At 70.8% G+C, this 113335-nt stretch carries 103 protein-coding genes and 1 tRNA gene (2 of these 104 cut by a window edge); 51 read left to right on the forward strand and 53 right to left on the reverse strand.

The window, feature by feature from the left end; translation table 11 throughout:
* From rho to lysA, 4 genes are all read right to left on the reverse strand, one after another.
* Positions 1-563 carry the 5' portion of a transcription termination factor Rho gene (rho, locus tag ACP15J_RS03770; protein ID WP_424980839.1) on the reverse strand. 1390 nt of this gene lie to the left of the window's left edge, so 563 of the gene's 1953 nt are visible here — the first part of the coding sequence; the start codon lies at positions 561-563; its stop codon lies off the left edge, out of view.
* Positions 564-730: 167 nt separating this feature from the next.
* Complete coding sequence (gene thrB, locus ACP15J_RS03775) at positions 731-1696, reverse strand: homoserine kinase (protein ID WP_424935394.1); 966 nt, start codon at positions 1694-1696, stop codon at positions 731-733.
* 1 nt (position 1697) lies between these two features.
* The gene (locus ACP15J_RS03780; RefSeq protein WP_424935393.1) at positions 1698-3002 is read right to left on the reverse strand and encodes a homoserine dehydrogenase; all 1305 of its coding nucleotides are present in this window, start codon (positions 3000-3002) and stop codon (positions 1698-1700) included.
* Entirely contained in the window at positions 2999-4462 is a 1464-nt protein-coding gene (gene lysA, locus ACP15J_RS03785) for a diaminopimelate decarboxylase (RefSeq protein WP_424935392.1), read from the reverse strand. Before lysA ends, ACP15J_RS03780 begins: the two co-directional genes overlap by 4 nt.
* 160 nt (positions 4463-4622) lie before the next feature.
* Between lysA and ACP15J_RS03790 the strand changes: the two genes are divergently transcribed.
* The gene (locus ACP15J_RS03790) at positions 4623-5654 is read left to right on the forward strand and encodes a YihY/virulence factor BrkB family protein (protein WP_424935391.1); all 1032 of its coding nucleotides are present in this window, start codon (positions 4623-4625) and stop codon (positions 5652-5654) included.
* A 14-nt stretch (positions 5655-5668) separates the two neighbouring features.
* Here the strand turns inward: ACP15J_RS03790 and ACP15J_RS03795 are convergent, their stop codons facing one another.
* Genes ACP15J_RS03795 through ACP15J_RS03805 form a run of 3 tightly spaced genes read right to left on the reverse strand, consistent with a single transcriptional unit; the run spans position 5669 to position 9258 of the window.
* Positions 5669-6529: a DUF2993 domain-containing protein gene (locus ACP15J_RS03795; protein ID WP_424935390.1), complete on the reverse strand. Its 861-nt coding sequence runs from the start codon at positions 6527-6529 to the stop codon at positions 5669-5671.
* A gap of 5 nt (positions 6530-6534) precedes the next feature.
* Positions 6535-8202: an arginine--tRNA ligase gene (gene argS / locus ACP15J_RS03800; RefSeq protein WP_424935389.1), complete on the reverse strand. Its 1668-nt coding sequence runs from the start codon at positions 8200-8202 to the stop codon at positions 6535-6537.
* Between the two features lie 12 nt (positions 8203-8214).
* On the reverse strand, positions 8215-9258 hold the full coding sequence (locus ACP15J_RS03805) for an N-acetylglucosamine kinase (protein WP_424935388.1): 1044 nt from the start codon (positions 9256-9258) through the stop codon (positions 8215-8217).
* A 113-nt stretch (positions 9259-9371) separates the two neighbouring features.
* Between ACP15J_RS03805 and ACP15J_RS03810 the strand changes: the two genes are divergently transcribed.
* The 5 genes from ACP15J_RS03810 to ACP15J_RS03830 all read left to right on the forward strand — a co-directional run bounded on the left by ACP15J_RS03810 (position 9372) and on the right by ACP15J_RS03830 (position 14500).
* Positions 9372-10322 carry a MurR/RpiR family transcriptional regulator gene (locus ACP15J_RS03810; RefSeq protein ID WP_424935387.1) on the forward strand — a complete coding sequence of 317 codons (951 nt, stop codon included), beginning with the start codon at positions 9372-9374 and terminating at the stop codon, positions 10320-10322.
* Positions 10322-11074, forward strand: coding sequence for a sugar isomerase domain-containing protein (locus ACP15J_RS03815; RefSeq protein ID WP_424935386.1), 753 nt, complete (start codon positions 10322-10324; stop codon positions 11072-11074). Before ACP15J_RS03810 ends, ACP15J_RS03815 begins: the two co-directional genes overlap by 1 nt.
* 89 nt (positions 11075-11163) lie before the next feature.
* On the forward strand, positions 11164-12573 hold the full coding sequence (gene ngcE / locus ACP15J_RS03820) for an N-acetylglucosamine/diacetylchitobiose ABC transporter substrate-binding protein (protein WP_424935385.1): 1410 nt from the start codon (positions 11164-11166) through the stop codon (positions 12571-12573).
* The gene (locus tag ACP15J_RS03825; protein WP_197220353.1) at positions 12570-13592 is read left to right on the forward strand and encodes a carbohydrate ABC transporter permease; all 1023 of its coding nucleotides are present in this window, start codon (positions 12570-12572) and stop codon (positions 13590-13592) included. The genes ngcE and ACP15J_RS03825 overlap by 4 nt, the downstream gene beginning before the upstream one ends.
* Positions 13589-14500, forward strand: coding sequence for a carbohydrate ABC transporter permease (locus tag ACP15J_RS03830; protein ID WP_197220352.1), 912 nt, complete (start codon positions 13589-13591; stop codon positions 14498-14500). The genes ACP15J_RS03825 and ACP15J_RS03830 overlap by 4 nt, the downstream gene beginning before the upstream one ends.
* Positions 14501-14638: 138 nt before the next feature.
* Here ACP15J_RS03830 and ACP15J_RS03835 read toward each other — a convergent pair.
* The 3 genes from ACP15J_RS03835 to ACP15J_RS03845 all read right to left on the reverse strand — a co-directional run bounded on the left by ACP15J_RS03835 (position 14639) and on the right by ACP15J_RS03845 (position 16429).
* Positions 14639-14714: transfer RNA gene (locus ACP15J_RS03835), tRNA-Arg, on the reverse strand.
* A gap of 94 nt (positions 14715-14808) precedes the next feature.
* Positions 14809-15540, reverse strand: a complete 732-nt coding sequence (trmB, locus tag ACP15J_RS03840) for a tRNA (guanosine(46)-N7)-methyltransferase TrmB (RefSeq protein ID WP_424935384.1) — start codon at positions 15538-15540, stop codon at positions 14809-14811.
* Positions 15541-15589: 49 nt separating this feature from the next.
* Positions 15590-16429 carry a DUF3097 domain-containing protein gene (locus ACP15J_RS03845; RefSeq protein ID WP_424935383.1) on the reverse strand — a complete coding sequence of 280 codons (840 nt, stop codon included), beginning with the start codon at positions 16427-16429 and terminating at the stop codon, positions 15590-15592.
* Positions 16430-16590: 161 nt separating this feature from the next.
* Here ACP15J_RS03845 and ACP15J_RS03850 point away from each other — a divergent pair, with 161 nt between their 5' ends.
* From ACP15J_RS03850 to ACP15J_RS03865, 4 genes are all read left to right on the forward strand, one after another.
* Positions 16591-18585 carry a TPM domain-containing protein gene (locus ACP15J_RS03850; RefSeq protein ID WP_424935382.1) on the forward strand — a complete coding sequence of 665 codons (1995 nt, stop codon included), beginning with the start codon at positions 16591-16593 and terminating at the stop codon, positions 18583-18585.
* An 85-nt stretch (positions 18586-18670) separates the two neighbouring features.
* Entirely contained in the window at positions 18671-19414 is a 744-nt protein-coding gene (locus ACP15J_RS03855; RefSeq protein ID WP_424935381.1) for a PspA/IM30 family protein, read from the forward strand.
* A gap of 100 nt (positions 19415-19514) precedes the next feature.
* The gene (locus ACP15J_RS03860; RefSeq protein WP_424935380.1) at positions 19515-20327 is read left to right on the forward strand and encodes an arginase family protein; all 813 of its coding nucleotides are present in this window, start codon (positions 19515-19517) and stop codon (positions 20325-20327) included.
* 56 nt (positions 20328-20383) lie between these two features.
* Entirely contained in the window at positions 20384-20797 is a 414-nt protein-coding gene (locus ACP15J_RS03865) for a Fe-S oxidoreductase (protein ID WP_424980880.1), read from the forward strand.
* Positions 20798-20819: 22 nt separating this feature from the next.
* Here ACP15J_RS03865 and ACP15J_RS03870 read toward each other — a convergent pair whose 3' ends face one another.
* The 3 genes from ACP15J_RS03870 to ACP15J_RS03880 form a co-directional block, all read right to left on the reverse strand.
* Positions 20820-21290 carry an SIP domain-containing protein gene (locus tag ACP15J_RS03870; protein ID WP_424935377.1) on the reverse strand — a complete coding sequence of 157 codons (471 nt, stop codon included), beginning with the start codon at positions 21288-21290 and terminating at the stop codon, positions 20820-20822.
* 93 nt (positions 21291-21383) lie between these two features.
* Positions 21384-22088, reverse strand: a complete 705-nt coding sequence (locus tag ACP15J_RS03875; protein ID WP_424935376.1) for a tyrosine-protein phosphatase — start codon at positions 22086-22088, stop codon at positions 21384-21386.
* On the reverse strand, positions 22085-22552 hold the full coding sequence (locus ACP15J_RS03880) for a carboxymuconolactone decarboxylase family protein (protein ID WP_424935375.1): 468 nt from the start codon (positions 22550-22552) through the stop codon (positions 22085-22087). The genes ACP15J_RS03875 and ACP15J_RS03880 overlap by 4 nt, the downstream gene beginning before the upstream one ends.
* A 188-nt stretch (positions 22553-22740) precedes the next feature.
* Between ACP15J_RS03880 and ACP15J_RS03885 the strand changes: the two genes are divergently transcribed.
* From ACP15J_RS03885 to ACP15J_RS03910, 6 genes are all read left to right on the forward strand, one after another.
* Positions 22741-23652, forward strand: a complete 912-nt coding sequence (locus ACP15J_RS03885; RefSeq protein WP_424935374.1) for an alpha/beta fold hydrolase — start codon at positions 22741-22743, stop codon at positions 23650-23652.
* Between the two features lie 155 nt (positions 23653-23807).
* The gene (locus tag ACP15J_RS03890) at positions 23808-25322 is read left to right on the forward strand and encodes an ABC transporter substrate-binding protein (RefSeq protein WP_424935373.1); all 1515 of its coding nucleotides are present in this window, start codon (positions 23808-23810) and stop codon (positions 25320-25322) included.
* Positions 25323-25340: 18 nt separating this feature from the next.
* Complete coding sequence (locus tag ACP15J_RS03895; RefSeq protein ID WP_424935372.1) at positions 25341-26291, forward strand: ABC transporter permease; 951 nt, start codon at positions 25341-25343, stop codon at positions 26289-26291.
* Positions 26288-27163, forward strand: coding sequence for an ABC transporter permease (locus ACP15J_RS03900; RefSeq protein WP_424935371.1), 876 nt, complete (start codon positions 26288-26290; stop codon positions 27161-27163). The genes ACP15J_RS03895 and ACP15J_RS03900 overlap by 4 nt, the downstream gene beginning before the upstream one ends.
* Positions 27160-27960 (forward strand): ATP-binding cassette domain-containing protein, encoded by an 801-nt coding sequence (locus ACP15J_RS03905; RefSeq protein ID WP_424935370.1) that lies wholly within the window; start codon positions 27160-27162, stop codon positions 27958-27960. Before ACP15J_RS03900 ends, ACP15J_RS03905 begins: the two co-directional genes overlap by 4 nt.
* Positions 27957-28772: an ABC transporter ATP-binding protein gene (locus ACP15J_RS03910; RefSeq protein WP_424935369.1), complete on the forward strand. Its 816-nt coding sequence runs from the start codon at positions 27957-27959 to the stop codon at positions 28770-28772. The genes ACP15J_RS03905 and ACP15J_RS03910 overlap by 4 nt, the downstream gene beginning before the upstream one ends.
* A gap of 103 nt (positions 28773-28875) precedes the next feature.
* Here the strand turns inward: ACP15J_RS03910 and ACP15J_RS03915 are convergent, their stop codons facing one another.
* The 3 genes from ACP15J_RS03915 to ACP15J_RS03925 are packed head-to-tail and all read right to left on the reverse strand — an operon-like array spanning position 28876 to position 30859.
* Complete coding sequence (locus ACP15J_RS03915) at positions 28876-29385, reverse strand: N-acetyltransferase family protein (RefSeq protein WP_424935368.1); 510 nt, start codon at positions 29383-29385, stop codon at positions 28876-28878.
* Positions 29382-30071: a uracil-DNA glycosylase gene (locus tag ACP15J_RS03920; RefSeq protein WP_424935367.1), complete on the reverse strand. Its 690-nt coding sequence runs from the start codon at positions 30069-30071 to the stop codon at positions 29382-29384. The genes ACP15J_RS03915 and ACP15J_RS03920 overlap by 4 nt, the downstream gene beginning before the upstream one ends.
* Before the next feature lie 2 nt (positions 30072-30073).
* Complete coding sequence (locus tag ACP15J_RS03925) at positions 30074-30859, reverse strand: SDR family oxidoreductase (RefSeq protein ID WP_424935366.1); 786 nt, start codon at positions 30857-30859, stop codon at positions 30074-30076.
* A 189-nt stretch (positions 30860-31048) separates the two neighbouring features.
* Here ACP15J_RS03925 and ACP15J_RS03930 point away from each other — a divergent pair, with 189 nt between their 5' ends.
* Both ACP15J_RS03930 and metX read left to right on the forward strand, forming a co-directional pair.
* On the forward strand, positions 31049-32371 hold the full coding sequence (locus ACP15J_RS03930) for a bifunctional o-acetylhomoserine/o-acetylserine sulfhydrylase (protein ID WP_424935365.1): 1323 nt from the start codon (positions 31049-31051) through the stop codon (positions 32369-32371).
* Between the two features lie 208 nt (positions 32372-32579).
* Complete coding sequence (gene metX, locus ACP15J_RS03935; RefSeq protein WP_424935364.1) at positions 32580-33788, forward strand: homoserine O-acetyltransferase MetX; 1209 nt, start codon at positions 32580-32582, stop codon at positions 33786-33788.
* A 122-nt stretch (positions 33789-33910) separates the two neighbouring features.
* On the opposite strand, the gene ACP15J_RS03940 is transcribed toward metX, so the two are convergent.
* Genes ACP15J_RS03940 through ACP15J_RS03955 form a run of 4 tightly spaced genes read right to left on the reverse strand, consistent with a single transcriptional unit; the run spans position 33911 to position 37038 of the window.
* Positions 33911-34564 (reverse strand): NUDIX hydrolase, encoded by a 654-nt coding sequence (locus ACP15J_RS03940; RefSeq protein WP_424935363.1) that lies wholly within the window; start codon positions 34562-34564, stop codon positions 33911-33913.
* A 2-nt stretch (positions 34565-34566) separates the two neighbouring features.
* Positions 34567-34920 (reverse strand): thiamine-binding protein, encoded by a 354-nt coding sequence (locus ACP15J_RS03945; protein ID WP_424935362.1) that lies wholly within the window; start codon positions 34918-34920, stop codon positions 34567-34569.
* Positions 34921-34933: 13 nt separating this feature from the next.
* Complete coding sequence (locus ACP15J_RS03950) at positions 34934-36175, reverse strand: hypothetical protein (protein ID WP_424935361.1); 1242 nt, start codon at positions 36173-36175, stop codon at positions 34934-34936.
* A complete protein-coding gene (locus ACP15J_RS03955; RefSeq protein WP_424935360.1) occupies positions 36172-37038 on the reverse strand; it encodes an ADP-dependent NAD(P)H-hydrate dehydratase in 867 nt (288 codons plus the stop codon). The genes ACP15J_RS03950 and ACP15J_RS03955 overlap by 4 nt, the downstream gene beginning before the upstream one ends.
* Before the next feature lie 74 nt (positions 37039-37112).
* On the opposite strand from ACP15J_RS03955, the gene ACP15J_RS03960 reads away from it, so the two are divergent.
* The gene (locus ACP15J_RS03960) at positions 37113-38183 is read left to right on the forward strand and encodes an NADH:flavin oxidoreductase/NADH oxidase (RefSeq protein WP_424935359.1); all 1071 of its coding nucleotides are present in this window, start codon (positions 37113-37115) and stop codon (positions 38181-38183) included.
* Between the two features lie 82 nt (positions 38184-38265).
* Here ACP15J_RS03960 and ACP15J_RS03965 read toward each other — a convergent pair whose 3' ends face one another.
* From ACP15J_RS03965 to ACP15J_RS03975, 3 genes are all read right to left on the reverse strand, one after another.
* Entirely contained in the window at positions 38266-39327 is a 1062-nt protein-coding gene (locus ACP15J_RS03965; RefSeq protein WP_424935358.1) for a hemolysin family protein, read from the reverse strand.
* A complete protein-coding gene (locus ACP15J_RS03970; protein WP_424980881.1) occupies positions 39324-40646 on the reverse strand; it encodes a hemolysin family protein in 1323 nt (440 codons plus the stop codon). Before ACP15J_RS03970 ends, ACP15J_RS03965 begins: the two co-directional genes overlap by 4 nt.
* A 150-nt stretch (positions 40647-40796) precedes the next feature.
* The gene (locus tag ACP15J_RS03975) at positions 40797-42257 is read right to left on the reverse strand and encodes a GuaB1 family IMP dehydrogenase-related protein (protein ID WP_424935356.1); all 1461 of its coding nucleotides are present in this window, start codon (positions 42255-42257) and stop codon (positions 40797-40799) included.
* A 155-nt stretch (positions 42258-42412) separates the two neighbouring features.
* Here ACP15J_RS03975 and ACP15J_RS03980 point away from each other — a divergent pair, with 155 nt between their 5' ends.
* Positions 42413-46087, forward strand: coding sequence for a multifunctional oxoglutarate decarboxylase/oxoglutarate dehydrogenase thiamine pyrophosphate-binding subunit/dihydrolipoyllysine-residue succinyltransferase subunit (locus ACP15J_RS03980; RefSeq protein ID WP_424935355.1), 3675 nt, complete (start codon positions 42413-42415; stop codon positions 46085-46087).
* Here the strand turns inward: ACP15J_RS03980 and ACP15J_RS03985 are convergent.
* From ACP15J_RS03985 to ACP15J_RS04000, 4 genes are all read right to left on the reverse strand, one after another.
* Positions 46077-47399 carry an APC family permease gene (locus ACP15J_RS03985; protein WP_424935354.1) on the reverse strand — a complete coding sequence of 441 codons (1323 nt, stop codon included), beginning with the start codon at positions 47397-47399 and terminating at the stop codon, positions 46077-46079. The genes ACP15J_RS03980 and ACP15J_RS03985 overlap by 11 nt on opposite strands.
* Positions 47400-47539: 140 nt before the next feature.
* Positions 47540-48856, reverse strand: coding sequence for a GNAT family N-acetyltransferase (locus tag ACP15J_RS03990; RefSeq protein ID WP_424935353.1), 1317 nt, complete (start codon positions 48854-48856; stop codon positions 47540-47542).
* Between the two features lie 68 nt (positions 48857-48924).
* Entirely contained in the window at positions 48925-49170 is a 246-nt protein-coding gene (locus ACP15J_RS03995) for a zf-HC2 domain-containing protein (RefSeq protein ID WP_424935352.1), read from the reverse strand.
* Complete coding sequence (locus ACP15J_RS04000; RefSeq protein WP_424980882.1) at positions 49167-49778, reverse strand: sigma-70 family RNA polymerase sigma factor; 612 nt, start codon at positions 49776-49778, stop codon at positions 49167-49169. The genes ACP15J_RS03995 and ACP15J_RS04000 overlap by 4 nt, the downstream gene beginning before the upstream one ends.
* 108 nt (positions 49779-49886) lie before the next feature.
* Here ACP15J_RS04000 and aroA point away from each other — a divergent pair, with 108 nt between their 5' ends.
* The 3 genes from aroA to bcp are packed head-to-tail and all read left to right on the forward strand — an operon-like array spanning position 49887 to position 52785.
* Complete coding sequence (gene aroA / locus ACP15J_RS04005) at positions 49887-51236, forward strand: 3-phosphoshikimate 1-carboxyvinyltransferase (RefSeq protein WP_424935350.1); 1350 nt, start codon at positions 49887-49889, stop codon at positions 51234-51236.
* Complete coding sequence (gene rsgA / locus ACP15J_RS04010; protein WP_424935349.1) at positions 51233-52282, forward strand: ribosome small subunit-dependent GTPase A; 1050 nt, start codon at positions 51233-51235, stop codon at positions 52280-52282. The genes aroA and rsgA overlap by 4 nt, the downstream gene beginning before the upstream one ends.
* Before the next feature lie 26 nt (positions 52283-52308).
* Positions 52309-52785 (forward strand): thioredoxin-dependent thiol peroxidase, encoded by a 477-nt coding sequence (bcp, locus tag ACP15J_RS04015; RefSeq protein WP_424935348.1) that lies wholly within the window; start codon positions 52309-52311, stop codon positions 52783-52785.
* A gap of 31 nt (positions 52786-52816) precedes the next feature.
* Here the strand turns inward: bcp and ACP15J_RS04020 are convergent, their stop codons facing one another.
* Positions 52817-53245 carry a hypothetical protein gene (locus ACP15J_RS04020; RefSeq protein WP_424935347.1) on the reverse strand — a complete coding sequence of 143 codons (429 nt, stop codon included), beginning with the start codon at positions 53243-53245 and terminating at the stop codon, positions 52817-52819.
* A gap of 222 nt (positions 53246-53467) precedes the next feature.
* Here ACP15J_RS04020 and ACP15J_RS04025 point away from each other — a divergent pair, with 222 nt between their 5' ends.
* Positions 53468-53716: a WhiB family transcriptional regulator gene (locus tag ACP15J_RS04025; protein WP_424935346.1), complete on the forward strand. Its 249-nt coding sequence runs from the start codon at positions 53468-53470 to the stop codon at positions 53714-53716.
* An 18-nt stretch (positions 53717-53734) separates the two neighbouring features.
* Here ACP15J_RS04025 and ACP15J_RS04030 read toward each other — a convergent pair whose 3' ends face one another.
* Positions 53735-55219, reverse strand: coding sequence for a sensor histidine kinase (locus ACP15J_RS04030; protein WP_424935345.1), 1485 nt, complete (start codon positions 55217-55219; stop codon positions 53735-53737).
* 34 nt (positions 55220-55253) lie between these two features.
* Positions 55254-55640, reverse strand: coding sequence for an Rv3235 family protein (locus ACP15J_RS04035; protein ID WP_424935344.1), 387 nt, complete (start codon positions 55638-55640; stop codon positions 55254-55256).
* Between the two features lie 210 nt (positions 55641-55850).
* Here ACP15J_RS04035 and ACP15J_RS04040 point away from each other — a divergent pair, with 210 nt between their 5' ends.
* Positions 55851-56450, forward strand: coding sequence for a hypothetical protein (locus ACP15J_RS04040; protein WP_424935343.1), 600 nt, complete (start codon positions 55851-55853; stop codon positions 56448-56450).
* A 56-nt stretch (positions 56451-56506) separates the two neighbouring features.
* Here ACP15J_RS04040 and ACP15J_RS04045 read toward each other — a convergent pair whose 3' ends face one another.
* The gene (locus ACP15J_RS04045) at positions 56507-56782 is read right to left on the reverse strand and encodes a helix-turn-helix domain-containing protein (RefSeq protein WP_424935342.1); all 276 of its coding nucleotides are present in this window, start codon (positions 56780-56782) and stop codon (positions 56507-56509) included.
* 96 nt (positions 56783-56878) lie between these two features.
* Here ACP15J_RS04045 and ACP15J_RS04050 point away from each other — a divergent pair, with 96 nt between their 5' ends.
* Positions 56879-57493 carry a hypothetical protein gene (locus ACP15J_RS04050; protein WP_424935341.1) on the forward strand — a complete coding sequence of 205 codons (615 nt, stop codon included), beginning with the start codon at positions 56879-56881 and terminating at the stop codon, positions 57491-57493.
* Positions 57493-58809 carry an AAA family ATPase gene (locus tag ACP15J_RS04055; RefSeq protein ID WP_424980883.1) on the forward strand — a complete coding sequence of 439 codons (1317 nt, stop codon included), beginning with the start codon at positions 57493-57495 and terminating at the stop codon, positions 58807-58809. Before ACP15J_RS04050 ends, ACP15J_RS04055 begins: the two co-directional genes overlap by 1 nt.
* 6 nt (positions 58810-58815) lie before the next feature.
* Here the strand turns inward: ACP15J_RS04055 and ACP15J_RS04060 are convergent, their stop codons facing one another.
* Both ACP15J_RS04060 and secA read right to left on the reverse strand, forming a co-directional pair.
* Entirely contained in the window at positions 58816-60039 is a 1224-nt protein-coding gene (locus tag ACP15J_RS04060; RefSeq protein ID WP_424935339.1) for a pyridoxal phosphate-dependent aminotransferase, read from the reverse strand.
* Positions 60040-60143: 104 nt separating this feature from the next.
* Complete coding sequence (gene secA / locus ACP15J_RS04065; protein WP_424935338.1) at positions 60144-62948, reverse strand: preprotein translocase subunit SecA; 2805 nt, start codon at positions 62946-62948, stop codon at positions 60144-60146.
* 230 nt (positions 62949-63178) lie between these two features.
* Here secA and ACP15J_RS04070 point away from each other — a divergent pair, with 230 nt between their 5' ends.
* Positions 63179-63763 (forward strand): PadR family transcriptional regulator, encoded by a 585-nt coding sequence (locus ACP15J_RS04070; protein WP_424935337.1) that lies wholly within the window; start codon positions 63179-63181, stop codon positions 63761-63763.
* A gap of 92 nt (positions 63764-63855) precedes the next feature.
* Positions 63856-65169 carry a hypothetical protein gene (locus tag ACP15J_RS04075; protein ID WP_424935336.1) on the forward strand — a complete coding sequence of 438 codons (1314 nt, stop codon included), beginning with the start codon at positions 63856-63858 and terminating at the stop codon, positions 65167-65169.
* A gap of 84 nt (positions 65170-65253) precedes the next feature.
* Here ACP15J_RS04075 and hpf read toward each other — a convergent pair whose 3' ends face one another.
* The 5 genes from hpf to mtrA all read right to left on the reverse strand — a co-directional run bounded on the left by hpf (position 65254) and on the right by mtrA (position 70928).
* Positions 65254-65910: a ribosome hibernation-promoting factor, HPF/YfiA family gene (gene hpf, locus ACP15J_RS04080; protein WP_424935335.1), complete on the reverse strand. Its 657-nt coding sequence runs from the start codon at positions 65908-65910 to the stop codon at positions 65254-65256.
* 91 nt (positions 65911-66001) lie between these two features.
* Positions 66002-66739, reverse strand: coding sequence for a ComF family protein (locus ACP15J_RS04085; RefSeq protein ID WP_424935334.1), 738 nt, complete (start codon positions 66737-66739; stop codon positions 66002-66004).
* Between the two features lie 96 nt (positions 66740-66835).
* The gene (locus ACP15J_RS04090) at positions 66836-68548 is read right to left on the reverse strand and encodes a GerMN domain-containing protein (RefSeq protein ID WP_424935333.1); all 1713 of its coding nucleotides are present in this window, start codon (positions 68546-68548) and stop codon (positions 66836-66838) included.
* Positions 68545-70242: an MtrAB system histidine kinase MtrB gene (mtrB, locus tag ACP15J_RS04095; protein WP_424935332.1), complete on the reverse strand. Its 1698-nt coding sequence runs from the start codon at positions 70240-70242 to the stop codon at positions 68545-68547. The genes ACP15J_RS04090 and mtrB overlap by 4 nt, the downstream gene beginning before the upstream one ends.
* Before the next feature lie 5 nt (positions 70243-70247).
* The gene (mtrA, locus tag ACP15J_RS04100; RefSeq protein ID WP_424935331.1) at positions 70248-70928 is read right to left on the reverse strand and encodes an MtrAB system response regulator MtrA; all 681 of its coding nucleotides are present in this window, start codon (positions 70926-70928) and stop codon (positions 70248-70250) included.
* A 208-nt stretch (positions 70929-71136) separates the two neighbouring features.
* Here mtrA and ACP15J_RS04105 point away from each other — a divergent pair, with 208 nt between their 5' ends.
* The 8 genes from ACP15J_RS04105 to aqpZ all read left to right on the forward strand — a co-directional run bounded on the left by ACP15J_RS04105 (position 71137) and on the right by aqpZ (position 79685).
* Entirely contained in the window at positions 71137-72465 is a 1329-nt protein-coding gene (locus ACP15J_RS04105; protein ID WP_424935330.1) for a hypothetical protein, read from the forward strand.
* The gene (locus tag ACP15J_RS04110) at positions 72462-73106 is read left to right on the forward strand and encodes a DUF4129 domain-containing protein (protein WP_424935329.1); all 645 of its coding nucleotides are present in this window, start codon (positions 72462-72464) and stop codon (positions 73104-73106) included. Before ACP15J_RS04105 ends, ACP15J_RS04110 begins: the two co-directional genes overlap by 4 nt.
* Complete coding sequence (locus tag ACP15J_RS04115; RefSeq protein WP_424935328.1) at positions 73103-74353, forward strand: DUF4350 domain-containing protein; 1251 nt, start codon at positions 73103-73105, stop codon at positions 74351-74353. Before ACP15J_RS04110 ends, ACP15J_RS04115 begins: the two co-directional genes overlap by 4 nt.
* A 116-nt stretch (positions 74354-74469) precedes the next feature.
* Positions 74470-75393 carry an AAA family ATPase gene (locus ACP15J_RS04120; protein ID WP_424980884.1) on the forward strand — a complete coding sequence of 308 codons (924 nt, stop codon included), beginning with the start codon at positions 74470-74472 and terminating at the stop codon, positions 75391-75393.
* The gene (locus ACP15J_RS04125; RefSeq protein WP_424935326.1) at positions 75394-76701 is read left to right on the forward strand and encodes a DUF58 domain-containing protein; all 1308 of its coding nucleotides are present in this window, start codon (positions 75394-75396) and stop codon (positions 76699-76701) included. It begins immediately after the preceding gene.
* Between the two features lie 137 nt (positions 76702-76838).
* Positions 76839-77285, forward strand: a complete 447-nt coding sequence (locus ACP15J_RS04130; RefSeq protein WP_424935325.1) for a Fur family transcriptional regulator — start codon at positions 76839-76841, stop codon at positions 77283-77285.
* A complete protein-coding gene (locus ACP15J_RS04135; protein ID WP_424935324.1) occupies positions 77278-78738 on the forward strand; it encodes a catalase in 1461 nt (486 codons plus the stop codon). Before ACP15J_RS04130 ends, ACP15J_RS04135 begins: the two co-directional genes overlap by 8 nt.
* Positions 78739-78902: 164 nt before the next feature.
* Complete coding sequence (aqpZ, locus tag ACP15J_RS04140) at positions 78903-79685, forward strand: aquaporin Z (RefSeq protein WP_424935323.1); 783 nt, start codon at positions 78903-78905, stop codon at positions 79683-79685.
* Here aqpZ and ACP15J_RS04145 read toward each other — a convergent pair whose 3' ends face one another.
* A complete protein-coding gene (locus tag ACP15J_RS04145; RefSeq protein ID WP_424935322.1) occupies positions 79686-80678 on the reverse strand; it encodes a stage II sporulation protein M in 993 nt (330 codons plus the stop codon).
* 36 nt (positions 80679-80714) lie between these two features.
* On the opposite strand from ACP15J_RS04145, the gene ACP15J_RS04150 reads away from it, so the two are divergent.
* Positions 80715-81521: an RDD family protein gene (locus ACP15J_RS04150; RefSeq protein ID WP_424935321.1), complete on the forward strand. Its 807-nt coding sequence runs from the start codon at positions 80715-80717 to the stop codon at positions 81519-81521.
* 28 nt (positions 81522-81549) lie between these two features.
* On the opposite strand, the gene ACP15J_RS04155 is transcribed toward ACP15J_RS04150, so the two are convergent.
* Positions 81550-81756, reverse strand: a complete 207-nt coding sequence (locus tag ACP15J_RS04155; RefSeq protein ID WP_424935320.1) for a DUF3499 family protein — start codon at positions 81754-81756, stop codon at positions 81550-81552.
* 71 nt (positions 81757-81827) lie between these two features.
* Here ACP15J_RS04155 and ACP15J_RS04160 point away from each other — a divergent pair, with 71 nt between their 5' ends.
* Positions 81828-82268 carry a hypothetical protein gene (locus tag ACP15J_RS04160; RefSeq protein WP_424935319.1) on the forward strand — a complete coding sequence of 147 codons (441 nt, stop codon included), beginning with the start codon at positions 81828-81830 and terminating at the stop codon, positions 82266-82268.
* On the opposite strand, the gene ACP15J_RS04165 is transcribed toward ACP15J_RS04160, so the two are convergent.
* The 4 genes from ACP15J_RS04165 to manA form a co-directional block, all read right to left on the reverse strand.
* Complete coding sequence (locus tag ACP15J_RS04165; protein WP_424935318.1) at positions 82262-83656, reverse strand: DUF5719 family protein; 1395 nt, start codon at positions 83654-83656, stop codon at positions 82262-82264. The two genes, ACP15J_RS04160 and ACP15J_RS04165, sit on opposite strands and share 7 nt — an antisense overlap.
* Positions 83653-87003, reverse strand: coding sequence for a hypothetical protein (locus tag ACP15J_RS04170; protein WP_424935317.1), 3351 nt, complete (start codon positions 87001-87003; stop codon positions 83653-83655). Before ACP15J_RS04170 ends, ACP15J_RS04165 begins: the two co-directional genes overlap by 4 nt.
* Before the next feature lie 98 nt (positions 87004-87101).
* Positions 87102-87419 (reverse strand): WhiB family transcriptional regulator, encoded by a 318-nt coding sequence (locus tag ACP15J_RS04175; RefSeq protein ID WP_424935316.1) that lies wholly within the window; start codon positions 87417-87419, stop codon positions 87102-87104.
* A 162-nt stretch (positions 87420-87581) separates the two neighbouring features.
* Positions 87582-88694, reverse strand: a complete 1113-nt coding sequence (gene manA, locus ACP15J_RS04180; RefSeq protein ID WP_424935315.1) for a mannose-6-phosphate isomerase, class I — start codon at positions 88692-88694, stop codon at positions 87582-87584.
* Positions 88695-88747: 53 nt separating this feature from the next.
* Between manA and ACP15J_RS04185 the strand changes: the two genes are divergently transcribed.
* The 5 genes from ACP15J_RS04185 (at position 88748) to ACP15J_RS04205 (ending at position 95040) form a co-directional block, all read left to right on the forward strand.
* Positions 88748-90163 (forward strand): O-antigen ligase family protein, encoded by a 1416-nt coding sequence (locus tag ACP15J_RS04185; RefSeq protein ID WP_424935314.1) that lies wholly within the window; start codon positions 88748-88750, stop codon positions 90161-90163.
* A complete protein-coding gene (locus ACP15J_RS04190) occupies positions 90160-91458 on the forward strand; it encodes an O-antigen ligase family protein (RefSeq protein WP_424935313.1) in 1299 nt (432 codons plus the stop codon). The genes ACP15J_RS04185 and ACP15J_RS04190 overlap by 4 nt, the downstream gene beginning before the upstream one ends.
* 105 nt (positions 91459-91563) lie before the next feature.
* Positions 91564-93480, forward strand: coding sequence for a glycosyltransferase (locus ACP15J_RS04195; protein ID WP_424935312.1), 1917 nt, complete (start codon positions 91564-91566; stop codon positions 93478-93480).
* A complete protein-coding gene (locus tag ACP15J_RS04200; protein WP_424935311.1) occupies positions 93477-94439 on the forward strand; it encodes a glycosyltransferase in 963 nt (320 codons plus the stop codon). The genes ACP15J_RS04195 and ACP15J_RS04200 overlap by 4 nt, the downstream gene beginning before the upstream one ends.
* 1 nt (position 94440) lies before the next feature.
* Entirely contained in the window at positions 94441-95040 is a 600-nt protein-coding gene (locus tag ACP15J_RS04205; RefSeq protein WP_424935310.1) for a hypothetical protein, read from the forward strand.
* A gap of 49 nt (positions 95041-95089) precedes the next feature.
* On the opposite strand, the gene ACP15J_RS04210 is transcribed toward ACP15J_RS04205, so the two are convergent.
* The 8 genes from ACP15J_RS04210 to rfbA form a co-directional block, all read right to left on the reverse strand.
* A complete protein-coding gene (locus ACP15J_RS04210) occupies positions 95090-95830 on the reverse strand; it encodes an ABC transporter ATP-binding protein (protein WP_424935309.1) in 741 nt (246 codons plus the stop codon).
* Positions 95830-96621, reverse strand: a complete 792-nt coding sequence (locus ACP15J_RS04215) for an ABC transporter permease (protein ID WP_424935308.1) — start codon at positions 96619-96621, stop codon at positions 95830-95832. The genes ACP15J_RS04210 and ACP15J_RS04215 overlap by 1 nt, the downstream gene beginning before the upstream one ends.
* A gap of 52 nt (positions 96622-96673) precedes the next feature.
* Positions 96674-98578 (reverse strand): glycosyltransferase, encoded by a 1905-nt coding sequence (locus ACP15J_RS04220; RefSeq protein WP_424935307.1) that lies wholly within the window; start codon positions 98576-98578, stop codon positions 96674-96676.
* 14 nt (positions 98579-98592) lie between these two features.
* Positions 98593-99729, reverse strand: a complete 1137-nt coding sequence (gene glf / locus ACP15J_RS04225) for a UDP-galactopyranose mutase (RefSeq protein WP_197220551.1) — start codon at positions 99727-99729, stop codon at positions 98593-98595.
* Positions 99730-99843: 114 nt separating this feature from the next.
* Entirely contained in the window at positions 99844-101967 is a 2124-nt protein-coding gene (locus ACP15J_RS04230; protein WP_424935306.1) for an acyltransferase family protein, read from the reverse strand.
* 86 nt (positions 101968-102053) lie between these two features.
* A complete protein-coding gene (locus ACP15J_RS04235) occupies positions 102054-103466 on the reverse strand; it encodes a sugar nucleotide-binding protein (protein WP_424935305.1) in 1413 nt (470 codons plus the stop codon).
* Positions 103466-104464: a dTDP-glucose 4,6-dehydratase gene (gene rfbB / locus ACP15J_RS04240; protein ID WP_197220393.1), complete on the reverse strand. Its 999-nt coding sequence runs from the start codon at positions 104462-104464 to the stop codon at positions 103466-103468. The genes ACP15J_RS04235 and rfbB overlap by 1 nt, the downstream gene beginning before the upstream one ends.
* On the reverse strand, positions 104464-105333 hold the full coding sequence (rfbA, locus tag ACP15J_RS04245; RefSeq protein WP_424935304.1) for a glucose-1-phosphate thymidylyltransferase RfbA: 870 nt from the start codon (positions 105331-105333) through the stop codon (positions 104464-104466). Before rfbA ends, rfbB begins: the two co-directional genes overlap by 1 nt.
* Before the next feature lie 144 nt (positions 105334-105477).
* Between rfbA and ACP15J_RS04250 the strand changes: the two genes are divergently transcribed.
* From ACP15J_RS04250 to ACP15J_RS04265, 4 genes are all read left to right on the forward strand, one after another.
* The gene (locus tag ACP15J_RS04250) at positions 105478-107493 is read left to right on the forward strand and encodes a hypothetical protein (RefSeq protein WP_424935303.1); all 2016 of its coding nucleotides are present in this window, start codon (positions 105478-105480) and stop codon (positions 107491-107493) included.
* A 61-nt stretch (positions 107494-107554) separates the two neighbouring features.
* Complete coding sequence (locus ACP15J_RS04255; RefSeq protein ID WP_424935302.1) at positions 107555-108277, forward strand: glycosyltransferase family 2 protein; 723 nt, start codon at positions 107555-107557, stop codon at positions 108275-108277.
* Positions 108274-108654, forward strand: a complete 381-nt coding sequence (locus tag ACP15J_RS04260) for a DUF2304 domain-containing protein (protein WP_424935301.1) — start codon at positions 108274-108276, stop codon at positions 108652-108654. The genes ACP15J_RS04255 and ACP15J_RS04260 overlap by 4 nt, the downstream gene beginning before the upstream one ends.
* A complete protein-coding gene (locus ACP15J_RS04265; protein WP_424935300.1) occupies positions 108647-109555 on the forward strand; it encodes a glycosyltransferase in 909 nt (302 codons plus the stop codon). Before ACP15J_RS04260 ends, ACP15J_RS04265 begins: the two co-directional genes overlap by 8 nt.
* Here the strand turns inward: ACP15J_RS04265 and ACP15J_RS04270 are convergent.
* A complete protein-coding gene (locus ACP15J_RS04270; RefSeq protein WP_424935299.1) occupies positions 109530-110588 on the reverse strand; it encodes a glycosyltransferase in 1059 nt (352 codons plus the stop codon). The genes ACP15J_RS04265 and ACP15J_RS04270 overlap by 26 nt on opposite strands.
* Before the next feature lie 154 nt (positions 110589-110742).
* Between ACP15J_RS04270 and ACP15J_RS04275 the strand changes: the two genes are divergently transcribed.
* The 3 genes in view from ACP15J_RS04275 to ACP15J_RS04285 are tightly spaced (at most 41 nt apart) and all read left to right on the forward strand, a layout consistent with a single transcriptional unit that may run on beyond the window.
* Entirely contained in the window at positions 110743-112059 is a 1317-nt protein-coding gene (locus tag ACP15J_RS04275; protein ID WP_424935298.1) for a hypothetical protein, read from the forward strand.
* Between the two features lie 2 nt (positions 112060-112061).
* Complete coding sequence (locus ACP15J_RS04280) at positions 112062-113183, forward strand: glycosyltransferase family 4 protein (protein ID WP_424935297.1); 1122 nt, start codon at positions 112062-112064, stop codon at positions 113181-113183.
* A 41-nt stretch (positions 113184-113224) separates the two neighbouring features.
* Positions 113225-113335 carry the 5' portion of a glycosyltransferase gene (locus ACP15J_RS04285; RefSeq protein WP_424935295.1) on the forward strand. 645 nt of this gene lie beyond the right edge of the window, so the window shows 111 of its 756 coding nt (coding positions 1-111); it begins with the start codon at positions 113225-113227; the stop codon falls past the right edge of the window.

The following is a 113335-nucleotide window of genomic DNA, read 5'->3' on the forward strand; positions in this document are numbered from 1 at the left end:
TCCTCGGTCTTCTCCGGCTTCCCGGCCTTCTCCGCCGACGACGCGTCGCCCGGCGCTGACGCCTCGTCGGCACGCTCGCCGCTCTTCTCGCCGACCGCGACGGGCTTCTCCTCGGTCGCGGGCTTCTCGCCCGGCGTCTCCGCCGCGTCCGCGGACGGGCTGTCAGCGGCCGCGTCCTCGGCCTTGGCGGCCCGGCTCTTGCGGGCGCGAACGGGCTTCTTCGCCGGCTCGGCCTCCGCCGCGGCGTCTGCCGCCGGCGCCGCGTCCACGGATGACGCGGCCTCGGTCGCGCTCTCATCGGCCTTCTTGGCGCGCGAACGACGCGGAGCCTTGGCCTTGGGCGCCTCGTCGGCAGGCGCAGCCGTCTCGGCGGGCGCAGCGGCATCCGCGGTCGGAGCGGCGGCGTTCGCGGCCTCCTCGGTCTTGGCCGCCGCGGTCGAGGCGGTGGTCGCGCGGCGCGGCGCGCGCTTGCGGGCCGGGGCCTTGACGGTCTCGGCCGCCTCCGGTGCGGCCGTCTCCGACGGCGTCTGGGCATCGGTCTGGGTCTCGGAGATGGTCTCCACGAGTGCTCCTCAATAAGTCGCTGGGGGGTGAGCGTCGCGCACAGCAGAGACTGGGCGCGGCCGCACGGCATCCTGCGCAGAACCGGCTGCTCAGCGCTTGTGACCACGGCTCGACGAGCCGTTCGGATGGTGCACGGGTGACGCAGAGATTGCGTCTCGGGCCGGAGTCACGATCGTGACGAGGTGCCCTCCGCTCTGGTCCTCATCGTACCACCCCGCACGTCCACTGCCACCATACGCCGTTCCCAGGGTGTGTCCGTGACAGTGTCCGCCACGGCGGCGGCGTCCAGCCGACGACCGGGGCCGTCGCACAGCACCAGCACGCTGGGACCGGCGCCGGAGACGACGGCGGCGAAGCCCGCGGCCCGCAACGACCGGACGAGGCGGCTCGTCTCCGGCATCGCCGGGGCGCGGTAGTCCTGGTGCAACCGGTCGTCCGTGGCGTCCAGCAAGACGTCGGGGCTCTGGGTGAGGGCTGCGACGAGCAACGCCGACCGCGACACGTTGAACACGGCATCCTCGCTCGGGACGTGCTGCGGCTGCAGGCTTCGCGCAGCCTCGGTCGACATCGTGTATCCCGGGACGAGCACCAGCGGCGACACCCCGCGATGCACGAGGAGCTTCTTGTGCCGGGGCCCTTCGGTGCCCATCCAGGCGATCGTGAGGCCGCCGAAGAGAGCGGGGGCCACGTTGTCCGGGTGTCCCTCCAGCTCGGTCGCCAGACGCAGCAGCGCATCGTCGTCGAGCTCGGCGATGCCCTCGAGCAGTCCCTTCGCCGCGAGCACGCCCGCCGCCACGGCGGCACCGGACGAGCCCAGGCCACGACCGTGCGGCACGCCGTTGCGCGCGTCCAGCCGGATCCCGGGCAGAGCAGCTCCGACGTCCGCGAACACATGGGCGATCGAGCGGACGACGAGATTGCTCTCGTCGCGCGCGATCTCCGCCGCGCCCGTTCCGCTCACTTCCACCTCGACGTCAGGCCGATCAAGGACCGTGACCTCCAGCTCGTCGTACATGCTGAGGGCGAGGCCGAGCGTGTCGAAGCCGGGGCCGAGGTTCGCACTCGTCGCCGGCACACGGACGCGGACCGACCTGCCGGCGCGAGGAGCGGTCACGGAAGGGGTTCCGCTCATGTCACTCCCCCTCGACCCGCAGCACCGACACGACCCGCGTCACCACGGGACTCTCCGCCAGCCGCGCGACCGTCCCGCTGAGCGCCTGCTCGGTGGCGGAGTGGGTGCCGATGACGAGGCGCGCGGTGGCGGTCGCGTCGGTGTCCACGGTCTGCAAGGCCGTGGCGACCGAGACGTGCTCCTCGCTCAGGATGCCGGCCACGGTGGCCAGGACCCCTGGCTGGTCCTCGACCTCCAGCGTGATCTGGTAGCGGGTGGTGATCCGTCCGATCGGTGCGATCGACAGGCTCTGCCTGGCCGACTCCCCCACGCCGACGCCACCGGCGATGTGCCGCCGGGCGGCCGAGACCACGTCGCCCAGCACGGCGGAGGCGGTCTGCACACCGCCGGCGCCCGCGCCGTAGAACATCAGCGGGCCGGCAGCCTCCGCCTCGACGAAGACCGCGTTGTTGCCGCCGTGGACAGAGGCCAGGGGGTGGTCGCGGTCGATCAGCGCCGGGTACACGCGCACCGAGATCTCGTCGCCCTCCGCGCCGCCGAGCCGCTCGCACACCGCGAGGAGCTTGATCACGTAGCCGGCCCGACGGGCGTCGGCGATCATGTCGGCGGTCATCGCCTCGATTCCCTCGCGGTGGACGTCCTCGAAGGAGACCTGCGTGTGGAACGCGAGACTGGCGAGGATCGCCGCCTTCTGTGCCGCGTCGTAGCCCTCGAGGTCGAGCGTGGGATCGGCTTCGAGGTAGCCGAGCTCGGTGGCGATCCGCTGGGCCTCCTCGAACGAGAGCCCCTCACGATCCATGCTGTCGAGGATGAAGTTCGTGCTTCCGTTGACGATGCCGAAGATGCGCACGATCCGGTCGCCGGCGAGCGAGTCCCGCAGCGGACGGATGATCGGGATGGCCGCGGCGACCGCCGCCTCGTAGGACACCGACGCGCCGACCTGGTCGGCGGCCTCGAAGATCTCCGCGCCATGGGTGGCGAGGAGGGCCTTGTTCCCCGTCACGACATCAGCGCCGGAGCGGATCGCGGCGAGCACGTGCGTGCGCGCCGGCTCGATACCGCCCATGAGCTCGATCACGATGTCCGCGCCCAGGATCAGCGCCTCCGCGTCGGTGGTGAGCAGCTCCCGCGGGAGCTCGGCGTCCCGCGGCGCGTCCGGGTCGCGGACGAGGATGCCGGCGAGCTCGAGCCGTGCGCCGCTGCGCTCGGCGAGGTCGTCGGCGTGCGCGAGCAGGAGCCGGGCGACCTGGGACCCGACGGATCCGGCGCCCAGCAGGGCGACGCGGAGGGTGCGGTGCTCCGTCATGCTTCTCCTTCTCCGGCCCGACGGCCGGTCTCGTGGTCTTTCGTCGTCGCGCGCGGAGCCGGTACGGCGAGCCCGGCGTCGCGCCCGAGGAGATCGTCGATCGTCTCGCCCCGCACGATGACGCGCGCCTCTCCTCCGCGGACGGCGACGACGGCGGGGCGGGGCGTGTGGTTGTAGTTGCTCGCCAGAGCATGGCAGTAGGCGCCGGTGGCGGGCACGGCGAGGAGATCGCCCGGCGCGACGTCGCCAGGGAGATACTCGTGGTCGACCACGACGTCGCCGGACTCGCAGTGCGAGCCGACGACGCGGACGAGCACGGGCTCCCCGCCGGCCTCACGGGAGGCGATGCGTGCGGAGTACTGCGCACCGTAGAGGGCGGGCCGCGCGTTGTCGCTCATCCCGCCGTCGACGCTCACATACAGACGGCTTCCCCGCTCGCCGAGCGCGACCGGCTTGGTCGTGCCGATCTCGTAGAGGGTGACCCCCGCCTGACCGATCACCGATCGGCCGGGCTCGAACGCGAGCTCGGGGACGGCGATGCCGCGGACCTCGCACTCGCGCGCCACCGCGTCGACGATCGCGGCGGAGAGCTCCTCGATCGGGGTCGGATCGTCGGCGACCGTGTAGGCGATGCCGAAGCCCCCGCCGAGGTTCAGCAGCGGGAGGTCTCCGTCCGTGAGGAGCCGCGCATGGAGATCGACCACCCGGGAGGCCGACTCCGCGAAGCCCGCCGAACCGAAGATCTGCGACCCGATGTGGCAGTGCAGACCGAGAAGCGAGAGGCCCGGAAGCTCGCGGATCCGCGCCGCGGCCGCGGGAGCCTCCTCCAGAGGGAGGCCGAACTTCTGGTCCTCGTGCGCCGTGGCGAGGAAGTCGTGGGTCTCGGCGTGGACGCCGCTGTTCACCCGCAGCAGCACCGGCTGGGTCCGCCCGACGCGCTCAGCGATCGCCCCGAGGCGCTCGATCTCGACGAGACTGTCGACGACGATCGTGCCGACCCCCGTCGTGACCGCACGCTCGAGCTCGGAGACGCGCTTGTTGTTGCCGTGGAAGCCGATCCTCGCCGGCCCGACGCCCGCGGCCAGCGCCAGCTCGAGCTCGCCCCGGCTGCACACGTCGACGCCCAGGCCTTCCTCCGTCACCCAGCGCGCGACCTCCGCGCTGAGGAACGCCTTCCCGGCGTAATAGACCCGGGCGGTCGTGCCGTGATCGGCGGCCGCAGCGGAGAAGGCGACGAGGATGCGGCGCGCGTGCCCGCGCACCTCGTCCTCGTCGAGGATGTACAGCGGCGTCCCGAACCTCTCCCGCAACGTCGCGACCGACACGCCCGCAAGGCGCAGGGCACCGTCATCGCCGCGCTCGGCAGAGGCGGGCCAGATCGCTTCCGGCAGCGCGTTCGCATCCTCGGGGACAGGAAGCCAGTCCGGGGCGAGCGGTTCATCGGGCAGGGCGGAGACCACGGGACGCCAATCGTCGGGAACATGCACCGCCTCACCCAGCCGCCCGATCGGGGCGGGTGCTGACGCAGACGGTCCGGCACAGATGATGCCGATTTCCCAGAATTCTAGGGCACCTGCCGAGCCGCTTCGGACGCCCGCCGACGCGTCGTACGCTCGTGGCATGGACGAGAACGGAAGACCAGGCGCCGCGGACACGCCGATCGCCCGCGCCGTCTCGGCGACCATCGCCTGGATGCTGGAGAAGCGGATCGCCCGCGCCGCCCTCCTCTACCTCGAACGACGCGGCCCCACCCTCGCCGACAGCATCACCTATCGCGCGCTGTTCAGCGTCTTCGCCGCCGTGCTGCTCGGGTTCTCCGCCGCGACGCTCTGGCTGTCCGGCAACCCCGGGGCGTTCGAGGCGCTGGTCCGCACCGTGAGCACCGCCATACCCGGGCTCGTCGGCGAGGACGGGATCGTCGACCCCGCCAGGATCACCGCCCCCGTCGAGCTGTCCGTCGCCGGTGCCGCCTCGCTCATCGCCCTTGTGGGTGCGGCGATCGGCGCGATCGGCGCGCTGCGGACGGCGTTGCGCGCCCTCGCCGGGACGATCGCCGACGACGTCTTCTGGCTGTGGGTCGTCCTGCGCAACCTCGCGCTCGCTGTGGGGATCGGCCTGTCCTTCGTCGTCACCACGTTCGTGACCTTCTCCGGGACCGCCGGGATCCGTGCCCTGATGGGCCTCTTCGGAGCCGGCGACGGCGAGGCTGCGTCCTGGGCCGAGCGGATCCTCGACCTCGCTGTCGTCTTCGCCCTCGACACTCTCCTCATCGTCGCGCTGTTCGCCGTGCTCGCCGGTATCCGCGCCCCCGCGCGCGCTCTGTGGCCCGGCGCGCTCCTCGGCGGCGCCGGGCTGGTCGTGCTCCAGCAGCTCTCGAGCCTCTTCGTCGGCGGCGCCCGGGCGAATCCTCTCCTGGCCTCCTTCGCCGCCTTGATCGCGCTGCTGCTGTGGCTCAACCTCTCAGCCCAGGTGATCCTCTACGCCGGGGCCTACATCGTCACCGCGACGGAGGACGCCGCGGACGACGGCAGCCGCGCTCCGCGGACGTTCGCCGAACGACGGCTGGAACGCGCCGACCGTGCGCTCGCCGCGGCCGAGGCGGAGCGCGAGGCAGCTCGCGCGGTCGTGCAGGAGGAGCGTGCGAAGACCTGAGCGCATCGACGCGCCTAGGTCTTCGGGCAGGTGCCCTTCTCCCGCAGGGCGGGATCCATCCCGATCGCGCCGTCTGCCTCGATGCCGACCACGACGGCATCCGCGGTCACCTCGACCGCGGCCAGGCGGAGGCCGGCGGGGATACGGTCTGCGATGCAGATCCGCTGCGTCCTGACCAGTCCGTCTGCCACGGATCCGAACCGTGACCGGATGGCGTCGGCATCGAGCTGAAGGCTCCCGATCCTCGCTGACACGGGTTTGAGGGTGAGCTGGCCGCCCTCCGCACCGGGGGTGATGGTCGCCGACAGCGGGACCTTCACGCCGAGCATCGAGACCTCGCCCGTCGCAGTGAGGTCGGGCGGGGAGAGCGCGACATCATGGATCGGGAGCCCTGTGGTCTTCGCGACGTCCGCGAACTGCGCGGCGGTGAGGCGGAGGGCTCCCCGCGCCTCTTCCATCTCTCCGCCGTGGAGCGGCACGCCCTTGAGGTCCACCGCGGCCGCGCCCGCGAGCGGGCCCAGTGCGACCCGATCCGAGGAGAGGTGCAGGCTGTCCAGGCGTCCGCCGATCAGCTGTAGCAGAACGACGCCGGAGGTCTGCACGTCGAGCTGCTGATCGGCCGGAAGGTCGAGCGCGGTGATCACCCGCTCGCGGACCGAGGACGCCACGAGCCCGCGCGCGACGAACTCGCCGCCGACGGCGAGCGCCGCGACCAGGATGATCGCTCCCGCCGTGAGCCACGGCCATCTCGGACGACGCCGGATGACGATCTCCTCCGACGGCGACAACGCCGGCAGCGGGCCTGTGGGCGTCGGATAGCGTGTGCCGAGGTCCCGCGGATAGGGCTCGGTGTTCCCCTCGCCGCCATCGCTCATGGTCATCACATCCGTTCGGGGGCGGACACGCCGAGCAGACGCAGGCCGTTGCGCAGCACCTGTCCTGTCGCGTCGTTGAGCCACAGGCGGGTCCGGTGGACGGTCTCGACGGGCGCGTCGCCCTGCGGGATCACGCGGCAGTTGTCGTACCAGCGGTGGTAGAGGCCCGCGAGCTCCTCGAGGTAGCGGGCGATGCGATGCGGCTCGCGCACGGCCGCGGCGAAGCCGACGATCCGGGGGAACTCCTGCAACGCCCCGAGCAGCGCGGCCTCGGTCTCGTGCGTGAGCAGCTCCGGCACGAACTCGGACCTGTCCACGCCGGAGTCCGCGGCGTTGCGCGCGACGTTGTGGGTCCTGGCATGCGCGTACTGCACGTAGAAGACGGGATTGTCGTTCGTCCGCTTCTGCAGCAGCTCGGGGTCGAGGGAGAGCGGGGAGTCGGCCGGATAGCGCTCCAACGAATAGCGCAGCGCATCGGTGCCGAGCCATTCGCGCAGATCGTCCATCTCGATGATGTTGCCCGCACGCTTGCTGAGCCTGGCCCCGCCCACCGAGACGAGCTGACCGATGAGCACCTCGATGTCCTTCTCGGGGTCGTCGCCCGCCGCCCCGGCGAGCGCCTTGAGGCGGTGCACATAGCCGTGGTGGTCCGCGCCGAGCAGGTAGATCTTGTGCTCGAAGCCGCGGTCGCCCTTGTCGAGGTAGTACGCGGCGTCGGCAGCGAAGTAGGTGTACTCGCCGTTCGAGCGGCGGATCACCCGGTCCTTGTCGTCGCCGAAATCGGTGGTGCGCACCCAGACCGCGTCGTCCTGCTCGAAGACGTGTCCCTGCGCACGGAGCCGGTCCACGGCCCGATCGACCAGGCTCGGTCCCCCGTCCTCGCTTTCGGCGTGCAGGACCCGCTCGGAGAACCAGACGTCGAAGTCGACGTTGAACGCCGCGAGCGACTCCTGCTGCTCCGCGAGCTGAGAGGAGTAGGCGAGCTCCCTCGCCACGACGACCTGCTCCGCCTCGGGGAGATCGAGCAGGTCGGGGCGCTCAGCCAGCACCCGCCGGGCGATGTCGCCGATGTAGCTCCCCGCGTACCCCCCCTCGGGGGTCGGCTCGCCCTTCGCCGCGGCGAGCACGGACCGGGCGAAGCGCTCCATCTGCACGCCTGCGTCGTTGATGTAGAACTCCCTGGCGACCCGCGCTCCCGAGGCGTCGAGAAGACGGGCGATCGCGTCGCCGAGCGCCGCCCAGCGCGTGTGGCCGATGTGCAGCGGCCCGGTGGGGTTGGCGCTCACGAACTCGACGTTGATCGAGCGCCCGGCTTGGGAGTCGTTGCGCCCGTATGCATCGCCGGCCTCGACGATGGCGCGGGCAAGGGAGCCCGCGGCCCCCGCCTGCAGGCGGATGTTGATGAACCCCGGTCCCGCGACCTCGACCCCGGCGACGCCGTCCGCGTGGACGAGTCCGTCGGCGATCTGCTGTGCGAGCTCCCGCGGGGCGACGCCGAGGGGCTTGGCGAGCCGCATCGCGACGTTGGTCGCCCAGTCGCCGTGCTCGCGGTTGCGCGGCCGGTCCAGCACGATGTCCGCGACGGCGATCTCCAGCGGCTCGCCGGGTCGTCGCTCCGCCGCGATCGGGTCCAGGACGGCGAGGACGGCTTCGGCAAGGGATTCAGGGCTCATAGAGCACCAATTCTAGGCGTGCGGGCGGGCGTTCCCTGTGCCGTCCACGCCGCGCTCGACCTTGCGCCGCGCGATGGTATCGGCAAGCCGATCGCGCTCGGCGGCGCCGGGGCCCTCCCCCGCATGCCGCAGGGCGAGGAAGGCCGCGCCGACCGCGCCGTCGGAGACCCGGATGATCTCGCCTCCCGCACCGATGCGGGCGACGCCGTCGGCGAAGACCCGCTGCGCGGGACCGGGACGAGCGAGGATGCTCCCGCCCACGACGACCGGGCCAGGGACCGTGTGGACGGCGGCGAAGGTGCGCACGAGCTCCGCGCCCGCGCCGCGCAGGACGCCGTCGGCGACCGCGTCGCCGCCCTCGGCCGCATCGAAGACGAGAGGGGCCAGACCCGCGAGCTCGATCGGGCGCGCGGCGTAGAAGGCACGGATGACCGCCTCCAGCTCTCGCCGTCGCCCGTTCGGGCTGTCCGGCTCCCTGCCGGGGTCGACGCCGAGCCGCGTGAGCACGGCGTCGGTGATCGTCGTCGCCGCGCCCGTGCCGTCCAGGTCCTCGACGACGGCTCTGGCCGCGCGGTGACCGATCCAGAAGCCGCTCCCTCGGTCGCCGAGAAGCCAGCCCAGTCCGTCTGCGGTGGCGACGGTGCGTCCGCCCTCGATCCGGATCACGCTCGCTCCCGTCCCGCAGACGACGCCGTAGCCGGCCTCCGAGACGGTGCCGCTGAAGTACATCGCGAGGAGATCCGAGTCGAAGGCGAGGCGTCCGTGGAAACCGTCGGCAGCGAGCGGGTCGCCCAGCCATCCGCCTGGCCCGTTCGCGTCGTTGCCCGCCATGGCCGCGACAAGGAGCGACACGTCCTCGATCAGGGCGCCGGCCTGCGCGAGCGCGTCGGCCACGGCGGCCCTGACGCCACGCACGGCACCGTCACGGCCGACGGAGATCGGGTTCCCGCTGCCCGCCGCGCCGTAGCCGACCGCCGTGCCGTCGGCGTGCGAGAGCACCGCTCTCGTCGAGGTGCCGCCGGCGTCCACTCCCAGAATCAGCGTTTCTCGCCCCATCCCCTGCCCTGTCCTCGTCGACGTGTGATCGGACTATTGACGTGCGATCGAAATCGGATGAGAATGCTTTTCACTCGAGCATCGAAGCTCGCGAGACATTTTCATCGGAGGCAATGGTGCCACGGAGCAACGTCGTCGGCAACGCACCGACAATCGCGCAGCGCATCGCGCTGCATCGCTCCGCCATGCCCGCCGCGATGTCCAAGATCGCCGACGTCATCAGCGAGCATCCCACGGCGCCGGTCGAACTGACCATCACCGAGCTCGCCGACCGTGCCGGCACCTCCCCGGCCACCGTCACCCGCTTCTGCCGGGCGATCGGGTTCGATGGCTACACGCAGTTCCGGGTCGGCGTCGCATCCGAGTCCGGACGCGGTGACGCCGACACCACCTGGCAGGCCGACATCGGCCACGAGTTCGGCCCGGACGACTCCCCCGACCGGGTGCTGCGCACCCTCCTCTCGCTGCACATCCGCAGCCTCGAGACGACCACCGCATGGCTGGATCTCCGCGAGGTGGAGAGGGTCGCCAGGGCGATCGCGAACAGCCGACACGTCGACATCTACGGCGTCGGCGGCAGCAGCGTGATCGCCGACGAGTTCCAGGGCCGGCTCTACCGGATCGGCGTGAACGCCCACTCCTGGTCCGACGTGCACGAAGGACTCACGAGCGCCGTCCTCCAGGACGCCGACTCCGTCGCGATCGGCATCTCCAACACCGGACGCACCGACGAGACGATCCAGATGCTCTCCCAGGCCAGCGCCTCAGGCGCCTTCACGGTCGCCCTCTCGCACGACGCCGAGTCCTGGCTCGCCTCGGTCGCCGACGTCGCGCTGACCACCGCGGCCGCGAGTCCCTACCTGCGCCCCGACGACCTCTCGGTCAAGCACTCCCAGCTCCTGGTGATCGACCTCCTCTACCTCCTGGTCGCCCAGCACACCTTCGGCGAGGCGGCAGGTCGCCTCGCCGCGAGCGCGATGGCGGTCTCGGGACACCGCCGCTCCGGCCGCCCTCCGCTCCGCTCCTCGCGCCGTCCCACCCCCCACCCCAAGGAGGCCTCCTGATGACCGCCAGCCCATCCGACCTGCTCCGCGAGGCACAGACCCGCCTCGAACGTCTGACCGCCCGTGCGGAGGCCGGCGACTACGACGGGGCGATCGTCCTCCTGACCGAGGCGATCCGCGCGGGCGGCGTCGTCCAGGCGTTCGGGACCGGCCACTCCGAGGCGTTCGCGATGGAGATCGCGGGGCGCGCCGGCGGCCTGATCCCGACCAACCGGATCGCCCTGCGGGACATCGTGCTCCATGGAAGCCGGCCCGCGGAGGTGCTCACCGGATCCCTGGAGCGGGAGCCCTGGGTCGTCGAGGAGCTGATGGCGGCGACACCCGTGAACCCGGCCGACGCGTTCGTCATCGCCTCGAACTCGGGCGTCAACGGCTCGATCGTCGGCGTCGCCCTCTGGGCGAAGGAACACGGCCACCCGGTGATCGCGGTCACGAGCCTCGATCACACCTCCCGCGTCGAGCCCAAGCACCCGAGCGGGAAGCGGCTCAGCGAGATCGCCGACGTCGTGATCGACAACCTCGCCCCCTACGGCGACTCCACGCTGGAGATCGCGAACGGCATCGGCGTCGGGGCGATCTCCTCGATCACGGCCGCCTTCATCGCGCAGCTGCTCACCCTGGGCGTCTCCCGCTCCATCGCCGACGGCGGCGAGGTCCCTCCCCTCTACATCTCGGCCAACATCCCCGGGGGCGACGAGCACAACTCGGCTCTCGAGGACCGCTACCGAGACCGGATCCGCCGCGGCGCCTGACGCGACGGTCCTTCCTCCCCATCCCGATATCCCATCCACCCCTGAAATGCACGAGAAAGTCACCCGCAATCCACACGGAAGGTAGAAACATGGAACTCAACGACGCGTCCATCAGCCGCCGCTCACTCCTGCGCGGAGCAGCGCTCGCGGCCGTGCTCGTCCCGTTCGGCGTCAGCCTGGCGTCCTGCGCGGCCCCCGGAGGCGGCGGGACGAGCGGCCCGAAGGGGGAGGTCACCGCCGACAACCCGTTCGGCGTCGCCGCGAACTCGAAGGTCGACGCGGTCATCTTCGACGGCGGCTACGGCGTGGACTACGTGGAGAACTCCGCGAAGATCATGGAGAAGGCGCAGAAGGGCCTGAGCGTCAAGGTCTCGGCCTCGACGAAGATCGCCCAGGAGCTGCAGCCTCGCTTCGTGAGTGGCAACCCGCCGGACCTCGTGGACAACTCCGGCGCCAACTCCATCGGCTGGAACACGATCCTGGACCAGCTCGAAGACCTCACCGACGTCCTCGACGCGAAGAACCTCGAGGGCGAGAAGATCCGCGACACGCTCTACGGCGGCGTGGAGGCACCGGGAACGTTCGGCGACAAGTTCGCCGCGCTGAACTACGTGATGACGGTCTACGGCCTCTGGTACTCCGACTCCGTCTTCAAGGAGAACGGCTTCCAGGTGCCCACCTCCTGGCAGGACCTGAAGGCGCTGGGCGCCGCAGCGAAGGAGAAGGGCAAGTTCCTCTTCCTCTGGGGCAAGGAGGCGTCCACCTATTACCAGACGATGGTCGTCGACTCGGCGGTCATCCAGGGCGGCGACGAGGTGCGCCTTCCGCTGGAGAACCTGGAGGAGGGCTGCTGGTCGCACCCGATCATCCAGAACATCCTGACGATCTTCTACGACCTCATCCAGTCCGGCTACGTCAAGCCCGGCGGATCGGGCACCCAGTTCACCGCCGCCCAGGCGCAGTGGAGCCTCGACAAGGCGGCGCTGCTGTACCCGTCCGGCTCGTGGATCGAGAACGAGATGAAGGATCAGACAGCCGACGGCTTCGCTATGAAGGGCATCGGCGAGCTCCCGCTCGACGGCAGCCAGAAGACCCCGGCGGGCACGCTCCGCGCCGAGGCCGGCGAGCCGTTCATGGTCCCGTCGAAGGCGAAGAACCCGGCGGCGGGCAAAGAGCTGCTGCGGGTGATGCTCTCGAAGGAGTCGGCGACCTGGTTCGCGAAGAACAAGCTCGCGCCGACCATCGTCAAGGGCATCGTGCCAGACGACGGCTTCGGCTCGACCGCTCTCGTGTCGCAGAAGGAGCTGCTGGACAAGGCCGGGGACAACGTCTTCACGATCAAGTCGTTCAACCTCTACGGCATGAACTCCGACCAGCTCCCCATCTGGAACTCCTTCCTGGACGGGAAGATGGACGTCGCGACGCTGACCAAGCAGCTGCAGGACCTCACCGACAAGATCCGCAACGACAGCTCCATCGAGAAGATCGAGATCAAATGAGCCTCAGCGGTCAGGGCCTCGACACGGCGCTGAACACCGCGGCCGTGACCGCTGCTCCTGCGGGGCGCCGTAAGGCGCCCCGCATCGGGCGGCGGAAGCTGACGTTCGACTACGTGACGTTCCTGATCGCGTTCCTCGGGGTGCCTCTCGCGATCTACCTGGTGTTCGTCATCTCTCCGTTCGTCCAGGCGGTGTACTACTCGATGACGAACTGGACCGGCTTCTCGCCGGACATGCAGTTCATCGGATTCGGCAACTTCGTCAAGCTCTTCCAGGACACCACCTTCCTGCAGGCGATGGGCAACAACATCGTCCTGGCCATCCTCGTCCCGCTGGTCACCCTGACCATCGCTCTGATCTTCGCGAGCATGATCACGATCGGAGGGCCCAGCAGCGGACAGGTGCGGGGGCTCAAGGGCTCCAGCTTCTATCGCGTCGTGTCGTTCTTCCCGTACGTCATCCCCGCGATCGTGATCGGCATCCTGTGGTCGCAGATCTACCAACCCAGCGGTCTGCTCAACGGCCTCCTCGAGGCGGTCGGCATCGACATGCGCGACTTCGCCTGGCTCGGCGACGAGCGCACGGCGATGGGAGCCTCGATCTTCGTGATCGTCTGGGGAATGGTCGGCTTCTACATGGTGCTGTTCATCGCGGCGATCAAGGGGATCCCGGCCGAGGTCTACGAGGCGGCCCGCCTCGATGGCGCCGGCCGCTTCCGCACGACGGTCTCGATCACGCTGCCGCTCATCCGCGACAACGTGCAGACCGCCTACATCTATATCGGCATCATGGCCCTGGATGCGTTCGTCTACATGGCGGCGCTGAACTCCACCGGCGGCCCGGGCAACTCCACGCTCGTGATGTCGCAGTACCTCTTCCGCACCGCGTTCGAGAAGGGCCAGTTCGGCCTCTCCAGCGCGATGGGAGTGGTGCTCGCGGTGATCACGCTGCTGTTCGCCGCCGTGGTCTTCACGGTCAACCGCCTCACCGGCGGCAAGGACGAAGGGGGCCGCTCATGAGCGACCGGACCTCGAACCTCATCACGATCGACAAGAAGGCCGCCCGCCGGAACACGGGCACCAGGACGGTCAAGACGACCTCGGGCGACAAGGTCGTCGGCGGCATCTCGCACGTCGTCCTCGTCATCTGGTCGATCATCGTCATCGTCCCCCTGCTGTGGACGCTGATGTCTTCGTTCAAGACCTCTCGCGAGGTCCTGGCCTCACCGTTCGGCCTCCCGGCGGAGTGGAGCCTGGACAACTACATCTCGGCGTGGACCCAGTACAACTTCGGCCAGATGTTCGTCAACACCGTGATCGTGGTGGGCGTCTCGCTCGTCCTCGTCATGGTGCTGGGAGCCATGTGCGCCTACGTGCTGGCACGGTTCGCGCTGCCCGGCAGCAGGGTGATCTACTACCTCATGCTCGCCGGCCTCACCTTCCCGGTGTTCCTCGCGATCGTGCCGCTGTTCTTCGTGCTGCAGGGCATGGGGCTGCTGAACACCCTCCCGGGGCTCATCCTCACCTACGTCGCGTTCGCCCTGCCCTTCACCGTGTTCTTCCTGTTCTCGTTCTTCAAGTCCCTGCCGTACGAGATCCAGGAGGCCGCGTACGTCGACGGCGCGAGCGAGTGGCGGACGTTCTTCCAGGTGATGCTGCCAATGGCCAAGCCGGGGCTCGCCGCGGTGGCGATCCTCAACTTCCTGGGCCTGTGGAACCAGTTCCTGCTTCCGGTCGCGTTGAACACCGACCAGGGTCAGTACGTGCTCTCCCAGGGGATGGCGGCCTTCGCCTCGTCCGCGGGCTACAAGGTGGACTTCGGCGCGCTGTTCGCCGCCGTCGTGATCACCATCGTGCCCGTGCTCATCACGTACATCTTCTTCCAGCGGCAGCTGCAGGGATCCGTGACCCAGGGCGCCTCGAAATAGCTCGACCGCACGGACGGAGCCGCCGCTCGGAGGCTCCGTCCGTGCGGTCCGGGCAGGCCATGGGGCGAGGGACGCACGATCCCGTGCCCTGACCGGAACACGAGAGCGACCCGGCCTCCGAAGAGACCGGGCCTGAGATGGTGCCCCCGACAGGAATCGAACCTGCGACCTACGGTACCGGAAACCGGCGCTCTATCCGCTGAGCTACGGAGGCGTACTGATCGACCCTATCACCGCGCGCCGGCGAGGACGGAAACCACCCGGACGCCCGCGCGCGTCGAGCGTTCCCTGGCGAGAGGTGCGCCGGATCAGCCTGCGGTGCGCGTCGTCCTGCGGTAGACGAGGTCGCGGATCTCGCGGCCCTTCGCGATCCCCTTGCGCTCGAACGCGGTCATGACCCGGCCCTCGAACCTCTCCGCCCACTCCCCCTCGAACGCGCGCTCGAACTCGGGCTCCGCATCCAGCACCTCGCGCATCTGCAGCGCGTAGTCCTCCCAGTCCGTCGCCAGACGCAGCAGGCCGCCGTCGCGCAGCGCACGGCCGGCCGCCGCGCCGAACCCGGGACGCACGAGGCGTCGCTTGGTGTGGCGCTTCTTGTGCCATGGGTCGGGGAAGAACACCCAGACCTCTCGGGCTGCACCCTCCGGCAGGAACGTGGACAGGACCTCCGGGGCGTTCGCCTCGACGAGGCGCAGGTTGCGGGCTCCGGCACGGTCGGCGTCCAGCATCGTCCGCGCCAGGCCCGCACGGAACACCTCGACCGCGAGAAAGTCTCGGCTCGGATGTGCAGCCGCGGCGGCGACGATCGCGTGCCCCTGACCGGAGCCGACCTCGACCACGAGCGGCGCGACCCGTCCGAAGCGCTCGGCGGGCTCGAACCGCGCCTCGGGGTGCACCGATGTCCAGGCGACGTCACGGCGTACGTCGACGAGATAGCGGGGCGCGAGCTCCACGAACGCACGCTCCTGCGCCTCGGACATGCGGCCGCTGCGCCGGACGAACGAGACCGGCTCGTCGCGGAAGGGGCGGGTCTCTGACATCCCTCCAGGGTACGTGCCGTCCGGCTCCTGCCGGGACCAGGACGGACGGTCAGCCGGCGGGCTCGGTCACGAAGTCGATCAGCTCTTCCACACGGCCGAGGAGAGACGGTTCCAGATCGCGGTAGGTGGAGACGCGGGAGAGGATGCGCTTCCAGGCGTGCGCGATGTCGGCCTGGCTCTCGGCGGGCCAGCCGAAGGCACGGCAGATCCCGGTCTTCCAGTCGGTGCCGCGAGGGATCTGCGGCCACGAGCGGATCCCCATCGCGGCGGGCGTCACGCACTGCCAGACGTCGATGTACGGGTGCCCGACGATGCGGAGGTGCCCTCCGTGCGGCCCGCGCATGATCGCGTCCACGATCCGGGACTCCTTGGAGCCGGGGACGAGATGGTCCACGAGCACGCCGTAGCGCCGGCTCCTGCTCGGCGGCTCCTCGGCGAGCAGGTCGTCGAGGAGATCGATGCCTTGAAGGTACTCGACCACGACGCCCTCGACGCGGAGGTCGTCGCCCCACACCTTCTCCACGAGCTCGGCGTCGTGCCTCCCCTCCACGAGGATGCGGCTCGGCAGCGCGGCCCTCGCGCGCTGGTCCGCGACCGCGAAGGAGCCGGACGCGGTCCGACGCGGTCGCCGCCCCGCGGCGTGCGGGGCGGTCAGCCGCACCGGCTCGCCATCGATCATGAACCCTCCGCCGAGGGGGAACAGCCGGCGCCGCCCGGCACGGTCCTCGAGCTCGACATGCCCGCCCTCGACCCGCGTGACCGCGCCGCAGAACCCGTCCACGGCGACCTCGACCACGAGGTCGCGCTCTGCCGTCACATCGGCGACGACCTTGGCGCCGTGCTCGCGCCATCCCGCTGCGAGCACGTCCGATCCATACCTGTCGTCCATCCCGTCCAGCCTAGGTTCCGTCCCGGGGACCGACGGGATCGACGCGGCGATGCCACACCAGGCGAGGGCGTTCGCTCTCGGCGACACGGGAGCGCTACCGAGCTGCGCACGCCTGTGAATAGACTCGGCCCTGGGGATGCGACCGCCCCGGAGGAGCGAGAATGCGGGCACGTCTGGCCGTCGTGACGGGGCTTGTGCTGGCCATGATAGGAGTGCTGCCCGCGGTCCCCGCCGCGGCCGCTCCCCCAGTGACACTCGGCAGCGGGTTCGTCACAGACCAGGCCGGCGTGCTCTCCGGGGCCGAGAGGTCGGATCTCGACCAGCGTCTCGGCGCCCTCAGCCAAGAGCGCCACGTCGAGCTCTTCGTCGTCCTCGTGGACGAGTTCACCGACCCGTCCGACCGGATCGCCTGGACGAACAAGGTGGCCGACGACAACGGGCTCGGCCCGTCGCAGTACCTGCTCGCGATCGCGACAGAAGGACGGCAGTACTTCATCTCGGGCGTGTCCGGCGGACCGGTGAGCGACGAGCGCCTTACCGAGATCGAGCGCGCGATGCAGCCCGATCTGCAGCAGAGTCGCTGGGCGGACGCGGTCGGGACAGCCGCCGACGGCTTCCGCGGCGGCTCGGCGGCCGGGTCCTCCTCCGGCGGCGGCTGGGGGCTCACGCTGTTCCTGATCGTCGCGGTGATCGCGGTCGGCCTGGTCGTCTGGCTCGTCGTCCGCACCCGGCGGCGCAAGGTGATCGGCAATGGCGCCGGGCAGGTCGCCGGTCCCACGGGGCCGTTCGACGGGATCGGCGATGAAGAGCTCGGGAAGCGGGCAGGCTCCGCCCTGGTACGCACTGACGACGCCATCACCTCCAGCACCGAGGATCTGGGATTCGCCACGGCGCAGTTCGGCGACGGCGCCACGGCAAGCTTCACCCAGATCGTCGCCGATGCCAAGACACGCCTGGACGAGGCCTTCGGTCTGAAGCAGAAGCTCGACGACGAGATCCCGGACACCGCGCAGCAGCGACGCGAATGGCACATCCGGATCATCGAACTCTGCGAGGAGGCCGACGCCGCGCTCGACGCGAACGTCGCGGCCTTCGACGAGCTGCGCAAGCTGGAGCAGAACGCCGAGCAGGCTCTGCGACAGGTCACCGCGCACCGTGCGCAGGCCGAGGCCGCCGTCGCCTCGGCCCCCGCCGCACTGGAGCAGCTCGCCGCCGTCTACGACCCTGCGGCGCTGAGCACGGTCGCCGAGAACCCCGCACAGGCGCGCAGCCGGCTCCAGCTCGCCGACGCCTCGATCGCCGAGGCGGGCACGAAGCTCGCCACGGGCGAGAGAGGACCGGCCGCCTTTGCGATCCGCACCGCGGAGGAGGGAGTGGTCCAGGCCCAGCAGCTCGCCGAGGCGATCGGGCTCCTCGGCGCCCATCTGGCCGCCGCCGAGGAGCAGGCGCGGGCGCTCATGGCCGATCTCGAAGGAGACCTCGCCGGCGTGAGCGCGCTCCCCGCCTCCTCCGAGCTTCAGCAGATCGCCGCCGCCACCCGCGCCCAGCTCGACGAGGCCGGTGCCAACCTGTCCGGTGCCGCACGGCGTCCGCAGGCCGTGCTCGAGGCTCTGGCCGCAGCGAACACACGGATCGACACCGCCGTCGAACGCATCCGGGACGCGCAGCAACAGGAGGAGCGTGCACGGCAGGTCCTCGACCAGACGATCCTCCAGGCCAGGGCCGAGGTCTCCTCCGCGAACGACTTCATCGCCACCCGCCGCGGCGCCGTCGGCGCGACCGCCCGGACGCGCGCGGCCGAGGCATCCGCGGAGCTGACCAGAGCCGAGGCGTCCCGCGACGCCGACCCGCGACGGGCACAGCAGTCCGCCGAGCGCGCGGCAGCCCTCGCCCGCGAGGCGATCGCCAGCGCGCAGAGCGACGTGAACGGCTACGGTGGCCCCTACGGCGGAGGCGGCGGGGGCGGGAGCAACATCGCCGGAGACATCCTGGGCGGCATCATCGGCGGCATCCTCGCCAGCGGCAGCTCCGGACGTCGAAACGGCGGGGGCTGGGGTGGCGGCTCCTCCGGCTGGCGCTCGGGCGGCGGAGGCGGCGGGTTCAGCCCATCCAGCTTCGGCGGCTCGCGACGCGGATCCGGAGGTGGTCGTTTCTGAGCCCGACCGTGCCGACTCACAGCCCCGTCGTTCTACGATCCACACACGACTCCACCGACCTGACCTTCCATCGAAAGGAAAACCCATGACCAAGCAGTCGATCTTCGGCCGCATCTCGACCCTGGTGAAGGCGAACATCAACGCGCTCCTCGACTCCGCCGAGGACCCGCAGAAGATGCTCGACCAGCTCGTCCGCGACTACACCAACAACATCGCCGACGCGGAGTCCGCCATCGCGGAGACGATCGGCAACCTGCGCCTGCTCGAGCGCGACCACCAGGAGGACGTGCAGGCGGCCACGGAGTGGGGCAACAAGGCCCTCGCCGCCAGCCGCAAGGCCGACGAGCTGCGCTCCACGGGCAACACCGCCGACGCCGACAAGTTCGACAGCCTGGCGAAGGTCGCCTTGCAGCGTCAGATCAGCTCCGAGCGGGAGGCGCGCTCGGCGGAGCCGCAGATCGCTCAGCAGACCGAGATCGTCGACAAGCTCAAGAGCGGCCTGAACGGCATGAAGGAGAAGCTCGAGCAGCTCAAGAACAAGCGCAGCGAGCTCGTCGCCCGCGCCAAGGTCGCCGAGGCGCAGACGAAGGTCCAGGACGCGGTCGGCTCGATCAACGTGCTCGACCCGACCAGCGAGCTCGGCCGGTTCGAGGACAAGATCCGCCGTCAGGAGGCGATCGCGCAGGGCAAGGCCGAGATCGCCGCCTCCTCCCTGGACGCCCAGTTCGAGAGCCTGGAGGACCTCGGTGAGCTGACCGAGGTCGAGGCGCGCCTGGCCGAGCTGAAGGCTGGCCCGTCGGCCGCGAAGCCGGCGATCGAGGCGCAGTGAGCCGATCGCGCTGACGTCCGCGCAGACTCTCGGGGCGGGTGCCGCGGCCGCTGCCGTCGGCATCCGCCCCTCATCCGTTTCCCGTCCTCCGGAGGCTGCCATGACCCGCTTCCTCGTCGTCCCGCAGTGGCAGGGCTCGCCCGCACCGCGTGCGATGCTCCTCACCGAAGGCGCGGCGGCGATCGCCGGGGATCTGCCTCGCGCACGGACGACCACGCTCGACGTGCCACTGGAGGCGGGCGACGCGCAGGGCACCGCGGTGCATCGGCTGAGCAGCCTCCGGCGCACGAGGAGCCTTCTCGAAGAGGCGCTGGCGGGCGCGGAGGAGCCCACGGTCGTGATCGGGGGCGACTGCGGTGTGAGCGTCGGAGCGATCTCGGCGCTCCCCGGCGACCTCGACGACGTCGCGGTCGTCTGGTGCGACGCCCACCCCGACCTGCACTCACCCGACACCTCGCCGTCCGGTGCCTACTCCGGCATGGCGCTGCGCGCGGTGCTCGCCGACACGACCTTCCCGCTTCCCGGGCGAGCGGGCATCACGGCGTCACGCCTCGTGCTCGTAGGGGCGCGTGAGGTCGACGACGCCGAACGTCGGTTCGCGGAGGAGGCAGGGATCATCCGCGTGCCGACTCTGGACGATCCGGAGAGCATCGCCCGGGCGGTCGCCGCGACCGACGCCGCGCGCGTCTATGTCCACCTGGACGTGGACGTCCTGGACCCGTCCAAGCTCTCCGGCGTCTCGTCCCCCGCTCCTTTCGGGCTCGGAGTGTCCGAGCTCGTGACCGCGCTGCGCGCCCTTCGCGACGCGGTCCCGCTGGCGGGAGCCACGATCGCCGGCTTCGCCCCGCGCACCGCGGACGACGCCGTGAACGACCTCGGTGCCGTGCTGCGCCTGATCGGCGCCGTCGCGTGACCCCGGATCCGACGGTTCCCGCCGCGCGCCCCGCAGCGGAGGCGTCCACGGAGGAGATCCTCGCCCGTGGGCGCCGCTTCGACCGCCGTCTCCCCTCCGTCCTCCTCCGGTCGCCCGTGAGCAGGCTGGGGTATCTCTGGGGCACCGCGGTGGGGTGGATCTGGGGAACGCTGTGGAGCACCGGTCCGGTCGAACGGCGAGGCGGCCTGTGGGTCTTCCGAGGGATGCCCGGGTGGACCTACGGACGCGGTGGCGTGTGCGTCGGCGGCTGCTACCTGACCGGCGACGTCGACCCCGACGCGCGAGTGCTACGGCACGAGGGTGTGCACAAGAGACAATGGCTGCGCTACGGCTTCCTGATGCCGCTCCTGTACCTCGGCGCGGGACGCGACCCACTGCGCAACCGCTTCGAGATCGAGGCGGGCCTGGAGGACGGCAACTACCTGCCGCGGCGCAGGGCGGAAGCCTGACCGCGCCTGCGCCTCGTCGTTCTCAGCGCGTGGGCAGAAGGCCGTATCGTGCGGGAGCGTCGATCGTCTCGGGGCGCATCCCGCGATCGAGCAGGTGATCGACGATGTCGGCCGTGCCGAGGTAGCCGGCGAGCAGAGTGATCTGTGTCGGGAGCGCTTCTTCGCCGCAGAGCATCTCGTCGGCCCAGGCGGTGACCGCTCGAGTCAGCGCCTCGCCGGCCCCGCAGCGACGCCCCGACCCCGGAGCGCCTGTCCGCGCCGCACGCGGCAGCCACGTCACCGTCATTCGCGGGGGGACATCGATCCTGGAGACATCCGAAGGGTCTGCGACCTCGATGAACACCCGACCGACAGCGCAGATCGGAAGCGTCGCGAGTACGGCCTCCAGTTCGGCGAGACCGCTCTCGTCCGCCGCGATCAGGTGCTGGACCCGGGGACGACGAGACGCCCTGCGCTGCGCGCGGGGCGTCGGGGTGAGGGCGGTTCTTGTCATCGTGAGTCCACGATACCACCTGGAAAGGGTTGCCTAACCTTCGTCGCGAAGGTCGCGTCCCGACGCCCTTCGTCCCGGGGCGTACGCCAGCGGTCACTCGACGAGCGCAGCGCCGAGGGCCTCCAGCTCCGAGGGCGTGAGACCGGCGGAGAGCAGGTACTCGGCGGCGGAACCGTAGCGCTCGTCTATCCCGGCCAGGAGCGCCCGCATGACCGGAGCCGGCGACTCCACGGCGAGCGCGACGGCATGCCGGGCATCCGGGTGCCTGGCGTTCAGGTACTGCACGATCGCCGCCCGCCGTGCGGCCGGAAGCAGTTGCGCGGTCAGCGCGTAGTCCTCGACGACCGCCTCCCGGTCCGCGCCGACCGCCGTGAGCGCGATCGCCACGCTCACACCGGTCCGATCCTTGCCCGCGGTGCAGTGCACCAGGGTCGGCTCCCCCGCCCCCAGCACCCGCATCACCTCTGCCATTCGGGGCGCCGCGTCGTGGACGAGGTGGCCGTACATGCCCTCCAGGCTCACGTCCTCGGTGAACAGCGAGGCGACCGATCCGAGGAACAGCGGGACCCTGGTCGTCCGGACATCCCCCAGGGCAGACGGCTCTTGCGCGACCTCTGCGTCGTCCCGCAGATCCACGACGTGCCGGATCCGCGGGCGGAGGAGGGCGCGGCCCTCCTCCGTGAGGCCGGCCAGCTGCCCCGAGCGGAAGAGCACGCCCTCCCGGATCCGCGATCGCCCCACCGGTATCCCGCCGACGTCTCGGAGGTTGACGGCGCCGGGGACGTCGAGGATCGTCACTTCGCCTCGCGCGGAGGAACCGGGTAGCGGCCGGCGAGGACGACACGGTTGAACGCGTTGATGGAGATGCACGCCCAGCTGAGCGCCGCGTACTCTTTCTCGGTGAAGACGCTGCCGACCCGATCGTACACGTCGTCTGAGACCCCGCCCTCATGGATGAAGGTGAACGCCTCGGCGAGCTCCAACGCGGCGCGCTCACGGTCGGAAAAGACGCCGGACTCGCGCCAGACGGGGATCTGCGTCAGGGTGTCGACATCGACACCGGCGGCGACAGCCCGGTCGACGTGGATCCGCGCGCAGTAGGCGCATCCGTTCAGCTGCGAGCAGTGGATGAGGACGAGCTCTTTGAGCCGGTCCTCGATGCCGTTGGCCCGACAGATGTCGTTGACCGTGGCAGAGAAGGCGTCGAGCGCCTTGTAGGCGGACGGCTCCGTCCGGGACAGGTGCACACGCGTCTCGCTCATGTCGCCCAGCCTACCGATCCGGCCGACCTGCGGGGCGGTCCCGTGGGCAACCAACCCTCAGGCCGAGAAATCAAAAAGCACATCAAATACGCTTGCTGCTAGGCATAACAACAATCATAAACCGACTGTTACTTGGCGATCTGCTCTCGCATTTCTCGGATCCCCGCTCCGGGGCGCACAATGAGGGCGTGCCTACCGAGACCACCGAGTTCTCTTTCCTGGACGCCCAGGCCGCCGCCATCGGCGTCGCCGTCCCCACCGTCTCACGGATCGCTCTTGACCTGCCGGACGGGCGCTCGCTGAGCGCTCTCCGATACGGCGATGCCGCACCGGTCGCGACGTTCCTGCACGGCGCAGGCCTCAACGCCCACACCTGGGACGCGACGATCCTCGCGCTAGGCCTCCCCGCCCTCGCCATCGACCTCGCCGGCCATGGAGACTCCTCCTGGCGGGAGGACCTCGACTACACCGCCCGACCGCACGCCGCGGACGTGGCCGCCGCTCTGGACGCATGGACGGACATCCCGCAGGTCGTCGTCGGCCAGTCCCTCGGCGGACTGACCGCTGCCGCGCTGGCCGCGGCCCGCCCCGACCTCGTCCGCGCCGCGGTCATCGTGGACATCACGCCCGGGATCGACGCGAGCGGCGGCCCTGCGGCCCTCCGCGCGTTCTACGGCGTGACCGACTTCGCCTCCCGTGACGAGGCGGTGAACCATGCCCTGTCCTTCGGTCTCGGCGGCACGAGGGAGAACGCCGAGCGGGGGGTCTTCCTCAACACCCGCGTGCGGCCGGACGGCCGCGTGGAGTGGAAGCACCACCTCGCGCATCTGGCCGCGCACGCCTTCGCCGGGGAGGGCACCGACGCCCCCGGTCAGATCCTGCAGCAGGACGGCTGGGACGACCTCGCCGAGGCCTCCGCGCCGATCACCCTCGTCCGCGCGCTCCACGGCTTCGTCACGGCCGAGGACGCGGCGGACTTCGCCCGCCGTCTCCCCTCCGCACGCGTCACGACCGTGGACGCGCCGCACAACGCACAGGAGACCGCGCCGGCCGCGCTCGCCGATCTCGTGCGGCAGCACCTCGAAGGGAGTCGCGACTGACGACCGTCCGGCAGACCGTCTGTGACGTTCCGTTCCGCGCACCGCGCCATCCGCCCCACGCCGCCCCTAGGCTCGACCGCGCAGCACCCGAACCCGAACCCGAACCGCACGTACGACGCACAGCACCCCGTCGTCCTGCACCGAGAGGAAACCCCATGACCCGTCGCTTCCGGGGCATCACCCTGCTGACCGGCATCGCTGTCGCCGCGCTCGCCCTCAGCGCCTGCGCCGGCCCGTCCGGCTCCCCCGAGACCACCGCCCCCGGCGTCGCCGATCCCGACGCCACCCTCACCGTCGGCCTGGTCCTCGAGCCGACGAACCTCGACATCCGACGCACCAGCGGTGCAGCGCTCGAGCAGATCCTCGTGGGCAACATCTACGAGGGTCTGGTCACCCGCACCCAGGACAACGGCATCGCCGAGCGACTCGCCGAGAAGTATGAGGTCTCCTCGGACGGCCTCACCTACACCTTCACCCTGCAGAAGGGCGTGACCTTCCACAACGGGGCCGCCCTGACCTCAGGCGACGTCGTCTCCTCTCTCCAGGCGGTCAAGGACGACGCGACGCTCCAGGGCCACGCCGACCTCGCCGGAGTCGCCTCGATCACCGCGCCTGACCCGGAGACGGTCGTGGTGACCCTCACCGCACCCAGCCAGAACTTCCTCTTCTCGCTCACCGGCGTCGCCGGGCTGGTGTACGCGCAGGGCGACACCACCGAGCTGAAGGACGCCGAGAACGGCACAGGCCCCTTCACCTTGAAGGCCTGGAAGAAGGGCAGCTCGATCACCTTCGCCCGCAATGACTCCTATTGGGGCGAGAAGGCAGGCCTCGCCGAGGTCGTCTTCGACTACATCCCCGACTTCACCGCCGGTGTCAACGCCGCGCTCGACGGGAGCCTCGACGTGCTCACCGCTGTCGACCCCAACCTCGCCCCGCAGCTGGAGAAGAGCGGAAGGTTCACCCTCACCACCGGGCGCACCACGGACAAGGCGACGCTCGCCTTCAACAACACCAAGGCCCCGCTGAACGACAAGCGCGTGCGTGAGGCGCTGCGCCTGGCGATCGACCACAAGACACTCGTCGAGGCCGTCGGCGCGGGCGAGACGCTCTACGGACCGATCCCCGAGCTCGACCCCGGCTACCAGGACCTCTCGGACGGCGTCCCCCACGACCCGGACAAGGCCAGGCAGCTCCTCAAGGAAGCGGGCCAGGAGAAGCTGTCCCTCACGCTGACGATCCCGTCGTTCTACGGGACGACCGTGCCGCAGGTCCTGGTCTCGGACCTCCAGAAGGTCGGGGTGACCCTGAAGGTCAAGTCCGTCGAGTTCCCCGCCTGGCTCGAGGACGTCTACAAGAACCGGGACTACGACCTGAGCTTCGTCCTGCACGTCGAGCCCCGCGACTTCGGCAACTTCGCCAACCCCGCCTACTACTTCGGCTACGACAACCCGGAGGTGCAGAAGCTGTACGCGCAGGCGCTCGCCGAGCTCGACGAGAAGAAGTCCGCCGATCTGCTCGCCCAGGCCGCGCGCATCGTCTCCGAGGACCACGCGGCCGATTGGCTCTACAACGGCGCCACGATCACCGCCCTCGCGCCAGGGGTCTCCGGGTTCCCGAAGGACTCGATCAACTCGCGCATCGACCTGCGCGGCGTGACCCTCGCCAAATAGCGCGGACTGAGGACGCGAGTGATCCGGTACGTGCTCACCAGAGGAGCCCTGCTCATTGCAGGGCTCCTCGTCGCGAGCATCGTCATCTTCCTCGCCCTCCGGGTCTTTCCCGGCGACGTCGCCCAGCTCATCGGCGGCGACAAGGCCACCCCGGAGCAGATCGAGGCGATCCGCGCCTCCCTCGGGCTCGACCGGCCACTGTACGTGCAGTATGCCGAATGGATCGGCGGGCTGTTCCGCGGCGACCTGGGAACCTCCCAGCTCAGCGGCGCATCGGTCGCGGACGAGCTCGCTCTCAAAGCCCAGGTGACGGTGCCGCTCGGGCTCTTGTCGCTGCTCATCGCGCTCGTGATCGCGCTGCCGCTCGGAATCCTCTCCGCCATGCTCCGCGGACGGGCCGCCGGCACCGCCGTCAACGTCGGCGCGCAGGCCGTCGCCGCCGTCCCTGTCGTCTGGGCGGGGATGATGCTCGTCGTGGTCTTCGCCGTCTGGCTCGGCTGGCTTCCGGCGCAGGGCTTCCCCCGCGACGGCTGGGCCGATCCGGGGGCCGCTCTGCGCTCCCTCCTCCTGCCTGCGCTCACGATCGGCGCTGTCGAGGGCGCCATGCTGCTGCGCTTCGTCCGCAGCGCCACCCTCCAGGCGGCGGGCCAGGACTTCGTCCGCACGGCGGCGGCGAAAGGCCTCACCCGCAACCGGGCGTTGATCCTGCACGGCATCCCGGCCGTCGGCCTCTCGATCGTCACCGTCCTGGGACTCCAGGTCGCCGGGATCATCGTGGGCTCCGTCGTGATCGAGCAGCTGTTCACCCTGCCGGGGATCGGGCGGATGCTCGTGACGGACGTCGGGACGCGCGACCTCGTCAAGGTGCAGAGCGAACTGCTGGTCCTGACCGGCTTCGTGCTCGTCGTCGGCTTCGTCGTCGATCTCGTCCATCGGAGCGTCGACCCCCGACAGCGGGAGGCAGAATGAACGCCCTGCGCCGCCTGTGGCGGACCGGCGGAGGACGCTTCGGCCTTGTGGTCGTCGCACTCATCGCCCTCACCGCCCTCGTCTCGCTGCTCTGGACGCCCTTCGACCCCAGGGCGGCTGACGTCACGGCACGCTGGGCGGCGCCGGGATGGCCGCATCTTCTCGGCACCGACGGGACAGGGCGGGACGTGCTGAGCCTGCTCATGGCCGGCGCCAGGACGACCGTCCTCGTCGCCCTCGGCGCCGGGGTCGTCGCCACCGCCGTCGGCGTGCTGCTCGGAGCCCTCGGTGCCCTCACGGCGCGATGGATCCGTGAGGCCGTCTCCGTGCTCGTGGACATCCTCATCGCCTTCCCCGTGCTCATCATCGCCATGATGATCTCGGCGGTCTGGGGCGGCTCCCTCTGGGTCGTGGTGTGGGCGGTCGGCATCGGCTTCGGCGTGAACATCGCCCGCGTGACCCGGCCCGAGCTGCGTCGCGTCCAGCAGAGCGACTTCGTCGCCGCGGGACGGGCGTCGGGGCTCACCCCGGCCCAGAACCTCGTCCAGCACCTGCTTCCGAACATCGCCCCGGTCTTCATCGTGCAGCTGTCCTGGTCGATGGCCGTCGCCGTGCTCGCCGAGGCCGGGCTGTCCTATCTCGGCTTCGGCGCCTCCGTCGTGGATCCGTCCTGGGGCATCCTGCTCTCCGATCTGCAGCGCTACATCGCGGTGCATCCGCTCTCGGTGCTCTGGCCGGGACTCGCGATCACGGTCACCGTGCTCGCACTGAACCTCCTCGGCGACGGTCTCCGCGAGGCGACGGATCCGACACTCCGCCAGAACCCTCGCGCGGTCGCCGCCCGCTCACACGTGCCGGGGGTGGTCGCATGACGCTCGTGGTCTCCGATCTCACGATCGACATCGACGGGCGGCGGATCGTCGACGGCGTCTCCTTCGCGGTTCCCGACGGGGCCCGCCTCGGCCTCATCGGCGAGTCCGGGTCGGGGAAGTCCCTCACCGCCCTCGCGATCCTGGGGCTCCTCCCAGAGGGCGCGCGCGCCACCGGCTCGGTCCGCTGGGACGACCGCGAGATCCTGAACCTCCCCGACCGCGCGCTCGCCGCCATTCGCGGAGACGAGATCGGCGTCGTCTTCCAGGAGCCGAGGACGGCGCTGAACCCGATCCGCACGGTCGGCCGGCAGATCGCGGAGAGCGTGCGCATCCACGAGCGGATCGGGAGACGCGACGCCCGCGCTCGCGCCATCGCCGAGGCCGGTCGGGTCCGCCTGCCCGATCCCGCCACGCTCATCGACCGCTATCCGCACCAGCTCTCCGGCGGGCAGCGGCAGCGGGTCGCGATCGCGATGGCGCTCGCCGCCCGGCCACGTCTGCTCATCGCCGACGAGCCGACCACGGCGCTCGACGTCACGATCCAGGCGGAGATCCTTCGTCTGCTCCTCTCTCTCGTCGATGCGGAGGGGATGTCGCTCGTGTTCATCACCCATGATCTCGCGGTCCTCTCCCAGGTGGCGACGCACGGCGTCGTCCTCGAAGACGGTCGCGTCGTCGAGGACGCCCCCGTGGCGACGCTGCTCACGACGCCCGCCTCGCCGATCACGCAGGGCCTGCTGCGCGACGCGACCGCGACGCTCTGGCGTCAGGGCGACGAGGACGGAGAGACCTCATGACCGAGACACCCGCGATCCGCGCCCGAGGCCTGTCACGTTCCTTCGCCTCGCCGCGCCGGCTCGGCGAGCCGCGACGACGCACGACCGCGCTCGACCGGGTCGACCTCGACATCGCCCCGGGCTCCGCCCTCGGTATCATCGGCGAGTCGGGCTCGGGCAAGTCGACACTGATCCGCCTGTTGCTCGGCCTCGACCGCCCGACCGAGGGCTCGGTCGAGGTCCACGGCCGAGCGGTCGATGCCCGCGCCCGCGCCCGCGACCTGCGGTGGCTGCGGCGTCAGACGGGGCTCGTTTTCCAGGATCCCTACGCCTCGCTCGATCCCCGGCAGAGCGTCGCGCGGATCATCTCCGAGCCGCTGCGTGCGCTGCGCGTCGGCGAGGACCACGAGACCAGGGTCGCCGAGGTCCTCGAACAGGTCGGCCTGGCCTCCGAGATGGCCGCCCGCTATCCGCACGAGTTCTCTGGCGGACAGCGGCAGCGCATCGCGCTGGCCCGTGCGATCGCGCACCGCCCGCGCATCCTCGTGGGGGACGAGCCCCTGTCCGCGCTCGATGTCACCGTGCGCGCGCAGATCCTGGCCCTGCTGCGCCGACTCAGGGCCGACGGTCTCACCCTCGTGCTCGTCTCGCACGACATCGGCGTGGTGCAGAACCTCTGCGATGCGGTCGCGGTGATGAAGGACGGCAGGATCGTCGAGCACGGGCACACCGAGGACGTGCTCCGCCGCCCGCGGCACGAGTACACCCGCCGCCTCCTCGCGGCAGTCCCCGTCCTTCCCGAGGCTCCGTCGCGGGATGGGGCCTCGGCCTGAACCCGCTTCTCCCGTTCCCATCAGGTCGCGAACTCTGTCGGTTCCTGCGTTTCAGAGCGACAGAATCCGCCACTGGAGCACAGGAGAAAAGACCGAGCCGCCGTCAGAGGGACTTCTGCAGCAGCACGGTGCCGAGAGGACGACCGAACTTCACGCCGACATCGTGCAGCCTTCCCGTCTCCACGAAGCCGAGCCGTCTGTGCAGCGCGATCGAGGCCTCCGCGCCGCCCGCGGTGATCACGGCGATCACCTGGCGGAGCCCCGCCGCCGCGCACGCCTCCAAGAGCGCGCCCAGCAGCACCCGTCCGATGCCCCGCCCCGCGGCATCGGCGGAGAGGTAGATCGAATCCTCCACCGTGAATCGATAGGCGGACTTCACGCGCCACGGCTGCACGAGGGCGTACCCGAGCACCCGCCCCGACACCGCGTCCGCGGCGACGAGGAAGGGCAGACCCGCCTCGCCCAGCCCGGCATGCTTGACGGCCCAGTCCTCGGGGGTCCCCTCCTCCTCGTCGAAGGTGACGACGGACTCCCGCACGTAGTGGTTGTAGATCGCGCTGATCGCGGCGAGGTCGTCGGGGACGACGTCGCGGACCTGGACGCCGGCGCTCACACGACCCGCCAGTCCACGGGCGCAGCCCCCTGCTCGGCGAGGAGGGTGTTCGCACGGGAGAAGGGGCGCGAGCCGAAGAACCCGCGGCTCGCCGAGAGCGGCGAGGGGTGAGGCGAGGCGATCACCGGGGTCTTCCCCAGCATCGGGCGGAGCCCCTCCGCGTCCCGCCCCCACAGGATCGCGACGAGCGGTGCATCACGGGCGACGAGCGCCCGGATCGCGAGCTCGGTCACCTTCTCCCAGCCCCACCCTCGATGGGACGCCGGGGCGCCAGGGCGGACGGTGAGGACACGGTTGAGCAGGAGCACGCCCTGATCGCTCCAGCAGGAGAGGTCGCCGTGCTCCGCGGGCGGAACTCCGAGGTCGGTCTCCAGCTCGCGGTAGATGTTCGCAAGGCTGCGCGGAAGGGGGCGCACCGAGCGCTCGACGGCGAAGGAGAGCCCGATCGGATGTCCGGGGGTCGGATAGGGGTCCTGCCCGACGATCAGCGCCTTCACGGCGTCGAGCGGGCGAGAGAACGCCCGCAGCACGTTCGGGCCGGCCGGGAGATATCCCCGGCCGGCGGCGTTCTCGGCGCGGAGCCGGTCTCCGAGCTCGGCGATCAGCGGCCCCGCCGGGGCGAGCGCCGCCGCCCAGCCTTGATCGATCTGCCCGTCCTCGGCAAGCTCCGCGAGCGACCGCGCCATGCTCACTCCTCTCCGCCACGCACCCGCAGCGGGCCCCGGGCGAGCAGATGGTGAGCGGACTGGGCCACGGGGCGCATCGTCACGAGGTCGAGGTTCACGTGTCCCGGGGCGTTGAGGGCGTACGCGATGACGTCCGCGACGTCCGCCGCGACGAGCGGAGCCTCCACACCGGCGTACACGGAGGCGGCCGCCTCCGCGTCCCCGCCGAGACGGTTCAGCGTGAACTCCGGTGTGTGCACCATGCCCGGCGCGATCTCCGACACCCGGATCGGCTCGCCGTTGAGCTCCAGGCGCAGAGCGTGCACGAGCATCGACTCGGCCGCCTTCGCGGCGTTGTAGCCGCCGCCGCCGGGGTAGGCGACCTGCGCGGCGGTGGAGGTGACGAACAGGGTGTCGGCGTGGCCGTCGCGCTGCGCCGCCTCGCGAAGGAGCGGCAGGAGCTCGGCCACGAGATGCTGCGCGCTCAGCACGTTGGCCTCGTACATCCAGAGCCAGTCCTCGGCCGAGCCGTCCTCCACCCGACTGGTCCCGCGAGCGCCTCCCGCGACATGGACCAGGGCGTGCACCCCGCCGGTCCCGTCCAGATGCGCCGCGAGGGCCGCGACCTCCTCCGGCACCGTCAGATCCGCGGCGAAGGCGCTCGACCCGGTCTCCTCGGCAAGAGCCAGGAGCCTGTCCTCCCGGCGCGCGACGCCGACGACCTCCCAGCCCGACGCGCGCAGCGCCCGGACGGCGGCCTCTCCGATCCCGGTGCTCGCACCGGTCACCACAGCTCGTCTGTTCACCATTCCCCCACCGTACGACGAAACCGCTCCGTGCCCGGAACCCGCCTGTTACGTCACATTTCCCCCGCGTTGTTGACAGGGAGCGGAACTCCGTACTCTCACTATCATCGGCTCACCCGAACCGACACCGCTTCGCCCCCCCCGCTCGCCCCACCCGCATCCGTCCGGATGTCCGCCCCCAGAGGAGATACCATGTCCGCCTCCGACACCTGGCGTTTCGAGACCACGCAGATCCATGCGGGCGCCGCTCCCGACCCCGTCACCAAGGCCCGTGCGACGCCGATCTATCAGACGACCTCCTACGTCTTCGACAACGCCGACCACGCCGCGAACCTCTTCGCACTCGCCGAGTTCGGCAACATCTACACCCGCATCCAGAACCCGACGCAGGATGTGCTCGAGCAGCGCCTCGCCGCGCTCGAGGGCGGCACCGGCGCCCTCGTCCTCTCCAGCGGGCAGGCGGCGTCGACCTTCGCGATCCTGAACATCGCCCAGGCAGGCGACCACTTCGTCTCCTCCTCCTCGATCTACGGCGGCACCTACAACCTCTTCAAGTACACGCTCGCGAAGCTCGGCATCGAGGTCACCTTCGTCGAGAACCAGGACGACCCGGAGGAATGGCGCCGCGCGATCCGTCCGAACACGAAGCTGCTGTTCGCGGAGACGATCGGCAACCCCCGGATCAACGTCCTCGACATCCGCACGGTCGCCGACATCGCCCATGCGAACGGCGTGCCGCTGATCGTCGACAACACGATCGCCACCCCCTACCTCATCCGTCCGTTCGAGCACGGCGCTGACATCGTCGTGCACTCGATCACCAAGTTCCTCGGCGGCCATGGCACCACGATCGGCGGCGTCGTGATCGACGGCGGACGATTCGCCTGGTCGCAGAACGTGGAGAAGTTCCCCGGTCTCACCGAGCCGGACCCCTCGTATCACGGCGCCAGCTACACGACGGCCGTGGGCGACGGACTCGCGTACATCATCAAGGCCCGCGTGCAGCTGCTCCGCGACCTCGGGTCGGCGATCGCGCCGCAGAGCGCCTGGAACCTCATCCAGGGCGTCGAGACCCTGTCGCTGCGCATCGAGCGCCACGTGCAGAACGCGCAGGAGATCGCGGAGTGGCTGGACGGCCGCGACGACGTCGCCTCGGTGAACTACTCCGGTCTCCCCACCTCGCCGTGGTACGCCGCCGCCAACACCTATGCTCCCAAGGGCGTCGGCGCGGTGCTCTCCTTCGAGCTCAAGGGCGGCGTGGAGGCAGGACGCGCGTTCGTCGACAACCTCTCGCTGTTCAGCCACCTCGCCAACATCGGCGACGTCCGCTCGCTCGTCATCCACCCCGCCTCCACCACCCATGCGCAGCTCACGCCCGAGCAGCAGCTCTCCGCAGGCGTCACGCCGGGCCTGGTGCGCCTGTCGGTCGGGCTGGAGAACATCGAGGACCTCAAGGCCGACCTCGAGCAGGCACTCGCCGCGGCCCGCTCGGTCTCGGAGACCGCGCCCGCCTGAACGAGGTCTCGGCCCGGCCTCCCTCCGAGAGACGCGGGGGGCCCCCCGGCCCCCCGACCGGGGGGGGGCGGGGCCCGGGGCCGGCGGGAGGTGGGGGCCGCCCCCGAGAGACGCGGATGCCCCGGATCCCCCGATCCGGGGCATCCGCGTCTCCGGCCGCCGTCGTAACGTTCCTCCGCACGCCGCCACGGCGGGCGAGAATGGAGCCATGGACTGGCAGACGACCTCCGAGGACACCGTGCCCTCGGCTCCGGTGACGGAGCAGGATGCCCGCCTGCTGCGCGGACGACCTCCGGCGACAGGAGCCTGGCGGGACGGCGATCCCGCAGGAGAGCGACGGTTCGCCGCCCTCGGCGCCTTCCGCACCGAGGGCGGACATGAGCTGCCGGGCATCCGGCTGGCCTACGAGAGCTGGGGAGAGCTGAACGCCGCGCGCGACAACGCGGTCCTCGTCCTGCATGCGCTCACCGGTGACAGCCACGTGGCGGGCCCGGCCGGCGCAGGGCATCCCACCAGCGGCTGGTGGGGCGACGTCGTGGGCCCCGGCGGTGCGATCGACACGGATCGATGGTTCGTCGTCGCCCCGAACATCCTCGGCGGCTGCCAGGGGTCGACCGGTCCGTCGAGCATCGCGCCGGACGGATACGAGTGGGCGGCACGCTTCCCCTATCTCACCATCCGCGACCAGGTCGCCGCGCAGGCGCTCCTCGCCGACGCCCTCGGGGTCGAGCGCTGGGGCGCGGTGGTCGGCGGGTCGATGGGAGGGATGCACGCCCTCGAATGGGCGGTGGGGCACACCGAGCGGGTCGAACGGCTCGCGATCCTCTCCTCTCCCCCCGTGACGACCGCCGACCAGCTCGCGCTCAACTTCGTCCAGCTGGAGACGGTGCGGATGGACCCGCGGTATGCCGGCGGGGAATATTACGACGCACCAGCGGGCGAGGGTCCGCACCGCGGCCTCGCGCTCGCCCGCCGGATGGCCCTGCTGAACTACCGCAGCCCGGTCGAGCTCAACCAGCGCTTCCAGCGCTCTTGGCAGTCCGACGTCTCACCGCTCGGTCACGGAGGGCGGTTCGCCGTGGAGAGCTACCTCGACTTCCACGGCAACAAGTTCACCCGCCGCTTCGACGCGAACAGCTACCTGACCCTCGTCGAGGCGATGAACTCTCACGACATCGGGCGCGGCAGGGGCGGCGTCGAAGACGCGCTGCGCCGCGTGACCGCGACCACGCTCGTCCTCGGAATCGACACCGACCGGCTCTTCCCTGTGGACGGGCAGCACCGGATCGCCCGAGGCATCCCCCGCACGCTCGACGGCGACCACGCGGTCGTGATCGCGAGCGACTTCGGTCATGACGGCTTCCTCATCGAGACGGACGAGGTGAGCATGCACCTGCGTCGGCTCCTGGACGCCTGAGCCGGCGTACGGCCGGCCCTGGCACGGCGACGGCGACCCGGGAGGGGCGTCGGGTCCGCCGGCTCGGAACGGATCGGCCGGGCCCCGGTCGCGGAGAGGGCGGGCTCTGGGGCCGGTGAGCGTCAGCTCCGCTCGAAGCGCCAGGGCAGGCTCTCGGCGATCAGCCGGTGCCGTCCGCCGGGGACTCCGTTCTCGTGCTCCTCGTCCCCCTCCCAGAAGTGCACGAGACCCGCGTCCGTCCGGCGCAGACGCGTCTGCCGAACCTCGGGCTCCTGCACCGCCGCGACGACCGCGGCCACGTCCCTCGCCGCCGTCAGGCCGTGCAAGGTGACCCAGGTCGGCGGCACGAGGACGAGCCTCCCCTCGGCGTGCGCGGCGAGCGCGGCGGAGGGGGTCATCCACGCGGCCTCGACGACCTCGCCCTCCGACAGCATGAGCGGGCCGTCAGGATCGTGGGCGAGGAAGAACCAGGTGCGGATGCGCGGCCGCACCTCCGCGGGCGGCGACCAGCACGACAACGGCACGGGAGCGACGATCGCGAGCCCCACCTCCTCGGCTGTCTCCCGCACGGCGGCACGCGCCGCGTCCTCCCGCTCGATCGCGCCAGGGCGCCGGTCGACCTCCTCGACCCTGCCCCCGGGGAAGACCCAGGCGCTCGCGAACGACCCCCGGTCCGGACGCCGCATGAGGAGCACCTCCGGGCCCACCGCCGTGTCCCGCAGGATCACCGCAGTGCCGGCGACAGGAAGGACCTCGGACCCCGGTACGTCGGTCACCCTCAGTCCTGCGCGCCCTCGTCGCCCAGCGCAGCCTCCAGGCGTTCGACCTTGGCCTCGATCTCTCCGGAGTACCCGGGCCGGATGTCGGCCTTCAGCACGAGCGACACCCGTGATCCGAAGGGCATGACGGCCTCGGTAGCCCGTTTGACCACGCTCATGACCTCGTCCCACTCCCCCTCGATCTCGGTGAACATCGAGGTGGTTCGGTGCGGGAGGCCGGAGGCGCGCACGACCCGGACGGCGGCGGCGACGGCATCGTGCACCGAGCCGTCTGTCGCCGTGCCGCCGGCCTCGCCGCTCTGCGAGGTGCCGCGAGGAGTGCCGCTGGGAGCGACGGAGAACGCGATGAGCATGGGAGCCTCCGATTCAGGCTGAGACGGACGGGACGCGGGCCGAGGGCGGGACCGGAGCGGGGGTGCGCAGCATCGCGCGGATGCTGACGACGCCGATCGCCACGACCACGGCGTTGCGCACGGTGATGAGGAGGATCGGCAGCACCTGCGCGGCCAGCAGCCCGTCGTACGTGATCGGGTACACCAGCTGCGTGAGGGCGCACGACACCAGGACCAGGGCGGCGGGGAGCGTCGCCCTGCCCCTGTCGTAGAGGAACCAGATGATCGTCGGCGCCAGCAGCCACGTGTGGAACTGCGGCGAGCCCACCTTGTTGCAGACGATGAGCGCGACCACCAGGCTCAGCGCGGTCGGCGGCAGGAGGCGCAGGGGCTCGACCCCCGCCCGCAGGCGCCAGATCGCGAGCGCGGCGATCCCCAGCACGACGAGCGCCATGAGCGGTGTCATCAGCGCCGCGACGACGTCGGCGCCAGGGGCCTTGATCTGGAAGGTCAGGATCTCGGTGCTGTAGAAGATCCGCGCAGCCCCGAACGCGGCCATCCAGAGGAAGGGCGTGGCGACGGCCGGCTCGATCTGGAGCCCCCGGCCGGTCTGCTCGGTGAGGAAACCGAGGAGGTGCGGGGCCCCTCCCAGCGACAGGAGCAGGAGGACGACGACCGCGGTCACGGTCGCCGCGGAGACCACCATCCGCCACCGTGCGCGGAGCAGGGCGACGCCGGCGGCCACGAGGGCCGCCGGCCAGATCTTGATCCAGGCGCCGATCGTGAACAGCGCTGCGGCGATCGCCGGCCGGGTCAGGAGCCACACGCCGCCTACGACCGCGATCGGGACGGTGATCGCATCGATCCGGTACATCCCGATGGGGCCGAGGAGCACGATCGCCGCGATCCAGAACCAGGCCGCCCGCCGGCGCGTCGCGCTGCCGCCTGCGCCCAGGAGCACCGCGAACCCGAGGACGTCGACGATGGTCACGAGCAACGCCCAGGCGATGAGATAGCTGCCTGCTCCGGCGAGCGGCGCAAGCACCGTCGCGAGCCCCTGGGTGAGGAGCATCGGGATGAGCGCCAGCTGCGGATAGACCCACGTCTCCGTGAGACCGACGATCTCGCCCCCGCCCAGGGCATCGGTCGACCACGGCTCGTACACGAGGTGGACGTCGCCCATGGGCTGGCTGGGCAGCACCCAGCCCAGCCCGGCGACGAGCAGGTGGGCAGCGAGGAACGCCGTCCACAGGACGGCGGGCGACGAACGCCTCATGCGAGGATCCCTTCGATCGCGCGCGGGAGCGCGTCGGCCACGTCGAGCGCCACGATCGGGTGCCCTGGTCGGTCGTCCACGGCGTCCGCGGCGATCCGCCCCGCACGTCCGTGCACCCAGGCGCCCGATGCGGCGACCTCGGACAAGGATACGGCCGGATTCGCCGCGATCAGTGCTCCGAGCACGCCGGCCAGCACGTCGCCGGTCCCCGCGGTCGCGAGCCAGCCCGTGCTCTCGGAGGAGACGAGGACAGGCTCCTCGCCCGGGGCGGCGACGAGCGTCCGAGCCCCTTTGAGCAGCACGACGACGTCGGCGGCGGCGGCCACCTCCGCGGCGGCGGCAGCACGCGCACCGTCATCGGACCGCAGCGTGTCGGGATCGACCGGCGCGAGCCCGAGCTGGTCGATCAGCCGGGACAGCTCCCCTGCGTGCGGCGTTGCGACCGTGGGGGCGGACGCCGTCGCGATCAGGTCGAGCGCACCGGCGTCGACGACGACGGGCGCGGAGCCCCGCAGGATCGTCCGGAGCAGACCCGCCTCATCCTCCGTGCGATGCGCGGGATCCGTTCCGGAACCGACGACCCACGCGTCGACCCGAGGGAGGTCGTCGGCACGGGGCGGCGAGACCACCGTCTCCGGGCGACGCGCGACGACAGCGTCCGCAGCCGCCCCCTCGCCCAGGTAGCGGACATAACCCGCGCCGGCGCGCCAGGCTCCGCTCACCCCGAGCACGGCCGCTCCCGGGTATGCCGGCGATCCCGTGAGAAGGGCAACGACGCCGCGGCTGCGCTTGTCGTCGGAGGCTCCGGGCGCCCGCAGCACGGGGCGGACGTCGTCACGGGTCCAGTCCCGAAGCAGCGGCATCCCTCCACGGTACCGTTCACGGCCCTCCTCCGTTCACTGCCATCCGCCCGTCGACAGCGCGCTACCGTCGATCCGTGAGCATTCTCTTCTCCCCGCTCGTCCTGCGCGGCCTCGTCCTCCGCAACCGCCTGTGGGTCTCCCCCATGTGCATGTACAGCGCCGAGGACGGCCTCCCCGACGACTGGCACCGCACGCACCTCGCACAGTTCGCCTCGGGCGGCGCGGGCCTCATCCTCACCGAGGCCACGGCCGTGCTTCCCGAAGGACGCATCTCCCCGCGCGACACGGGGCTCTGGAACGACACGCAACGCGACGCGTGGGCCGCGATCGTCCGCTCTGTCCACGACCGCGGCGGGGCGATCGGCGTGCAGCTCGCCCACGCCGGGCGAAAGGCCTCCACGTGGTGGCCGTGGGCGAAGGAGCGTGACTCCGTCCCCGCCGATCGAGGCGGCTGGACCACCGTCGCGCCTTCGGCCATCGCCTACGAGGGCTACGCCGAGCCGATCGCGCTGGACGCCGAGGCGATCGACCGGATCGTCGCCGCGTTCGCGGATGCCGCCCGCCGGGCGCTCGAGGCCGGGTTCGACGTGCTGGAGATCCACGCCGCGCACGGCTACCTCCTGCATCAGTTCCTCTCGCCGCTGAGCAACCGACGCACGGACGAGCACGGCGGAGCGCTGGAGAACCGGGCACGGCTGCTGCTGCGCGTCGTCGAGGAGATCCGCGACGTCGCGGGCGAGCGCGTCCCGGTCCTCGTGCGCATCTCGGCCTCCGACCATGCGGAGGGCGGCTTCGTGCCGGAGGAGGCCGCGACGGTCGGGGAATGGGCGATCGCCAGCGGTGCGGACCTCGTCGACGTCTCCAGCGGCGGCCTCGTCGCCCATCAGCGCATCGACGTGCATCCCGGCTATCAGGTCCCGCTGTCGGCAGCGGTGCGCCGCGGCGGGCGTGTGGCGACCTCCGCGGTCGGCCTGATCATCTCCGGCCCGCAGGCCGAGGCGGTGCTCGCCGCGGGCGACGCCGATGCGGTCTTCGCCGGCCGCGAATGGCTCCGCGACCCGCACTTCGCCCTCCGCGCCGCCCACGAGCTCGGCGTCGACCTGCCGTACTGGCCTGAGCAGTACTTCCGCGCCCGCTGGCGCTGACGCACACCGGCGGTCCGGAGACGTCGCGTCCCCGGACCGCCGGTGCGGCGAGGAGGGCGGCGGGAGGACGAGGAGGCGCCGGTCAGCGACCGTGGCCGCGACGGGTCGCGTCCTGCACCTCCCCCACCAGCTCCTCGATGATGTCCTCCAGGAACAGGACCGCGGTGGTCTCGCCGTGCGCGTCGCGCACCTGTGCGAGGTGACGGCCGGCGCGACGCATGATCGTCAGCGCGTCCTCGAGGTCGGTGTCCTCCTGCACGGGGACCATGTGGTGGATGCGCTTGGCCGGCACCGCACGATGCGCTCTGTCCTCCGCGTCCGGTCCCTCGGCCGTCCGCAGGACGTCCTTGAGGTGCACGTAGCCGATCGGCGCGCCCTCCGCGTCCACGAACACGTAACGCGAGAACCCGTGCTTGGCCACGGCCCGTTCGACATCGTCCGGCGTCGAGCCCATCGGAAGCGTCACGAGGGAGGCCAGCGGGACGGCCACGTCGCGGGCCTTCTTGTCCGTGAACTCCACCGCCGCGGTGACCGTGCCCGCGGTGTCGTCGAGCACTCCCTCGAGACGGGACTGGCTGACGATCGTCGCGACCTCGTCGAGGGTGAAGGTCGAAGCGGCCTCATCCTTGGGCTCCACGCGGAAGAGACGCAGCACCCCGTTGGCCGTCGCGTTCAGGCCGCGGATGACCGGATAGAAGACCTTCGAGACCCACACCAGAGGGGTCGCGAGGATCAGCACCGCACGATCGGGGAGCGAGAAGGCCAGGTTCTTCGGCACCATCTCGCCGAAGACCACGTGGAGGAACGAGACCAGCACGAGGGTGACGGCGAACGCGATCGCGTCCACCGCCCCCTCGGCGAGACCGGTCGCTCCCAGCGGAGCCGCGAGCAGATGGTGGATCGCCGGCTCGGAGACGTTCAGGATCAGCAGCGAGCAGACGGTGATGCCCAGCTGCGAGGTCGCGAGCATGAGGGTCGCGTGCTCCATCGCGTACAGCGCCGTCCTCGCCGCCCGCGATCCTCGCTCCGCGAGAGGCTCGATCTGCGAGCGCCGCGCGGAGATGACCGCGAACTCCGCGCCGACGAAGAAGGCGTTCGCGAGCAGCAGCACGAACAGCCAGACGATTCCCGCCCAGTCGTTCATCGCTCGCCCCCCTCGTTCTCGGCGGACTCGGCGGGGGTCGGCGTGAACCGGACCCGGTCGACGCGCCGGCCGTGCATTCGCACGACCGCGAGGACGCCGCCCTCCACGGGCACCTCGTCCCCTACCGCCGGCACGCGCTCGAGCACGCTCATCACGTAGCCGCCGACGGTGTCGTAGACGTCACCCTCCGGCACCTCGATCCCCGTGCTGCCGCGCAGCTCGTCGGGGCGGAGCTCGCCGGGGAACGTCACCGAGTCACGGCCGCGGACCACACCGGCCCTGCTGCGGTCATGCTCGTCGGACACCTCGCCGACGATCTCCTCGACGAGGTCCTCCAGCGTGACGACGCCGGCCGTCCCGCCGTACTCGTCGACGACGATCGCCATCTGGTAGCCGCGGTTGCGCAGCTCGGAGATGAGGACGTCCAGATGCACGGTCTCCGGAACCCGGAGGGGCTCGGTCGCGAGCGCCGCGGCCGGGACCTCCGCCCTCCGTTCCCGGGGCACGGAGACCGCGGCCTTGAGGTGGACCACCCCGGTGATGTCGTCGAGCGAGTCGTCGTACACCGGGAAACGGCTGTGACCCGTGCGTCGCGCGAGACGGATGACCTCGTCGGCCGAGTCGCCCGCGGCGACCGCGTGCATGCTCGGCCGGGCCGTCATGACGTCGGAGGCGCTCAGCCGGGAGAAGGTGAGGCTGCGGTCCAGCAGCGACGCCGTGTCGGCCTCGAGCACGCCAGCGCTCGCGGAGCGGCGCACGAGCGACGACAGCTCCTCCGCCGAGCGCGCGCCGGAGAGCTCCTCCTTCGGCTCCACGCCCATCGCACGCAGCACGGCGTTGGCACTGCCGTTGAGCACGGCGATCGCGGGACGGAAGATCCAGGTGAACGCCGTCTGGAACGGGATGACCAGCTTGGCCGTCTGCCTCGGAAGCGCGAGGGCGAAGTTCTTCGGCACGAGTTCACCGAGGATCATCGACAGGATCGTCGCGACGGTCATCGCGACGATCACGCTGATCGGCGCGACGGCCGCGTCGGGAAGCCCCCAGCCGGTCAGGAGGGGGCGCAGCAGGCTCGACAGGGCCGGCTCCATCGTGAACCCGGTGAGCAGCGTCGTGAGGGTGATGCCCAGCTGCGCCGAGGAGAGGTGGGTCGAGGTGATCCTCAAGGCCGCGATCGTCATCGAGAGGCGGGTCTCGCCGCGCTCGCGTCGCGCTTCCAGTTCGGCCCGATCGAGGTTGACCAGTGCGAACTCGCTCGCGACGAACAGACCGGTCCCTATGGTGAGCAGAAGCCCCACGCCCAGCCAGATGTAGTCCATCATGACTCAGCCTCCGCGAAAGCAGAGGGCGGATCGTGGGGCGAGGGACTACAAGAGGGAGGGTCGTCCATGGTGAGGAGATTCTAACCACGATCCCTGGGACGAGCCTCGGAGGCCGCTCCCTGAAAGCGGGAGCCGACCGCGATCGGGCTACCAGCTGACAGGCAGCGCCTTGCCCTCCTCGTAACCGGCCGCGGACTGGAGGCCCACGAGCGCGCGCTCGTGGAACTCCGGGACCGAGGACGCGCCGGCGTAGGTGAACGAGGAGCGCACGCCCGAGGTGATCATGTCCAGCAGATCCTCGACCCCGGGGCGGAGAGGGTCGAGGTAGATCCTCGACGACGAGATCCCCTCCGCGAAGAGCTCCTTGCGGGCCCTCTCGTAGGCGTCGAGACGTCCGAAGCGGGCCTGCACCGCCTTGGTGGAGGCCATCCCCCAGGATTCCTTGTACACGCGCCCGTCGGCGTCGGTCTGCAGCTCTCCCGGAGCCTCGATGGTGCCGGCGAACCAGGAGCCGATCATCACCGACGCCGCCCCCGCTGCGAGCGCGAGCGCCACGTCGCGCGGATAGCGGACGCCGCCGTCGGCCCAGACATGGGCCCCGAGCGCTCCTGCCGCCTCCGCGGTCTCCAGGACGGCGGAGAACTGCGGGCGGCCGACAGCGGTCATCATGCGGGTGGTGCACATCGCGCCAGGACCGACGCCGACCTTGAGGATCGAGGCCCCGGCGTCGACGAGGTCGCGCACCCCGTCCGCCGTGACGATGTTCCCTGCGACGATCGGGAGGCCGAGGTCGAGCGCGGCGACCGCGCGCAGCGCCCGGAGCATGCCGTCCTGATGCCCGTGCGCGGTGTCGATGACGAGCGCGTCGACACCGGCGGCGGCCAGCGCCTTGGCCTTGGCGGCCACGTCTCCGTTGATGCCCACCGCGGCCGCGACGGCCAGGCGCCCGTCGCGGTCGAGCGCGGGGCGGTAGAGCGTCGATCGGAGCGCGCTGCGGGCGGTCAGCGTGCCGACGAGGTGGCCGTGCCGGAGCACGCACACCATCTCGGCCCCGGTCGCCGTGATCGCGTCGAAGGCGGCTCTCCCGCCCTCCACGTCCTCCGCGTCCAGGGCGGGAGAGCCCGCACGGACGAGATCGCCGAGCTTGGCGTCGCGGAGGGCCGTCGCGAGGCGGACCGCCGGGAGGACGCCGTGGATCGCGGCTGCGTCGATCCCGCCGTCGGCGGCACGCTCCGCGATCACGACCCCATGCCCTTCGGTGGCGGGAAGCAGCCGCAGGGCCTCCTCCACCGACGCCGAGGGAGCGAGCACGAGCGCCGTGTCCCAGGCGACGGGCTGACGTTTGACCCAGCGGATCGCCTCGTCGAGCTCCTGCAGCGGCATGTCCTGAGGGAGGACCCCGATCCCGCCGCGGCGAGCGAGCGTCGCGGCCAGGCGCGGACCGGTCACCGAGTTCATGTTGGACGCCACGAGCGGGAGCGTCGCCGGGGTCCCGTCCTGCGGCGTGAGGTCCACCTGGAGACGACTGGTGACGTCTGATCGCCGGGGGACGAGGAACACGTCCGAGTAGGTCAGGTCCACCATGGGTCGCTCGCCGGAGAACTGCATGCCTCCAGGCTACCGACAGGGCCGTCGGGCGCGGACGTGTGCGCTGCCATGGGATCTCCGAAACGCGTTAGGCTTGATGTCCGAAGCGTGGCACCCCCGGGAGGGTCCCGGATCGGCGACCACCGACATTCAGCGACGAAAGAGGGCGATCGAGCGTGTCGAGCCAGGTGACCGGCGTCGGGACTTCGGACGACGGAGGGTTCGGGGCCAATTCCTGGCTCGTGGACGAGCTCTACGAGCAGTTCAAGGCAGACCGCGACTCCGTGGACAAGGAGTGGTGGCCCATCCTCGAGAAGTACCGGCCCGGCCAGGCAGCGACCGCCCAGGCTCCCGCGGTCTCCGCCCCCGCCGAGGCGCATCCGGTGACCGCGCCGATCCCGGTCATCGGCCAGCAGCCGGTCGCACGCACGACCGCCAAGCCGGCTGCGCAGGCCCCGATCCCCGCACAGGCCCCGACGCAGTCTACGGACACCTCTGCCGCTGAGGAGCAGGAGGACGTCGTCACCCCTCTCCGCGGCATGCCGAAGACCCTCGCCGCGAACATGGACCAGTCCCTCACGGTCCCGACCGCCACGAGCGTGCGGACAATCCCGGCGAAGCTGATGATCGACAACCGCATCGTCATCAACAACCACATGGCCCGCACGCGCGGCGGCAAGGTCAGCTTCACCCACCTGATCGGCTGGGCGATCATCCGGGCGCTCAAGGAGTTCCCGAGCCAGAACGTCTTCTACTCCGAGGTCGACGGGAAGCCGGCCGTGGTCGCTCCCGCGCACATCAACCTCGGCATCGCGATCGACCTCCCCAAGCCCGACGGGACCCGCGCTCTGCTCGTGCCGAGCATCAAGCGCGCCGACACGATGACCTTCAACGAGTACCTCGCCGCCTACGAGGACCTGGTCACCCGTGCCCGCGGCAACAAGCTCGCGGCGGGCGACTTCGCCGGCACCACGATCTCGCTCACCAACCCGGGCGGCATCGGCACCGTCCACTCCGTGCCGCGGCTGATGAAGGGGCAGGGCTGCATCATCGGCGCCGGCGCCCTCGAGTATCCCGCCGAGTTCCAGGGGTCCAGCCAGAAGACGCTGAACGCTCTCGGCGTCGGGAAGACCATCACCCTGACGAGCACCTACGATCACCGCGTCATCCAGGGTGCGGGGTCGGGCGAGTTCCTGAAGAAGGTGCACGAGCTGCTGCTCGGCCAGCGCGACTTCTACGACGACATCTTCCGCGCGCTGCGCATCCCCTATGCGCCGATCCGCTGGGCGGACGACATCGCGGTCGACCTCGCCGAGCGCATCGACAAGACCGCTCGCGTGCAGGAGCTCATCAACGCCTACCGGGTGCGCGGGCACCTGATGGCCGACATCGACCCGCTCGAGTACGTGCAGCGCACCCACCCCGACCTCGAGATCGAGACGCACGGCCTCACGTTCTGGGACCTCGACCGAGAGTTCGTCACGAACGGCTTCGGCGGGCAGCGTCAGCTGAAGCTCCGAGACATCCTGGGCGTCCTGCGCGACTCCTACTGCCGCACGGTCGGCATCGAGTACATGCACATCCAGGACCCCGAGCAGCGGACCTGGTTCCAGGACAAGGTCGAGGTCAAGTACGTCAAGCCGGGCCACGACGAGCAGCTGCGCGTGCTCAGCAAGCTCAACGAGGCCGAGGCCTTCGAGACATTCCTACAGACGAAGTACGTGGGACAGAAGCGCTTCTCGCTCGAGGGCGGCGAGTCGCTGATCCCGCTGCTGGACGAGATCCTCCAGGGCGCCGCGGCGGCCGGCCTCGACGGCGCCGCGATCGGCATGGCCCACCGCGGCCGTCTTAACGTGCTCACCAACATCGCAGGCAAGACCTACGGTCAGGTCTTCCGCGAGTTCGAGGGCTCGATGACCCCGGGCAACCGCCGCGGCTCCGGCGACGTCAAGTACCACCTCGGCACAGAGGGCACCTTCGTCGCCGACGGCGGCGCAGAGCTCCCCGTCTACCTCGCCGCCAACCCGTCGCACCTGGAGACGGTCGACGGCGTCCTGGAGGGCATCGTCCGCGCCAAGCAGGACCGCAAGCCCATCGGCACCTTCACCTGGCTGCCGATCCTCGTGCACGGAGACGCCGCGTTCGCCGGTCAGGGCGTGGTCGTGGAGACCCTGCAGATGTCGCAGCTGCGCGGATACCGCACCGGCGGCACGGTGCACGTGGTGGTGAACAACCAGGTCGGCTTCACCACCCTCCCCACCGACTCGCGGACATCGGTGTACGCCACCGATGTCGCCAAGACCATCCAGGCGCCGATCCTGCACGTCAACGGCGACGACCCCGAGGCGGTGATCCACGTCGCGCAGCTCGCCTTCGAGTACCGCGAGCGCTTCCACCGTGACATCGTCATCGACCTCGTCTGCTACCGCCGCCGCGGCCACAACGAGGGCGACGACCCGTCGATGACCCAGCCGCTGATGACCGACCTGATCCAGGCGAAGCGCTCGGTGCGCAGCCTCTACACCGAGTCCCTCGTGGGGCGCGGCGACATCACCCAAGAGGAGTACGACCAGGCCAAGGCCGACTTCCAGAACCGCCTGGAGATCGCCTTCGCCGAGACGCACGCCGCGGAGACGGGCGCGACCCCGATCGCACCCGAGCTCGCACCGGTGGAGACGCAGAACGGCGAGCCGGAGGTGACCGGCGTCTCGCAGGACGTCATCAACCTCATCGGTGACGCCCACGCCAACAAGCCCGAGGGCTTCACGGTGCATCCGAAGCTCCAGCAGCAGCTGGACAAACGGGTCGAGATGAGCCGAAAGGGCGGCATCGACTGGGGATTCGGCGAGCTGCTCGCCTTCGGCTCCCTCCTCGTCGAGGGCACTCCCGTGCGTCTCGCGGGGCAGGACTCGCGACGTGGCACCTTCGTGCAGCGTCACGCGGTGCTCCATGACCGCGCGAACGGGCAGGAGTGGCTGCCGCTCTCGAACCTCTCCGAGAACCAGGGCCGCTTCTTCGTGTACGACTCGCTCCTGAGCGAGTACGCCGCGCTCGCGTTCGAGTACGGCTACTCGGTCGAGGCTCCCGAGGCCCTCGTGCTCTGGGAGGCGCAGTTCGGCGACTTCGCCAACGGCGCGCAGTCGGTCGTGGACGAGTACATCTCCGCCGCCGAGCAGAAGTGGGGCCAGCAGTCCGGGGTGGTGCTCCTGCTCCCCCACGGCTACGAAGGGCAGGGACCGGACCATTCCTCGGCCCGCATGGAGCGGTTCCTCCAGATGTGCGCTCAGGACAACATGGTCGTGGCCCGGCCGTCCACGCCTGCCTCCTACTTCCATCTCCTCCGCCGCCAGGCCTACGCCCGGCCGCGCAAGCCGCTCGTCGTGTTCACCCCGAAGGCGATGCTGCGCCTGCGCGGCGCGACGAGCCCGGTGGAGGACTTCACTCGAGGGCGCTTCGAGCCCGTGCTCGACGACGACCGCGGGCTCGACCGCGCTGCCGTGAAGCGCGTGCTGTTCCACTCCGGCAAGGTCCACTGGGATCTTCGCGCGGAGCTGGAGAAGAACCCGAACCCGGAGATCGCCCTGGTTCGCGTCGAACAGCTGTATCCGGCCCCGCTGGCCGAGCTCAAGGCCGTCGCCGACACCTACCCGAACGCAGAGCTCGTGTGGGTGCAGGAGGAGCCGGAGAACCAGGGCGCCTGGCCGTTCCTGGCGCTGAGCTTCCTCGCCGTCCCCGGTGCCCGCCCGGTACGGGCCGTCACCAGGGCGGCAGCCGCCGCTCCGTCCACGGGTTCCTCGAAGGTGCACGCCGCCGAGCAGGCCGACCTGCTCCAGCGCGCGCTCACGCTCTGATCGCCTCGTCGCCCTCGGCGACGAGATCCGCCGACGCGGCGTCCCCGTCCACCGGGGCGCCGCGTCGGCGTCTGCGCTGCACGTGTCCCACGGCCACCGCCGCGAGGGTGAGCGCTGCCGGCACCACGAGCCCGGAGCCGGTGAGCAGCAGCAGCCCGAGGGTCAGCACCAGTGCGACCACCGCGAACCACCAGCCAGGGCTCCGACGAGGCAGGAGACGGACGGCGGCGATCATCCCGAGCACGTAGATCGCGACCATGCTCGCCGTGTGGACGAGGATGAAGGGCTGGAGGTCGAGGCCCGTGAGCACGACCGCTCCGAGGTAGAGAAGCTCCAGGCCGAAGACGGAGACGAGCGCCCGCCGCGGCACCGCTCCGCTCTCCACACCCCGTGAGAACACACGGGGCAGGTCGCCGGACGAGGCGAGCGATGCCCCCAGCTTCGCGAAGGCGGCGAGATAGACGTTGAGGACGCCGACGGCGACGATCGCCGCCACGACACCGATCAGGACCGGCGCGGCCTCGACGCCCCCGGCGCGGGCGAGATCGAGCAGGACGACGTCGCCTCCGCCCGCGGCGTCGCCGAGCGCGCCGACGGTGACCGCCTGCAACGCGAGATAGCTCGCTCCCGCCAGAACCAGGGTGATCGCGGTCGCGATCGGGATCGTGCGCCGTGGGCGCGCGAACTCGCCGGAGATGTGAGTGCCCACCTCCCAGCCGGCGAAGGCCCAGACGAACATCACGATCGCCGTCCCGACACCACCCCACCCGTGTGGCAGGAACGGCGTGAAGCGCGCCGCTTCGACCGCCGGGGCCGCGACCGCCACGACGAGGACCACCACGCCCAGGAGCAGGGCCGTCAGCGCCAGCTGGATCCATCCCGTCACGTGGACCCCGAAGAGGTTGGCGGCGAAGGTCACAGCGAGGAACGCGAGAGCGAGGACGGGAACGGCACCGGCATCGATCCCCACGACCGTGGCGATGTAACGAGCGCCGAGCGCCGCGACGACGGGACCGCCGGCGGCGACGCCGAAGAGGAACCAGTATCCGGTGGCCCGTGCCGCAGTGGGGCCGAGCGCCTTCCGGACGGAGCTGGCCACTCCTCCGGGATCGGGATGGCGGGCGGCCAGCGCGCCGAAGGCCCCGGCCAGCGGGATGGCGAGCAGGGTCACCACCGCGACCGCGACAATGCTCGCCGGCCCCGCGACCCGCGCGGCAAGGCCGGGGAGGACGAGGAGTCCGGTGCCGAGCACCGAGGCGAGGTAAAGGGCGACGCCCTGGGCGAGTCCGAGGCGGGCGGCAGACGGGGTCATCCTAGAACGCTAGCCAGCCCCGTCGGGTCACGGAGCGCGTACCCGCCCTCCGTGTCGGCAATGGCCGGATCGATGCGAACTCTGTCCCGAACAGGACGCTCCCGCTTCGTTCGGACGGTACTGAGACCGGATGACCGCGCTCAGTACCAGATGCCGAGCTGAGCGGACCGTGCCGTACGGAAGGCCGCGTCCAGCGCGTCCACGACGCCGTCTGAGGCCTGGATCCGGCCCGCTGCACGCAGCTGTGCCACGCTGACGCCGCCGACGTACAGCGCAGACAGGGTCGAGACGCCCACGGTGAGCTGGGGCTCGTCCTCCGTCGCCTCGAGGGTCGCCGCCCCGCCGACCACGCGGAGGCGCCAGGTTCCCGCGGCGAGATCGAGCGGGTCCTCGACCTGCAGCACGAGGTCGAGATCCGCCCGGTAGGAGCGCGCGGCCAGAGCAGAGGGGACATCGAGGATACGGAGCCAGCCGTGATCGTGCACGGCGACCTCCACGACGCGTTGGTCCACGACCAGCCATGGCAGCGGGTCGTCGACCGGCCGGAGGTGGGCGGTCACGGACGTCACGAGATCGTGGTTCACCACGAAGCCCCACAACGCGCTCAGTGCCTCGTCGGTCTCCGCGCCGAGATGCTGGATCGCCATCTCGGCCTTGGCCGCCTCAGGGATCTCGGTGACCGTGTACGCGACGACCCCGCGGACCTCGCCCGTGACGTCGAGGTACTGGACCCCGCGCACGGAGGCGGCCTGCGGATCGCCCGCCGCGAGACCGGCCATGCGCTCCCACCGCGCCGGCCAGCCGGGGATCTGGCCTGGCCGGAGCCTCCGGGAGCGCTCGTGCACCGCCCCGAGCGCCGTGGCGAGATCCTCCTTCTCGAGGTACTCCAGACGACCGGGGGCCGCAGGGGCGGCCCATCCCGCCTTCCTGGTGTCGGACACCCGTACGAACGCCGTGGGAACAGCGGGGGCGAATCCGTAGCGACCGTAGATCGTCGCCTCGCTCACGGTCAGGCCCGCGATCGGGATCCCCGCAGACGCAGCCGCGCGGAGCTCGCCCTCGAGGAGGTTCCTGGCGATGCCACGGCGACGGTGGGTCGCCGCGACGGTGACGGCGCTGATCGCCCACATCGGCACCTCACCCCCGAGGCTGCCGGGCCCGCCGGGCACGGTCAGCGGCGTGACCCACGAGTTGACGGTCGCGACCGGGAGCGCCTCCTCGGCAGCCTCTTTCTCGAAGACGCCGATGTTGCGCCGGGCCGAGAACGCGGTGCGCGTCTGCGTGCGCGACTCCGCCTCTGGCTCCGGGTCGATGAATCCGCGCGCGACGGCGCGGACGAACGCCTCCCCGGCCTTCTCATCGGCGAGGTCGACGACACGATAGGAGAGCCCCGTATCGCTCAGGCGCTGCGCTGATCGAGCGTCTGCCGGGACATCACGAGCGTCAAGGAGGTTCATCCTCCCACCCTACGGCCGCAGAGACCCGAGCGGATGGGTTCGCCCGGGTCTGCCCGCGACGACCCGGGTCAGTGCGCCGCAGCCTGGACTGCGCGCAGTCGCGCGAGCACCTGATCGCGGAGCTCCTCGGGCGCCGTCTCCTTGCAGGCACGGGAGAGCACCTCGGTCAGCGTCGTCGCGACCAGGGCCTCCTCCCGGCAGGATGCACAGCTCTCCAAGTGCGCCTTGATGTCGGCATGCTCCGTCTTGCACACCTCGTTGCGGAGATACTCCTCCAGGTCACGCCGCGCCTTCTCGCAGCCGCAGTCGCTCATTTCGTGCTCCTCGTGCCGGCCGCGGCGATGCCTCGCTCCGCGGCGTAATCCGCCAGCAGCTCCCGGAGCATGCGACGCCCGCGATGCAGGCGGCTCATGACCGTGCCGATCGGTGTCTTCATGATGTCGGCGATCTCTTGATAGGCGAAGCCCTCGACGTCGGCGAGGTACACCGCCATCCTGAAGTCCTCCGGCACCGCCTGCAGCGCGTCCTTCACCACGGACGCCGGCATCCGGTCGATCGCCTCGGCCTCGGCCGAGCGGCTGTGCGAGGCGGTCGTGGACTCCGCACCGCCCAGCTGCCAGTCCTCGAGCTCGTCGATCGTGCCCTGATGAGGCTCGCGCTGCTTCTTGCGATAGATGTTGATGTAGGTGTTCGTGAGGATGCGGTACAGCCAGGCTTTGAGGTTGGTGCCCTGAGCGAAGCTCGCCCAGGACGCGTAGGCCTTCACGAACGTCTCCTGCACGAGATCCGCCGCGTCGGCCGGGTTGCGGGTCATCCGCATCGCCGCCGCATACAGCTGATCCATGAACGGGATCGCCTGCTCTTCGAACTCGCGCCGCACGGCGTCGCCGCCCACGGCCTCGTCGGTCGTCTCGTGATCCATCGCCAGCCAGTCTAGGCCGTCCGTCTCCGCGATCACGGGCTCGAGTGTCGCGATCATCGCCGCCTTCCCGCCCTCGCCATGCAAGAGCCTTCAGTAGGGTAGGAACCGATGAACGACGACCGGTATTCCCCGTCTCTCGCCCGCGGGCGCTGGGTCGCGCCCGTCGCGAACGGGCCGCTGTCCAGCTCCCTGTCGGTCCCGGGGTCCAAGTCCCTCACCAATCGCGAACTCATCCTCTCCGCGATCGCCGACGGGCCCGGCCGCCTGGTCTCCCCGCTGCACTCCGAGGACTCGGCACGCATGGTCGATGCGCTGCGCATGCTCGGCGTCGGCGTCGACGAGGTCGCGGGCGGGGAGGGCATGTTCGGCCCGGACCTGCTCGTGACGCCGGCCCCCCTCCGCGCCGGTGTCACGGTGGACTGCGGCCAGGCAGGCACCGTCATGCGCTTCGTCGCGCCGCTGGCCGGGCTCGCCGACGGCGAGATCGTGCTCACCGCCCATGAGACCGCGCTGCACCGTCCGATGGGAGCCATGATCCATGCGCTGAGGGATCTCGGCGTCGACGTCGACGACGAGGGCAGCTGGTCCCTCCCCTTCACCATCCGCGGCCACGGCAGGATCCGAGGCGGGCGGGTCGAGATCGACGCGTCCGCCTCGAGTCAGTTCGTCTCGGGTCTTCTCCTCGCGGCCCCCCGCTTCGACGTGGGGCTGCACCTCGTCCACACCGGAGAACGCCTGCCCAGCACGCCGCATATCGACATGACCGTCGAGGCGCTGCACCGCCGCGGGATCCGCGTCGAACGTCCGGCACCAGGGGAATGGCTCGTCGAGGCGGGCGTCCCCCGGGCCAAGGAGCTGCCGATCGAGCCTGATCTCTCCAACGCGGCCCCGTTCCTCGCCGCCGCGCTCATCGCGGGCGGCGAGGTCACAGTGACCGGCTGGCCCACGCACTCCACTCAGCCGGGCGCCCAGCTGCCGGAGCTCCTCACCGTGCTCGGAGCGCACGTGACGCGCCGCGGAGGCTCCCTGACCGTCCGCGGCGGCCGAGGCGTCCGCGGCGGAGACCTCGACCTGTCCGCGGTCGGCGAGCTCACCCCGACCTTCGTCGGCCTCGCCGCCTTCGCCGACACACCCACCACTCTGCACGGGATCGGCCACATCAGGCTGCACGAGACCGACCGCATCGCGGCGCTCGCAGGGAACCTCCGCGCGCTCGGCGGTGAGGTGGAGGAGTTCCCCGATGCACTCCGGATCGTCCCCGCCCCCCTTCACGCGGGCGAATGGCCGGCCCACCACGACCATCGCATGGCCACCACCGGAGCGCTGATCGGCCTGCGGGTGGCCGGGATCGAGGTCGACGAGATCGGCACCACCGCGAAGACGCTCCCCGAGTTCGCCCCTCTCTGGGACCGTATGCTCGGCATCAGCCAGGACCCGGCAGGAGGCTCCACCGCGTGAGCTGGCTGGGGGACGACGAGGACGACGCGCTCGAGGACGAGTTCGACGAGTCCCGCATCCGCGTGCGCCCCAACCCGAAGGCGAACCGTCCACGCACCAAGCGCCGTCCTGCGCACACCGACGCCGAGGTCGGACGTGTGCTGGGCGTGGACCGCGGCCGATACACGGTGCTCCTCGGCGAGGACACGAAGGACGAGCGCACGGTCACCGCGGCCCGAGCCCGCGAGCTGCGTCGGACGGCCATCGTGACGGGCGACCGGGCCCGTGTCGTCGGCGACACCTCGGCGGGCGAGGGCACCCTCGCCCGCATCGTCGGGATCGTCGATCGCTCCTCCCTGCTGCGGCGCAGCGCCGACGACACCGACCAGGTCGAGCGCGTCATCGTCGCGAACGCCGACCAGATGCTCGTCGTCGTCGCCGCGGCCGATCCCGAGCCCCGGCAACGTCTCGTCGACCGTTATCTCGTCGCGGCGCTCGACGCCGGGATCCGGCCGTTGCTCGTGGTGACCAAGACCGACCTCGCCGACCCCACCGAGTTCCTCACCCACTTCGACGGGCTCGACCTCACTGTGTTCACGAGCGCGCGCGGTGAGATGCCGGTCGAGGAGATCGGCGCCGCGCTGGTCGGCCACGCGACCGTGTTCGTCGGCCACTCCGGGGTCGGCAAGTCCACCCTCGTGAACGCGCTGGTCCCCGGGGCGGGGCGCGCCACGGGTCATGTGAACCAGGTCACGGGGCGGGGGCGGCACACATCCTCCTCCACCGTCTCGCTGCGTTTCCGGTCGCGCGCCGGCGCAGGCTGGGTCATCGACACCCCCGGCGTGCGGTCCTTCGGTCTCGGCCACGTCGATCCCGCGAACATCCTCACGGCGTTCACCGAGCTGGCCACCGTCGCCGAGGACTGCCCCCGTGGCTGCACCCACCTCCCCGACGCCGAGGACTGCGCGCTGAACGAGGCGGCAGCCGCCGGAGAGCTCGGCGAGACCGGACGCGCTCGCCTGGACTCGCTCCAGCGTCTGCTGGAGACCTTCTCAGACCGACGCTGAGCAGCGTCCGGCGCTAGGCTGGAACGGTGACCACGCAGCGACTCGAACCCGGCAGCACCGCCCCCGACTTCACGCTCCTCGACCAGGACGGCGCGCCCGTCTCACTCGCCGACCTGCGCGGCCGCAAGGTCGTCCTCTACTTCTACCCGGCGGCGATGACCCCGGGCTGCACCACCCAGGCGTGCGACTTCCGCGACAGCATCTCCTCGCTCCAGGGCGCGGGCTACGCGGTCATCGGCGTATCCCGCGACGAGCCCGCGAAGCTCAAACGCTTCCAAGAGCGTGACGGGCTCACCTTCACCCTCCTCAGCGACCCCGACCACGCGGTCCACGAGGCCTACGGCGTGTGGGGCGAGAAGAAGAACTACGGCAAGGTCGTCGAGGGCGTCATCCGGTCCACGTTCGTCCTGGACGAGGACGGCGTGATCGACCAGGCCCTCTACAACGTCAAGGCCACCGGGCACGTCGCACGGCTGCGCAAGCTCCTCGGCATCGACGCCTGAATCTTCGGCGCCCGCGAGGGGCGAGAGCGGCTCAGCGCCCGTTCGCGCCGTCGGCATCGTCCGCGAACTCGTCGCCGCGCAGACGGGACCGCGGCCCTTCGCTCCGAGACACGAGGAACAGCAGGACGGCTCCCACCGCCCCGGGGATCGCGAGGGCGAGGAAGAAGAGCACAGGGAAAGGCCGAACCCCCAGCGCGCTCATCGCCATGGCCACGGCGATGATCTGCAGCACCATCCCGCCGGAGCGTCCCCAGGAGCGTCCGCGGAACACGGCGACTCCCAACCCGATCAGACCCGCGCCGCCGATCACCGTGAGCGCGATGAGCGCGAGGGCGGACGGCAGCAGTGCCGCGTCGCCGGCGCTGAGCCCGAACACCTCGACGAGGGCGACGACGAGGAGCGCAGCCCCCTCAAGGGCAAGCAGCGTCGATGCGGCGACAGTCAGTTTCGAGGCGCGCATGGCCCTCCCGTCCGAGCGGATCCGCTGCGCGCGCCGAAGAGCGGGCGCAGAAAACCCTTGATCATCTGCGTTCCATGTACGAGAATAGAACACAGTCATGTGCTCCCACAGCGGCGTGGGGCGAGTTCACCGCTTGCACTTCTGGGCAGCACCCCCCGATCGCCGCCCGCATCCGAGGACGCGTAATCCACGCGCCCCGACGATTCCACACGAGGAGCCCCCATGGATTGGCGCGACAAGGCCGCCTGTCTCACTGTCGACCCCGAGCTGTTCTTCCCCGTGGGGAACACCGGTCCTGCCGTCGACCAGATCGAGAAGGCGAAGTCCGTGTGCGCCCGGTGCACCGTCACCGAGATCTGCCTGCAGTATGCGCTCGAGTCCAGCCAGGACTCCGGCGTCTGGGGCGGCCTGAGCGAGGACGAGCGCCGCGCGCTCAAGCGCCGCGCAGCCCGCGCCCGCCGCGCCGGCTGAACCTCCCCCGGACCCGGGTCAGGCGTTGACCCACCGCATCGGGAGATCGATCGTGACCTCGGTGCCCTCCCCCTCGACCCCACGCCAGTCGATCGTGCCGCCCAGCTCGCCCTGGATGAGCGTGCGGATGATCTGCGTGCCGAGCCCCTGGCCCACGCGGCCCTCCGGGAGACCGTGACCCGTGTCCCGAACGATCACGCGCAGATTCTGGTCGGTCCGCTGCGCCTCGATCGTGACGAAGCCCTCCTGCCCCGCCAGACCGTGCTCGACCGCGTTCGTGACGACCTCGGTGAGGGCAAGTGCCAACGGCGTCGCGTACTCGCTCGGCAGGACGCCGAACCGACCGGTCGACTGCGTCCGTGCCCGCGTGTTCGGCGCGGCGGCGACCTCCGCGACCAGCTTGAGCACCCGTGCGAAGACCTCGTCGAAGTCGACCTTCTGAGCCAGCCCGCCTGCGAGCGTGTCGTGTACGACCGCGATCGACTCCACACGGCGCATCGCCTGCGTGAGCGCATCCCTCGCCTCCTCCGAATGGGTGCGCCGCGCCTGGATCCGCAGCAGCGACGCCACCGTCTGCAGGTTGTTCTTCACACGATGGTGGATCTCGCGGATCGTGGCGTCCTTGGTGATGAGCTCCTGCTCCTGGTGACGGAGCTCCGAGACGTCGCGACACAGCACGATCGCGCCGATGCGCGTGCCGTGGTCACGGAGCGGGATCGCTCGAAGGGAGACCGTCACGCCTCGCGCCTCGATGTCGGTGCGCCAGGGCGCACGCCCGGTGACCACGACCGGAAGGGACTCGTCGACCTGACGGGTCGCGGGGAGGATCCTCGTGGTCACCTCCACCAGCGGCTCCCCCTCGAGCTCGTCGTCGAAGCCCATGCGATTGAACGCCGAGAGCGCGTTCGGGCTCGCGAACGTGACGATGCCGTCCACGTCGATCCGGATGAGGCCGTCAGACGCGCGGGGCGCTCCGCGCCGGGGCGAGGTCGGCGCCGCGAGGTCGGGGAACTCCCCCGTCGCGATCATACGGAAGAGATCGTCGGCGCACTCGTTGAACGTGATCTGCTGCCGCGATGGCGTACGCGCCTCGCCGAGGTTCGTGTGCCGGGTGAGGACGCCGATCACCCGCGGCGCCTCGCCCTCCTTCGGACGCATCCGCACGATCGGGACCGCCCTGACACGCGTTGGCGTCTCCTCGAACCAGTCCGGAGACGAGGAGTCGACGATCTGCGCGGTGTCGAAGGCCTCCTGGACCTGCGTGCGCCACTGCGGGCGGACGCGCTCCCCCACGATGTCGCGGTAGAACAGCGTCGCCGCACCGCTCGGGCGGGTATGGGCGACCGCGACGAAGGAGCCGTCGGCCGCCACCACCCAGACGACGATGTCGGCGAAGGCGAGGTCGGCGAGCAGCTGACCGTCGCCCGCGAGACGGTGGAGCCACTCGACGTCGTCGTCGTGGACGCGGCCCTGGGCATGCACGAGGTCACTGAGAGTCGACACCGTCTCAGCCTAGATGCCGCTCCCGGCCAACGGTTCACAGCACGGCGAGAGTCGTCGCTCGCCATCGGCCGTCCAGGCCTTCGAGCCGGATCGCGACGGCCCTCGTCCGCGCCGGTCCCGCGACGACGAGGGTGGCCTCGACGATCCCGTCGGCCGGCGTCGAGCAGTGCGTCGAGACGATCCGATAGACCGGGCGAACCGGAGCGATGCCGCGCGCGCTTCGCGCCCGTGCGGAAAGCCCCGCCCGGGTCACCAGGGTCCGATAGGCGTCGGCCGTGAACCAGCGCGCGAGCTGGTCGACCTCACGGACGCCGGCCAGCACCTCCAGCACACCGTGCGTCAGTCCCTCGAGGAACGGCACGGGGTCAGGCAGGTCCTCGGACGACGTCGGCTGCGGCGCGAAATCCTCGAACGGCGACATATCAGACTCCCCCCGGATCAGATGCCTGCAGTAGAGCACGCCGCCTCCGCCATGGCCGCGGCTCTGCTCGAGGAATGTGGACAACCCGTATGGGTCTGAGCCACCTGCCCCGAACCGCCAGGCATGAAAGCGCTCGTCATCACCGGGGCAGAGCCGGCCTGCTCTGTGGATAACCCGCCGACCGCCCGAGGCCTCCCCTACGCTCGTGCCGTGGACTGGGAGCAGCTGTTCGACGATCTCGAGGACCAGCTCGCCTCCGGCTGGGAGGCCGAGAGGGCGGCTCTCGACGCCGAGTCCGAGCGTCTGCGCTTCTCCCGGCTCGAGCTGCGTGCCCGGCTGGGCGCTCTCGTCCGGGCGCCGGCGCCCCTCGCCGCCACGCTCCACGACGGCACGACCATCACCGGACGTCCGTGCGCGGTGGGCGCAGACTGGGCGGCGCTGGTCCCTGAGGGCGTCCGGGTGAACGTTCTGCTCCCTCTCGACGCCGTGTCGCTGTGGACGCTGGACCATGGCGCTCTGCTCGGCAGCGGGAGCGCCGCCGAGCCGCTCTCACCGCTCCGAGAGCGCCTGACGCTCGGCTTCGTCCTCCGGGACCTCGCGCGACGCCGCACCGGCGTCACGATCAGGACGCGGGCCGGCACGATCCTGTCGGGGACCATTGATCGCGCCGGAGCGGATCATCTCGATCTCGCCCTGCACGACGCCGGAGAGCCGCGCCGAGCCCGCGCCGTCCACGGGTTCCGGATCATCCCGTTCAGCGCGCTGCTCAGCGTCACCGCCGCAGGTGCCTCCGAGCGCCCGTTCGGCTGACCTCCACATCCGTGCCTCCGGTCAACCCTCATGCCGCGTCCTGCTGCGCCGGCGAGTCACGGCCGCGTGCGACGTCCTCCCCACAGTTCCGGAAAGCTCGCAGCGTCGGCCTCGTTCCAGAGCGCGATCAGACGCGCCTCCTCGGTCTGCGCCTCCAGGTACTCCGCGATGCTCGCCTCCTCGATCCGCCACCGGGCGGGGACGCCGAGACGTGCGCCGCGCAGACGCCCCTCCATCACCAGCGCGACCACCTCGTCCACCTCGACGCAGAGCAGCTCCGCGACCTGCGCGGGGGCGAGGTAGCGGGCGATCGGGTCTGTCGCATCGGGCATGTCCCCATTGTCCTCCGATGCCCCGGTGGTCGCGACCCACCTGCTCCCCTGTGGATAACTCACGAGTCTCCGCCCTCGGTCTGTGACGATGGCGAAATGATCTCGTTCCCGCGCCCGCGCCGTCTGTGGGGAGACGTGCGCTTCCTCATCGGCATCGCCCTCATCGTCGCCGCCGTCACCGGAGTCTGGCTGGTCGTCTCCTCGGCACGCCAGACGATGCCGGTCCTGCAGGCGACGCGCACGATCGTCCCCGGCGAGACGATCGGCGGAGCCGTCCGCGTCGTGGAGGTCGCCCTCGGCACGGCAGCCGACGGCTATCTCGCCCCCGATGCTCTTCCCGACGGCATGGTCGCGACCAGGACGATCGAGGACGGCGAGCTCGTCCCCCGCACCGCCGCGGCGCCCGCGGAGTCGAGCCGGGTGACCTCGATCGTCGTCGAGAGCACCACGGCGATCCCCGGCAGCGTCGCCGCCGGCGCCGCGGTGGAGCTCTGGTCGTCCGCGCCCTCGGGAGAGGCCAAAGGCTTCGCCGCCCCGCGGATCCTCCTCGACGAGGCCACCGTCGCCTCTGTCACCCGTGCGGACGGCCTCCTCGCCGGCGGCCACTCCTCGGTCGAACTGGTGGTGGACCGCGCCGAGGTCGGGACCGTTCTCGGCGCCGTGGCCGAAGGCGCGGCGCTCTCGGTGGTACCGCTCAGGGCGCGACCATGATGCGCGTGATCCTTGCCGTCGCCGACGATCGAGCCCTCGCACTGGCGCAGGACCTGCCGCTCGCGGGCGTGGAGGTGGTGGGACGTATCGCTCCCGAATCCCTGGCCGGAGACGATGCGGAGAACGCGTTGACGGCCCTTCCCCTCCGCGGGGTCGACGCCCTCGTCCTCCCCGCCGATCGAGGGCTGTTGGGGGTCGCCCTGCGCGCGGCCTGCGACCGGGCAGGGGTCCGCCTCCTCCTGCTCGGCCGAGGCGATCCGGCCGCCCGGCTCGCCCGCAGAGCCGGTCTGGCCCCTCCTCTCGACCCCGAGTCCAGCGCCTGGGACATCGCGGACGCCCTCGCCGTCCGCCCGTCCGCCACGGAGCCGACGAGGGCTCCGGACTCCGGCTCCATCATCGCCGTCTGGGGGCCGCACGGCGCCCCGGGGCGCACGACGGTGGCGGTCCAGCTCTGCGCCGCGCTCGCCTCCCCGCAGCGGCACGTCGCCCTCGTCGACGCCGACACCCACGCGCCGTCTGCCGCGCTCCTCCTCGGCCTCGGCGAGGACGCCCCCGGCATCGCCGCTGCCTGCCGACGAGCCGACCTCGGGCTGCTCGACGGGGCCGAGCTGAGCCGCCTCGCCATGACCGTCGACAGCGGCGCCGGTCCCATCGACGTGCTCGCCGGGATCAATCGTCCCTCACGCTGGCCCGAGCTCTCCGCCACGCGTCTGGCCGCCGCACTCCTCGCCTGCCGCGACTGGGCAGCCATCACCGTTGTGGACGTCGCCGCGCCGTTGGAGACCGATGAGGAGATGGTGAGCGACATCGCAGTGCCCCGCCGCAACGCCGCGACCCTCACCGCGCTGGAGGCGGCGGACCGCGTGGTCGCCGTCGTCTCGGCCGATCCCCTCGGCGTCGCCCGATTCGTCCGCGATCACGCCGAGCTGCGCGCGCTGGTGGGGAGCACGCCGGTCACGGTCCTGGTGAACCGCCTGCGCTCCGGACCGCTCGGGGTGGACGCACGCCGGCAGATCCGCCGAGCCCTCGCACGCTTCTCCGGTATCGACGACGTCCGCTTCCTGCCGTTCGATCCCCGAGGCGTCGATGCAGCGCTCCTGCACGGACGCCCGGTCTCCGACGCCGCCCCACGATCGGCCTTCGCCGCTGCGGTCGCGCAAGTGGCACCGGCCCTGCTGCCCGCGGACGGATCCGCGAAGACGAGCGGCGCCACGGCCGCCCTCCGCCTCCGCCGCCGAAGGGGGCACAAGGCCGAGAAAGCCGAGCCGATCCGACGACGGAGGGGGATCGCCGCGCGACCCTCCGACACGTCCTGACCGTCGCTACTGCCGGTAACTCGCCAGGAAGTTGCCGAGACGCTCGATGGCCTCCGAGATGACCCGGGGCTCGGGCAGGGTGACGACTCGCAGGTGGTCGGGCGAGGGCCAGTTGAATCCCGTCCCCTGGACCAGCAGGATGTGCTCGGCCACGAGGAGGTCGTAGATGAGCCGCGCATCGTCGTGGATCTCGTGCACGTTCGGATCCAGGCGCGGGAAAGCGTACAACGCTCCAGCCGGCCTGACACAGGAGACGCCGGGGATCGCCTCCAGCCCCTCCCATGCGGCGTCGCGCTGCTGGTGCAGGCGACCACTCGGCGCGATGAGGGCGTCGATCGACTGCACTCCCGAGAGCGCCGCCTGCACCGCATGCTGCGCCGGCACGTTCGGACACAGCCGTGTGGAGGCGAGGAGCGTGATCCCCTCCAGAAAGCCCTTGGCATGGTCTTTGGGCCCGGTGATCACGAGCCACCCCGAACGGTATCCCGCGACCCGGTAGGTCTTCGAGAGACCGTTGAAGGTCAGGCAGAGCAGATCGGGGGCGAGCCTCGCGGTGGGAATGTGCTGCGCGCCGTCGAAGAGGATCCGGTCATAGATCTCGTCGGAGAGGAGAAGCAGGTCGTTCTCACGCGCGATCTGGATCATCCCCTCCAGCACCTCACGCGAGTAGACCGCGCCCGTGGGATTGTTCGGATTGATGATGACGATGGCCTTGGTCCGCGGCGTGACCTTGGCCCGGATGTCCTCGAGGTCCGGGTTCCACCCGTTCTGCTCGTCGCAGAGGTAGTGCACAGGGGTCCCCCCGGCGAGGCTCGTCATCGCGGTCCAGAGCGGATAGTCCGGTGTCGGGATCAACACCTCGTCGCCCTCGTCGAGGAGTGCCTGCATGGTCATGGTGATGAGCTCGGACACACCGTTGCCGAGGAAGACGTCGTCCGGATCGAATGCGGGGAACCCCTCGACCTCCTCATACCGGCTGACCACGGCACGGCGGGCGGAGACGATCCCCTTGCTGTCGCTGTAGCCGTGCGCGGTGGAGAGGGTCGTCAGCATGTCCTGCACGATCTGCTGCGGAGCCTCGAAGCCGAAGATGGCCGGGTTGCCGGTGTTGAGCTTGAGCACCGCATGGCCTTCTGCCTCCAGCCGTGCCGCCTCGGCGAGCGCGTTGCCGCGGATCTCGTAGAGGACGTTCTTGAGCTTGGACGACTGGTCGAAGGATCGGGGAGCCATCGACAAAGAATACCGGCCTGCGGGCGGGCGGATGACCGCTTGCCCCGCGGACGCGCCGCGTGCCGGAGCGATCGAGACGCTCCGGCACCGACAGCGCGCTGCGACTACTTCTTGCGGGCGTTGGCGCGACGCTCAGCGCGGTTGGCCGCGGGAGCCTCACCGTCGACACGCTGGCCGAAGGCGCCACGCGCCACCGGGGCGTCATCCTGCCCCTCGCCCTCCGGCTGAGCCGCACGCGCCGCGGCCTGACGCATCCGGTCCGTGGCGGCCTGCTGCACCTGCCCACGATCGTTGCGCACCTCGACGTCCCCGGCGTCATTGGGCGCCGAGTACTCGAGACGCTGATCAGCGGTGCCGTTCGCGAGACCCTTCGCCTCGACCTCGGCCACGCCCTCATCGTCGGCACGGCGCACTTCGACCTCGAGGTTGTAGAGGAAGCCGACGGTCTCCTCCTTGATCTGACCCATCATGGCCTGGAACATCGAATAGCCCTCGCGCTGGTACTCGACCAGCGGGTCGCGCTGGGCCATGGCTCGCAGGCCGATGCCGTCCTTGAGGTAGTCCATCTCGTACAGGTGGTCCCGCCAGCGACGGTCGAGGACCTGCAGCACGACCCGGCGCTCCAGCTCGCGGGTCGCGGCCTCGCCGAGCGCCGCCTCGCGCTTCTCATAGGCGACCATCGCGTCGGAGATGAGCTCGCGCCTGAGCCCCTCCGCCGTGATGCCGCCCTTGCGCCCACCCGCCTCGGCGACGACCTCGTCGATCGTCACGTCCACGGGGTACAGCGTCTTCAGCTCGGTCCAGAGGCTGTCGAAGTCCCAGCTCTCCGTGTGCCCCTCACGGGTGTGGTCGTCGACCACGGCGGTGATCGCATCCTCGATGAAGTGCTTCACGCGGTCCGCGATGTCATCGCCCTGGAGGATGTGGCGACGATCGGTGTAGATCGCCTCGCGCTGACGGTTGAGGACGTCGTCGTACTTCAGGACGTTCTTGCGCATCTCGGCGTTGCGCGCCTCGACCTGGCTCTGGGCGCTGCGGATCGCGCGGGTGACCAGGCCGGACTCGATCGGCTGATCGTCCGGGAAGTTGGAGCGGGCCAGGATCGCCTCGGCCGCGCCGGACTGGAACAGGCGCATGAGGTCGTCGGTGAGGCTGAGGTAGAAACGGCTCTCCCCCGGGTCACCCTGACGACCGGAGCGGCCGCGCAGCTGATTGTCGATGCGGCGAGACTCGTGGCGCTCGGTGCCGAGCACGTAGAGTCCTCCGGCCTCGGCGACCTTGGCGCCTTCCTCGGCGACCTTCGCCTTCATCGCCTCATAGGCGTCGTCCCACGCGGCCTCGTACTCCTCCGGCGTCTCGACCGGATCGAGACCCTTCGCCTTGAGCTCCTGCACGGCGAGGAACTCCGCGTTGCCTCCGAGCATGATGTCGGTGCCTCGGCCGGCCATGTTCGTGGCGACCGTGACAGCGCCGAGACGTCCGGCGCGAGCGACGATCTCCGCCTCGCGCGCATGGTTCTTCGCGTTCAGGACCTCATGCCTGACGCCCTTCTTGGCGAGGAGACGGGAGAGGTACTCGCTCTTCTCGACGCTCACGGTGCCGACCAGGATCGGCTGCCCGTTCGCGTGGCGCTCGGCGATGTCCTCGACGACCTGGGCGAACTTCGCCGTCTCGTTCTTGTACACGAGGTCGGGGTTGTCCTTGCGGACCATCGGCTTGTTGGTCGGGATCTGCACGACGCCGAGCTTGTAGGTCGACATGAACTCCGCCGCCTCGGTGTCCGCCGTGCCGGTCATGCCGGCGAGCTTGTCGTAGAGGCGGAAGTAGTTCTGCAGGGTGACGGTGGCGAGAGTCTGGTTCTCTGCCTTGACCGGGACGTTCTCCTTGGCCTCGATCGCCTGGTGGATGCCCTCGTTGTAACGCCGTCCGACGAGGATGCGACCGGTGTGCTCGTCCACGATCATGACCTCGTCGTTCATCACGACGTAGTCGGTGTCACGTTTGAAGAGGGCGAGCGCCTTGATCGAGTTGTTGAGGAAGGAGATGAGGGGCGTGTTCGCGGACTCGTAGAGGTTGTCGATGCCGAGGTAGTCCTCGACCTTCTCGATGCCGGGCTCGAGCACGCCGACCGTGCGCTTCTTCTCGTCGACCTCGTAGTCCTCGCCGGGCTCGAGCGTGCGTGCGATCTTCGCGAACTCGGTGAACCAGCGGTTCGCCTCGCCTGAGGCCGGACCGGAGATGATCAGCGGGGTGCGGGCCTCGTCGATGAGGATCGAGTCGACCTCGTCCACGATCGCGAAGAAGTGACCCCGCTGCACGAGGTCCTCCTGTCGCCAGGCCATGTTGTCGCGCAGGTAGTCGAAGCCGAACTCGTTGTTCGTGCCGTAGGTGATGTCGGCGGCGTACTGCTCTCGGCGTGTCTCGGGCGTCTGGCCGGAGACGATGACGCCGGTGGTCATGCCCAGCGCGCGGTAGACGCGCCCCATGAGCTCTGACTGGTACCCCGCGAGGAAGTCGTTCACCGTGACGACGTGGACGCCCGCGCCCGCGATCGCGTTGAGGTAGCTCGGGAAGGTCGCGACGAGCGTCTTGCCCTCACCGGTCTTCATCTCGGCGATGTTGCCGCCGTGCAGGGCGGCGCCGCCCATGATCTGCACGTCGTAGGCGCGCATGCCGAGAGTCCGCTTGGCCGCCTCGCGAACGGCGGCGAAGGCCTCGGGCATGAGCTGATCGAGCGTCTCGCCCTTCTCGTGCCGCGCACGCAGCAGCCCGGTCTCGCCTCGCAGGTCCTCGTCGCTGAGCTTCTCGAAGTCCTCTTCCAGCGCGTTGACGGCCTTGACGACCTGGTTGAGGCGGCGGAGCGTCCGCCCCTCGCCGGCGCGCAGCAGCTTCTCAAGAGGATTCGCCACGGATGTCTTCTCCCTGTCGGTGGTGGGTGCCGGCACGTCGCGCGGGACAGCGGGGTGCGCACCGGCATGCAAAGTCATGTTACCGGCCCGTGACCTGCGCGTCGCCTGCACGGCGCACAACCGATCCCCGCGGGGGCGTCGGCGACGTCCGACCGTCGCAAGGGGGGCCTGCGCCCCTCCTCTCGCCGCGTCCATATACTCGGAAACAGATACCGGGAAAGGGGTCGTCGATGTCGGTGCGGCAGAGCCTCCTCGCCATCCTCCGTCAAGGCCCGTGCTACGGCTACCAGCTGCGTGCGGAGTTCGACCGGCGCACGGGCTCCGTCTGGCCGCTCAACGTCGGGCAGATCTACAACACCCTGGAGCGTCTGGAACGCGACGGGATGGTGGCCCGCGACGACGTCGACGACCAGGGCCACGTCTACTGGCGGATCACGGCGGCCGGCTCCGCGGAGGCGGACGCCTGGCTCTCCTCTCCCCTCGCTCGGGAGCAGCCGGCACGGGACGAGCTCGCGATCAAGCTCGCCCTCGCCACGACGCTCCCCGGAGCCGACGCCGCCGCGCTCGTCGCGGCCCAGCGCGCCGCCACCGAACGGCGCCTCGACGCCCTCCCGCCCGCGACGCCGGAGCCGGGAGCCGACCCTGCGACGATCGCATCGGCGATCGTCGCAGGGTCGCAGCGAGCCGCCGCCGAAGGCGAGCTGCGCTGGCTGGACGAGGTCGAGCGGATGCTGAGCGAGTCACGACCATCCCCGCTGGCTCTCGTGACGGAGCGACCCCGTCGCGGTCGCCCCGCCGGCGCCTCCCGCCATTGACCTCTGGCGGGGGCTGCACTCAGCGCGTCTTGATCGCGCAGAGCGTAGCCCAGTCCCAGCGCGCGCATGGGCGAGGGCCGTAGGATCGGACCATGGCCGGCTTCTGGGGCAGACGCAAACGTGAGCAAGAGGCGCTCGACGCGCAGGACGCCGATCTGGCGCGCCGCGCCGAGCAGGCGCTCGTCGCGGCGGACGAGCGCATTCGCACCGCAGGCGACGAGCTCGCCTTCGCGAGCGCCGAACTGGGCGAGTCCCTCACCGCCGACTTCCGAAAGGCGCTCCAGGCGGTCCAGACCCACATGCGCGAGGCCTTCCAGCTGCACCAGCTGAACCACGACGAGATCCCGGACACTCCCGAGGAGCTGCGTACCCGCAACGCGCGGATCATGCAGCTGTGCGAATGGGCCGAGGAGCTGATCGACGAGAAGTCTGCCGCCCTCGCCGACGCCGTCTCCCGTGTGCGCCGTGCCCCGGAGGTGACCGTGCAGGTCCGCGCCGACGCCGACGCCCTGGAGCTGCGGCTGCCGCAGGCGAGGGAGACCATCGCGCGTCTCGCCGGCCGGTACTCCGAGGCGGCGATGCAGCGGATCGTCCGCAGCGCCGACGAGGCGGAGCAGCTCCTGACCTTCGCCCGTCACGGGGCGGACGTCTCGGAACGTCGCCGGGCCGCGAAGCAGAACGAGGAGGCCGTGCTCGCCCTCGAGACCGCGACGGAGGCGACCCGTCGTGCCGGCGTCCTGCTCGACGCCGTGGAGGACTTCGAGATCGAGGCGCTGCGGGCCGAATCCACGCTCGCCGAGGTCGTGCTCGACTCGCGCGGAGACCTCGCGGCCGCACGCGGCGCGGACACGACGCCCGCGGTGCGCAGCGCGATGGCCGACCTCGAGCAGACGCTCGTGTCCCTGGCGCCTGCCGGCACGCCGACCGATCCGTTCGAGGAGCTCAGCCGCCTCCGGGCCGCGAACACCGCCCTGGACAAGGCGGTCGCCGAGGCCCGGTACCGCGCCGAGAATCCCCTGCCGACCGTCCAGCAGGTGCAGCACGCGATCGACGACGCCGACCGGCAGCTCGGCGTGGCCCGCGGGCTCATCGCCGGTCACCGCGGCTGGATCGGCGCCGACGCCCGCACTCGCCTGGCCGAGGCCGAGCGCCTGCGCGTCGACCTTCCGTCGATGGTCGCTCCCGAGGACACTCGTGAGCAGGCGCTCGCGACGGCCCGTCGCGTCGCACAGCTCGCGTCCGAGGCCTTGCAGCTCGCCCAGCACGACATCGACTCCTCACGCCCGGACCAGGGATGGGGCGGTCCCCAGGGCGGCGGGGGACGCGGCATGGGCGGTGGCGACATCGTCAGCGGTGTGCTCGGCGGGCTTGTGATCGGCAGCATCCTGGACGGCATCTTCGACTGAGCCCGACCACCACGACTGAGCCCTGGAGAGACGGGGCGACCCGCGGCTTCGGCGCCGGGTCGCCCCCTCTCTCTCATCGAAGCGTCAGGACGCGAGCTCCTCTGCCGGCGGCGCCTGGGTCTCGAGCGAGATCACGCCGTAGTCCCAGCCCTTGCGCCGGTACACGACGCTGGGATGGTCGGTGCGGACGTCGACGAAGAGGAAGAAGTCGTGTCCGACCAGCTCCATCCGGTCGACCGCCTCCTCGACCGTCATCCACTCGGCGTCGAAGTTCTTGGTGCGGATGACGACCGGCGAGTACTCCTCCTCGCCCTCGTCGGCGAGCGGGATCTCGCCCGTCGCCACCGCACGGAGGACGTCGGCCGAGACCGGGGCGACATCGATGCCCGAGAGCTCACCCCTTCCCTTCTCGAAGTGCGCACCACGCGGATGGTTGCGACCGTCGACCCGCTTGCCCTTCGCGCGACGCAGCTGCTCGATGAGCTTGTCCACCGCCATGTCGAGAGCGGCGAACTTGTCTCCGTCGCGCGCCTCGGCTCGGATGACGGGGCCGCGACCGACGAGGGTGAGCTCCACCGTCTCGTCCTCGACGCGCCCGTTCCGATAGGACCGATGGGTGACCTTGACGTCGAGGCGCTGCGCTCTCGTGGCGAGTGCCTCGATGCGCGCGGTCTTCTCCTCGACAACCGTCCGGAATCGATCGCTGATGCTCACTCCGACACCCACGATGTTCGTTTCCATCCTTGACCTCCTTGTTCCGGTCCTCCCGGCCAAGGGCGGACCGTGGTCGCCTTGTGACCCCCTACCGTAGTCGGCCGCACGCTCGCTGTCATCACTGAATCAGCTGAATGGCCTGTGTGTCCGCGCACCCGGTCCGGAGGGCGGCCCCCGCCGCCGGCGGATCCCGCGGCGTGACGGCCAGGACGGCGCATCCGACGACGACGAAGCCAGCCTCCTCCAGCGCCCGCGCGGCCTCATCGAGCGTGGCTCCTGTCGTCGCCACATCGTCGACGAGCAGCACCCGGCACCCCTGCCCCGCCATGGTCGCACGGAGGCTGCCCGCCACGTTGCGTCGCCGCGCCCGGCGGCCGAGTCCCCTCTGATCCGCGACGGCGCGACGGGGGACGAGCGCCCGGAGCACCCTGGCCCCCGTACCCGTGGCGAGAAGCTCGGGAACTCGGTATCCGCGACGCCGGAACGCCGCACGCGACGTGGGCACCGGCACCAGCGCCTCGATCTCGGTCGACCCCGCCGCCGCCCGCCGCACCGCCTCCCGGAACGGGGGAGCAAGCATCCGGAGGAGCGCCGTCCGACCGCCCTCCTTGACCGCACGGATCATGTGCGCCGCGACGCCGTCGAAGGCCAGGCCGCCCTCGACCGCCCTCCCGTCTGGCGTCCGCTGCCGCACGGGGACGGGGCGGAGTCCCTCTGCGCACCGTGCGCAGAGGGACTCCCCCGGAACGTCGCATCCGCCGCATTCCTGGGCGAGGACCAGGGCGACAGCCTCGGAGAGGGCGGCGCGGAGTGTTCCTCTCCGAGGACGGACACACGGCCGGGGCGGGGGCGACATGCTCCGATCCTCCCGGCACGCTCAGCGCAGGAGACGCGCTCCTCCGGAAGCGGTGGAGAACCCGTCGAGCATCCCTCCGGTGCAGGCGGCTCCGCCTCAGAAGCCATCGATCTGCGTTGCGAGCACCCTGACGCCGCTCGTCTCGACGCGCCAGGTCGGCCCGCTCTGGATACGGAGATCGCCGTTCTCGTCGAGCAGCCGGAGAGTCGACGCCGGCGTCATCGGGGAGAGCGCGCGGACGTCGTCAGGGACATCAGCGTTGGTCATGGTCCCGCCGACCGTCTGCTTCACCAGGCGGATGTCGCCGTTCACGTCGACGAGGACTCCGACCGTCAGCTCGTCGAGCCAGGCGAGCCCGATCGGCGTTCCTGGCAGCCCGCCGATCGTCTGCGACGCCCCGAGAGCCATGGGGACGTTGCGGTCGTCACGCCGCACGCCGGCGACGACGATGCGCTGATGGGAGCCGACCGTCACCGCCGCCGCGACGCGTGCGCCGTCGCGGCTGACCGCCAACGCGCCGATCGACGTCGCATCGGCGAACCCGGAGACCGGATGCGAGACGACAGAGGTGCTCCAGGCCGTGACGGCGGCCGGGCTTGCGGCGGGGACGGTCCAGACGTAGCCGAACGGGTCGAAGGTCGGCGCGAGGAGTCCTGGCCGCGCGTCCAGCTCGTCGATGCCGCCCTCGCCGACGACATAGGCGACGCCGTTCTCCCCCTGGACGGCGGCGTGCCTGGCGCCGTCGCCGACCACGATCGACCGGATCGGCTGCGAGAAACGCAGGACGTCGGCTGAGAGGGAGCCCACCGGCGTGAGCTCGCCGCCGGCCAGATGACCGAAGCCGGCCTCGGTGAGGACGAGCGGACGCGTGTCCGCGGCGGTCGGCGCGAGGGATACCAGTCCCGCTTCCAGCGGCCGCCCGCCCACGGTGAGCCGCACCTCGGTCACATCGAGCTTGGCGAGGCTGGACTCCAGCTGGGTCCGCATCCGTGCGAGGGCGAGCGGATCGACACCGAGCGCCGAGGAGGTCAGGTCGACCTCGGCGATCTGCGCGTTGACCGTGACCGCGTCCCTGGCGAGCTCGACCTCGCCGGTGAAGGCGGTGCGGACGGCCTCGGCGAGCCAGGGGCTCGGCCGACCGGAGACCAGGGACTGGACGATCCGGGTCGCCGTGTTCTTGCGCTTCGGGAACCAGCGGACGTCCTGGACGCCGTAGGTCCATGACGGATCGAAGAAGGTGAGCGGATAAGGGCTGAAGACGTCCTGCGCCTCGAAGACCTGCTCGGCCAGCAGCACGCCGTCCGGCGCCGCCGCGATCCGCCACTGACCGCCGGCGCCCTTCGTGAGACGGTAGCTGAGCTCCGCCGCGCCGGCGGTGCCGTCCACCGGCGCATAGGCGCCCTGGTCGTCGACGCTCGCGGTCTGCCGGAAGCCGAGGCGCAGGAGGACGCCGTCCTCCGCGCTCTCCCCGCTCTGTGCCGTGAGGGTGCGATCCCTCTCCCCGGAGTCGATCGTGACGCTGGCCTGCGGCTTCCATCGCTCGTTCAGCTCCGGCGTCAGGAACTGGCGCGCGATCGCCCAGTTGTCGGCCGGACTGGAGGCGGCCTCGAGGAAGCCGCGGACGATGCGCTCCGGGTCCGCGTCCTTGATCGGCCCGGAGGGCAGGTAGGTGACGTCCGCGTCGTCGCTGCGACGGTCGGCGTTGTGACCGGGGCGGACGTCGCCGCTGGTGGGAAGCGAGGCGCACCCGGCGAGGCTCAGCAACACGGCCACCACGGTCAGGCCACGAAGGACACGGCGCATGCTCATTCCCGCTCTCCTCGGTCCTGGTCCGCCGCGGGCTCGTCCGGGAGCGGCCTGGACGCGGTCGCGAGGGGGATCGGCTCGGTCGCGGCGCCGATGTCGGCGAGCGCCTCCTGCGGTTCGAGCGGCACGGGGGACGCTCCGGACATCCCCCCGTCGTCGCGGGGCAGCGTGAGGACGAAGTTGGTGCCGACTCCCACCTGCGACCACACCCCGAGCGTCCCGCCGTGAAGCCGCGCGTCGCCGAGCGCGATCGACAGGCCGAGACCGGTCCCCCCGATCGTCCGACGCCGTGACGGGTCGGCGCGCCAGAATCGGTCGAACACACGCTCGGCGTCCGCCGGCGCCATGCCCATCCCCGCGTCGTGCACGCCCACCGCGACGGCGTGCTGATTGCTGTCGACAGTGACGACGATCGGATTCCCCTCGCCGTGCTCGATGGCGTTGCCGAGGAGGTTGCGGAGGATGCGCCGCACGCGTCGGGGATCCATCTCCACCGGAGTGTGTCCCCCGGGCGCGACGAACCGCAGCTCCGTGTCGTGGTTCGCAGCGAGCGGCGTCATCTCCTCCACGAGCTCCTCCGCGAGATGGGCGAGGCTCGTCGCCTCCTTCTCCAGCTGCACCGAGCCGGCGTCGTATCGACTGATCTCCAGGAGGTCGGCCAGCAGCGTGTCGAAGCGCTCCACCTGTGCGTGCAGCAGCTCGGCCGCCCGAGCGGTGGCGGGGTCGAAGGCCTCGCGCCGGTCGTTGAGCATCTCGGCGGCGAGCCGGATCGTCGTCAGCGGCGTGCGCAGCTCATGCGAGACGTCAGAGACGAACCGCTGCTGCACCATCGACAGCTCTCCGAGCTCCTTGATCTGAGCCTCGATGCTGTCCGCCATCGCGTTGAAGGACCGGCCGAGCGTCGCCAGCTCGTCCTCGCCCCGGATCGGAAGACGAATCTCGAGGTCGCCCTCGGCGAAGCGGGCGCTGGTCTCCGACGCCTCGACGATCGGCAGCACCACCGAGCGCACGGCGAACCAGGCGATGACCCCGATGATGCCGACCAGGATCGTGCCTGCCACCCAGAGGCTGCTCTGGACGAGCAGGAGGGTCTGCTCCGTGTCCGCGAGGTCGTAAGCGATGTAGAGCCCGTACGCACCGGCTTCCGGGATCGTGATCTGATGGCCGACGACGAGTCCGGCGTGCTGCCGCCCGTCGGACTCGGTGATCGCGAACGGCTGCCACCACTGCTGTTCGGGGCTGTCCGAGACCCGCTTGACGAGCTGATCGGACAGGAGGTCCTTGGACAGTCCGCCCAGGAAGAAGTCCGACGGCGCCACGTCCGAGGGCGAGTCGTCGATCCGGAAGGTGGCGATCATGGTCGAGGACGACACGCTTCCCAGCGCGTTGCGCATCAGCCGCTGCAACGCGGCTCTGTCCCCTTGCACCTCCGCCGAGGCGAGGGTCTTCTGAACGTCCGTCACCGCGCGCTGCGCATCGTCGAGGGCCTGGTCCTTGCGCGCCTCCCAGAGGTTGTTCTGGATCGCGAGGGCCATCGCCCCGCAGGTGACGAGGATCGCGACCGACGTGAGCGCGAGTGTGGCCAGCAACGTCCGAAAGCGGAGGGAGCGACGCCACAACGCCGCGAACGAGGCGGGCCACCCCCGCCAGTCGCGTACGAGCGCGGCGCGCGGGGCGACGGAGGCGAGGGGCGGCACGGCGTCTAGCCTGCGCTCCCGGCCCGATAGCCGACGCCGCGCACGGTCGTGACGATCCGCGGGTTGTCCGGATCGAGCTCGACCTTGGCCCTCAGGCGCTGCACATGCACATTCACCAGCCGAGTGTCGGCCTTGTAGTGGTATCCCCAGACCTGCTCCAGGAGCATCTCGCGCGAGAACACCTGCTGCGGCTTGGAGGCCAGGGCGACGAGAAGCTGGAACTCGAGGGGGGTGAGGGCGATGGGGTCCGCGCCCCGACGCACCTCATGCGCGTCGACGTCGATCACGAGGTCGACGATCCGCAGCGCTTCGGTCGTCGACTGCGGCGTCGGACGCAGACGCGTGCGGATCCTCGCCACCAGCTCCTTCGGGTTGAAGGGCTTGACGATGTAGTCGTCGGCGCCGACCTCGAGGCCGCGCACGACGTCGGCGGTGTCGCTGCGGGCCGTGAGCATGATGATCGGAACGCCGGACTCCGAGCGGATCCTGGTGCAGATCTCGATGCCGTCCATGCCGGGGAGCATGAGGTCCAGCAGCACGAGGTCGGGGCGCTGTGCACGCCACTCCTCGACGGCCTTCGCCCCGTCTGCGCAGAAGACGGGCTCGAAGCCCTCGGTGCGCAGGACGATGCCGATCATCTCGGCGAGGGCGGTGTCGTCATCGACCACGAGGATGCGTGAGGTCATGGGCCTGGATCGTCTTTCTTTCACGCGCGGGCGCGGGCGAGCCCCGGCCTTCGCGTCGGGACCAGCGTACTTCACGCACACGGAGAGGCCGCGGAGGCGGGCGACGCGCCGTCGATCAGACCGCCCAGGCACCTGTCCGAAACCGCAGGACCACGCTCTCGGCGCATGTGACACGATGGAGCAACGACACGGACCGTCGGAGGAGCACGTGAGCGGATCGACCTGGACCCCTGCCCCGCGCCCGGGGCTCATCCCCCTGCACCCCCTGGGCTTCGGCACGATCCTCGGGAAGTCCTTCGCCGCCCTGAGACAGAACCCGCGCGTTCTGTTCGGGTTCGCCGTGGTGGTGCAGATCGCCGTCGTCCTCCTCACCGCGCTGATCATGGGCGCGGTCACGGTCGCCGCCTTCTCGCGCGTGCTCACGCTCCGACCCGGCTCCGAGGAGTACACCACGCTGATGATCGGCTCGGCCGGCATCGTGGCCGTCGTGGGCCTGGTCGTGGGCCTTGGGTCGGTCGCCTTCACCGCCCTCGTGCAGGGGGTCGTCGCCGCCGACGTCGCCGAGGCGGTGCTCGGCGAGAAGGCGACTCTGCGCACGCTCTGGGCCAGGGTGCGCCCCGTGGCCTGGCGCCTGATCGGCTACGCCGCGCTCGTGATGGGGGCCGTCTTCGTCCTCCTCCTCGTGATCGGCCTCGTGGCTGTGGGGGGAATCGGGGCGCTCGGCGGCTTCCAGAGGCCGGCGATGATCATCGGCGCGGTGGTCGCCTTCCTCGCCTTCCTCGGCGTCATCCCGCTCCTGCTCTGGCTGGGGACGAAGCTGCAGCTCGTGCCCTCCGTCCTCGTGCTCGAGCACGAGACGGTGCGCGGCGCGATGGTCCGATCGTGGCGCCTGACTCGTGGACGATTCTGGGTCGCGTTCGGGGTGATGGTCCTGATCAGCGTCATCATGAGCGTGGCCGCGCAGGTGGTCAGCACGCCGCTCACCATGCTCGCCTCGATCCTCGTGCCCGTCGTGGCCCCGACCGGGGAGAACCCGGCGTCGGCAGTGATCGCGACTCTGCTGACGACCCTGCTCGCGCAGACGCTGACGATCGTGATCGGCGCGGTCTCGACGGTCGTGCAGTCCACCGGCTCCGCCCTCGTCTACCTCGACTGCCGGATGCGCCACGAGGGGCTGGACCAGGATCTGCTGGCCGCGGTGGAGCGTCGTCATGCCGGGCTCGGCCATGGCGCCGATCCGTTCGCGGTGGATCCCGCCCGCGCCGTGACCCGCGAATACCGTCCTCTCGCTCGCACGGTCTGGGATGCTCCGCCCGCCCCGCCGTATCCCTCTCCCGCCACGGGGCACCCTGCGACCCCCGTCTTCCCCCCGGCACACGGACAGCCGGCCACGGGCGGCTACGGCACGTACGCGCCCGCCGTTCCTCCTGCCGCGCCGCCGCCCGCTCCTGCCGCGGCGCCGCCCGTCGGCGACGACCTCGGCGAACACCCCGATCGGCGATGGACGGCACCGGGATCGGGCCCAGGGAGCGCATGACCGGCTCGTTCGGAGGGACGATCCCGCTGATCCCCGACGGCGACGAGGCGCGGCGGTGGGCAGAGCAGGAGCTGGCCAAGACGGAGTACGCGGAGGCCAGGCCGACGCTGTTCGACCAGTGGGCGCGCGCGATCGCCGACTTCGTCGCCGGCCTCTTCGATCCGCGCGCCGCCGCCGGATTCGGTCCGCTCGGGTTGATCCTCGTCTGCGTGATCGTGGTCGCCGTCCTCGTGGTCGTGCTGATCCTCTGGGGAAGGCCTCGCCGCTCTCGCACGCAGCGCATACCGGTCGACCTGCTCGGCAGCGACGACGGACGGACCGCCGCCCAGCTACGCGCGGACGCCGAACGCCACGCGAGGTCGGGCGAGTGGGACGAGGCGATCGTCCTGCGTTATCGAGCGATCGCCCGCTCGTTGTGGGAGCGAGACCTCATCTCTCCCGTGCCAGGGGCCACCGCGCAGCGCATCGCCCACGACGGCGGGCTCGCGCTCCCCCCGCTCGCCTCCGCCCTGGTTCGTGCTGCGGCCGCCTTCGACGACGTGCGCTACCTGCGCCATCCCGGCTCCGCGGAGCGCTATCGCGAGCTCGCGGAGACCGATGCACGCACGCAGGCCGCACGGCTGGACCCGGTGCCCGTATGAGCGACGCGCACAAGGGCGGCGCTCGCCCGGGCACGCACGCCACGACGTCCGTCGGCGACGCCTCCCCTTACCCGTCACGCGGCGCAGAGCCGACGTTCGTGCGTGCGCCGGGCCGCGGACGGCGCGCGATCGCCTGGCTCGCGATCGCCCTGGCGCTGTGCGGACTCGCTCTCGTGGGCCTGCAGGTCGCGGTGTCGACGCCGGCGATCCGCGGCGGCCTGGACCCCGAGGGCAGAGGTCCCGCCGGCGCGCAGGCGCTGGCCCAGCTGCTCCGTCAGCAGGGCGTCGAGGTGACCGTCGTCCGCGACCGTACCGCGGCGACCGCCCTGCTCGACGCCGACACGACGCTCGTGACGACCGAGCCGTTCGCCCTGAGCGACGGAGCCGTGGACGACCTGCTGGAGGACGCCCGCTCCGCCGTCGTGCTCTCCCCCGGCTCGCGCACCCTGCGCCTCCTCGACATCGGCGAGTACTCGGGGAACGGCTCGGGGACGACGGAGCCGGGCTGCCCGCTCCCGGAGCTCGCCCACGTCGGCGACATCGCGACGGGGACCCTCTACTCCCCTGCCGTCGGCGTCACGGGCTGCTTCGAGAGCGGTGACGGCGCGGCCGTGCTCTTCTCGGAGACGGACGGCGAGCGCCGCACGGTGTTCGACGGCGCCCGGCTGCTGTCCAACGAGCATCTGGCGGAGAACGGCAACGCCGCGCTGGGCCTCGCGCTTCTCGGCCAGCACGGGAAGGTCCTCTGGTACGTCCCGTCGTTCGAGGACACGGACCAGGAGGGGGCCGACCCGGAGGCCACGCTGTCGTCGCTGACGCCGACCTGGGTGACCCCGGCGATCGTGCTGCTGTTCGTCGCGGCGATCGTCGCGGCGATCTGGCGCGGACGACGCCTCGGCCCGCTCGTGGCGGAGTCGCTGCCGGTCATGGTCCGCGCATCGGAGACCATGCAGGGTCGCGCCCGGCTCACGGCGAAGGCCGCCGACGCACGGCACGCCGGTGCCGCGCTGCGCGAGGGCACCGCGGCACGGCTCGCCGCTCGCCTCGGCCTGGCCCCTGGGACCGTCCCCGAGACGGTGGCCGACGCCTCCGCCGACCGGGTCAGGGCCTCCCGCGACTCCGTCCGTGACCTGCTGGCGGGCCCGTTGCCCGCCAGCGACATCGAGCTCATCGCGTTCGCGCGTCGGCTCGCCGCGCTCGAGACCGCGGTCGACGACGTCGACCGCACCGAAAGGAGCACACCGTGACCGATCCGCTCGTCCCGGACCCCGCCCCTGCACCCCCGCCCGCCGCTCCTCCGGCCTCGGCTTCCGTGCATCTGCCCGAGGCGCGGGCGGAGGAGGACGCGGAGCTGCGTACCGCCATGCAGCGGGTCCGCGCCGAGGTCGCGAAGGCCGTCGTCGGCCAGGACGGGACCGTGACCGGACTGCTCGTCGCGCTCCTCGCCCGTGGCCATGTCCTGCTGGAAGGCGTGCCGGGCGTCGCCAAGACGCTCGTCGTGCGGGCGTTCTCCCGCGCGCTCGGGCTGGACACCACGCGCGTGCAGTTCACTCCCGACCTCATGCCGGGCGACGTGACAGGCTCCCTCGTCTACGACGCGAGCGCCGGAGAGTTCGAGTTCCGTCCGGGCCCGGTCTTCACGAACATCCTGCTCGCGGACGAGATCAACCGCACGCCACCCAAGACCCAGGCGGCCCTCCTGGAGGCCATGGAGGAGCGGCAGGTCTCCTCCGACGGCACCAGCAGGCCTCTCCCCGATCCCTTCCTCGTCGCCGCGACCCAGAACCCGGTCGAGCACGAGGGGACCTACTCGCTGCCGGAAGCGCAGCTGGACCGGTTCCTCATGAAGCTCGTCGTCGGCATGCCGGAACGCGATGCGGAGGTCTCGGTGCTGCGGCGGCACGCGGCCGGCTTCTCGCCGCGGGAGCTCACCGACCTCGCCGCGGTGGTGACGGGGGACGAGATCGTCGCCGCGCAGCGCGCGGCCGCCGCCGTCGAGGTCACCGACGACGTGCTCGGCTACGTCGTCGACCTCGCCCGCGCGACGCGACAGGCCCCGTCCGTGCAGCTCGGCGCGAGCCCGCGCGCGTCGACGGCGCTCCTCGCGGCGGCCAAGGCCTGGGCCTGGCTCAACGGCTCGAGTGCGGTCACCCCGGATCACGTGCAGACGATGCTCGTCCCCGCCTGGCGCCACCGGCTCCGTCTCCGCCCCGACGCGGAGATGGAGGGCGTCTCGGCCGACGCCGTGCTCTCCTCCGTCCTCCAGCAGACCCGGGTGCCGATCTAGGTGTTCGTCTCTGGCCGTCTCGTCGTCCTCGTCGCCCTCGGCGCGATCCCGGTAGCCCTTCTCACGGGTGCCGGGCTCTCGCCATGGCTGACGCTGTGCGCCTGGCTGCTGCTGTGTGCGCTGCTCGTCCTCGTGGACGTGCTGCGGGCGGCGTCGGTCGGGGCGCTGCGCGTGAGCAGAGAGGTCCCTGGGAGGGTCCGCCTCGGTGAGCCGACGAGCGCGTCCGTCGCCGTGCACAACCTCGGGACGAGGCGCCTGCGCGGCCTGCTGCGCGACGCCTGGCAGCCGACGGCCGGAGCGCCGGTCGCCCGCATGCTCCTCGACGTGCCGGCCGGCGAGCGGCGGCGGGTGGAGATCCCGCTGCTCCCCCGGCGACGCGGCGAGCTGGAGAGCGCCTTCGTCGCGGTTCGCGCCTTCGGCCCGCTCCGGCTCGCCGGGAGGCAGGGCAGACACGCGGTCCGCGGGGCCGTCCGCGTCCTCCCGCCCTTCGCCTCCCGCCGGCACCTGCCCTCACGGCTCGCCCGCCTGCGCGAGCTCGACGGCAACACGAGCGTCCAGGTCCGCGGCCAGGGCACCGAGTTCGACTCTCTGCGAGAGTACGTCCGCGGCGACGACGTCCGCTCGATCGACTGGCGTGCCACCGCGCGCGCAGGCACCACGATGCTGCGTACCTGGCGCCCCGAGCGAGACCGCCACGTCGTCGTCCTCATCGACACCGGTCGCACCGCCGCGGCGCGCGTCGGGGACGGCACCCGGCTCGACGCCGCCTATGAGGCCTCCCTCCTGCTCGCGGCCCTCGCTCAGCGCGCCGGCGATCACGTGCACCTGCTGCTGTTCGACCGCGTGGTGCGAGGGCGCGTCACCGGCGTCGACGGTCCGGGCCTCCTGCCTGCGTTGTCCGACGCCATGGCCCCGGTGCACGCGCGCCTCGTCGACACCGACTGGGGCGCAGCCTTCGCGGCGGTCCGCACCGTCACCACCCGACCTTCGCTCATCGTCGTGCTGACCGCGCAAGACGCGCCGGAGAGCGCCAGGGGCTTTCTCGGCGCCTTTCCTGGCCCCTCACGCTCCACCACCATCCTCGTCGGCTCCGCCACGGACGTGTCGATCGCCGCCCTGGCCCGGCAGCGCGAGACGCGCGAGGAGATCTATCTCGCCGCCGCGGCGGAGCGCACCCTTCGCGATGCCGAGGCCGTCGCCCTCGCCATCCGCCGCGCGGGAGGCGAGCCGCTGGCCGCCGATCCGGAAGATCTGCCACCGCGGATCGCCGATCGCTATCTCGAGCTCAAGGCGACCGGGCGACTCTGAGGACCACCCGACTCACCTCCTTTTCCCCGGTCAGCCCCGTCTTCCCAACGGCGATGCCGACCGACGCAACGCCGACGGTCGCCCACTCCCCTTTCCCTCCTTCTTCTGAATGATTCAGGACAAGGTACGGTGGACGCATGACGACCGCCGGGGCCACACCTTCCGCCGCCGACCGGCTCCGCGCGGCCGGCCTGCGTGTCACGGTGCAGCGTCTCGCGGTGCTGGAGACGTTGCGGACACGCCCGCACAGCTCAGCGGAGACGATCTTCGCCGCCCTCCGCGCGGAAGCCCCGGTGATCGCCCTCCCGACCGTGCACAGCATCCTGGGCGATCTCACCTCCGGCGGGATCGTTCGTCGAGTCAGCCTTCCCGACGCGGGGAGGGCGCTGTACGAGCTGCAGCACGGCGACGACAACCACCACCACGTCCAGTGCGTCGGCTGCGGCCGTGTCGAGGACGTCGCGTGCGCCGTCGGCGCCGCTCCCTGTCTCCACCCCTCTCACGATCACGGCATGCGCATCCTCGAGGCGACCGTGACGTTCCGTGCCCTGTGTTCCGAATGCGAAAGGAAGAGCAATGGCTGACAAGCCCGCAACCACCACCCAGACCGGCACCCCGGTCGCCAGCGACGCGCACTCGCTGACCGTCGGATCCGACGGCGTCACGGCGCTGCACGACCGCTATCTCGTCGAGAAGCTCGCGTCGTTCAACCGCGAGCGCGTGCCGGAGCGCAACCCGCATGCCAAGGGCGGCGGCGCGTTCGGGGAGTTCGAGGTCACGGAGGACGTCTCGCGGTACACCCGCGCCGCCGTCTTCCAGCCCGGCGCCAAGGCCGAGGTGCTGCTGCGCTTCTCCTCCGTCGCCGGGGAGCAGGGGTCCCCCGACACCTGGCGCGACGTGCGTGGCTTCGCCCTCCGCTTCTACACGGCCGAGGGCAACCTCGACATCGTCGGCAACAACACCCCGACCTTCTTCCTCCGCGACGGCATGAAGTTCCCGGACTTCATCCACTCGCAGAAACGCCTCGGCGCCTCGGGGCTGCGCAACGCCGACATGCAATGGGACTTCTGGACCCTCTCCCCCGAGTCGGCCCACCAGGTCACGTATCTCATGGGCGACCGCGGGCTCTCGCGCAGCTGGCGTCACGTCAACGGCTACGGCTCGCACACCTATCAGTGGGTCAACGCCGCGGGCGAGCGCTTCTGGGTGAAATACCACTTCCTCTCCCAGCAGGGCGTCGAGCCGATCTTCGCGGACGAGGCCGAGCGTCTGGCCGGCGCCGACGCCGACCACTACCGTCGCGACCTCTTCGACGCGATCGCAGCGGGCGACTTCCCGAAGTGGGACGTCTACGTTCAGGTCATGCCGTACGAGGAGGCGAAATCGTACCGCTTCAACCCGTTCGACCTCACCAAGACCTGGTCGAAGAAGGACTACCCGCGGATCAAGGTCGGCACGTTCGCGCTGAACCGCAACCCGCGCAACTTCTTCGCCGAGATCGAGCAGGCCGCGTTCTCCCCCGGCAACCAGGTCCCCGGCACCGGGATCTCGCCGGACAAGATGCTCATGGCCCGCGTGTTCGCCTACGCTGACGCGCAGCGCTACCGCATCGGGGCGAACTACAACCAGCTGCCGGTGAACCAGCCGCACGCTGCCGAGGTCCGCAACTACATGCACGAGGGCCAGATGCAGTATCACTTCAACGCCCCCGAGCACCGGGTCTACACCCCGAACTCGTATGGCGCCGCCGGAGGCCCCGAGGCCGACCCGCTGGCCGGCGTCGAGGCGAGCTGGGAGTCGGACGGCGAGCTCGTGCGCTCCGCCGCCACGCTGCACGCCGAGGACGACGACTTCGGCCAGGCCGGCACGCTGTACCGCGAGGTCTTCAGCGACGAGCAGCGCGCGCGCTTCGTCGAGACCCTCGCGGGGCAGTACGGCGGAATCACCGTCCCCGCGATCCAGGAGCGCTTCTTCTGGTATTGGGGCCAGGTCGATGCCGAGCTTCCCGACGCGATCCGGGCGAGGATCGCCGCCTGACGGACTCGTCCGAGAACGGCACAGGAGAGGGGTCGGATGCGTCGGCATCCGACCCCTCTCGGCGTGCCCCGGCGGCTCGACCGCGACAGGGCGTGAGGATGTGCAGGGGCGCGGCGTCCTTCGGGCCCGCTTCCTCCCGGTTCATCGAGAGAAGAGGAGCCTCCATGAGCGCGTCTCCGCCCACCGTGTCCATGCCGTCGACCGGCGCCCGTCTGGTCGCCGAGGGCTTCGGCACCTTCCTGCTCGTCTTCGGAGGCGTGGGCACCGCCGTCTTCGCCTCCGCGCTCTTCGCCGAGCCTGCCGCCCGCTCGACCGTCTATCTCGCCGTCGCCCTCGCGTTCGGCCTCACGGTCATCGCCGGGGCATACGCGTTCGGCCCGATCTCGGGCGGCCACTTCAACCCCGCTGTCACGCTCGGCGTCGCCGCCGCCGGACGCATGCCGTGGAGCGAGGTCCTCGGCTACGTGATCGCCCAGGTCGTCGGAGGCGCCGTGGCGACCACGGTTCTCACCCTCATCGGCACGTTCGGCCCGCAGGGATGGCTGGCCCGTGCCCAGGACGCGGGGTTCGCCAGCAACGGATGGGACTCCCACTCCCCGAGCGGCTTCGGCATGTTCGCGGCGATCATCGTCGAGCTCGTCCTCACGGCCCTCTTCCTGTTCATCATCCTCGGCACCACCCATCCCGAGCGCGGCACGAGGTTCGCCGGGCTCGCGATCGGCCTCACCCTGACCCTCATCCACCTCGTCAGCATCCCGGTCGACAACGCCTCGGTGAACCCTGCGCGCTCGCTCGCCACGGCCATCTATGGCGGGATCGGCCCGCTGTCCCAGCTCTGGGTGTTCCTCGTCTTCCCCGCCGTCGGCGCCCTGATCGCCGGCTTCACCTACCGGGCGCTCTTCGACACCATGGTCGTGGTCCCGGCCGGGACGGACACAGCGTCCTGATCAGGCGGCCGTGAGCGTCGGAGTCCCTGCCTCGAACTCGACCAGATCCCCGGTCTCGCCTCGCCGCGCCGCGCGACCGCCGATGACGAGCATGTAGACGAGAAAGGCCGCGAGCGCGGCGACACCGATCCCGATCTTCACGGGCCAGGGAAGCGCCCAGCCGGTCACGAAACCCTCGATGAGTCCGGCCAGCGCGAGGGCGAAGACCAGGCCGAGAGCGATCGTGCCGAGCGAGCGGCCGGCATCGGCCAGCGCCACGCCTCGCGTCCTCGGCCCCGGAGCGACCCAGGCCCAGAACACGTGGAGTCCCGCGGCCGCCGCGACGAAGACGCAGGTGAGCTCGAGGAGCCCGTGCGGAAGCAGATAGAGCACCATCACGTCGCCCCGCCCATGGGCGAACATCACGGCCGCCGAGACCCCCAGGTTGACCGCGTTCGAGACCACGACGTAGACAGGCCAGATCCCGGTGACCCCGAACACCACGCACTGCGCGGCGATCCAGGCGTTGTTGGTCCACACCAATCCGGCGAAGACGGCGGCAGGGTTCTCCGTGTAGTAGTCGGTGAACGACTCCTCGGCGTACTGCTGCAGGAAATCGGCGGGCCCGAGAGCGGCGACGCGGGCGGGATCCGCGGTGATCCACATCGCCATCGCCGCGACGACGGCGAGCGTGACGAGCGCGATGGCGAGCGTTGTCCATCGCACCCGATAGAGGGCGGCGGGGAGCTGGAGGGCGAAGAACCGACCGGCCTGACGGAGCACGTTGTCCCCGGTCCCGGTGAGGCGCAGCCGCGCGCGGGCAAGGATCGTGGACACGTGCGCACTCTGCGGCGAGCTGCCCACCGAGGTCTTGAGGTCGGCGAGATCGGCGGAGGCGGCCCGGTAACGGGTGATCAGCTCGTCGACGCCCTCGCCGTCCAGACGCGAGCGCGCGAGCACGTCGAGCCGCTCCCATTCGGCGCGGCGGGCATCGGCGAGGGCATCGGCATCCACCTCACCAACAGTACGCCCAGCTGCTTTACTGGACCCATGTCCGATCGCCCCACCGCCGACGACGAGATCCTGTCCGGCGAGGCCGTCGCGATCGACGTCCAGCCCGTCGGCTTCTTCCTCCGCGCGCTCGGCGCCGCGATCGACGTGCTCCTGTCGATCGGCGTGTTCGTCGCCTTCCTCGTCCTGCGCCTCTGGCTCGGCGCTGCGGGCGTCGGCCCTGCGATCGATCGCATCCTCGTCGTCCTCGCCGCCGTGGTCGCCTTCGTCGTCGTGCCCTGCACAGTCGAGGCCGCCACTCGGGGCCGGAGCCTCGGAAGGCTCGCGGTGGGCGGACGGATCGTGCGGCTGGACGGCGGAGGGACCGGCTTCCGGCACGCCTTCATCCGCGCGCTCGTCGGCGTCCTGGAGATCTACCTCACCGTCGGCGCGGTCGCCCTGCTCACCGGGGTCTTCTCCCCTCGCTCGCAGCGTCTCGGCGACCTGCTCGCCGGGACGTACAGCCAGCGCGTCCGGACGCCGCCTCTGCCCGTGCACGCGCCGACCATGCCGCCGTCCCTCGCGGGCTGGGCCGGGATCGCCGACGTCGCCCGTATGCCGGACCGGCTTGCCCGGCGCATCTCCCAGTTCCTGCAGCATGCCGATCGCATGCTGCCGCAGGCAAGGACGCGTGTGGCCGCTGAGCTGCTCGCCGAGGCGGGCCCCTACATCTCCCCGATGCCGGCCGCCCCCGACGAGATGGTGCTCGTCGCCGCGACCGTGCTGCGCCGCGAGCGTGAGACCAGGGCCCTCGCGATCGCCGACGACCGCGCCGAGCGGCTCACTCGCGTCCGGATCCGGGTCTGATCCCGGCCGAGCCGGGTCTCGCCCGGGATCAGGCCTGCAAGGTCTCGTGCCGGATCACGATCCACCCCGCCGGCACCGAGAGACGGTCGGTGTGGATCGCGCACAGGTCATGCGCATGCGGATCGTCCGCCGCCCCGAGCGGTCCCAGCGCGGCCATCTTGTCGCCGTAGTCGTAAGTGAGCGTGGCGACGGCCTCACGCGCGCAGCCGATCTTGGAGCAGAGTCGTCCGTACATATCGTCGTCAGCATAGGTCCCTGTCCCGTCCGTGCGCCGGAGCCGCGCGGCGATGCACCTAGACTGGCCGCATGCCTCGCCGCCGATCGCACAGGAAGATCGCTCTCCCCCGTCGCGGCGCGCGGCACGACCGGCACGGGCGGCTCGGCCGCAGCCCGGTGGTCCGCCCGCCGCTGCCCCCTCTCGACGGCCGCAGGGACCGGTTCGACCTCACGGTCGGGACCGCCGTGGAGTTCCTCCGGGCGACCTGGCCCGAGCTGCGCGATGTCCGCTTCGACATCGCCTCGATGCCCGCGTCCTCGGACGGGGAAGGGATGCCCCGCTGGCGCGTCGATGCGCGGCAGCGCCGGATCACGCTGTACCGCGTGCCGATAGAACGGCTTCTCCTCCCCGGGCACGACGACGACGCGCATCGCCGGATCGCGATCGAGGGGTCGGTCTTCCGCGCCGCGGCGGAGTACGCCGGTCGCGATCCCTGGGATCTCGGGCCATCCGGCCCTCGTGATCACTGATAGACGGTGATCTCCGGCGACGTCGTCGTGGCCGGCCACACGGGATAGCCCGCGATCTGCCCCGTCCCGACGTATCCGATCGCCGCGCGGACCGGATGGTCGGCCTCGAGCGTATACACGGCCCCCGCGTTGAGGGGGACGGTCGCCGAGCCCCCGGCCGGGATCGTCCTCTCCTCCGGCTTCCCGCCAGCGGTCGGAGTGAGCGTGACCCTGGCCTCGGCCGCCCCCTGGTTGCGTACCTGGAGCTGGGGCGAGGGCCCCTGCGCGACCGCGAACGCCGTCGTGCCGTCGAGGAGCGGTGCGGGCGTCATCCAGGCGAAGTCCGCGCCCTTGTCGAAGCTGGTGGTCTGCCATGCGCCGGCGACGACCGGTGCCGTCGCATCGATGTCGATGCTGTAGAGACCGGGTTTGAGAGCGGACATGTCGACCTCGGCCGGCTGCCCGGCGGTGAGGGCGACGGTCTTCTCCTCGCTGGCAGAGGCACCGCCGTCCGCGTTTCGCGCCTGGATGCGCACCGTCGCGTCGCTTGCGGGCGCGAGGAGACGGACGAGCGTCGAGACGCCCTCGCCGGTGGCGGGCAGGACGACGCGGACTCCCAGCAGGGACTGCGAAGTCTCCGGCCGCGCGACGCCGTCCTGGAGGTCGATGCCGGCGGGGTCGAGCGTCCGGATGAGGCTGGACTGCAACGCCGCACGGATCGGCGCCCCGCTCGAGACGACCTGGACGACCGGGCTCGTCTCGCCGGCCGCGCCCGCTGCCAACGGCAGCGAGCGCTGCGTCCGCGGCGGCACGACGACGTCGCTCGTGCGTCTCTCGCCCTCCTGCCCGAAGATCGTGAACGACACCGTCGCAGAGACCTCGCCGGGGTTCGCCAGAAGGAGGATGTCGCTGGAGCCGGTCGTCCCGGCGCCGCCGATGATCCACGACTGCATGCTCGGCGGACGGCAGGCGGCGGCCGCGAAGCCGGCGAGGTCCGTGGCGGCGATCGACACCGACGACGCGGCAGCGGCCAGCGCCGGCGTGCGATCGACGGGTGGCGCGACGTACAGCGGCATGGTCGCCGCACCGACGAGATCGGCGAGCCCGAGGTCCTCGGTGTCCACGGTGAATCCGTCCGCTGCACCGACCGTCGTGGTCGGGGTGCCCGCGACCGAGATCTGACCAGCGTTCTGCGCGTCTCGCCCCAGCGCCCTGAACGGTCCCGCGCAGGTGAGCAGCGTGTCGCCCGGGACGGGAGCGACAGAGGTCTGCGCGGGCTCGTGCACGACGGAGGGCCACGCGGCGGGGACCGCGAATGCGGCGCCCACGACGCAGGCGGCGGAGACGATCGCTCCGGCGACGATGCGCACTCCGATGGTCGCTGCGCGTCCCGCGCTCGATGTCGTCATCGGTCGCCTCCCTCCGCCGCGCCGTTCGGCGCGCCGCCGTCCGGTTCGCCTGCGCCCGGTTCATCGATCTCCGAGGCCGCGTCGTGTCGCGCCTCTTCGCCAGGGCCGTTCTCGTCCTGCGTCTGACCGATCTGCGCCTCGTCCCCTTGCGCTCCGTCCCCTTGCACCGGGGCGGCGACGCCGCCGGCGTCGTGAGCCGGGCCGGAGACCGGCGCATCAGCCGACTCGACGATCGGTTCGGGCACGGAGGACGCCTCCTCGCCCTGCTCTTCGGCAGAGGGCTCCTCCGGACCCTCCTCCGTGACGGATTCACGGCGCGTGGGTGCCCGCTCCGTGTCCTCCGGCGCCTCGGCCACCGACGGCGCGGGGTCGGCGACGGATCCGTCGACAGGCGGTTCCGTCGCGTCTGACGACGCCGGCGCCTCGGCCGTCGTCGCCAGGGCGGCGGGATCGGCTGCATCGCCTGCCTTCCTCCTCCGGGACGGCCTCTCTGCGCGCGCCTTCTCTGCGCGCACCGCGCCCACGCGTCTCCGGTTCTTCTCCGGCCGCGGCTCGCGCTCCGCGACGAGCCCGACGGCACGCGGCAGTCCCCGTGCGGCGCGGCGCGACGCACGGGTCGGGATCGCGAGCAGCAAGGCGGCGAAGAGCACGACGATCTCGAGGAGGGTGAACAGACGTGCGGTGCTCTGCTGAGCGAGACTCGGCTCCGCGCGAGGAGCAGGCTCGGCCTCGAGTCGCCAGAGGACTCCCTTCGTCGTCTCGCCGACGCGGACGAAGCCGGCCCGCTGGTCGAGGGCCGTCACGGCGCTCAGGCGCCGATCCTTGGCGGCCTCGGACTCGTCGCGGGAGGCCGCTTCGAGCAGGACGTAGCGGATGCTCCGCTGCGAGAGCTGCCCCGGCGCGTCGAAGTCCCTGGCCGAGATGAGGTCGACCGAGAGCTCGGCGACGCCGGCGTCCTGCGGCATCTGCGCCGTGCTGAGGATCGTCGCCTGCGCGCCGAGCGTCGCGCTCGCGCCCCAGACGACCTGTGCCCCGAGCCCGCCGTTCTGCTGGGCAGCGAGGACGAGGGTGCCGAGATCCCGGTCATCCCGCGCCTGCGCGTTCACATAGGCCGGCAGCGTGCTCAACGGCCCGTTCGTCAGCATCGACGCGTCCCTGGGCAACGCGGTGAGCGAGGGAGCCGCGACGACGGCCACGGCGACCGCGGCGACGATCGAGGCGAGACGCCGCAGGGCGGGGAGCGTGACGAGGCTGTCCAGGGTCACCAGCGCCGCCGCGACGACACCGATCCAGGCGAGGCTCAGCGCGGTTCCCGGCCAGACCGCGACCGGCTGCGACTGGTCGAAGCTCACCACGATGCCGACCACGGAAAGGGCGGTCACCAGGCCCGCCGCGGCGATCACGATCGAGAGGATCCCTGCGCTCCAGCGCCGGGAGAGCGGAGCGAGCAGGGCGAGCGCCGCGAGCGGAGCGCCGAGCCAGGGGACCCACGCCGCGGGGCCGCCGAGCATGACCTCCCAGCCCGCGTCGCCGGTGGTCGGGCTCCCGGAGACGAGCGCCAGGCGCCCCGCCGGGTCCGCTCCCGCCTGGGGCAGCCCGACGATCGCCCCCGGGTCCGCGAGCAGCGCCCAGGGGTTGCCGTGCCCGACCTGCCAGACGATGAGGGGAAGGAACACGACCGCCGCGGGGATGACAGTCCACAGGAGCCGTACGGCTCCGCGGAAACGCGCCCTCACGAGCAGGATCGCCATCGCCACGAGCCAGAGGAGGACGAGCGCCGGAGCGAGCGACGGCGCACAGGCGAGCGTGGCGGCGACGAGGATCGACGCGGCCCCCGCCGCCCCCCAGGAACGGTGGGCCACGACGACGGCGAAGAAGAGCCAGGGAAGCAGGAGATGCGCGATGACGGCGGCCGGGCGCCCCTGCGCGAGGGCGATGACGAACGTCGGCGCCAACGCCCAGACCGCGGCGCCGAAGATCCGCAGCCCCGGACGATCTGTGATCCGCGTCGCGGCGAACCAGCCGCCCAGGGTCGCAAGAGGCAACGCCGCCACCCACAGCAGCACCATCGCGAAGGAAGGAGCGGCGGGCCAGAGCGAGCCGATGACGGCCACGACCCCGGAGAACGGGTCTGCGGGGCCGATCAGGTCGACGCCGACTCCCCGCAGCCCGTAGGCGGCGTCCCGCCACAGTGCGGCGACCGTCTGCCGAAGGGGCAGGAGCGCTCCACCCCCGATCGCAGGCCAGGCGAGCAGGCCGATGAACGAGACGATGCCGACGACGAGAGCGGCGAGCACCGCCCAGGCGCCGCCGCCGGAGAAGAAGCCGAGCTCCTGGACTGCTCCCCCCTCGGCGCCGTGCCCGTCGTCCAGGCGCTGACGGAGCTGGGCCCTCGTGACACGGAGCGGGGCGATGCTCGCCCAGGACGCGGAACGGCGGGTGCGGATCGACCGGCGCGTATGGGCGACGGAGCCGCCGCTCACCAGGGCGACCGCCGCCGCACCCCACTCGGGCGCAACAGCCGCCGGCCTCTTGCCGACCAGGTGCGTGATCGACCGCCAGAGGGCGAGGGGAAGGAAGGACAGCCAGTGCAGCGGGACCGCGAACGCCGGAGCGTAGCTCATCCGCCGGTGCAGCTGGGCGCGACGGGCGGCGAAGGCATGGCCGGCGGTCGCCTCGGCGCCCCGATCGACCTCGATCGCCACGCGCGCGGCGGCGGTGAGCACGACGCGCCCGCCGGCGAGGCGTGCTCTGACGCCGATATCCAGGCCCTCGTCCGCGCCGCCGAGGCCCGGGTCAGGGCTCAGCTCGGCTCGATTCCCGGCACGGATGAGGAGACCGCGGACGTCGGCGCCGAGCGCGTCGTCCTGGGCGTCGTGCTGCGCCTGGTCGAGCTCCCCGTGCGCCGGGTCGATCGCCCGCCCATACCTGGTCATGCTCTGCCCGAAGGAGACGATGCGCCGAGGGTCATCGAGGTCCACGAGCTTGGGCGCGGCGACGGTCGCGGACGGCGACCGTTCCAAGGCGCCGACCAGATGCTCAAGCGCCTCCAGCTCGGGGACCGCCTCGTCGGTGAGGATCCAGGCCGAGAAGCCATCCTGCACACGAGGAAGGGCGAGAGACACCGCCGACGCGATCGTCGCGTTGGTCCTGGTCTCGATCACCGCCTCGGCCGCGGCCGCGACCCCGGCGCTCCCCCGCAAAGGCGCCGAGGAGCCGCGGATCACGATCGTGATGGCCGCGAGGGGAAGGGTCTGCACGGACAGCGCGTCGAGGGCACGCAGCACTCGCGCGAGGGCGTTCGCGCTCGAACGGGCGACGAGGATGGCATGTACTCGAGCAGGCATGGCGAAGTCAGCCTAAGCGGCGAGTCCCCGCTTGGCCGGTTGCGGGCGGGCGCGTCGAGGATCCGGTCGCGTGACGAACGCAGACGCCGCCGCGACGCTCAGCTGGCGCGACGCTTGAGCTTGCGACGTTCGCGCTCGGAGAGGCCGCCCCAGATGCCGAACCGCTCGTCGTTGGCGAGCGCGTACTCCAGGCACTCGCCGCGGACGTCGCACGAGGCGCAGATCCGCTTCGCGTCCCGGGTCGAGCCGCCCTTCTCGGGGAAGAAGGCCTCGGGATCGGTCTGCGCGCAGAGCGCGTCGGTCTGCCAGCTGAGGGACTCTTCCTCGTCGGAGGTGATGCGGCGGACGCCGGGAACGCCGAGGTTGACCGGATCGACGAACCAGTCCTCGGGGACCTCGGAACGATAACCGGTCATGTATGCCCTCCCAATCGTGGCCCCCCTGGTCGCATCGCGGGCCGCGTGCACCCCTAATTACACCCGTGTGATTCGCCCCGGTCAAGTCGCGGATCGTAAACCCTCAAGCGCCTCTTGAGGGTTCATCGAACACATCGGCGTGTCGCGATCCGCCTCGGCGTCTCAGACGGGCCCGGCTCCGGGCTCTGCGACGAACGCCTCCCCGACGCCGGACAGCACGAGCCTCGGCTCCGCGCCGTCGGCGAAGACCGCGGACCCCACCGGCACGGACACGACCGTTCCCGCATCGCCGGCCACACCCACCTCGCCGGCGGTCGCCAGCACCATCGCGGGCGTCCGTACGTCGAGAGAGACCTCACCGTCCACGCGCACCCGCCGGAGGGCGAAATCGGGCACCGGTACGGGGTATCCCTGAACCGCGGCGTCGGGTTCGGCACGGAGCACCGGCACGTCGCCCGAGGTCGTGTCGACGATCGCGAGCAGCTCCCGCACGTCGACGTGCTTGGGAGTGAGGCCCCCTCGCAGCACGTTGTCGCTCGCGGCCATGATCTCCACCCCCAGCCCGGAGACGTAGGCGTGCAGGAGACCGGCACGGACGAAGACCCCCTCGCCACGGGACAGGATGACGCGATTCATCAAGAGCGCGACGACGACCCCCGGGTCCTCCGGACTGCGCTCCGCGATGGAGCGGACGGTCGCCAGCTCCTCGACGTCCGCCGCCTCGACCCCCGCGACGACGTCCGAGATCTCCTCGGAGGTCGCCTCGTCCAGTGCCCAGCGGATGGCGCGGCGCAGCGGATCGTCGTCCTCGGCGAGCAGCGCTCGCAGACGGGCGACCCCCGGAGCGTCGCCCAGCGCCGCGAGGAGCGCGCGCGTCTCGTCGATCCCACGCAAGCCGCACAGGGCCTCGAAACGCTCGCTCAGCGCGACGACCAGCTCCGGCTTGTGGTTGTCGTCGCGATAGTTCCGTGCCGGGTCGTCGGGAGCCATCCCGCTCTCCCTGGCGTGCCCCTCCTGCGCCTGGGCCCGTGTCGGGTGGACCTGTATCGACAACGGTGCGCCTGCCGCGAGGAGCTTCAAGAGATAGGGCAGTCCGCCACCGGTCAGAGCATCGAGCGTCCGCCCATCGTGCAGGTCTGCCGGGTCGCCCGGATGATCGCCGAACCAGACCTCGGCCTCGGGCGCTCCCGTCGCCGGCCGCCCTTCGAGGGCGGCGAGGAGCGACGTCGAGCCCCAGGCGTAGTCGCGCGGCGCGTTGGAGATCTCATGCAGCATACGCCCAGCCTAGGAGAAGGAGAGACGAAGGCCGCAGGGTACCCTGATCCACGATGGCCCAGCATTCCCGACTCTCGGTCGCCCCGCCACCGACTCCGCCGGCGCGCGTGTCCACGGGGCAGCTTCTGCTGCGCGGTCAGGTCACGCTGACCTTCTTCGCCGTGCTGGCCCACACCGCCGTGTTCAACCTCCTCGGGGCCCCCGGCGCGGCGACCGCGCTGGCCGTGCTCCTCGCGGGCACCCTGGCGACGGCGATCCCGCACGTCATCCGGCAGCGCCCTGTGCGCTTTCCCTGGCGACGCCTCCCGTGGGCCGCGCTCGCCTACGTGGCGTTCGCTCTCCTCTCGCTGCTGTGGTCGCGCTGGCCGCAGGCGACCGCTCTCACCTGGAGCCTGCAGGCGGCGATCACCGTCGCCGCGCTGTTCGCCGCCTTCGTCCTCAGCTGGCAGCAGCTCATCCGCTCCCTCTCCTCGGCGCTGAAGTGGATCCTCGGCCTCTCTCTCGTGATGGAGACGTGGGTCGCGCTGCGCGGCCGGCCCCTGCTGCCGAACTTCGCCGACGTCCCTGCCGGCAAGGTCGACCCGCAGTGGTACTGGATCCGCGGCAACCTCTTCGACGGCGGGCGCCTGCAGGGGATCGTCGGGAACGCCAACACCCTCGCCTTCCTGTGCGTGCTCGCCCTGATCGTCTTCGGCGTGCTCTTCGCAGCCCGAGCGCGCCGCAGGGGCATGCTCGTCGTCTGGACGGGCGTCGCCGTCCTCCTCCTGTTCCGGGCGGCCTCGGCCACCTCCGTGCTCTGCCTCCTCGCGGTCGCCGTCGTCCTCGCGCTGACGCTGCTCATGCGTCGCACCCGCAGCCCCGAGCAGAGGACCCGCCTCTATCTGCTCTTCGCCGGCTTCGGCCTTGCCTCGATCCTCGTGCTGTGGCTGGAGCGAGACGTCGTCTTCGGCCTCCTCGGCCGCGGCTCCGACCTCACGGGGCGTCAGGGGATCTGGGACGCCGTGCTCGCACGCGCCGTCGAGCGGCCTGTCGTGGGCAACGGGTTCTCCTCGCCCTGGGTGCCGTGGGACCCGGCCTTCTCGGGATGGATCGTCGATCATGGGATCACGGTGTTCCACGCGCACGAGATGTGGCTCGACGTCTTCCTGCAGCTTGGCGTGATCGGCGTGGCGCTGATGGCGATGGTCCTCCTCGCGATGATCTGGCGGGCCTGGTTCTTCGCCGTCGACCGCCCGCGCTGGGATCTGCGGACGGACCGCCCCTACTCGGCGCTCGCGCTGCTGCCGGTCCTCGTCGGCACCATGCTCCTCGTCCAGGGGCTCGTGGAGTCCGGGCCGATCATGCTGTGGGGCTGGCTGCTCGTCGTTCTCCTCTCTTTCAAGATGAAGGCCGTGCCGCTGGTCGGCCGCGGCCTCAGCGAACGCGATCGCACCGTGGAGACCGGGACCCCGGCGAGGCGAGCGCCGTGACCGTCCGGCGGCACGGGGTGGCCCGGCTGCTGGCGTCGGCCGAGATCGCGCGTGCCTTCACCCTCGCCGTGCTCCTGACCGTGTTCGGCTCGTTCGCGATCGAGCGGCTCTCCAGCACGGTGACGCTCGTCACCGTCGTGGCCGTGCTCTGCGCGATCGGCGCGGGGATCCTGTTCGTCCGCCGCGACGAGCTCTCTCTCCTCCGCCTCGTCCCGTCGACCCTCCTCGCCTTCCTCGCCTGGACCCTCGCGAGCTCGATCTGGTCCACCGACAAGGCCCAGACGCTGCGCGGGTGGGCTGCGCTCCTCGGCTTCGCCTTCCTCGCCGTGACGATCGGGCACGTCCGCGACACGCTGCAGACGGTCCGGGCTCTCGGCGACACCCTCCGCATCCTGCTCGCCACGTCGCTCGGGATCGAGATCCTGTCCGGCGTCCTCCTCGACATCCCGATCGCGTTCCTCGGCGTGCAGGGCAACCTCGCCGCAGGCGGCCCGGTGCAGGGCCTCTTCGGCAGCCGCAACATGCTCGGGTTCGTGGCGGTCGTGGCCCTCATCACCTTCGTGGTCGAATGGCGCTCGCAGTCGGTGTCCACCGCCGTCGCCGTTCCCTCGATCGCGCTGGCGGTCCTGCTCGCCCTGTTCTCCGCGTCACCGACGGTGATGGTGCTCGGCCTCGTGGTGGGTGCCGCGAGCATCGTCCTGGTCCTCGTCCGCCGCGCCGGACCCGAGGGGCGGGTGGCGATGCAGTGGACCCTCGGCGGGCTCGTCGTGGTCGGCCTCGCCGTCGCCTTCCTCTTCCGGCAGCGCATCGTCGACGTCCTCAACGCCGGGTCCGACTTCAGCACGCGCACGAAGCTCTGGGACGTGCTTCTGGACTGCTGGAAGCCCCGCCCCGTCCACGGCTGGGGGTGGTACGGGCCCTGGCAGCGCTCTGACTACCCGTTCAACGCGATCAACTTCCTGACCGCGGACCACCACCGGACCGCCCTCAATGCCTATCTCGACACCCTTCTGCAGGTGGGAGCCGCGGGCCTGCTCCTCTTCCTCCTCCTCGGCGGCATCGCGCTCGTGCGCTCCTGGCTCGTCGCCAGCATCCGCCGTTCGATCGTGTACGCCTGGACGCCGCTCGTGCTGGTGACGCTCGCGGCGGAGTCGATGTTCGAGAGCTTCACGCTCGCTGACGCCGGCTGGTTCCTGCTGGTCCTGTGCGCGCTGCGAGCCGGCCAGTCCCGTTCCTGGCGGGAGAACATCGATGCCGCCCAGACCGGCACCGCGCCCACGCTCCCCGCCCGCTGACGTCACGGAGACGCACGACACTGCCGGGCGTTCTCAGGGCCGTTCCGCCTCGGGCCGATAGGCTACTCCCGGCCCGATTCGTGTGCCCCTGATCCTTCGGAGTCCGTGCCCGTGACCTACGTCCTGCAGAACGTCGTCTTCCCTCTCGATCGGGACCCTGACCTCCTGCCGCTGTACGCCGATCCCGAGACCTGGACCTCCATCGAGGACGAGCCGGTCCGCGTCTCCGCACGCGCCCACCTCGGCAACGTCCTCGGCCGTCACCGCGCGCGCATCGGCGCAGGGCGGCGCGTCTCCTTCGCGTCCTACTTCAACGCCTTCCCCGCGTCGTACTGGCAGCACTGGACCGGCGTCCGGCAGATCGCCCTCACGGTGCGGACCACGGGTCCTGCCACCGTGCTCGTCTATCGCTCGAACGGATCGGGGGTCCGCCAGCGTCTCGCGACGCAGGAGGTCCAGGGCGACGCGACCACGACCTTCCCGCTCTCGCTCACTCAGTACAGCGACGGCGGATGGATCTGGTTCGACCTCGTCGCCGACGAGGAGTCCGCCACCCTCGAGCACGCCATGTGGACCACCGAGGAGGAGCCGGCCCGCGTCGGCCTGGCCTCGATCGGGATCACGACGTTCGACAAGCCCGACTACTGCGTCCGGACGCTCCAGGCGCTCGCCGCGTCCCCCGATGTGCTCGAGCTCGTCGACCGGGTCTTCCTCGTCGACCAGGGCACACGGATGGTCGCCGACGAGCCGGGCTATGCCGAGACCTCCGCAGCGCTCGGCGAACGTCTCGTCGCCATCCGGCAGCCGAACCTCGGCGGGTCGGGCGGGTTCGCGCGTGCCATGCACGAGACGCTGCGGCGAGACGAGAGCGATTTCGTCCAGCTCCTGGATGACGACGTGCAGATCGAGCCCGAGGCGCTGCGGCGCTCCATCGTCTTCGGCCGGTTCGCGACCGAGCCGACGCTCGTCGGGGGTCATATGTTCGACCTGCTCGACCGAGCGCGGCTCCACGGCTGGGCCGAGGTCGTCGACGAGGCGCCGTTCATGTGGCGCAACCTCTATCAGGAGAGCATGCCGCACGACTTCGGAGCGGCGAACCTCCGCCAGTCCCGGCTCCTGCACATGCGGCTCGACGCCGACTACAACGGCTGGTGGATGTGCTTGATCCCGGTCGAGGCGATCCGTCGGGTCGGGCTCTCCCTGCCCGCCTTCATCAAGTGGGACGACGCGGAGTTCTGCCTCCGTGCCGGCAAGGCCGGCTTCCCGACCGTCTCCCTCCCCGGTGTCGCGCTCTGGCACGTCTCCTGGGTCAACAAGGACGACAGCATCGACTGGCAGGCCTACTTCCACGCCCGCAACCGGATCCTCGCCGGCCTCCTGCACTCGACGCTCCCCCAGGGCGGGCGTCTGCTCACGCACAGCCTCCGCGTCGACCTCAAGCATCTGATGATGATGCAGTACTACCCCGCGGCGCTGCGCGCGAAGGCCCTCCGCGACCTGCTGTCCGGCCCGGGGCATCTGCGGCACTCGCTGCGGCACGGGATGCCGGAGGCCAGAGCGCTCGCGACCGGCTTCGGGGAGACGCAGGTACACCGCGACGGGGAGGAGACGCCCCGCTCCCGCCAGGGGCGGGCGGTCTTCCCGCCGCGGATCCGCCCGGACGCGGACGCTCCGAGCGGCGTGCGTCTGCGGCTGCTCACGCTGAGGATCCTCGTCTCGCACTGGTTCCGCGCGCCGCACAGGGAGAACCTGGAGCGCCCCCAGGTCGAGCTCGGCAAGGACGACGCGCAATGGTGGCGGGTGTCCGGGTATGAGAGCGCGCTGATCAGCACGGCCGACGGATCGGGCAAGACCGTCTACACCAGGGACCGTGCACGATATCGGCGCATGCTGCGCGAGTCGATACGCCTGCACCGTCAGCTCAAGCGCCGCTGGCCCGAGCTCCAACGCGCCTACCGCAACGCTCTGCCGGACCTCGTGTCCGAGCGCGCCTGGCAAGAGATCTTCGAGGAGCAGGAATGACATCGCCCGCGACGCCTTTCGACCCCGCCTCCGCCGCGATCGTCATCGTCACCTACAACCGTTCGCACCTGCTCCGCGGCCTTCTGGAGAGCATCTCGCGGATGGAGCCGAAGCCCGGCAGGGTCGTCGTGATCGACAATGCCTCCGCGGACGACACCACCGAGGTCGTCGACGCGCTGCGCGCCGACCTCGGCACCGAGGTCGTCTACCGACGCCTGGACGCCAACACCGGCGGCTCGGGAGGCTTCAGCGAGGGCGTGCGCACGGCCTACGACCTCGGCGCCGAGTGGATCTGGCTCATGGACGACGACGTCGAGGTGCTTCCCGACGGCCTCGCCCGGATGGGCCGCTGGACCCCCCGCTTCAAGAGCATCCAGGGCCGCCGCTACGACTACGACGGCAGCGCCTTCTACTGGCAGTACCGCATCGCGGAGCGGATGGGCATCCCCATCCCGTTCGCGCCGGCCGGCTTCGACTCCTCCGGATTCAAGGAGATGAACAGCGGCTGCTTCGAGGGCATGTTCATCCACCGCTCGATCGTGCAGCGGATCGGGCTGCCCGACCCTCGCTTCTTCATCTACTGGGACGACCAGGTGTACGGCTGGCTCGCCTCTCGACAGACCACCGCGGTGATCGTCGACGAGTTCGTGCTCCGCCGCACCCGCGAGATCAAGCAGTGGGACATGGGCATCCGCCACATGAACGCGTCCAGCGACGCCTACCGTTACTACATCATGCGGAACCGGGCGTACATCAAGCACTACTACCGAGCCCAGGGCGCCTACAGCCCGCCGCTGTTCGCTCTCGGGACCGCGATGACCTTCGCGAAGGAGATCATCCGCCTGATCTTCGTGGAGCGCACCCTCCGCGGGACCAGCAACCTCTTCCGCGGCCTGCGCGACGGAGGGAAGATCGCACGGGACGCCGCCTGGCGCCCGATGGCACCCCTGGAGGACTGAGATGAGCGAGCAGCGCCCGAAGGCCGAGTGGATCTTCCCGCCCGAGCGTCCGCGGCGAGGGCGACGGATCGCTCTCGTCATCACCCTCGTCGTCGCCGCCCTGCTCGTGGCGGGCCTCATCGTCTTCCTCCTCTTCCCGCGCTCCTCGGCGATCCCCGATCCGACGTCCTCACCCTCGCCCTCCCCCACGGCGACGAGGACCCCGACGCCCACCGTCAGTCCGACGGCGACGCCCCTCCCGACGACGCCGGAGCCCACGGCGCCGCAGACCGAGCCGCCGGCGCCGGCAGACCCTGACGTCGAGACGTTCCGCGGTCAGGTCGCCCCCCGACTCGATGACGCGCTCGTCGGGCTCGATCTGCTCGCCGGCAAGAGCGGCCAGGAGGCCGTCGACATCGTCGACCAGCTGCAGCAGGACGCGCAGCGGCTCTCCGACGCCCAGCCCCCGTCGTCGATCGCGGAACGGTGGCGAGCCGCGATCTCCGCCTACGCCGCCGATCTGACGACGCTGCGGACCTCCGCGTCCGGCGGCGACACCGCCGGCGAGGTCGGCGCGGTGCGCGGCGACATCGACGGCCTCCGTCGCATCCTCGGAGCCTGACCGCGCGACGACGCCCTCGGCACGACCCGTGCGCGTCCGCGCCGTGCGTTCAGCGCCCGCCCGTGTGGTCCGCGTTGTAGCGGTCGAGGACCTCGCCGATCGGGCCGTCGAGCACGAGGCCTCCGCCGTCGAGGTAGAGGCCCCGTGTGCAGAAGCGTCGGAGGTCACGCTCGTTGTGGGAGACGAAGAAGAGCGTCCGGTCGTCGGCGAGCAGCTCGTCGATGCGTCGATAGCATTTCTCGCGGAACGCCTTGTCGCCCACCGCCAGCACCTCGTCCACGAGCAGGATGGGCTCGTCGAGCTGCGAGACGACGGAGAAGGCCAGCCGCACCTTCATGCCGTTCGAGAGATGCTTGTACGGCGTCTCCTGGAAGTCCTCCAGCTCCGCGAAGGCGATGATCCCGTCGTAGCGGCGGGCGATCTCCGCTTTCGGCATCCCGTGCAGGCCGGCGGTCAGCCGGACGTTCTCGCGCACGGTGAGGTCGCCGACGAAGCCGCCGGTGAGCTCGATGAGCGGTGCGACGCCGCCGGTCACGGACACGCGCCCCTCGTCGGGGAGGAGGACGCCGGCGACCAGCTTCAGAAGAGTCGACTTGCCCTGTCCGTTGCGCCCGACGACGCCGATCGCCTCGCCCTGCTCGACGGCGAACGAGACGTCGCGCAGCGCCCAGAACTCCCCCGGCCGTGCACGACGCGCCGCCCCTCCGAACAGGTCCTTGATGTTCCTCGGTCCGCGCCGCCCGCGGCGGAAGCGGACGCCGAGCCCTTCGACCTCGATCGCGCTCCCCATCACAGCTCCTTCAGGACGGCAGGCTCGAGGCGCCGGAAGACCAGAAGGCCGAGCGCGAGCACCCCGAAGCAGACGACGACACTGGTCACGACCGGCTCCACATGCCATTGATCGGGGAAGAACCCGACCCGGTAGAACGTGAAGATCCCGGAAAGGGGGTTGATGAGACCCAGGGACTGGAAGGGATGCGGAAGGTCCGAGAACCCGTAGATCACCGGCGAGGCGTAGAAGAGAGCCCTGAGAACGAGGCCGGTCGTCCGCTCCAGATCCGTGTACAGGACGGTGAGCGGGGCGATCAGCAGCCCGAGACCCACGAGCAGCACCACCTGCAAGGCGACGGCCACCGGGAAGCCCAACAGCCCCCAGCCCACCTGGGCGCCGCTGAAGACGGCGAACAGGACGAGGACGGGCAGCGAGCAGAGGAATTCGATCCCCTTGCTCAGGACGACCCGGGTGACCCAGGTCGACCGCGGGATCGCCGTCGACCTGATCAGCCGCGAGTCCTTGCGGAAGGCGCGGGTGAAGTCGCCGATCGAGGAGTTGAACCAGACCCACGGGAGCAGCGCCGAGATGAGGAAGACGATGTACGGCTCCTCCCCCACCTTGCGATGGAACACCTGGGTGAAGACGAACCAGTAGATCACGCTCATCACGAGCGGGTCGAGCACCGACCAGAAGTAGCCGAGGAAGCTCGTCGCATAGCGGACGCGGAGGTCACGGGCGGAGAGCAGCCACAGGGAGTGGACGTACCGCCGCGCGCTCCCCGGCGCGCCGATCGTTGTTCCGCTCATCGCCTGTCCTGTGTCCCCGTCCTGCGTCGGAGCGCGTGTCCGCGACCCGCGGTCACTTCACCGTCGCCGCGGAGAAGGTCTCCCGCCACTTCTCGGGCGAAGACACCTCCGGCATCTGCGTGGAGTAGAGCGCCGCGTACTTCTTCCACTGCCGGAAAAGCCGCCAGTTCATCCGGATGCTGCGCAGGAGGAAGCGGTGCATGGTCGCCCGGTCGCGCTGATACCAGGCGACGCCGATCCCGTCCGGCGATGTGACGAGCGCGGAGTCGATGTCGGCGAAGCGCCACCAGGTGATGTCCGGCGCCGAGATGATGCGCTCCGGGTTGCGCCTGCTGCCCGCGGACTGCTTGATGAACAGCTGCCGCACGGTGACACGGGCCGCGAGCACGAGGGTCGCGATCGGGTTCGTCGGACGGGAGACCCCGCCGAGGAGAGCACGGGAGGAGCGCCGCACGGGCGGGACCGCGGTCAGGTCGTCGAGCACGACGGCGTCCACGAATTCGGAGCGCAGCTCCCTCACGGCCGCCTGCTTGGTCGGCAGGGCCTCGGGGAGTCGGCCCGGCCCGGCGAACACGTCCCGCAGCGCCTCGTGGCGCAGGCGAACGGCCGAGTACTGCAGCATGAACAGCAGCTTGATGTCGCCCAGGAAGCTCTTCAGCGGAAGCAGTCCGCCGTTCTTGACGTGGGAGTGCAGGAGGCCTGTGATCGTCCGGTTGCGGTGGATGAAGTACTCCTCCCAGGTGCGGGTGGGGTCCTTGTCGTGCCAGGCCATGTGCCATACCGCCACGCCTGGCAGGCACACCGTCGGGTACCCATGGCCGCGTGCGCGAAGCGAGAACTCGATGTCGTCGAACTTGAGGAAGACCGGCATCGAAAGGCCGATCTCACGCAGGATCACCGTCGGGATGAGGCACATCCACCACCCGTTGAAGTCCGCGCCCAGGTAACGGTGCAGCTCGGGCGTCTCGCGCAGCGGCTCCTCGGCGAAGTCATGGTCGTACTCGCTCGCTCCCGAGGGCCGCATCCAGGACGCCCGCTGATCCCAGACCTCGCCCTGCGTGTACAGCACGGAGCGGTCGTCGAGGTGCAGCATCCCTCCGCCGACGATCGTGGGCGTGACCGCGAAGTCCGCGAACCGCACCGCGCGGACGATCGCCTCGGGCTCGGAGATCGCGTCGTCATCGAGGAGGAGCACGTAGTCGCTCTCCTCGGACTCCAGGGACTCGAGCATCGCCCGTGAGAACCCGCCGGACCCGCCGAGGTTCTGCTGCCGGAGCATGACGAGCTTGTCGCCCAGGCGCTCCGCCGCCGCCGCGAAGCCGGGCTGGTCGGAGACGAGGTCGGTCCCCTGGTCGACGACCACGACGCGGTCGAGGACGTCATGGACATGCTCGTTCTGCCCCACGGCGATGATCTGGTTCAGACAGTAGGAGGGACGGTTGAACGTGGTGATCCCCACGGTCGTCTTCCCCGACTTCAGGTCCGCGGGCGCCGCGACCTGCCACTCCGCGGAGACGAGAACCGCGTCGACGGATCCTGCGGCGATGTCGAACCAGTAGGAGCCGCCGTCGATGAACGAGGTCACGGGGAGGTCGAACGTCACCGTCTCGTCCTCGAACGTCTTGGAGGCCAGAGCCGACGCCCGCCCCCTCGCGCTGGACTTGTACACCGAGAAGAGCCCCTTGCCCTGGACCGTGGCCACCAGGCGAACCTGGCGGATCTTGGTCCAGTGCTGCCAGTAGCTGGCGGGGAAGGTGTTGAAGTAGGTGCTCAGCGAGACGCGGCGGTGGGCGAAGACCCTGATGGAGCGTCGTCCGACGATCTCATAGGACTCGCCCGGCTGTGAGCCGTCCCCGGTGCCCGTATCGACGTAGAGCGCGGACACTTCCGCGACGCCCTCGGTCGGGAAGACGGTGTGGTTGACGGCGATGTACTCCGTCGATTCGTCCTTCGCCATTGCGTCGTCCATCCTCATGCCAGCTGGTTGTTCCACATCGACAGAGCGGAACCGATCGCCATGTGCATGTCGAGGTACTGATAGGTCCCCAGACGTCCGCCGAAGTGCACGTCGGCCTCGCCCTTGGCGAGCTCTCGGTAGGCGAGGAGACCCTCGCGGTCGGCGGTGGTGTTGACCGGGTAGTAGGGCTCGTCGCCGCGTTCGGCGAAGCGGGAGAACTCACGCATGATGACGGTCTTGTCCGTCGGGTAGCGATCGGCCCGCTCGGGATGGAAGTGCTTGAACTCATGGATGCGCGTGTACGGCACGTCGGCATCCGGGTAGTTCATGACCGAGGTGCCCTGGAAATCTCCGACGTCGAGGACCTCCTCCTCCAGGTCGATGGTGCGCCAGCTGAGCTCGCCCGCGCTGTAGTCGAAGTAGCGGTCGACCGGGCCGGTGTAGACGATCGGGACCTGTCCGACGGTCGCCTTCTTGTTGAGGGGCTGGGTCTCGTCGAAGAAGTCGACGTTCAGCTGCACGTCGATGTGGGGGTGGTCGGCCATGCGCTCCAGCCACGCCGTGTAGCCGTCGGTGGGCAGCCCCTCCCAGGTGTCGTTGAAGTAGCGGTTGTCGTAGGTGTACCGCACCGGGAGGCGGCTGATGATCGACGCGGGCAGCTCCCGTGCGTCGGTCTGCCATTGCTTGGCGGTGTAGTCCCGGATGAAGGCCTCGAACAGCGGACGGCCGATCAGACCGATGCCACGCTCCTCGAGGTTCTTCGCCTCATGGGCGTCGAACTCCCCCGCCTGGCTCGCGATGAGGGCGCGGGCCTCGTCGGGGGTGTAGGCCGCCTGGAAGAACTGGTTGATCGTGCCGAGGTTGATCGGCAGCGGATACACGACGCCCTTATGGGTCGAGTACACCCGGTGCACGTAGTCGGTGAAGGTCGTGAAACGGTTCACGTACTCCCACACCGTGGGGTTCGAGGTGTGGAAGAGATGAGCGCCATAGCGGTGCACCTCGATGCCGGTGGTCGGCTCGTCCTCGCTGTACGCGTTGCCGCCGATGTGATGCCGTCGATCGATGACGGTCACCCTGCGGCCCGCGGCGGCCGCGCGCTCAGCGATCGTGAGGCCGAAGAAGCCCGATCCGACGACGAGGAGGTCCATTTGTGTCACTTTCCGCCGGTGCGCCCGGCCCTTCACATGCGTCTGCGCCGAGAAGGCGCACCGGCCTAGTCTACCGACCGACGAGCGCGGAGCAGGGAAGCGACTGAGTGGACGTCACGCCGAGGAGAACACCCCGTGGGACCGCAGCATGCGGTCGAGCATCGGGGTGAGCGTCCGTGCGTAGGCGTGCGAGACGTGGTTGTCGTCGATGTAGATCGCGATGTTCCCGATGGCTCCCACGCACTCCCCGTCCGGGCAGAGCCAGGGGGTGTAGTCCACGAGCGTCACCCTGCGATCGAGGGCCTCCGCGGGATTCTCCCTGTGGAGCATCTGCTCCCGCGGGACGGAGCACCGCCTCCCCGCGTGGACGCAGGAGTACATGTCGAAGGAGAAACGAGGGCTGTCCCGCACCGCGATCACGGCGATCCCCGCGTCGAGGAAGGTCTCGACCGTGTCCTCGACGCCGTCCAGCAGACGCTCTGACTCGACGGCGTCCGCACGGGTGGCCACGACATAGACCGCGGTGGGCTGGAGCGCGACGGTGTAGTCGACGGCCGCGGGGAGCCACTCCTCGCACGTGTACGGGTTGGCCGGTCCGCGGTCATCTTCGGCGGCGCCGATCGTGCACCCTCCTTTGAGGAGCGTGACGACGCCGATCCCGCGCTCCGCGGCGTAGAGGGCCATCGGCGTCCCCAGCTGCTGGGCGTGGGAGTCCCCGATCACGACGACCGTCTGGTCCGCGGTCGCCGCGACAGGGCTCTGCTGACACGTGCCGTCGAGGATCTCGCTCTCCGGGGCGAGCCCTCCCTCGCAGTGGCCGCCGACCGCCTGCCATTCGTCCTCAAGGGCCGTGGCCACAGGGATGAGCGGCTGTCCCGACCCGCTGATGTCCAGTGGCGTGTTCACCTGCGCCGCGCCGGGGTACCCCTCGTCGGCCGCGGCCATGATCGCGGCCGCACGCTGCTCCTCCTTCGCCTGCCAGCCGGAGGTGGCGGACGAGACGAGGGCGAGACACACCGCGATCACGAGCGCGCTCCGCCATGGAGCGCCGTCGAACCACGTCGCGCGCTGCAACGGGTGCTCGACCCCTCGGGAGAGGAGGCGGGCAAGGACGAACGAGGCGGCGATGATGACGGCTCCCTGCCAGAGGCCGATCCGGTCGGTCTCTGCGACGACCATCACCGTGATCAGCACCGGCCAGTGCACCAGATAGAGCGCGTAGGCGTCGCCGGAGAGGAACCGCATCGGCCGGGACGCCAGGAGCGCCGCCGGTCCCCCTCGCGTCGTGTCCCCCGCGCCGGAGACGATGATCGCCGCTGTGGAGAGCACCGGCCACAGTGCCAGGACGCCGGGGAAGCCGCCGCGGACGTCCAGGGCGATCCCGCACGTGACGATCCCGGCGACGCCCGCCCATCCGAGGATCGCCCTGGGCAACGCGGGGAGATGCAGGAGCGGGAGGACCAGGGCGAGCAGCGAGCCCGCCGCGAACTCCCAGAGCCGCGTGAACGTGTCGAAGTACGCGAACGCCTGAGACTCGGCCGTCTCGATGACGGAGTACCAGAGCGACGAGGAGAAGATGAGAGCGAACACGACGATCAGCGCGGCCCTGGCCTGATGCCGCCTCCTCCTCATGACGAGGGCCACCAGGGCGATGAGGACGGGCCAGAGGAGGAAGACCTGTCCCTGGACCGAGAGCGACCAGAAGTGCTGCAGCGGGCTCGTGCTGGCGGCGCTGCGGGCGTAGTAGTCGACAGAGGAGAACGCGAGGCGCCAGTTCTGCCCGTAGAAGAGGCTCGCCCAGGTGTCCCCCCACACGGCGGACCAGCTGCTCGGCGGGTAGAGGAGGTACGCGATGCCGAGGACGCCGAGCAGCGTGACCGCTGCCGCGGGGAGCAGGCGGCGGAAGCGGCGGAGCCAGAACGTCCCGAGACGGAGCCGCTCCCCGCCGAGGACGCGCCGGGCGAGCGAGTCAGTGAGGAAGAACGCCGAGATCATGAGGAACACGTCGACCCCGCCGGACACACGGCCCAGCCAGACGTGGTACACGACCACCAGCAGGATGGCGAGAGTGCGTAGTCCGTCGATGTCGACGCGGTGCCGGCGCGGGGGGACCGAGGTCGCGACGGGCCGTTCCTGGGCCATGAGGGTCATACGGCGACGCTCCTCCTGCGCGGCGGGAGCGGCGGTCGGGAGGAAACCGCTCCTGCGGCGTCGCGCGGCTTCGGGTTCGCGCAGCACAGAGGGTAAGAGTTTACCCGTAGGTCTCTAAGAACCTCACCTTGCCGGAGGCACGCCCGGACGCAGGCCTCAGCACGACGGCCCGCTCAGCCGGCGAGGTACTCGGCCAGCTGAGCGCGGAAGTCGCGTGGCCGGAACCCGGTCGCCTCGATCGCGGAGAGGTCGAGCACGCTGTTGCGCGGCCGCGGCGCGACCGGCCCTGTCGCGCCGGCGAAGTACTCCTCGGTCGAGATCCCGCTCACCCGGTCCGGGTCCGCCCCACCCAGACGGTAGACCTCGCGGGCGATGTCGGCCCAGGACGCCGGCTCCCCTGCGCCGGAGACGTTGTAGGTGCCGTAGGGGGCCTCGGTCGTGAGCAGGTGCGAGATCGCCCTGGCGATCTCGTCGGCGAAGGTCAGCCGCCCCACCTGGTCGTCGACGACCTGGGGGTCGACGCCCCGTTCGGCGAGCGACGCCATCGTCCGGACGAAGTTCTTCCCCTCGCCGATCACCCAGGAGGTGCGGAGGATGTAGTGGCGCGGCGCGGTCGCGACGGCGAGATCGCCCGCGGCCTTGGACTGCCCGTAGACGCCGAGCGGAGAGAAGGGCTCCCCCTCCACATGCGCGCCCTCCGTCGACCCGTCGAAGACGTAGTCGCTCGACACGTGCACGAGCGTGAGGCCGTTCTCCGCGGCGATCCCGGCGAGACGCGAGGGTCCTTCCGCGTTCGCCGCCCAGGAGTCCCTGCGACCCTCGGGGGTCTCGGCGAGGTCGACGGCGGTGTACGCCGCGGCGTTCACGATCACTCCGTAGTCCCGCCACCGACGAGCGCCGGCGAGGCCAGGGCCGGTGAGGTCGAGCGTCGCGCGGTCGGCGTACTCCACGTGCGTCGCGTCGCCGAGGAGCCTGCGCAGCGCCGTCCCGAGCTGGCCTCCCGCGCCGAGGACGAGGATCTTGCGCGGCGGGATCGGGGTCACCTGAGCCAGCCGCGGATGATTGCGGTCCTTCTCCGAGATCTCGACGTCGGAGAGCGGGATCGGCCAGTCGATGGCCGCCGTCTCGTCGGCGAGGTTGAGGAAGGAGTACGTCGCGTCCGGCGACCAGTGGTCATTGACGAGATAGGTGTAGGCGGTGTCGCGCTCAAGAGTCTGGTAGGAGTTCCCGACCCCCCTCGGCACGAAGATCGCGCGCGACGGATCGAGCTCGGTCGTGAACACCTGCCCGAAGCTCGGGCCCTCGCGGAGATCGACCCACGCGCCGAAGATCCGTCCGGTCGCGACCGAGACCCACTTGTCCCAGGGCTCGGCGTGGATGCCCCTCGTGGTGCCCACCGCGTCGTTGAACGAGATGTTGTTCTGCACCGGCCCGAAGTCGGGCAGGCCCAGCGCCGTCATCTTCTCGCGCTGCCAGTTCTCCTTGAACCACCCGCGTGCGTCGCCGTGCACGGGCAGGTCGAGGACGATCATCCCCGGGATGGGAGTCTCCTGGACGGCGAGCGGCTTGCCGAACTCGACCGCCATCACTGTCCCTTCGACGCGTAGAACGCCTCGGTCGCGTCCTTGGCGGGCGCCCACCATTCCTCGTTGTCGCGATACCACTGGATCGTCGCCGCGAGACCGGACTCGAAGTCCGCGTACTGCGGGGTCCATCCGAGCTCGGCGCGGAGCTTGGTGGAGTCGATCGCATAGCGGAGGTCGTGCCCTGCACGGTCGGTGACGTGGTCGTACGCGTCGCGCGGCTGACCCATCTGCTCCAGGATCAGCTCGACGACGTCCCTGTTGTTGCGCTCCCCGTCGGCGCCGATGAGATAGGTCTCGCCGATGCGTCCCTTGTCGAGGATGGTGAGGACAGCCGAGGAATGGTCGTTCGCGTGGATCCAGTCCCGGACGTTCTCCCCCGCTCCATAGAGCTTCGGCCTGATGCCCCTGATCACGTTCGTGATCTGCCGTGGGATGAACTTCTCCACGTGCTGGTAAGGACCGTAGTTGTTCGAGCAGTTCGAGATGGTCGCCCGCACGCCGAAGGAGCGGACCCAGGCTCGGACGAGGAGGTCGCTGCCCGCCTTGGTCGAGGAGTACGGCGACGAGGGGTTGTACGGCGTCTGCTCGGTGAACCGCTCCGGATCGTCGAGCTCGAGATCGCCGTAGACCTCGTCCGTGGAGATGTGGTGGAACCGGCGGTCGTGCTTCCGCGCGGCCTCCAGGAGCGTGTAGGTGCCGACGATGTTCGTGTCCAGGAACGGCCGTGGGCTGTGCAGCGAGTTGTCGTTGTGCGATTCCGCGGCGTAGTGCACGACCGCGTCGACCTCGCCGAACAGACGGTCCACCAGCTCGGCGTCCGTGATGTCGCCCTGCACGAACCTCACCCGGTCGGCGGGGAGGCCGTCCAGGGAGGCGCGGTTGCCCGCGTAGGTGAGAGCGTCGAGCACCGTGACCGTGTGGTCGGTGTGCGTGACGACGTGGTGGACGAAGTTCGAGCCGATGAAGCCGGCACCGCCGGTCACGAGCAGGTGCGCCATCAGCGGCCTCTTTCCAGGATCTCGAGCAGATAGGTGCCGTAACCGGACTTGACGAGCTTCTGCGCGCGCTCGCGCAGCTCGTCGTCGGAGAGGAAGCCCTGTCGCCAGGCGACCTCCTCCGGCACGCCGATGCGCATGCCGGTGCGGCGCTCCATCGTGCGGACGTAGTCGCCGGCGTCGGTCATCTGATCGAACGTGCCGGTGTCCAGCCACGCCGTGCCCCGGGGCAGCACCTCGACCTGCAGCTTTCCTCGCTCCAGGTAGGCCCGGTTGACGTCCGTGATCTCGTATTCGCCACGCGCGCTCGGCGCGAGGTTCCGTGCGATCTCCACGACATCGTTGTCGAAGAAGTACAGGCCTGGGACCGCGTAGTTGCTCTTCGGGCTCGCCGGCTTCTCCTCGAGGGACACCGCCGTGCCATCGGCATCGAACTCGACCACGCCGTAGGCGCTCGGCTCCGCGACCCAGTACGCGAAGACTGCTCCGCCGTCGACGTCCGCGTAACGCTTGAGCTGCGTGCCCAGACCGGGGCCGTAGAGCAGGTTGTCGCCGAGCACGAGAGCGACCTTGTCGTCCCCGATGAAGTCGGCACCGATCGTGAACGCCTGCGCGAGGCCGTCCGGCGACGGCTGCTGGGCGAAGGTGATCGACACGCCGAACTGGGAGCCGTCACCGAGGAGACGCTCGAAGTGCTCCGCGTCGTGCGGCGTCGTGATGATGAGGATCTCCCTGATCCCCGCCAACATCAGCGTCGACAGCGGGTAGTAGACCATCGGCTTGTCGTAGACGGGGATCAGCTGCTTCGAGACGCCCAGCGTGATCGGGTGCAGCCGCGTCCCCGAACCTCCCGCGAGAATGATGCCTTTCACCCGACTATCGTGACACACGCACGGAAAACGCACCGTCCAGGGCGCGGCAGCCCAGGAATTCCGTCCGACATCGGGCAGAATGGCGGGGTGCCCCCGACACGTCCCCTCCGACGTCGCCGTCTCTCCCCCCGACGGTGGCTTGCCATGCTCTCGACGGCGCTCGTCGCCCTGAGCGTCCTGAGCGCGGCGCCCGCGTCCGCATCCGTCTCGGCGTCGACCTCGGCTCAGCCCCCGTCCCGCACCGTCGCCGCGTCCGGCATCCGCCCCGCAGCGGACCTCTCTCTGTTCCGTGCGGGGAACATCATCTCGGACGCCGTTCTCACCGACGCGGGGACGATGACGGCCGAGCAGATCCAGGCCTTCCTGCAGTCGAAGGGCGGGACCTGCCAGCCCGGATACACCTGTCTGAAGGACTTCCGCATCTCCAGCGTGAACCGCCCGGCGGATCGGTACTGCAACGGCTACTCCGGCGTCTCGAACGAGCGGGCCTCCTCGATCCTCGCCCGAGTCGCGCAGTCCTGCGGGATCAACCCGCAGGTGCTCGTGGTGATGCTGCAGAAGGAGCAGGGCCTGGTCACCCACACCTGGCCAAGCCAGTGGCGCTACGACGCGGCCCTCGGCCAGGGCTGCCCCGACGACGCCCCGTGCGACCCGAGCTTCGTCGGGTTCTTCCACCAGATCTACGGCGCCGCCCGCCAGATGAAGATCTACCTGGAGGGACGCTATTTCCAGTGGTACGCCCCTGGGAACACCTGGAGCATCCTCTACAACCCCGACCGCAGCTGCGGCTCCTCTCCGGTGTTCATCGAGAACGGCGCGACCGCGGCGCTGTACTACTACACGCCCTATCAGCCGAACCGGGCGGCGCTCGCGGCCGGCTACGGCGAGGGGGACTACTGCTCCGCATACGGGAACCGGAACTTCTTCAACTACTTCACCGACTGGTTCGGCTCGACCCAGCTGCCCTCGTCCCGGCTGGTCAAGGCGTCCGACAGCGACGCGATCTATCTGTACGCCGCGTCGCAGAAGTACCACATCGTCAGCGGGACCGACCTCGCCGCCTACATGTCACGTCTCGGCTGGTATCAGACGGTCTCGTCCGGCTATCTCTCCTCGATCCCGGAGACCACCAACGCCACCCGCTTCATCCGGGACGCCCGCGACGGCGCGATGTACCTGCTGGAGACGGACGGCACCAAGCACCACTTCCCGAGCGCGGAGCTCGTCACCGGCTACGGGTTCAGCATGTCCGTCTACACCTCGCTCCCCGGGAACCTGATCGACCGGTTCCCCACCGGAGCGGATGTCGGCGTCTACTTCAAGGACGACGTCTCGACGGCCTACTACCGCTGGGAGGGCGGGAAGAAGCGCCACGTCACCACGCTCGGCGCCTGGAACCAGCTTCCCGCCGCCGGACGGGGCTATGTGGCGACGATCCCGCAGGCGAACGTCGCCGCGATCCCGCAGGGCGCGGCGATCCTCCCCTCGGGGACCCTGGTCAAGGAGGCGAACGCCCCCGAGGTCTATGTCTCGGGGACCGGCCCCGAGATCGCCCACATCCCGAGCTGGGGCATCGCCGCCGATGCGGGGGTCACGGGGGTCACCGTCCTGGACGACGGCGCCCTCGCCCAGAACCCTCGGACGCCGGGAGGCCTCGCGCCGTTCATCGTGTGCGGCGGGGCGACCTTCGCAGTCGACGGAGGAGGGCTCACGCGCATCCAGAATCCGACGGCCGGCGCCCCGACGGCCCAGCTCCCCGACTCGCTGTGCGCGGCGCTCCCGCGGACAGGGCGCACGAACGGCTACGCCCTCTTCGCGAAGTCGCCGCAGGCGGATCCGGTCTACCTGATCTCCGGTGCGCAGCTGCGCCACGTGCGCAGCCAGCAACGGCTCCAGGAGGCGAACGCCGGGCGTCCGCTGACGTTCCTGTCATGGAACGCGGACACCCGAGGAGCCTTCGCCGTCGGAGCACCGCTCCTCGCCGACGGCTCCTTCGTCTCCTTCGGCGGGCCCGAGATCTACGTCGTACAGGGCGGCGCCGTCCGTCACGTGCAGTCGACCGCCACACTGCTGCAGCTGGCCAGCCCGGGGTGGCCGAGCATCGAGGCGCTGCCCGCCGGGTGGCGCGGCAGCTACACGGAGGGCACCCCGATCCCGTGAGGCATCCGGTGTCGCCCGCTCGGACCGGGATCCCCAGGAGGCCCCCTCTAGGATTGGTCGCATGGGTTCGATGAGACAGGAGCTGCTGGTCATCGTGCCCGCGTGGAACGAGCAGGCCAACGTCGGCGTGACAGTCCAGGAGATCCGTTCCTCCCTCCCCGCGGCGGACCTTCTCGTCGTGGACGACGGCTCCACCGACGACACCGGCGTCGTCGCCCGCTCCGCCGGCGCGGCGGTGCTCACCCTCCCCTACAACATGGGGGTCGGCGGGGCGATGCGCGCGGGCTACGCGTACGCCCAGCGCCACGGGTACGAGAAGGCGATCCAGGTGGACGCCGACGGCCAGCACAACCCGGACGACATCCTGAAGATCCTCGCCGGCCTGGACGAAGCCGACATCTCCATCGGCGCCCGCTTCGCCGAGGTCGGCACCTACCAGGCCACCGGCCCTCGCCGCTGGGCCATGGTCTTCCTCGCCTCCGTCATCTCCCGCATCGCCCGCACCCGCCTGACGGACGTCACCAGCGGGTTCCGCGCCGCCAACCGTCGCGCGATCGACCAGTACGTCGCCTACTACCCCGCCGAGTATCTCGGCGACACGATCGACAGCCTCGTCGCCGCGCTGCATGCCGGCCTCACCGTCGTCCAGGTGCCCGTGGCGATGCGCCCGCGTATGTCCGGGAATCCGAGCCAGGGCTTCCTCGGCTCCGCCGTCTATCTGGCGCGGTCGGTCTTCGCGCTCACCCTGGCGGCGATCCGTCGTCCGATCCGGGGGCGCGCATGATCTCCTTCGGCGCCCTGGCACTGGGTCTGGTGATCCTCACGGCGGTCACGACGCTCCTGCTGCGACGCCAGCTGCGCGAGAAGTACGCCGTCCTCTGGCTCACCATCGGCCTCGCGGTCTTCCTCCTCGGGATCTTCCCCGACGCGCTGGTCTGGCTGACCGGGACCCTGGGGTTCCAGCTGCCGGCGAACCTCGTCTTCACCCTCGCGATCGGCCTCCTTCTCGCGGTGTCGCTGCACCTGTCCTGGGAGCTCACCCGCTCCGAGGAGCGTCTGCGCAGGCTGGCCGAGGAGTCAGCGATCGCCCGTCTCGCGCAGGAGCAGCTCCAACGCGACGTCGAGGAGCTGCGCTCGCGGCTCGACGCGACCGATGAGTGATGATGTGACCGTGGTGTTCACCACGTTCAACCCCTCTCCCTCTTTCGTCGAGACCGTGAGAGAGGTGCTGCGGCACCGCCCCGTGGTCGTGGTCGACGACGGGAGCAGCCGAGGTGCGGACGTGCTCGACGAGGCGGCGAGACTCGGAGCCGTGGTCGTGCACCAGCCCGAGAACTCCGGGATCGGAGCCGCGCTGAACGCTGGCGTCCGTGCAGCCCTCGACGGTGTGAGCCGGTTCGTCGTCACCTTCGACCAGGACTCCGCACCGGAGCCCGAGACGATCGACGCCCTGCGCGCCACCTTCGACCGCCTCGAATCCGCGGGAGAGAACGTCGCCGCGGTCGTCCCCGGCCGGTTCGCCGAGGTACGTCAGGCGGTCTCCTCCGCCGAGGCACCGGACGCCCGCCGGGTGATCCAGTCCGGCATGCTCGTCCCGCGCGAGACCTTCGCCGCGATCGGCGAGTTCGACGAGAGCCTGTTCATCGACCTGGTGGACACCGACTTCGAGCTGCGCATCCTCGGCCAGCGGCGCCGGATCGTCGCCGCATCGACGCGGATCGCGCACGAGCTGGGACGGACCGTGCGGCTGCGACCCTTCGACCGGCTGCCCTTCACGGTCACGACGATGGCCAGCACCCCGTTCCGGTACTACTACCGTGCCCGCAACCGGATCCTCCTCACACGCCGCTACTTCCGGCAGGCGCCCCTGCGGATGACGCGCGACCTGTTGGTCGACCTCGTCTACTTCGGCCTGATCCTGCTGTGCGCACGCCCCAGGAGAGCGATGGGCGCCCTGCTGGCGAGAGGTCTCCGCGACGGCGTCCGCGGCCGGGGCGGACGCATCCCCGCCGAGCTCGCCCGGCGAGCGACGGCGATCAGCTGGTCGTCCGGCGAGAGCTGACCAGCCGCCTTCGACCTCCGACGAGCACGCCGGCGAACCAGCTGCCGACGTACTCGAGGACGAATCGCGGGGCGACGTGTCCGGCGCGCCGCGCGCGTCGGAGCAGGCGCCAGGTGGGCAGGAGCCTGCGCCGGGCGCCGAAAACCCTGACCACCTCGGGGGTCGCCCCGGGAACGCGTTCGTCCAGGGTCTGCGCGAGCAGCTGCCGCCAGCCGACGTAGATCCGGAAGAACATGCGGAGGGTGGCGACCGGTCCTGCCGATCCCTCGTAACGACGCGTGAACGCGCGGGCACTGGCGAAGGCGACCCTGATCGCGCTCAGGAACCCCGTCGCCTGCATGCGGCTGGGGTCGCCGAACACGTTGGCCGAGTGCTGCACGTAGTCCTGGACCACGTCGTCCACGATCCGGGTCCCGTCCGCGGCCCCGGCGAGCACGCCGATCCAGTGGTCGTGCGCCGCCGCCCTCGTGGACATCCGAGGGAACGGCAGGCTCTGCCGGGCGAGATCGGCGCGCAGCACGCACAACGATCCCGTGAACTGGTTGTTGAGCATGGTCATCACGGGGCCGAGGTCGCGGCGATCGGTGTGACCCGTCACGGTCTCGTCGGGGTAGGTGACGAGCCGGGCCTGGCCGGAGACGAGCGACACGTGCGCGAGATGCGGAAGCAGGCGTTCGAGCTTCTCCGGGTACCAGTAGTCGTCCTGATCGCAGAGCGCGACCCAGGTGGCGTCCGCGGAGACCGCCGACAGGCCCCGCTCGAAGTTGAGGTAGAAACCGAGGCGCTCGCCCCCGGCCAGCAGACGGAACCGGGGATCGTCGTGCGCCACCTCGGCGAGCACTCGTCGGATGACGTCCTCGCCGCCGTCCACGGAGATGACGCACTCCCAGTCCTGCACCGTCTGCGCCCGCAGCGAGTCGATCTGACGGGCGAAGAGCGCGGGGTCCGGCTCATATGCCGCGAGGACGATCGCGCCCCGGCCCGGCGCTCTGCCCCCTGCGCCCCCGTCGGGTCCCTCTTCATCTCGTCCCATCGGAGCCATTCTAGAGGCGGCCCGCCTTGCTCTCCCGCCCGGGCGACGACCGGCGGAGAGGCCCCTGTAAAATCGAGCGCATGGCCGGAACCCGCACACCGCTTCCCGTCCGGGGACTCGACCGCCCCGGCGGCCCGATCGGGGCCGGCCGACGGTGACGACCCCTCCGACGAACGATCAGAGCGCCCCCGCGCCCGGCCGGTCCGCCACCGCCGTGCTCGCCCGGCGTCTGATGGGGTTCACGACCCTCCCCTTCATCGCGGCCGTCCTTCCGCTCATCGCGCTGCCGTTCGTCTCCCGCGCCGCGACGACCGACGACTGGGCCGCGCTCAACGCCGGCCTCGGCGTTGGCGCCTTCGCCGCCGCCCTCGGCATGGTCGGCTGGAACGTCCTCGGGACGCCGCTCGTCGCGATGGCGGAGTCGACGGCGCACCGGATCGACCTCTACGCGCGCTCGTTCTACATCCGATCCGCGCTGGTCGTGCTCGCCTCGGCGATCGGAGCCGTGGTGTCCTCGCTCGTCGCTCCGGCCGGCGCCGGGGGCGTCGCCGCCGTCTTCGCGATCGCGAGCGCGCTCAACGGGATCGGCCTCAGCTGGTACGCCGTCGGAGTCTCCTCGCCGTGGCTCATCTTCTGGTACGAGGTGATCCCCCGCTCGATCGCGACCGCTCTCGCGATCGGGGTGGTGCTCGTGACGAGGAACGTCCTCTGGTACGGCATCCTGCTGCTGGTCTCCATCCTCATCGGCACGGCGCTGTTCCATGCCAGGCTCCTCGGGCAGCTGCTCCCCCGCTGGCCTGGCATGCCGAGGCTGCGCTCGGACGTGGCCGACATGCGGCACGCGTGGGGCGTCGAGTCGATCGGGAGCCTCTACGCCAACGCGCCGGTGCCGTTCGCGAGCGGGCTGGCGTCGGCGACAGCCGCCGCGTCGTTCTCGTCGAGCGACAAGCTCTACCGGTATGGCACCCTCGCCGTGAGCGCGGCAGGGAACGCGCTCCAGGGCTGGGTGCTGGAGGCGTCAGGACCGCATCGTCGGCCACGGAACCTGGCGGCGATCGGGGTCATGGCCGTGGTCGCGATCATCGGCTGGGTCATCCTGGTCGTGTTCGGGCCGATGCTGAGCGGATGGATGTTCGGCGCCGACAAGCAGGGTGACCCGGTGGTCCTCCAGCTGTACGGGGTCGCCTTCGTCGCGGTGACGATGTCCACCCCGCTGATCAGGAACATCCTGATCCCGGCCCGACGCGATCGCCAGGTGCTGACCGTCAACATCGCCGCTGCGGCCGTCGGCCTGGCAGCGATGCTGGGCGGCGGGCTCCTCTTCGGGGTGGTGGGAGTGGCGGTGGGCTTCGCCCTCAGCGAGGTCATCACGCTCGTCGCGACCCTGCTGCTCACCCTGCGCGTCGGCGTCGGCGACACTCGGCCCGCCCCCGGCGTCGACCCGGAGAGATCGGACCGGAACGGAGAGTGAGCATGGACGACGACAGCGCCCACGAGGCACGAGACGGCTCCGGCGCCGTGCACATCCTCCTCCCGGCGGTCTCTCCGGTGCCGATCGGCGGCTACAAGGTCGCCTACGAATATGCCAACGCCCTGGCCGCCCAGGGGGTCGCGGTGACCGTCTGGCACTCGGAGGCGTTCATGGCGCAGCGGAACGGCTCGTTCCACGCGTGGCCGGCGATGCGCAGCGTCCTCGCCTGGTGGTTGCGGGGGCAACGGGCCGGCTGGCGCCGGACCGGCGTGCGGTGGTTCCGCCTCGACACGAAGGTGCGTGTCCGCGCCGTCGGCGGCCTCCCCCCGCTCCGTCTGCGACGGGGCGACGCGGTGCTCGCGACCGCGGTCCAGACCATGCCCTTCGCCGGCCGGGTCGCACGCCGGGCCGGAGCCCGCTCCGCGGCGCTCATCCAGCACGACGAGAGCTGGGCCGACACTCCTGAGGCGATCGCCGCGGCCTGGCGCGCGGTCGACGAACGGATCGTCATCGCCCCCTGGCTCGCCGAGAGGTCCACGGAGCTCGGCCTGAGCAGCCGGCTCCTGCCGAACGCGATCGTCGCGGCGGACTTCCCGAAGGGTCCCGCGCTCGCGGACCGGCCGGAACAGGTCACCTCGCTCCTCTCCCCGCACGGGTACAAGCGCCCCGACGTGGTCATCGGCGTCCTCGAAGAGGTGCTCCGTCGCCGCCCGTCCACGACCGCCAGGGTCTTCGGGCCGAGCCGCGAACGGCCGTCGATGGCCTCGGCCATCGACTACGTGGCCGACCCGACGCCCGCGCAGCTCCGGGATCTCTACCAGACCAGCCGGGTCTACCTCTGCGGGAGCGACGCAGAGGGCTGGCATCTGCCGCCGGCGGAAGCCACCCTCTCCGGCGCCGCCGTGGTGTCGACCGATATCGGCGGCGTGCGGGCGTCGATGGCCGACGACGCCCTGTACGCCCCGCCCGGCCAGGTCACCGCGCTCGCCGACCAGGTGATCGCCGCCCTCGACGACGTCTCCGCCGCGCAGGAACGCGCCGACCGCGCTCGTGCCCGCCTCCTTGAGACGACCTACGAGGGGAACACGAGGGAGCTCCGACGGATCCTCCTCTCCCGGTCATGACCGTGAGCCGACGCCGAGAACCGAGAGAAGGAGACGAACCGATGCGCACTCCCCCGAAGAGCCGATCGGTGAGCGTCTGCATGGCGACATACAACGGGGCCGCCTACCTGCGCGAGCAGCTCGACTCGATCCTCCGTGAGCTTCAGGACGAG

It is taken from the genome of Microbacterium sp. S308A+ (assembly GCF_049800815.1).
In the GTDB taxonomy this organism is placed as follows: domain Bacteria; phylum Actinomycetota; class Actinomycetes; order Actinomycetales; family Microbacteriaceae; genus Microbacterium.

What these genes read in the sequence shown, in the direction of transcription:
- thrB (WP_424935394.1), bottom strand. Translation starts at nt 1,696, where the DNA reads ATGAGCGGAACCCCTTCCGTGACCGCTCCTCGCGCCGGCAGGTCGGTC.
- ACP15J_RS03780 (WP_424935393.1), bottom strand. Translation starts at nt 3,002, where the DNA reads ATGACGGAGCACCGCACCCTCCGCGTCGCCCTGCTGGGCGCCGGATCC.
- ACP15J_RS03790 (WP_424935391.1), top strand. Translation starts at nt 4,623, where the DNA reads ATGGACGAGAACGGAAGACCAGGCGCCGCGGACACGCCGATCGCCCGC.
- ACP15J_RS03795 (WP_424935390.1), bottom strand. Translation starts at nt 6,529, where the DNA reads ATGAGCGATGGCGGCGAGGGGAACACCGAGCCCTATCCGCGGGACCTC.
- argS (WP_424935389.1), bottom strand. Translation starts at nt 8,202, where the DNA reads ATGAGCCCTGAATCCCTTGCCGAAGCCGTCCTCGCCGTCCTGGACCCG.
- ACP15J_RS03805 (WP_424935388.1), bottom strand. Translation starts at nt 9,258, where the DNA reads ATGGGGCGAGAAACGCTGATTCTGGGAGTGGACGCCGGCGGCACCTCG.
- ACP15J_RS03810 (WP_424935387.1), top strand. Translation starts at nt 9,372, where the DNA reads ATGGTGCCACGGAGCAACGTCGTCGGCAACGCACCGACAATCGCGCAG.
- ACP15J_RS03815 (WP_424935386.1), top strand. Translation starts at nt 10,322, where the DNA reads ATGACCGCCAGCCCATCCGACCTGCTCCGCGAGGCACAGACCCGCCTC.
- ngcE (WP_424935385.1), top strand. Translation starts at nt 11,164, where the DNA reads ATGGAACTCAACGACGCGTCCATCAGCCGCCGCTCACTCCTGCGCGGA.
- ACP15J_RS03825 (WP_197220353.1), top strand. Translation starts at nt 12,570, where the DNA reads ATGAGCCTCAGCGGTCAGGGCCTCGACACGGCGCTGAACACCGCGGCC.
- ACP15J_RS03830 (WP_197220352.1), top strand. Translation starts at nt 13,589, where the DNA reads ATGAGCGACCGGACCTCGAACCTCATCACGATCGACAAGAAGGCCGCC.
- trmB (WP_424935384.1), bottom strand. Translation starts at nt 15,540, where the DNA reads ATGTCAGAGACCCGCCCCTTCCGCGACGAGCCGGTCTCGTTCGTCCGG.
- ACP15J_RS03845 (WP_424935383.1), bottom strand. Translation starts at nt 16,429, where the DNA reads ATGGACGACAGGTATGGATCGGACGTGCTCGCAGCGGGATGGCGCGAG.
- ACP15J_RS03850 (WP_424935382.1), top strand. Translation starts at nt 16,591, where the DNA reads ATGCGGGCACGTCTGGCCGTCGTGACGGGGCTTGTGCTGGCCATGATA.
- ACP15J_RS03855 (WP_424935381.1), top strand. Translation starts at nt 18,671, where the DNA reads ATGACCAAGCAGTCGATCTTCGGCCGCATCTCGACCCTGGTGAAGGCG.
- ACP15J_RS03860 (WP_424935380.1), top strand. Translation starts at nt 19,515, where the DNA reads ATGACCCGCTTCCTCGTCGTCCCGCAGTGGCAGGGCTCGCCCGCACCG.
- ACP15J_RS03870 (WP_424935377.1), bottom strand. Translation starts at nt 21,290, where the DNA reads ATGACAAGAACCGCCCTCACCCCGACGCCCCGCGCGCAGCGCAGGGCG.
- ACP15J_RS03880 (WP_424935375.1), bottom strand. Translation starts at nt 22,552, where the DNA reads ATGAGCGAGACGCGTGTGCACCTGTCCCGGACGGAGCCGTCCGCCTAC.
- ACP15J_RS03890 (WP_424935373.1), top strand. Translation starts at nt 23,808, where the DNA reads ATGACCCGTCGCTTCCGGGGCATCACCCTGCTGACCGGCATCGCTGTC.
- ACP15J_RS03900 (WP_424935371.1), top strand. Translation starts at nt 26,288, where the DNA reads ATGAACGCCCTGCGCCGCCTGTGGCGGACCGGCGGAGGACGCTTCGGC.
- ACP15J_RS03905 (WP_424935370.1), top strand. Translation starts at nt 27,160, where the DNA reads ATGACGCTCGTGGTCTCCGATCTCACGATCGACATCGACGGGCGGCGG.
- ACP15J_RS03910 (WP_424935369.1), top strand. Translation starts at nt 27,957, where the DNA reads ATGACCGAGACACCCGCGATCCGCGCCCGAGGCCTGTCACGTTCCTTC.
- ACP15J_RS03920 (WP_424935367.1), bottom strand. Translation starts at nt 30,071, where the DNA reads ATGGCGCGGTCGCTCGCGGAGCTTGCCGAGGACGGGCAGATCGATCAA.
- ACP15J_RS03925 (WP_424935366.1), bottom strand. Translation starts at nt 30,859, where the DNA reads ATGGTGAACAGACGAGCTGTGGTGACCGGTGCGAGCACCGGGATCGGA.
- ACP15J_RS03930 (WP_424935365.1), top strand. Translation starts at nt 31,049, where the DNA reads ATGTCCGCCTCCGACACCTGGCGTTTCGAGACCACGCAGATCCATGCG.
- metX (WP_424935364.1), top strand. Translation starts at nt 32,580, where the DNA reads ATGGACTGGCAGACGACCTCCGAGGACACCGTGCCCTCGGCTCCGGTG.
- ACP15J_RS03945 (WP_424935362.1), bottom strand. Translation starts at nt 34,920, where the DNA reads ATGCTCATCGCGTTCTCCGTCGCTCCCAGCGGCACTCCTCGCGGCACC.
- ACP15J_RS03950 (WP_424935361.1), bottom strand. Translation starts at nt 36,175, where the DNA reads ATGAGGCGTTCGTCGCCCGCCGTCCTGTGGACGGCGTTCCTCGCTGCC.
- ACP15J_RS03955 (WP_424935360.1), bottom strand. Translation starts at nt 37,038, where the DNA reads ATGCCGCTGCTTCGGGACTGGACCCGTGACGACGTCCGCCCCGTGCTG.
- ACP15J_RS03965 (WP_424935358.1), bottom strand. Translation starts at nt 39,327, where the DNA reads ATGAACGACTGGGCGGGAATCGTCTGGCTGTTCGTGCTGCTGCTCGCG.
- ACP15J_RS03970 (WP_424980881.1), bottom strand. Translation starts at nt 40,646, where the DNA reads ATGGACTACATCTGGCTGGGCGTGGGGCTTCTGCTCACCATAGGGACC.
- ACP15J_RS03975 (WP_424935356.1), bottom strand. Translation starts at nt 42,257, where the DNA reads ATGCAGTTCTCCGGCGAGCGACCCATGGTGGACCTGACCTACTCGGAC.
- ACP15J_RS03985 (WP_424935354.1), bottom strand. Translation starts at nt 47,399, where the DNA reads ATGACCCCGTCTGCCGCCCGCCTCGGACTCGCCCAGGGCGTCGCCCTT.
- ACP15J_RS03990 (WP_424935353.1), bottom strand. Translation starts at nt 48,856, where the DNA reads ATGAACCTCCTTGACGCTCGTGATGTCCCGGCAGACGCTCGATCAGCG.
- ACP15J_RS03995 (WP_424935352.1), bottom strand. Translation starts at nt 49,170, where the DNA reads ATGAGCGACTGCGGCTGCGAGAAGGCGCGGCGTGACCTGGAGGAGTAT.
- ACP15J_RS04000 (WP_424980882.1), bottom strand. Translation starts at nt 49,778, where the DNA reads ATGGATCACGAGACGACCGACGAGGCCGTGGGCGGCGACGCCGTGCGG.
- aroA (WP_424935350.1), top strand. Translation starts at nt 49,887, where the DNA reads ATGAACGACGACCGGTATTCCCCGTCTCTCGCCCGCGGGCGCTGGGTC.
- ACP15J_RS04020 (WP_424935347.1), bottom strand. Translation starts at nt 53,245, where the DNA reads ATGCGCGCCTCGAAACTGACTGTCGCCGCATCGACGCTGCTTGCCCTT.
- ACP15J_RS04025 (WP_424935346.1), top strand. Translation starts at nt 53,468, where the DNA reads ATGGATTGGCGCGACAAGGCCGCCTGTCTCACTGTCGACCCCGAGCTG.
- ACP15J_RS04035 (WP_424935344.1), bottom strand. Translation starts at nt 55,640, where the DNA reads ATGTCGCCGTTCGAGGATTTCGCGCCGCAGCCGACGTCGTCCGAGGAC.
- ACP15J_RS04045 (WP_424935342.1), bottom strand. Translation starts at nt 56,782, where the DNA reads ATGCCCGATGCGACAGACCCGATCGCCCGCTACCTCGCCCCCGCGCAG.
- ACP15J_RS04050 (WP_424935341.1), top strand. Translation starts at nt 56,879, where the DNA reads ATGATCTCGTTCCCGCGCCCGCGCCGTCTGTGGGGAGACGTGCGCTTC.
- ACP15J_RS04055 (WP_424980883.1), top strand. Translation starts at nt 57,493, where the DNA reads ATGCGCGTGATCCTTGCCGTCGCCGACGATCGAGCCCTCGCACTGGCG.
- ACP15J_RS04060 (WP_424935339.1), bottom strand. Translation starts at nt 60,039, where the DNA reads ATGGCTCCCCGATCCTTCGACCAGTCGTCCAAGCTCAAGAACGTCCTC.
- ACP15J_RS04070 (WP_424935337.1), top strand. Translation starts at nt 63,179, where the DNA reads ATGTCGGTGCGGCAGAGCCTCCTCGCCATCCTCCGTCAAGGCCCGTGC.
- ACP15J_RS04075 (WP_424935336.1), top strand. Translation starts at nt 63,856, where the DNA reads ATGGCCGGCTTCTGGGGCAGACGCAAACGTGAGCAAGAGGCGCTCGAC.
- hpf (WP_424935335.1), bottom strand. Translation starts at nt 65,910, where the DNA reads ATGGAAACGAACATCGTGGGTGTCGGAGTGAGCATCAGCGATCGATTC.
- ACP15J_RS04085 (WP_424935334.1), bottom strand. Translation starts at nt 66,739, where the DNA reads ATGTCGCCCCCGCCCCGGCCGTGTGTCCGTCCTCGGAGAGGAACACTC.
- ACP15J_RS04090 (WP_424935333.1), bottom strand. Translation starts at nt 68,548, where the DNA reads ATGAGCATGCGCCGTGTCCTTCGTGGCCTGACCGTGGTGGCCGTGTTG.
- mtrA (WP_424935331.1), bottom strand. Translation starts at nt 70,928, where the DNA reads ATGACCTCACGCATCCTCGTGGTCGATGACGACACCGCCCTCGCCGAG.
- ACP15J_RS04110 (WP_424935329.1), top strand. Translation starts at nt 72,462, where the DNA reads ATGACCGGCTCGTTCGGAGGGACGATCCCGCTGATCCCCGACGGCGAC.
- ACP15J_RS04115 (WP_424935328.1), top strand. Translation starts at nt 73,103, where the DNA reads ATGAGCGACGCGCACAAGGGCGGCGCTCGCCCGGGCACGCACGCCACG.
- ACP15J_RS04120 (WP_424980884.1), top strand. Translation starts at nt 74,470, where the DNA reads ATGCAGCGGGTCCGCGCCGAGGTCGCGAAGGCCGTCGTCGGCCAGGAC.
- ACP15J_RS04130 (WP_424935325.1), top strand. Translation starts at nt 76,839, where the DNA reads ATGACGACCGCCGGGGCCACACCTTCCGCCGCCGACCGGCTCCGCGCG.
- ACP15J_RS04135 (WP_424935324.1), top strand. Translation starts at nt 77,278, where the DNA reads ATGGCTGACAAGCCCGCAACCACCACCCAGACCGGCACCCCGGTCGCC.
- aqpZ (WP_424935323.1), top strand. Translation starts at nt 78,903, where the DNA reads ATGAGCGCGTCTCCGCCCACCGTGTCCATGCCGTCGACCGGCGCCCGT.
- ACP15J_RS04150 (WP_424935321.1), top strand. Translation starts at nt 80,715, where the DNA reads ATGTCCGATCGCCCCACCGCCGACGACGAGATCCTGTCCGGCGAGGCC.
- ACP15J_RS04155 (WP_424935320.1), bottom strand. Translation starts at nt 81,756, where the DNA reads ATGTACGGACGACTCTGCTCCAAGATCGGCTGCGCGCGTGAGGCCGTC.
- ACP15J_RS04160 (WP_424935319.1), top strand. Translation starts at nt 81,828, where the DNA reads ATGCCTCGCCGCCGATCGCACAGGAAGATCGCTCTCCCCCGTCGCGGC.
- ACP15J_RS04165 (WP_424935318.1), bottom strand. Translation starts at nt 83,656, where the DNA reads ATGACGACATCGAGCGCGGGACGCGCAGCGACCATCGGAGTGCGCATC.
- ACP15J_RS04170 (WP_424935317.1), bottom strand. Translation starts at nt 87,003, where the DNA reads ATGCCTGCTCGAGTACATGCCATCCTCGTCGCCCGTTCGAGCGCGAAC.
- ACP15J_RS04175 (WP_424935316.1), bottom strand. Translation starts at nt 87,419, where the DNA reads ATGACCGGTTATCGTTCCGAGGTCCCCGAGGACTGGTTCGTCGATCCG.
- manA (WP_424935315.1), bottom strand. Translation starts at nt 88,694, where the DNA reads ATGCTGCATGAGATCTCCAACGCGCCGCGCGACTACGCCTGGGGCTCG.
- ACP15J_RS04185 (WP_424935314.1), top strand. Translation starts at nt 88,748, where the DNA reads ATGGCCCAGCATTCCCGACTCTCGGTCGCCCCGCCACCGACTCCGCCG.
- ACP15J_RS04200 (WP_424935311.1), top strand. Translation starts at nt 93,477, where the DNA reads ATGACATCGCCCGCGACGCCTTTCGACCCCGCCTCCGCCGCGATCGTC.
- ACP15J_RS04205 (WP_424935310.1), top strand. Translation starts at nt 94,441, where the DNA reads ATGAGCGAGCAGCGCCCGAAGGCCGAGTGGATCTTCCCGCCCGAGCGT.
- ACP15J_RS04210 (WP_424935309.1), bottom strand. Translation starts at nt 95,830, where the DNA reads ATGGGGAGCGCGATCGAGGTCGAAGGGCTCGGCGTCCGCTTCCGCCGC.
- ACP15J_RS04215 (WP_424935308.1), bottom strand. Translation starts at nt 96,621, where the DNA reads ATGAGCGGAACAACGATCGGCGCGCCGGGGAGCGCGCGGCGGTACGTC.
- ACP15J_RS04220 (WP_424935307.1), bottom strand. Translation starts at nt 98,578, where the DNA reads ATGGCGAAGGACGAATCGACGGAGTACATCGCCGTCAACCACACCGTC.
- glf (WP_197220551.1), bottom strand. Translation starts at nt 99,729, where the DNA reads ATGGACCTCCTCGTCGTCGGATCGGGCTTCTTCGGCCTCACGATCGCT.
- ACP15J_RS04235 (WP_424935305.1), bottom strand. Translation starts at nt 103,466, where the DNA reads ATGGCGGTCGAGTTCGGCAAGCCGCTCGCCGTCCAGGAGACTCCCATC.
- rfbB (WP_197220393.1), bottom strand. Translation starts at nt 104,464, where the DNA reads ATGGCGCACCTGCTCGTGACCGGCGGTGCCGGCTTCATCGGCTCGAAC.
- ACP15J_RS04250 (WP_424935303.1), top strand. Translation starts at nt 105,478, where the DNA reads ATGCTCTCGACGGCGCTCGTCGCCCTGAGCGTCCTGAGCGCGGCGCCC.
- ACP15J_RS04255 (WP_424935302.1), top strand. Translation starts at nt 107,555, where the DNA reads ATGGGTTCGATGAGACAGGAGCTGCTGGTCATCGTGCCCGCGTGGAAC.
- ACP15J_RS04260 (WP_424935301.1), top strand. Translation starts at nt 108,274, where the DNA reads ATGATCTCCTTCGGCGCCCTGGCACTGGGTCTGGTGATCCTCACGGCG.
- ACP15J_RS04265 (WP_424935300.1), top strand. Translation starts at nt 108,647, where the DNA reads ATGAGTGATGATGTGACCGTGGTGTTCACCACGTTCAACCCCTCTCCC.
- ACP15J_RS04270 (WP_424935299.1), bottom strand. Translation starts at nt 110,588, where the DNA reads ATGGGACGAGATGAAGAGGGACCCGACGGGGGCGCAGGGGGCAGAGCG.
- ACP15J_RS04280 (WP_424935297.1), top strand. Translation starts at nt 112,062, where the DNA reads ATGGACGACGACAGCGCCCACGAGGCACGAGACGGCTCCGGCGCCGTG.